Source organism: Candidatus Enterococcus moelleringii (genome assembly GCF_017377575.1).
Taxonomy (GTDB): Bacteria; Bacillota; Bacilli; order Lactobacillales; family Enterococcaceae; genus Enterococcus_A; species Enterococcus_A moelleringii.
On record NZ_JAFREM010000033.1, the window covers coordinates 1 to 114431 of the forward strand.

The following is a 114431-nucleotide window of genomic DNA, read 5'->3' on the forward strand; positions in this document are numbered from 1 at the left end:
GAGTAGGACGTCGCCACGCGAGTTAGATCATCCAGATTTGGATGGTCTTTTTTTCGTTTCGGAATTGGAACAGGCTTTATCAGAAATTTTTTGAGTTAGACAAAAAGATCAGCAAAACTAAATGAATAGATTTTGCTGATCTTTCTTATAGATGACTTATTAAAGTGCGGTGCTGTGCATAAACTTGATTGTCTCGATGGTTTTTTCCCATTTTTCATATTCAAGTTCAGACATTTTAAAGTGGTAATCTTTGATGATGCCATCAGCGGCTACTTGAGCTGGGTGGCCCACATAGCATTGATCTTTTTCGCTATAGCTGGATACAGGCAGAACCTTGTGATTATTGTTTAGTACGGCTTCAATTACTAAAGCTGCTTGATTGGCAATACCGTATGATGTATAGCCTTTGCCGCGCATAGTGATCCAGCCGCCTGCCCTGGCTGTGGTCTCTAATTTTTCTAATTCCTCTGGAGAGAGCATCTCGCTAATTGGAACACCGCCAATTCGGACGCTGGACCAGGCAACGAATTGTGATTCGCCATGTTCGCCCATTACGTAACCTTCAACTGAAGAAGGATGGACATTAAATTGCTCGCTCACTGCGTGTTTCATTCTAGCACTGTCTAAGGTTGTTCCGGTACCAAAGATTCTTTCTCTTGGAATACCTGTTAGTTCCTGCAGTCGTTGTGTGACAACATCGCATGGATTAGTAATATTAATCAAGATTCCTTTAAAACCGGAAGCTTTGATTTTTGGTGCCCATTCTTCAACAATCTCTTTTGTTAAATACAACTCAGCAAAGCGATCGGAATTGCCTTCAAAAATGGTAATATCACCTGCTGAAAAGATGAGTACATCAGTGTCTGCCAGTTCCTCTAAATTAGGCTCGATCAGTTTTACGTAATTGTAACGATCAACTTGACCATCAAAAAGGTCATTGTATTCAGAAAGAAGCTGACCTTCTTTCTTGTCAAAAAGGACCAGCTCATCTATGATGTTTCTGGAAATCAAGGTGTAAGCCAAAGTACTTCCTACGTGACCGACGCCAATAATTGCTGCTTTTTTCAATAATATCCACTCCTCTTCTGATAAAAAGAATGCCTTTATTATGAGAAAAAGTCAAGAGGATTGTGGCAATTTGGTTAATTGGCTGGAAGATCTTTCAGCACATCGTAAATGCGTTTAAGATCCGCATCGTTTCCCCGCAATTCGAAATCAGCCAACAAAGGAAAATCAAATGCTTCGCTGTATTGTTTAGCGGTTAAGCAATACTGGTAATTGAAGTTTTTATTACCGCTGCCGATTACCCCTAAACAATTTTTGTAGTTGTCTTCATACTCTAAATATTCTCGCATCACTTCGGTTAAGATTTCGGTATCGCCATTGTCGACACCGTTTCCTCCTTCGAGATAGGTTGGAACAAAGGTGACAAAGGCTTCTTCTTCTAATTCAAAAGGGCTGTTTTCGGAAATTTCTTTTACTTCAAAGATTGGCAGTGAAGGGTCCTGTTCGTGTTGTTCCTCAGATAAAGCAGCTAGTCGTTCTACGAATGATCGGGTATTGCCTGAAATAGAAATATATAAAAGTTTCATACTTGATTCCTCCTAAAAATAGTATAGCACGAGTGTCTAAAAAGTCGCTTTAGCTGGGATCAAAAAAACTTGAATAATTTTTATGTAAACGATTGCACTAAACGGCGAAATATGGTATAAATATAGTTGTAAGGGGAAGTAATCCCTCAGTTGTGTTTTATTGCAGCGGGGAATGAACGAAACTTGTTCATTTCTAATGGAATGCCGTATGGCAGAGAGGAAGTAGGGATTTTTGTTAACTCCTTACCAAATGCACCGAGTCTAGCAAGTAAGAGGAACGTAAAACATTACCTCAATTTAATGGTTGTATTTAGCGAAAACCAAGCTAAGTCAAAAAGAGTGCGAATATTCCGATGTAACAGAAGGAATGAAGATAAAAGGCACAGCCATTAAACTTGCTAGACTTATTTTTTTTGCCTAAAAATAGAACTGGTGAAGGGAGTGCTCTTCGCCAGTTTTTTCGCCCAAAAAAGCAGGCCTTTAGGAAATTGTTCCTGGAGGCCTACTTTGTTGATTAATGGTTGTAGTAACGGATGCCATCTTTAAGTTTATTGATTGCATAAGTTGTATCATCGTTGAAGTCATAATCGCCATCAACCAGCGGTAATTTATCTTCGAACATTTCTTCATATTCTTCGATCGTCAGTTGTTTGCGGGCAGTTAATAATGCTTGGTTAGCCGCAACAGTTAATTGTTCCTTGTAACCGGGCATTAATTCTAAGGAGAAGAATTCGCTGACTGCACCTGAACCGTAACTGAACATGCCGATCCGATCACCTGGTTTTAGGGCATCGCTGTTATCCAGCAGTGAGATCAATCCTAGGTATAGCGAACCAGTATAAAGGTTGCCGACTTCTCGGCTGTAAACAACTGCTTCGTCATAACGGGTTTCCAGACGAGTTTGCTCTTCTTCAGACATACTTGGGAAAATCGCTCGCAATGCTTTACGTCCCATTTTTGTGTAAGGTAAATGGAAGGTTAGTGCTGCATAATCCTGTGAAGTTGTCTGATTTACTTTTAGATTTTGTTCCCAAACACGGGTAAATGAATTAATGTAGATTTCATTTGACAAGTGTCCATCCACTAATGGATATTCGTGGTTCGATGGGCGCCAAAAATCATAAACATCTTCCGAATAAAAGACACTATCATCATTGATAGCTAAAATACTAGGTTCTGCTGAAACCAGCATAGCGACGGCGCCGCAGCCTTGTGTAGGCTCTCCACCTGTATTTAAACCGTATTTTGCAATATCAGCAGCAATCACCAGCGCTTTGCGAGTGGGATGTGCTGCCACGTAATCACGGGCTTGCTGCAAGGCAGCAGTTCCAGCGTAACATGCATGTTTTACTTCATAAGAACGGGCGAACGGTTGAATGCCCAATAGACCGTGAATAATGACGGCAGCCGATTTAGAGAAATCATTGCTTGATTCGGTTCCGACAATTACCAGATCAATGGATTCCTTATCTTCATCACTCACTATTTTTTCTGCAGCCGCAGCTCCAAGTGTGACGATGTCCTGTGTTTTAGGAATAACGGCCATTTTGTCTTGCCCTAACCCAATATGAAACTTATTTGGATCCGTGTTTCTGGCATTGGCCAAGTCCGTCATATCAAGATAATCGTTTGGTACGTGAAAACTGATTTTATCAATCCCTATTTTCATGTTGCCCCTCCTTTTCTTCCCTAAGTAATATATCATAGAAATGCCGGAATTTGGGCAGATCCATGCTTAAGAAAATTTAAAATATATAGGAATCTAACAGATATATAATCGTGAATAATTCTTTCAGCTATTTTTAAGAAACGTAATGATTCCTTGAAAACCTCACATGGATACGGTAAAGTCAGAGAAGCTAAACAATTTGGCATTAAAAAATTAATATAGATACGACAAATTTTTTGGAGGTGCACCTTGGAAGAAATAGTGATTTTGAGTGCTGTGCGAACACCGATCGGCAAGTACAAAGGAAGTTTGGCAGCCACATCTGCTGTGGAGCTGGGAGCTTTAACGATCAAAGAGGCGGTAAAACGAGCGCGGATTTCTGAAGCGGCAGTCGGGCAAGTTTTTATGGGGAATGTATTGCAGGCTGGTAATGGTCAAAATGTGGCGCGGCAATCGTCGGTAAAAGCGGGGATTCCTTATGAAGTACCAGCAACTACAATTAATGAGGTTTGCGGTTCAGGAATCAAATCTATCATTTTAGCGATGCAGCAAATCCAATTAGGGGAAGCGGAAGTAGTTGTTGCTGGTGGTACGGAGAATATGTCGCAAGCACCGAAGCTGACAAAGTTTGATTTTGCGGAAAACGAATGGCAAGAACCTTTTTCCAGCATGATCTATGATGGCCTAACCGATGCTTTTAGTGGTCGTCACATGGGCTTAACGGCTGAGAAGGTTTCTGAAGAATATAACGTATCACGGCAAGCACAGGATGAATTCGCCTATGCTTCTCAACAAAAAGCGAATAAAGCACGGGGAAATGGCGATTTCGAAATGGAAATTGTACCGGTTCAATTAGCAGACGGCAGCACGCTGACAGCTGATGAAGGGATTCGTGGAGAAACAACTTTAGAGAAAATTGCCAGCTTGAAACCAGCCTTTAAAGAAGATGGTGTCGTAACTGCCGGAAATGCCTCGACTTTAAATGACGGAGCTTCAGCACTGGTGTTGGCTTCTAAAACTTACGCAGAAATGAACAATCTTCCTTATCTAGCGACAATTGAAGGCTATAGTGAGGTTGGGATTGATCCGAGTGTCATGGGTGTAGCTCCAATTTCGGCGATTGAGAAATTGTTGGAAAAGAAAGGGATGAACCAAGACGCTGTTGATCTGTTTGAGATTAACGAAGCCTTTGCAGCAGCATCGGTTGCTGTTCAGCGAGAATTGCAGCTGCCGGATGAAAAATTAAACATTCGCGGCGGCGGAATTGCGTTGGGACATCCAATTGGTGCCAGTGGTGCCCGAATCGTAACTAGTCTATTGCATGAACTGATTCAAGAGGATAAAAACCGGGGAATTGCCAGCTTATGTGTGGGTGGCGGAATTGGTTTAGCCTTAATGATTCGCAAAAATGAAACGGCGGAAACGCAAAAAAAAAAGTTCTATCAGCTGACTAGAGCAGAACGCTTGGCTCAGTTAGCTGCTGAAGAGAAGCTTACAGCAGAAGAAGCGGCCCAGTTAGCTAACGATACCGTGCTTCCTGAGAAAATCGCCAATAATCTGATTGAAAACCAAATCAGCGAAGTAGCTACTCCCCTTGGGATTGCCCGCAACTTTGTCATTAATGGCGAGGAAAAAGACGTGCCAATGGCGACAGAAGAGCCGTCTGTGATCGCAGCTGCCAGCAATGCAGCGAAAATTATGGCAATTCATGGCGGCATTCAAGCGAAGGTCTTGGAACGGGCAATGGTGGGGCAGATCGTGCTGCAAGAGGTAGCTGACACTGGATTCATTCAGCAGTGGGTGAAAGATCATGAAGCCCAACTATTCACCACAGCTCAGCAATCCTATCCTTCTATCTATCAAAGAGGCGGCGGGCTGAAAGAGATTCAAACCCGGGTGTTTTCTGAACAGGGCTATGTCTCGATTGATTTAATCGCTGACGTGAAAGATGCGATGGGGGCGAATATTTTAAATACGATGCTGGAAGGTGTCGCACAAGAAATTCGCAGCGGGCTTCCAGAGGTGAATGTTCTTTTCAGTATTTTAAGCAATTACGCGACACATTCTTTGGTGGAAGCTTCTTGCCAGCTGCCTGTAGCGGCGATTGGCAAAGAAACGGCTGAGAAAATTGCCTCAGCCTCAGCGTACGCTAAATTGGATCCGTATCGTGCGGCAACTCATAACAAAGGGATTATGAATGGGATAGAAGCAGTCGTTTTGGCAACTGGTAATGATACTCGTGCCGTATCGGCGGCTGTTCATGCCTATGCCGCAAAAAATGGCAGCTATCAAGGCTTAACAGATTGGTCGATTGAGGACGATCAGCTGGTAGGACGACTGGTTCTGCCGATGGCTGTTGGGACAGTCGGTGGGGCGACTAAGGTCTTGCCGAAAGCGCAGCTTAGCCTTAAGTTGTTAGGTGTTGCCTCCGCAGGCGAGCTAGCCGAAATCATCACTGCGGTTGGGTTAGCGCAAAACTTCGCTGCTGTGCGAGCATTAGTCACCGATGGGATTCAAAAGGGACACATGGCCTTACAGAGCCGTTCATTGGCTATCACTGCCGGTGCACAGGAAAACGAAATCCCTCAAGTTGTTCAGCTTTTGAAACAGGCGCCGCAAATGAACTTGGCGGAAGCGGAAAAGATTCTAATACAACTACGAGCAAACTAAAAAAAGTTCTGAAGCCGTTCTTCATCAGAAGACAGCTTCAGAACTTTTTATTTTTCTAATGTAAAGTCTAAATAAACCGGATTGTGATCGGAATATTCAAATTCATTTTCTTCCACTTGCACTTTTTTAACCGCTACATTGTCGGATACAATAAATCCATCAATCAGTGTCACTTCGGCTGTTTTCTTATCGTAAGGTTCATTTAGTTTGCGAGAAGAAGGTACTTTAGCTTCAGCTAAACCATCAACAGGGATCTCAAAGCCGGCTGGTAAATCTTCTTTCGGGAAAGGCTGATTCCAGCTTTCCCGTTTTTTGCTAGTCCCAAAGACCTCGGGACTATTGCCTAAAACATCGTGGTTAAAGTCGCCGCCGACGATCACATAATTGCCTTTTTTGTATTCGTCTTCCATATAATTGAATAGTTTATCCAATTGGGCTTCCATGACAGAACGATCTTTCGTATAAGCTGAAAGATGCACGTTAATTGCGATTAAATCGTTACTGCCGTCTACCGGGATTTTTGTCGCAGTAAAGGCGCGATCCAAATCTAAAAACTTATTGTAGTTTGTTTCGATAGGCAAGGAGTAGCGCTTGCCATCCGTCATGGTCGCTTTGCTCATAGTGACTAAACCTGAAGTGGCTTTCCCAATCGGTTGATTGAAGGGATAGAACAAGTAAGGTGAGTCGTAATTTTGACCATAGAGACTATTGTAGCCAAACAAATTGTTTCGTAACCAGTTCACCTCGTTCACATGCTGCGAACGATCACCGTCTTCGTCGACTTCTTGATAGAAAGCTAAAGCGGGATCGATCTTTTCGGTGGTTTCTACCACGCCTCGTAAATTCTTCTCGACACTTTTCTTGCTGTCGGCCCGTGACTTTGTTCCTCCGTCCATAAAGAAGCTGTAGCTTGGCGGATAAGAACCATAGCCGATATTATAGGTCATTGCTCGATAAGAGACGTCTGCCTTTAATTGCTCGCTGGTTTCTTGTTCAATTGCTAGGTCTTGATTGTCTGGTAAGCGATCATACGCTATATATAAATAAGCCACATAAGCACCTAAAACCAATAGGATAAGTAACAGAAGTGTCAGCAGCACTTTACCAATTTTTTTTGCCATTGCATTTCCCCCTTGCCCCTATCATACCAGAAAATGCTTTATTAGAAAAAGAGTGGAATTCTTTTTTCTCCCATCAAGTCATGATACAATGGAAGGGTAGTATATGTTATAAAAAAGGAGTTTTACTATGATAAGATTTGCGGAAAAACAAGACGGACCTGCTGTTGCTGAATTGATCCTGGTTATTTTAAAGGATATGGAGCTGCCATTTCTAGAAGAATTTGGTGAAGCTGCTGCTAAAGAAGCAATTACGGCTGCCTACGATGATCCCACCTATCGCTTTGGTTTTCAGCGGGGATTAGTGGCAGAGGTAGATGGAAAAATCGCAGGGGCGGCCTTTGGTTATCCGGCAAAGGATGAACCGATCATTGATCGGCCATTGAAAAATTATTTAGCTTCGAAAGGTTTATCAGCAGATATCGACATGTTTATCGATCCGGAAGCTTTTCCCAATGAATGGTACTTAGATTCGATTGCTGTTGATGCAGCATTTCGTGGACAAGGAATCGGTTCTCAGCTATTGGAAGCCGTGGATTTATTGGCAATACGGGATGGGGAAGAGGTTGTCGGCTTGAGTGTCGATCAGTTAAACCCTGGTGCGAAAAAATTATACTTAAGAGAAGGCTTCGCGGTCGTCGGACAACATACGATCAGTGGGCATTTGTACGACCATATGCAGCGGAAAATAAAAACAGCTGTCCGGGAAAAGGTCAGCTGTTAATCGAGCAAAGGGCAGTTTTTGTGGCTGCTCTTTTTTCTTTTGGTTTGCTTCGGTTGTATAACCAGTAGTCCATGATTGCGGCCACACAAATGGCAACCGGTGCGTTTTTCGGATGGTTGACATCGACTACATAATAATCACCAGTTAAAAAGCTGGCTTTGTCCATCGTCATAATGCGGCGATTAAAGTGATTGATCGCATAATGATGGCTGTAGATATTTCCGTAGACAGCCCAATTCAGCTGTTTAATATAGTAGAAATCTCCCGGCCAATTGAAGATTTTATGTAAGGTGCCAACTTTAGTAAAGTTTTGGTAGATTTCAAATTTACGACCAAAAACTACGCTGGCTTGTTTAATGTACGCGACCATTTGTCCATTCATTGCATAGAGGGAAAGAACGTTGCCTTTTCTGCCCCATTGACCAACCATCAAGTAGACTGCTTTGCCATCTGTATCTTTGACGATGGTCCGTGTCGCCGAGCTTAGATGTTTTTCTTGAATTAGGTATTCCGTCATTTTTTTCACCACTTTTGGTAGTTGTTTATTCCAGGACTTGTTCGATTGCTTTGGCAACTCCGTTTTCTACGTTTGTGTCAGTTACAAATTTGGCATAGGTTTTTACCTCAGGCTCCGCATTGCCCATGGCAAAACTAGTTCCCGCATATTTCAGCATGCTGACGTCGTTAAAATTATCACCAATTGCCATAATCTCATCGGCAGTAATCCCTTTAGATTCCGCATATTGCGCTAAAGCGATGCCTTTTTGGGCGTTTTCGTGATTGATTTCAATGTTGCTGGCTTCAGAAGCAGCAATGGCTAGTTCGCCTAAGTCATTCAGCTTTTCGGTGACAGCTTGGAGCTTGGCAGGACCGTCTTTATCAAAAGCAATAACTTTTAGTATTTCTTCGTCGTTATCGCTGACCGTTTGCCGCATATTATCGACGTAGGTAATTGGCAGAATAGTCAAGCGCTCGGCAGTCGCTGCAATTGCCATCTTAGGAGACAATTCAGGCGCCATTTCTGCTAAATGACTAGAAAAGAAATCAATGCGATAGACTTTATTTTCTGAATAAACGTGCTTGGCTGTAAATATTTCAAAATAAATGCCCGCTTCTTCAAGCAAGTCCATTACTTGGAATGCTTTGTCGCGCGGAATCGGAACAGAAAATAGTATGTCGCGATTGGCATCTATAACTAAAGCGCCGTTTAATAAAATCATTGGAACTTGGATGTTCGCTTCATCTAGCAAAACGAGTGCGTGACCAATCCCACGTCCAGTGGCAGTAATAAATTCTACTCCAGATTCTTGGGCTTTGGCGATGGCTTTGATGTTTTCTTCAGGTACTTGCATGTGGTTATTCAGTAAAGTACCATCCATATCAGAAGCAATCAATTTGATCAAAATTATTCACCTGGCTTTCTTATCATACGTAGTTAGTGTACCATATTCTAAGAGAAGATAACCATGAGAATTTGTATCTTAAACAGATTTTAGCAGGAGGAAAAGCAGAATGAAAAAAATAATTGATAATTCGTGGCAGGAAGTATTGCAAGATGAATTCCAAAAACCCTATTACTTGGAATTACGAGAATTTCTAAAACAGGAATACACCACCCAGAAGATTCATCCCGACATGTATCATATTTTCGAAGCATTGGAACTAACACCCTATGAAAAGGTGAAAGTGGTAATCTTAGGACAAGATCCTTATCACGGTGTCAATCAGGCCCATGGGTTGTCTTTTTCCGTTCAGCCGGGGGTGGCGATCCCGCCGTCATTGCGTAATATCTATAAAGAAATGCAAAGTGATTTGGGCATTCCGCCAGTGGCTCACGGGAATCTTGTCAGCTGGGCTAAACAGGGCGTATTGTTGCTAAACACAGTTTTGACTGTTAGAGAAGGGCAGGCCTATTCTCATCGCGGCAAAGGCTGGGAACAGCTGACAGATGCGGTGATTGAAAAATTGAATCAACGTGAAGAACCGATCGTCTTTATTTTATGGGGCAAACCAGCCCAGGCAAAAAGTACCATGATTGACACTAGCCGTCATGCGATTATCAAATCGGTGCATCCATCACCATTATCAGCTAGTCGTGGATTTTTTGGTTCGAAACCATTCTCGCAAACCAATGAACTGTTAACCAACTGGGGGGAAACACCGATTAACTGGCAGCTCCCTGAAACAGTGTAATGTGACAACGCTTGCTGTTATAGGTATAATAGAGGAAATGGAGCTTTTTTGTACTGTTATCGAAGATTTTTTTATAATACAGCAAAATTTTTCTGTTTTTTTCCTGCGAAATAGTGTATCATGTGGAAGTAAATAATAACTGGAGGGTTTTATAAGTGGAACTATTTGATAGCTTAAAATTTAAGATTGTTCGTCGTCAGATTAAGATTGTTTTTCCTGAGGCTACAGATGCACGTATTTTGGGAGCCGCAGCTCGTTTGAAAGCAGAAGAGTTGTTGGAACCTGTATTGGTTGGTAATCGTGATGAAATCGCAAAAGCTGCGAAAGCTCGCGGATTACAAGCAGATAACTTTGAGGTTATTGATCCAGCGCAATTTGATCGTTGGGATGAAATGGTAGAAGCCTTCGTCGAACGTCGTAAAGGAAAAGTATCAAAAGAAGATGCTGAAAAAATCCTTAAAGATGAAAACTACTTTGGTACTATGTTAACTTACATGGGCATAACTGAAGGAATGGTTTCTGGTGCAATTCATTCAACTGGCGATACTGTTCGTCCAGCGTTGCAAATCATCAAAACTCGTCCTGGCGTTAGCCGTACAAGTGGCGCAATGATTATGCTGCGTGGTCGTGATCAAGAAAAATACTTGTTCTCTGACTGTGCCATCAACGTAAATCCAAACGCACAAGAATTAGCTGAAATTGCGGTAGAATCTGCAAGAACAGCGGAATTATTCGACATCGAACCTAAAGTTGCCATGATGAGCTTCTCGACTAAAGGATCTGCTAAAGCACCTGAAGTTGATAAAGTGGTTGAAGCAACTAAGATTGCTCAAGAATTAGCACCTGATTATGTAATTGATGGTGAATTACAATTTGATGCAGCTTACGTATCTAGTGTTGCTCAATTAAAAGCACCAGATTCACGGGTAGCTGGTCAAGCAACAGTCTTTGTATTCCCAGAATTACAAGCAGGGAACATTGGCTACAAAATTGCACAACGCTTAGGTAACTTTGAAGCGATTGGACCAATCTTGCAAGGCTTAAACAAACCTGTTTCTGACCTTTCTCGTGGCGCAAATGAAGAAGACGTGTACAAATTGTCTATCATCACTGCAGCTCAAACGTTGATGAAATAAGAACTATTGATACGGCTGTCATTGCCTGGCAGCCGTTTTTTCTTTGCTTTCCAAACGGGAGCTAAATGGGTATACTGTCTGTTAGAGATTATTGAAAAAGGAGCTAAGCAAATTGATTACGTTAACGGAGTTGCAACAAACGGAACGCTTGGGGGTAATCATTGGTGAAGTGGCTGAACCTAGCGACAACTTAGTACTGACAGGGGATCTAGGTGCTGGGAAAACTACTTTAACTAAAGGGATTGCCAAGGGCTTAGGGATTGATCAAATGATTAAGAGTCCGACGTATACGATTATTCGCGAATACCAGCAAGGACGAATTCCTTTATATCATATGGATGTCTACCGGATCGAAAGCGGCGCAGACGATTTAGGCTTGGATGAATACTTTGAAGGCGATGGTTTATCGGTGATCGAGTGGGGACAACAGTTGGGAGACTATGTACCAGAAGATTATTTAGAACTTATTTTACATAAAGTTCCGCAAAATCCTGACCAACGCCTAGCAGAGCTCGTAGCGCATGGCGCTCAAGGAACTGCTATGAAACAACGTATCTTGGAAATGTGGGGAACAGCAGATGAGTGAAGAAGTCGATGTAGTAATTCGCGAAGCAATACCTGAGGATGCAGAGGCTTTGTTGAAACTAAGTCAACAGGTAGCTTTAGAGACTGAATATTTAGTGATGGACGAGGCGGGTATGGCCTTAACGCCAGAAATGCTGGCTGTGCACTTGGAGAATCTATATGAAAGTCCGAATAATGTATTGCTGGTGGTCTTTGTGAATGATCGATTAGTGGGCAATGCTTCGGTGAAGGCCTCTCCAGAATATCGGGTGGCTCACATTGGAGAAATTGGGATCAGTATCCTAAAGGAATTTTGGGGCATCGGCTTAGGCAGTCTGCTGATGGAGGAAATACTTTACTGGGCGCAGGAAAGCCAAGTGATTCGCCGACTGGAGCTGACGGTGCAGGCACAAAATGAACGGGCGATCCACTTGTATCAAAAATTCGGCTTTGAATTAGAGGCGACGATGGTTCGCGGCGCACGAGATAATCAGGGTGCATTTTTGGATGTCCATTTAATGAGTTTAATGATCGACTAAAAAAGGGGAGCAGACTGTCTGCTTCCCTTATAATGGTTTCACTAGTTTTTTTAACGGATCAATGCCGAAATGGTCTTCTTGATAGAGCAGAATTTTCGCACAGGCTCGGCTGTCTTCTAACGCATCGTGGTGATTTTCCAAAGGAATATCCAGCTCGCTGCAGACAGTATTTAAGCGATGGTTATGCATCTCAGGAAACAGCTTGCGGCTGGTCTGAACCGTACATAAGGATAAATAATTCGGCTGAGGTAGTTGATAATAATCTAAGCAGCCGGCTAATACCTTCGTATCAAAGCCAGCGTTATGGGCAACGATTAGGCGGTCCCTTTGATAATACTTTTGGATTTCTTCCCATACCCGCGGGAATTTTGGTGCATCGGCGACATCTTCGGGGTGAATTCCGTGAATCTGAATGTTCTTCCAAAAAAAGTCCGTTTCAGGTTTGATTAAGGAATAATATTCACCGACGATTTGACTGTTTTTCACCATAACTAAAGCCAACGAACAGGCACTATGAGTCTCGTAATTGGCTGTTTCAAAATCCATTGCAATAAAATTCATCAAAAAAACCTCCTACTCTGTTGTACCATAAATGGTCACAATTGAGTAGCAGGCCAAGCCTTTTTCAAAAAAATCTTAAAGGCTGATATCTAGCTCTACCGGACAATGGTCACTGCCGGTAATTCCGGTCCAAATTTTCGCATCCTCTAACTTCTCTTTTAAATCATCGGAAACTACAAAATAGTCAATCCGCCAACCCGAATTGTTCTTGCGGGCATTAAAGCGATAACTCCACCAAGAATACATCCCCGTTACTTCTGGATAGAAATAGCGGAAGGTATCGATATAGCCGTTGTCCAAAAGAACCGTAAATTTTTCTCGTTCTTGAGGCGTGAAGCCGGCATTCTTTTGATTGGTTTTCCAATTCTTCAAATCGATATTTTGATGAGCCACATTTAAATCGCCGCAGAAAATGACCGATTTGTTGGCCTTTAAGCTATTTAAGTAAGCTAAAAAGGTATCTTCCCATTCCATCCGATAGTCTAGACGCTTCAATTCATTTTGAGAATTGGGTGTGTAACAGGTAATTACATAGTAGTCTTCATACTCTAACGTAATCAGGCGGCCTTCGTTGTCATGGGCTTCGTGGTTCATTCCGTAGGTAACCGCCAGCGGTTCGTGCTTAGTGAAAATGGCGGTTCCAGAATAGCCTTTTTTCTCGGCATAGTTCCAATATTGATGATAGCCGGGTAAGTCCATTTCAATTTGCCCTTCCTGCAGCTTAGTTTCCTGCAGACAGAAAAAAATCAGCATCCAATTCATTGAATACATCCATAAAATTCTTCTTCATTACGGCACGCAGTCCGTTAACATTCCATGAGATTAGTTTCAAGATAATTCCTCCCTTTTCTTCATTCTAACTAAAAAGTCTCCGACAAACAAACATTAGTGATAGTGTGAATCCCGCAGTCAATGGTAAAATAGAAATGTACGAAAAAAAGCTCAGGAGGCTACTTTATGAAAATCGGTGTCATTGGATTAGGCGGAATTGCCCAAAAAGCCTATCTGCCAACTTATGCCAAGCTAAGCGATCAAGCAACCTTTATCTTTTCCACAAGGCAAGAAGAGGTGCGAAAAAAAGTTTCACAAAAATATCGCTTTCAAGAAACTACAGCGACAATTGATGAATTATTAGCAAAAAAGATCGATGCGTGCTTTATTCACGCGGCTACCAGCGCTCACTATGCATTAGCTAAGCAATGTTTAGAACGGAATGTAGCCGTTTTTATTGATAAACCGGTAAGTGAAAACTATGATGAAGTGAAACAATTGACCAAATTAGCCCAAGAAAAAGGCCTGATTTTCATGGTAGGCTTCAATCGCCGCTTCGCTCCGATGGTGGATGAATTGTACAATCTACCAGAAAAACGCACGATTCACCTGGAAAAAAATGAAGTGGATCATCCGTTGGACCTGGCCTATGGGATCTACGATTTATTTATTCATTTAGTGGATACCGGTGTTTATTTGTTAAACGGCGAGGTGGATCACGTAGAATCCAACATTCGACAAGAGGAGGGCAAGATGACCTACGCCCGGATCATGCTGAGAAATTCTTCGACGGAAGCTTATTTAACTATGGACTTAAAGAGCGGTGCCAAAGCAGAACGTTATCAAGTCACCAATGCAAGTAAAACGCTGATATTGGATCAATTAACCGACTTAACGATAAAAGAGGGTACTACAACAACCCTCAAACACTTCGGAGACTGGACGACTACCTTAGAAAAACGCGGCTTTGAACAACTGGTGCTGGCCTTTTTAGCCGCGCTTCAGGGAGCAGAGCCTGCCGTGATGAAGCAGGACCATATTCTGTTAAGCCATCGTCTGTGCCAAGAGATGATTAATCAGCAAATTCGCCACCAGCTATAAGGGGTGGCAAGATTGATGTTCACATGCTAAAATAGCAAGGATGTCACAAGAAAGGAACAACCGAAGTGGATAGAAGGAAAATAATTGATGCGTTACCTGAGATTACGGTCTTGCTGGATAAACCCTTAATGGAGTACACCTACACAAAAACCGGTGGTCCGGCGGATGTGCTGGCTTTTCCTAAGAATAAAAAGGAAGTCAAGCAGCTGATTGATTACTGTCGCGAAAATGAAATACCTTGGATTGTTTTAGGCAATGCCAGCAACTTAATTGTGAAGGATGGCGGCATTCGCGGCGTAGTGATTATGCTTTCGGATATGACGGCGATCACCGTAGAAGGCGAAACGATTACTGCCGAAGCCGGGGCCAAATTAATCGACACAACCTATGCGGCTTTGGATCATTCTCTAGCAGGCTTTGAATTTGCTTGCGGCATTCCTGGAAGTATCGGCGGGGCAGTATTCATGAACGCCGGTGCCTATGAAGGGCAGCTGCAGGATGTCTTTGAGTCAGCGGATGTCTTACTAGCAGATGGCCGCTTCGAAACTTGGGGCCCGGAACAAATGAACTTCAGCTATCGTCATTCTGCGATCCAAGATCAGTCGGCGATCGTATTAAGTGCACGTTTTAAATTAGCTGCAGGCGAACATGGTATGATTCAAAAGCGGATGACGGAACTAACCGAGCTGCGTCAATTAAAACAGCCATTGGAATACCCTTCCTGCGGCAGTGTTTTCAAACGCCCGCCAGGTCATTTTACCGGCAAATTGATTCAAGATGCTGGGTTGCAAGGCCTAAAATGGGGCGGCGCACAAATTTCGATGAAGCACGCCGGTTTTATTGTGAATATTGACAATGCCACGGCTACTGACTATATCGAGCTGATTGCCCATATTCAACAAGTAATCAAAGAAAAATTTGATGTAGCGTTAGAAACAGAAGTACGAATTATTGGGGAGAATCCTGAATAATTGAGTATTACAGAAAATTAAAATATAACAAGAATAGTGAACAAGCAGCGTGCAGAATTTTCTCGCTGCTTGTTTTTTTCTGCTCTTTTCAAAAAAATAACGTATAAACAGAAGAGTTATGAGTTATAAAATGTAACTCGAAAGCTGGAGTGTGTTTTTTCGAAGCGTTACCATTTGGACTTAAAAGCTTTTTATCATTGTTTTTACAACTGTTAAATATTTTGAACAGATTCGAAGCAAAATTAGCGAATGAACCTATTTTTGTATGTAAGGTAACTTGACATATGTTATTTCGCTGTGATACATTATAAAATGATTAAGGAGGTTACAAAATGGAAAGAATAGTAAGTGAAGCAAAAGAGCTACAAGCAGAATTGGTGGAGATGCGTCGAACGTTGCATCGTCAACCAGAGATCGGTATGGAGCTGCCAAAAACAATGGCTCATACCAAACAAAAGCTAGAAGAACTGGGGTTAAAACCTCAAATAATGGGGAAATCCGGCCTAGTCGTTACAATAGGTCAGGGAGAACCTTGCTTTTTAATCCGTGGAGACATGGATGCGCTACCTATTAAAGAAGAATCAGGTGAACCTTTCTCATCTGAAAATGAGAACATGCACGCCTGCGGTCATGATTTTCACACAACGATGTTGTATGGCGCGGCTAAATTACTTAAGGAACATGAAGCTGAACTTAAAGGTACAGTTAAATTGATGTTCCAACCAGGTGAAGAATTGCTTCAAGGAGCAAAAGCGATGGTTACAGACGGCGTCTTGGAAAACCCTAAAGTTGATGCAGCGGCGATGATTCATGTCTTTCCTGGATTGCCAGTTAAGAGCGGTATGGTCTTAGTACCTGAAGGCGGACCGTTTGCTTCTACATCTGACTGGTTCGAAATTAATATTCAAGGCAAAGGCGGTCATGCTGCCACACCAGAATTGACTGTAAATCCATTGACAGTTATGAGTCATATTCATTTAGCCTTACACGCTTTAGAAGCCCGCGAAATTTCTATGTACGACAGCGCGGTAATTTCAACTACCATCATGAAGGGCGGCGTAGTGGATAATGCTATCCCTGATACAGCCTACATGCGTGGTTCGATCCGTACTTTTGACCAAGAAGTTCGCAAATTTATCTTTAAACGTATTCCTGAGATCGCAGAAGGCGTAGCCCAAACCTTTGGAGCAACGGTAGATGTGCAAATGATCGAAGGTTGCCCGACGGTTGAAGTTGACCATGACGTAACTGAGGCAATTCGTGAAAGTTTGACACAGGTCTTCCCAGGAGACATAGCGACACCGAAAGATGCAGGAATGCATAAACTAGGAGGATCAGAAGATTTTTCTTATGTGACACAAGAGGTACCATCCAGCATGTTGCTGTTAACTTCTGGTCATTCTGATCAATATCCATATTTCGTTCATCATCCAAAAGTAGTTTTTGATGAAGACGTTTTGAGTAAAGGAGCGGCAGTCTATACGATTATAGCGATGGATTGGCTAGCTAAAAATAAATAGTACACTAGGAGGGAAATTATGGAATTTTTAAAAGTAGCAAATGGACTGCCTATGCTGATTATTTGTGCCTTGATTGTTGTTATTGTTATTTCTCAACCGATTATTATGAGTATGATGGCTCGTAAACGTGCGTTGCAGATTGGAATGACTAATGGAGACGTAAAGAAAGTAGTTAAAAGTACTGCTTTGTTTTCAATTATTCCCTCTATGCCGATTTTGGCTAGTTACCTAATTTTGGTGCCTGCACTAGGAAAATATTTTCCGTGGATGCGCCTAAGTGTGGTAGGCTCGGTGACCTATGAAACAATGGTTGCAAATATGGCCGCGGAGTCTTTTGACTACGCGAATATTTACAATACTGATTTTCCAGTAGGAGTTTTCCTGTCTATTCTGTTAATTCTTACATTGGGAATTTTGGGTGGTAATATCTTTAACCTGATCTTCTTGAAAAGCTATGAGAAGGGCGTTCGGAAACTGATGGAACGTAATGCTGTGTTGATCCCAGTGATTACCAGTGCAGTTTTCGTAGCATTGTATGGCACACTGTCAGCTCCGACTTTAACGAACGTCGGAAATCCAGTGGCCATTTTAACCTTTTTAGTTGCTGGAGGAGTGGCAGTATTGGTTAACCATATTGCGAAAACACATCCGAAAATGAAGGAGCATGCCTTTACCATTAGTTTGCTGGTAGGGATGGTCTTCGCTTGTTTAATCAATCCATTGTTTTAAGAAAGGACTGAACCAACTATGAATAAAGCCATGTTTAATAATCGTATTCACTTAGTGGGTCGACTGACAGTATTGATCTGTTTAATCTCTTTTATTTCTCTACCGATCATTTTGTCTGGTGTTTATAATGCTCACATTGATTATGCACTAGTCTTTCAAAATGCCTTACCTTTATTAGCTACTTTTACCGTTGCAGGTGTGAGTGAAAACTTGTCTTACGCGCCGATTATCGGTGCCGGAGCATTATACACTTCTTGTGTAACTGGAGATTTGTCCAATATGAAGGTTCCAGCTTCGAAAAACGCCATGGATTTGTTAGGGGTTGAAGCGGGAACGGAGAAAGGCGACTTGGTTTCCATTTTCGCTGCTTCGACTTGTACAATTGTAACAACGACTATCGCTTTAGCTGGTATGTTGTTCTTAGCGCCAATTATTGAGCCGATTTATAACAATCCGATCATTAATCCAGCCTTTGCTAACTTGTTGCCAGCGTTGTTTGGTGCATTAATCGTTCCTACGATTATCAGCAATTTGAAAGTCAATATTCCGGTTTTTGTCATTCCGAGTATTGTATTGTTAGTATTTGGTGCTGACTTTTTCCAAAGCAATCAAGGCTTTATCTTGCTATTCACTGCCTTGTTAGCAGTAGCTTACAGCTACTTCATGTCTAAAGATATTATACAATCAGCAAAAGAAGATGCTTTACCAGAAAAAGAAGAGATTTTGCCAGAAGAATAAGAGAGAATGCCAAAAGCGGAAAGGAGATCTGAGTCTCTTTTCCGCTTTTTTGTATGCTCTAAAGAGGTTCCGCGAGGTGCAAAAAGGCTGCTGAAACGGTGTTGCGGTGACCTTTGAGTTAACTGAATTTGAAGTGAAGCTTATCTTCCATGGTAGTGGTTAAGATAAGCTTTTTTTGGCCTGCAAATAAAATACCCTTCAAGGGTAACATACGCAAAAAAATCGAAAATGACCAATCATTTTTTAGGAATTTGAAGGGGGAAATTGAAAGAAGCTGGAGGAAGCTTTTTGTGACGCGACTTCCGGCGGTTTTGGAAATTTTAGCTAGAAAATACCGGTTGAATTTACCAAAGTAATTATTTATTCTATGGGTGTCGACACTTATAAAACGATTTCAAAAAAAGGAGGCATGCAAATTGCAAGAATTACCTTACAAAAAACTGTTTGAATTACGAAGGGCTACTCTCGAGGATAAAATCGGTAAATTTTACAATGAATCGCGAGACGAAAAGACCACCATCAAGTATTTAGTCGCCCTGCAGATCCGCGATGAATTATGCGTCGATGATTTCAGCTTCGTATTAAGCGAATTAGTTCGCCATATTTTCTTAAAAACTAAAACAACTCGTGCACTGCGCCGCTATTATTATTTATTCTTAGATTATTTTACTGCGAAGGAATGGAAGCATTTAACTTCCCGATTATTCGCAGTCAAGATGTTCGTTGCTGAAAAAATCGAAAAATTGATGGATCTGATCGAAGAAGCTCGTCCTGAAGCTTTTGCGGTACCTTGAATACATTGGGATGAAATCGGAAACAAATTGACTAACTGACTAAATTGACATAGATACCCTAAAACGAAAGGAATGATTGGATAAATGTTAAGCTTAAACGCAACCTTTGAAAACAGCCTTGGCCGCCGCCATAGCTTTAATTTAAAAGATCCAGATAGAAATAAGCCAGCCGAAGAAATTCGCGCCAGCCTGCAAAAATTAGTGGAGTTGAATTTATTTGAAAAAGGCGAGGTAGGCCTGTTCAAGAAATTACTCAGCGCCAAATTTGTGGAAACCATTGAAACACCAATTTTTGATTTACGAAATGAAGATGAACCTGCTGTGGCAGTAGTAGAAGTGCAGCCTGAACCGGTTCAAGCCATCGAAGTTCAAGAACAAGTAGCTCCAACAATCGAAATCCAGCCGGAGTCTGTCCAAATTCAGGAAGCTCCAGCTAGCACAACACAAGCAAAAGCTACTCAATTACAAGAAGTTACACCTGTTGAAGCACAACCCGTGCCAATCCAATCGGTGGAGAAATTGATTCAAACCAACGAAGCTGCAGCAGCACAAGGGGAAATGCAGCAACTGGAAATCATCATCCCGGATGGCGTGGATGTTTCTAATTTAACTGAAGAAGATTATCGGGCAATCATTCTATCTCAATTGCCGGAAGGGGCGATTTTGGATAGCTTCAGTGTCGAAGAGGTGCCTAGCGACAATCAGAAATCATCTGAAAACGTGGCAACCTCGGTAAACCGACAGACGCCATCGGTACAGGCGGGATCAAACATAGCCAACCAGCTGTCGTCGGAAGCCCTTGAAATGATCGGCGAGATCGAAAAAGAACCGGCAGAAGAGAGAAGCTCCGGCTGGTTCCCGAAACGTAAAAAAGGCACCAATCCGTTAGCTGGATTTTCCGCCGATAAACGGAAACGCAAAAAAGCCATTAACCGTTGGAAGCGGGAGAAGAATAAAAAGAAATAGCTGTCCGGTACTTCACGCAATGGAAAACGATCGATTCCTTTGCGTGAAGCCGACAGCTATGGACTTAATTAAAGTGTTCAAAGGGACGCTTATTTAGACATGGGCTAAATGAAGCAGGATATATGCAGAGCAGGGACCATTTTTACCGCTTCATCAGCTTCAACAAAACGGCACAGACTGCTGCAGTTGCAATTCCGGCCACGATTGCTTCAACTAGACCGCTGCCAAAAATAATTCCTAAAATAACTCCATAAACGGCATCGGCGGCTACTTGCGCAACATTGGCATAACTTTCTTTGAAAAATAGGAAAATCAAATTCATGACTAAAATGGTGTTGGTCATAGAACCAGCTAAACCGGCGATAAATAAACTAACTGGCCGAGCCTTAGACTTAAGCAGACGTTGAACACCAACGAAAACAAAATAAGGAATTACCCCAATCAAAATCCGTGGGATAATCGCCACAATGACAGCTCGCCAATCACCATGCCCGGTTAACGGATTGGCAATAAAAGGTGAGAAGACAAAGGACATAGGTGTAATAACCACGGTTGATCTGGCTAGGCTGATAATACCAAAAATTCCGCCTAAGCCAGCACCGATTTTCGGACCTAAAATAATCGAAGCGATAATTACCGGAATGTGCATCGTTGTGGCATTAATCGGTCCAATTGGAATAAATCCTAGCGGAGTGACCGCCAGGATAATCATAATCGCTAAAAACATAGCGGTTAAGGTAAAGCTTCTAACATTCGTGTTTTTCACAGTGTTACTCCTTTAGTAAATTCATCGTTCGTTCAACGATTTCTGGAATATTGGCTAATGCGCCCCGGCCATAATCGCCGCAAGCCAATAAAGCTTCTCGCGGTTGGATTTCTTCATAGCCAACTTCCTTTAAGGTAGTTAGATTTCTTTGAACGATTGGATTTTGATACATATAGGTATTCATGGCTGGAGCAATTAATTTCTTGGTCTCCGGTAAAAGCGCCAATGCTACTGTGGATAATAAATCATCCGCAATTCCGTTAGCTAATTTACCAATCGTATTGGCAGAAGCAGGGGCCACTAAAAAGAGATCTGCCCGTTTCGCTAGTTCAATGTGGTTTATTTTAGCTGGATCCGGCTCGTCCATCACATCCGTGTGCACTAAACGATGGGACAAAGATTGAATCGTTAATGGTGTAATAAATTCGGTACTGCTTTTTGTCATAACCACATCAACTTGGTAACCAAGCTTAGTCAGCTGATTGGTCAAATCAGCAGCTTTGTAAGCTGAGATACTTCCGCTGACACCTAATAGGATGGTTTTCATTTGGCTTCCTCCAGTTTCAAGACTTCTTGTTTAATCAGCTGGGCAATTTCTGATTTTGTCTGAGCTTCTTTGACTTTGTGGTGACGATTGATTAAATAGCCGTGGTGTTTTTCGCCACTAATTTCCGCCAGGTCATTGGCTAAAATGAAGTCGGCATCGTTTTTCTCCATGCTGGCTTTTGCTACATCTAAAAGCTGGATCATCGGGACATCCACTAAAAGCTTAAAGCCGACAAGAATAGTTTCTGGCTGCAGCTGTTTGATTTGTTGAATGACTTTCGGATTTTTCTTTAAAACGATCACTAAATGATCGGTATCAGAAGAAATCTTCTTCTCCGTTCGTTCCCGCACCTTTTCCTTCAAGGCCAAGGCTAAATCATCTGGTTTTGCAGCGATTGTATCCTGCAAATCTTCAATTGTAACCGAGCTTTCGGGAGTGAAATCACTGACGGCCATACTGTGAATCACAGCAGTATAGCGGTGGGCAGTCATTAATTCATTCAGTTTAGCCGCTAGGTCAGCCGTCGATTCGATTAAGTGAATGGTTGCTTCGTCATTGTCAGGGTGCAGGGCCTGTTTGGTAGTAATGTAATCAATTGTTGCACCTTCTGCCGAAAAGGCTTCCGCAATTGCTTTGCCTAATTTACCACTGGAATGATTGGTAATCGCTCGCACATCATCGATCTTTTCCGATGTTCCCCCAGCTGTAATCAGGATTCTCATCAGTCTAACCCTCCAGGTCGAACTAAGGTCCGGCCGACATGCTTGCCAGCTAAAATAGCATCAGCAGTTGCTTGAACTTGCTCTAAAGCAATTTCTTGCACCTGAATTCCTTCAGCAACTAACCATTCATCCGCCATTTTCTCCCAGATCGCAGCCCGTTTCTCCATTGGCGTCTCCACAGAATCAATTCCTAAAAGATTAACCCCTCGCAGAATAAATGGCAGAACAGTCATATTCAGTTTGATCCCGCCAGCATTGCCGCACAGAGCCATACTTCCGCTGTAGCTGATAAATGGAATCAGCTTACCTAATTGTTCTCCGCCGACAGTATCAACCACATAATCAATCGTCTGCTTATTCAACGGACGATTTTTTTCTGGGAAAAATTCATCTGGGGTTACGACTTGAGTTGCACCAAGTTTTGTTAAATAGTCTTGCTGATCGGTTTTTCTAGTTAAGGCAATGATTTCTTTGCAGCCGATCTTTTGTAAAAATTGCAAAGCAAAGCCGCCGACACCGCCAGTAGCACCAGTGACTAATACACGACTCTCGGCATTTAATCCGTGTTGCACCAAGGCATCAACTGATAGAGCCGCGGTAAATCCAGCAGTTCCATACGTCATTGCTTGTTTTTCCGTTAGGCCTTTTGGCAGCTTAACCACCCAAGAAGCGGGAACAACTTGCATTTCGCTGAAGCCGCCATTTTGACTAACACCAATTCCGTAGCTGGTGGTCAGCACTTCATCGCCAACAGCAAAGCGTTCATCATTGGTGGCTGCAATAGTACCGGCCATATCGATACCAGGGGTTAACGGGTAGCTTCTCAAAACACCAGTGTTGGCCTTAGTAGCCAAAGCATCTTTATAGTTCATACCAGAGTAGCTGACCGCAATTAGTACTTCACCAGACTGTAATTCCGGCACCTCAAAATGTTCAATTTCAGTAGTGACTGTTTCTTCATTTTTTAACACACGCAAGCATTGATAATTAGTCATGGAATCGCTCCTTTATTATGAAAAGTTTGTTACTTCCATCTTAGCGGAAACTGTGGAAAATGCAACTTTCTATGTTCTTTTTCCTGTAAATAAATCAGGTTAGAGAATGCTAAGAAATCCAATTATCTGACTTGCATTTTGAACCAAAGTTCGTATACTATAGTGGTGCTATTAAACAAGAAGTTTACTTTTACCAAACAAGGGGGCGAGGCTTAATGGAAATAGGCGAGAAGCTGAAAAATTTACGGATTCAAAAAAATCTGACCCAAGAAGAGCTGGGAGAACGGACGGATTTGTCCAAGGGTTACATTTCTCAACTGGAACGGGATTTAAGTTCCCCCTCGATGGAAACCTTTTTTGACATTTTAGAAGTTTTAGGTGTGACTCCTGAACAGTTCTTTAGTCAAAAAACTGGTGAGCAGAAGATTCTTTATAAAGAGGAAGATACCACTTCCTATAGTGATGAAACGAATGGTTACCATATCAAGTGGCTGATTCCTGAATCCAATGAAAAAGAAATGGAACCTATTTTATTAACCTTGGAGAAAAAAGGACAGTACAAACAATTTTCTCCCTCTTTGTCTGAAACCTTCATCTATGTTTTAGAAGGAACCGTTGGTCTGCAATTTGGTGAAGACTATTTTGTTGCCCAGGCCGGCGAGAGTATTTATTACGAAGCTAGTAAACCTCACCGACTGCTAAATCACGGCAAAAAACCTACAAAGGTTTTAGTGGTTGCGACGGAATCCTACTTGTAGGAGAGAATATAAAAAACGAAGGAGCTTTTAAAGAAGCTTGTTCATGAGAAAAAGGAGCGAATTATGGCAAATACAATTATTTCGTTTGATAACGTTGTAAAAGAATACGACGATGAACCAGTCTTAAAAAATGTTAGTTTTGATATCGAGGAAGGCCGTTTTTATACGCTGTTAGGACCTTCAGGTTGTGGGAAAACTACGATCTTGCGGATTATTGCCGGATTTACCGATGTCACTAAAGGAGATATTTTCCTAGAAGGCAAACGGATGAACGATGTGCCTGCTAATAAACGTCAGGTGAATACCGTCTTTCAGGATTATGCGTTGTTCCCTCATATGAACGTTTTTGATAATGTGGCTTTTGGTTTAAAGATCAAAAAGCTGCCAAAAAATGAGATCGAACGCAAGGTTAAGGATGCTTTGAAAGTCGTTCAGCTTCCGGGGTATGAGAATCGGGAAATCACGGAAATGTCTGGTGGACAACGTCAGCGGGTGGCCATTGCCCGAGCGATTGTCAACGAACCGAAAATTCTGCTGTTAGACGAACCGCTGTCGGCGTTGGATCTGAAGCTGCGGACGGATATGCAGTATGAATTACGGGAGTTGCAAAAACGATTAGGCATTACCTTCATTTTCGTTACCCACGATCAAGAAGAAGCGTTGGCTATGAGTGATGAAATTTTTGTCATGAACAAAGGCCGGATTGTCCAAAGCGGCACACCGGTAGATATTTATGATGAGCCGATTAATCACTTCGTCGCTGATTTTGTTGGCGAAAGTAATATTGTCGCTGGCGAAATGATTGAAGATAATTTAGTGAAATTTGTCGGCAAGGAATTTGAATGTGTTGATGGTGGGATGCGGCCTAATGAACCAGTGGAAGTCGTGTTGCGTCCGGAAGATTTGTCGATTACTTCACCGGAAAAAGGCAAGCTGGTGATTACCGTAAATACGCAGCTTTTCCGGGGTGTACATTATGAGATTATGGGGATCGACCAAGATGGCAACGAATGGATGGTTCACTCTACCCGCAAGGCTAAAGAAGGCACGAAAATTGGTTTGGCTTTTGAACCGGAAGATATCCACGTGATGCGGTTTAATGAAACGGAAGAAGAGTTTGATGCCCGTTTGGAAAGCTATGAAGAATAGGAGGCGAAAACATTGAGAAGTATGCGACGGATTTATTCAATCCCTTATTATTTTTGGCTGCTGTTCTTTGTCATAGCTCCCGTGATTTTGATTATCTATCAGTCTTTTTTTGATATGAACGGCAATTTTACCCTGAGCAACTACCATACTTATTTAACCTCGAAAACCTATTTAGGTATGACACTGAATTCAGTGCTCTTTGCTTTTTTGATTACCTTGATGACGTTGTTGATCAGTTATCCCACGGCTTATTTTTTGTCGAAATTAAAGCATCGCCAATTGCTGCTGCTGTTGGTGGTGTTGCCGACTTGGATTAATTTGCTGCTGAAAGCCTATGCCTTTATTGGGATTTTTAGTACAAATGGTTCTATTAACGAATTTTTGTCCTTTATCGGAATTGGGCCGAAGCAGCTGTTGTTTACCGATTTTAGTTTTATGTTTGTGGCGGCCTATATCGAACTGCCCTTTATGATTATGCCGATTTTTAATGCCTTGGAAGAAATCAATCCTTCATTGATCAGCGCCAGCCGCGATCTAGGGGCCAATAATTTTGATACCTTCCGGCGAGTAATTTTACCGCTGTCCATGAATGGTGTAAAAAGCGGTGTGCAGGCTGTCTTCATCCCGTCACTTTCCTTATTCATGCTGACGAGACTGATTGGTGGGAACCGGGTGATTACTCTAGGTACTGCGATTGAAGAACATTTCTTAGTGACCCAAAACTGGGGGATGGGTTCAACGATTGGGGTTATCTTGATTTTTGCCATGTTCATCGTCATGATGCTGACTGGCGAACGGAAAAAAGGAGGTCGAGCATAAATGAAAAAAAGACGCTTTTCCTGGTCAAATCTGTATTTGGTTTTAGTCTTTGTTCTATTGTATGTACCGATCTTTTATTTGATTTTTTACTCCTTCAATGAAGGCGGAACGATGACCAATTTCACTGGCTTCACTTGGGAGCATTACGAAACGCTGTTTTCCGATACGCGGTTAATCAGTATCGTCTTGCAGACCTTTGTGCTGGCTTTTCTTTCGGCCTTGATTGCGACGGCGATTGGAACCTTTGGAGCTATGTCGATTTACTATACTCGTAAACGGGGTTCCCGCAATGCCTTGATGGGATTGAACAATATATTGATGGTGTCGCCGGATGTTATTATCGGTGCCAGCTTCTTGATTTTGTTTACTATGCTAGGTGGTTACTTGCGCAGCTTCCAACTAGGGTTTATGAGCGTACTTTTGTCTCACGTAGCTTTCAGTATTCCCATTGTGGTGCTGATGGTATTGCCGAAATTACAGGAAATGAACGACTCGATGATTGATGCCGCTCGTGACCTGGGAGCCAACAACCTGCAAGTGTTAAGTAATATCGTGCTGCCGTTTTTGACACCGGGTGTGATTGCCGGCTACTTTATGGCCTTTACGTATTCATTGGATGATTTCGCGGTGACCTTTTTCGTAACCGGCAACGGCTTTTCCACCTTGTCTGTTGAAATTTATTCCCGGGCACGCCAAGGAATCAGCTTGGAGATCAATGCACTGTCCACTTTAGTCTTTATCTTCTCGCTGCTGCTGGTGATCGGCTACTATTTCATTAGCCGCGACAACACGAAAAAAGCCAAGAAACGCAAGCGGGAATTCGAGGAGGTGTCCGTACTGAAATGAGAAAATTACAATCTCTTTTTATCGGCGTCATCGCCATCATTTTGCTGCTGAGCTTCTTTGATTTTCGGTTGAATCGGGCCAGCAATGCCAGCTCCAATGTGTTGAATATTTACAACTGGGGCGACTACATTGATCCTGATTTACTGAAGCAGTTTGAAGAAGAGTATGGCTACAAAGTGAATTACGAAACCTTTGATTCCAACGAAGCGATGGAGGCGAAGATCAAACAGGGCGGAACTTCTTATGACATCACGATTCCTAGTGAATACATGATTCAGAAGATGAAGAAGGAAAAATTACTGCTGCCGTTAGATCATAGCAAAATCAAAGGGTTGGAAAATATCGACCCCCGTTTCTTGGATCAAGCCTTTGATAAGGACAACGAGTATTCGATTCCTTATTTTTGGGGAACATTGGGGATCGTTTATAACGACAAGTTTGTTGATGGTGACAAGATCAAGCATTGGGAAGATTTGTGGCGGCCTGAGCTGCAAAATAATATTATGCTGATTGACGGAGCCCGCGAGGTAATGGGCTTGTCGCTGACAACTTTCGGTAATTCTATTAATAGTAAGAACATGCAGGAGCTGCAGCAGGCTACTGATAAATTGAATAAATTAACCCCTAATGTTAAAGCGATTGTTGCCGATGAAATCAAGATGTACATGGCAAACGAAGAAAGCGCCGTAGCGGTTACTTTTTCCGGTGAAGCAGCTGACATGATGGGGCAAAATGAACATTTGCATTATGTCATTCCACCTGAAGGTTCCAATCTTTGGTTCGACAACATCGTCATTCCTAAGACTTCCGAAAATCAGGAAGGGGCTTATGACTTTATCAATTTCATGCTGCGACCAGAAAATGCCAAGACCAATGCGGAGTATATCGGCTATTCTACGCCAAATAAAGTCGCAATGGACATGCTGCCAAAAGAAATTTCTGAGGACAAGCAGTTTTATCCTGATGATGAAACCATTAGTCATTTGGAGGTCTATAAAGATTTAGGCCCAGAGTATTTGCAGATTTACAATGATCTGTATTTGGAGTTTAAGATGTTTAGGAATTAATTATCGAAAAGAGCAAAAAGCCAGAGGTGAATTTTTCACCTCTGGTTTTCTATTTGTCATGAGAATTCTTACTCAGTCAAAGAGCCGTCGACAACGACCATTGATTTAATGGTTTTTCTGTCTTGCATATCTTCATAGGCTTGGTTGATATCATCCAAGCTATAGGTTTGGGTGAACACACGCCCAGGATTAATATCTCCATCAAGAACCGCTTTAAGCAGAATTTGTTTGTCGTAAGTAGTCACCGAAGCGGAACCACCGGCGATGGAAATATTCTGAGCAAAGGTAGAACCGATAGGACGATTTGAATAATGAGGCACACCAACATAACCAATTCGACCGCCATTATGAAGAACACCAATCGCTTGCTCGATCGCAGCTTCTGTTCCGACACATTCAAGAGCCGCATCCGCACCGCCGCCAAGAATTTCGCGAACTTTAGCAATTCCTTCTTCACCACGTTCCGCTACAACAGCAGTCGCGCCTGATTGTAGGGCCATTTCCTGACGATCTTTATGGCGACTCATCAGAACAATTTGTGACGCGCCCCGCATTTTCGCAGCAATCACCGCACATTGACCGACAGCACCATCGCCGATGACAACCACTTTATCACCTTTTTCAACATGAGCACACCGGGCAGCATGGTACCCAGTTGGCATAACATCTGCCAATGTTAACAGAGATTTTATCATGCCCTCTGTATAATCGGAGGGTTGGCCGGGAACTTTGACTAACGCCCAATTCCCATAATGGAAGCGAACATATTCTGACTGGAAGCCATTGGACCAATTCGTTGCCCCTTTGTGACGATCACAGGTTCCATCAAAGCCTGACCGGCAAGCATCACATTCGCCGCAGCCATGGGTGAAGGGCACAATCACAAAGTCCCCGGGTTTTACCGTTGTGATATCTGAACCAATTTCTTCAACGATACCTAAAGCTTCGTGGCCATCATTCACTGAGTGGGCTTCCTTGTTGTCGCCATGAGCATAAGACCATAAGTCCGATCCGCAAACACAAGCACGAACGATTCTAATAATGACATCATCTGATGCTTGTAAACTTGGTTTTTCAACTTCCTGAACTGTTACTAGTCCAGCTTTTTCAAAAATAGCAGCTTTCATATTATTCCTTCTTTCATGATTTAGAATAATACAAGTATAAGTGCTGAAGTGGACTTTAAGTCAAGTGAAATATTTGTGAAAAAAATCGAAAATAAAAAGCAACTGCGCTATCGCCATACGCGACGACAATGCAGCTGCTTTCTTTTATTGAATTAAACTTTCCACCAGTTCCTTGCGGGGATTTGGCAAGACAATCTTGTTAATCATCATGGCTTTTTCTTTGGCGCCTTTTGCACCAGCTTCGACAGCGGCTTCAACGGCACCGACATCGCCCGTTAAAACCACAAAGGATTTTCCGGCGATTCCGGTTCCCAGTTGAATGGCAATCAGGGAAACATCTGCTGCCTTAACCGCATAATCCGCGGCAATAATCGAACCGACAGCCGAATAATATTCCAATACGCCAATCGCTTTGGTTGTTTCTGGAATTTCCGACATGTTAATTGCTTTGATTACAGATGGATGTACCCGCGGGATTAACAATTCACCCACCACATATCGTCCGCCAATTTGCACCCCGACATCAATCGAGCGCTCCACCGATCCAACCTGTCCGCAGATCATAATGTAGTATTTTCCTGGACAGCTGGCCTTGGCCATTAAAAGAGTGGAATCGGCTGCCTTCAACATAAAGTCCACTGCCTCAATGCCTTTTGCGATACTCGTTAACTCTAAAAAACCAATAGTATCCATTTCTTTCATCAGCCTATCCTTCTTTCAATCGTAATCATTTCTGGTGTAACTTCGCGAACTACCCCGGCAATGCTGGCATGGATATTTGCTCCTAAAGCATTTTCCGGTAACTTACCAATTAAGGTGCCAACTTCTACATTATCGCCTTCACTTACAGCTGCTTGTGATGGTGCGCCAATGTGCATTCTCAATGGAATAGTAACTTTGTTTGGCTCAAACTGCACACATTCTTCCACTTTTAGATTGACGTATTGATTCAATCCGTCTTTCAGCAGAATATTTTTAGGCGGTACTTTTTGATAATCCCGCATCAAGGAAGGCGTCAAAGGCTGATCCTTTTTCTCATAGCGAATGCCTTTTTCTGCTAAGCGAGCCTTCACGTAATTGTTGACCTGTCGCGGCATTAAGCCCATCGGACAGGCAATAACTTCACAAATCCCACAGGAACAGCAAAGCAGCGCTTCCTGCCAAATCGGATCGTCGCTTATATCCTCTGGTACATCGGTGATAGCCAAGTGACGCATCACGCGATGGGGATGAATCGGATGTCCGATTTGATAGCGAGGACAAAGCTCAGTACATAAGCGGCATTGAATACAAGAAGAGCGAGCCTTAGTAATCACCTGCTGCATATCCTTTTCGAAAAGCTCATAAAGGAAATCCCGTTTTTCGGTAATGATAATTCCTGAAGTGGTCTTAGTTACCACCTGTTTAAAGAAATCATCCTTTGTGCCAACTCGGCCCATCATCGGTCCGCCATTGATAAACATGAAATCATCAATCGTCGAACCACCAGCTAAGTTTAGGCATTCTTCAAAGGAGGTACCGATTGGAACTTCCAGAATTTTAGGCTCCTTCACGGCTCCGGTAATCGTCAGCAGTTTATGAGTTACCTTGGTCCCTTGCTGCGCCTTGTATATGTTCAACATCGTCGATATGTTGGAAATTACGCAACCAACTTCGATTGGCAGACCGCTAGGCGGAACCGTTCGACCGGTTACCTCATATACCATTATTTGCTCATCACCAGCGGGATAAAAATTTTCCATTTTGAAAATGGATACCGGTACTTGCAAAGTTTCGATGGCCTGCTCTAAGGCCGCGATCTCCTTCAAATAGTACTCTTTAGTAGCGATGATAATGTGTTCTGCCTCCAGCATTTTCCCCACAGCGGCAATAGCTTCTACACACTCCTCGGCAAAATGATTCATCACATAATGATCGGTTTTTAACAGTGGTTCACATTCAGCCGCATTAATAATAAAATATTCAGCTTTTGTGCGATATTTTGCGGCAGCGGGAAAGCCTGCTCCACCACAGCCGACGATTCCCGCGTCGATAATTTGATCTAGTAACATTTGAACTCTCCCCATTTTCTATGAATTTACGATGATATGCGAAGGATTTTTATTCGTTAAGTCGGAAAGAAAATTATTTCGGACATCCACAATTAACGCTAAAAATTCCTCCACTGTCTGAATTTGCGATCTTTGGATAAAAATATTTTCGGATAATTTCAGCGACAAAGCTTTAGCAACAAAACGTGTTTCTTTTGAAGTAATGTTGTCAAAATCAGGGAAGGGACCGCTATTGGCCGCCCGCGTGATATTTGCCATCGCCATATACCCAAAAGATTCCTGCAAGATAGATAAAAACAAGTCAGGCTGTAGTATTTCTCTAGTTGGTTGATGCGTATACAGCTCTGTGAAGGTATCGAAATAAGTGGAGTATACATCGGCAATCATTTTCAACAAATACTCGCTCATGTCTGATCGCTGGGCTTCAGAAAAGTCAGAGTTCACACTAAAGCAGGCGAATTGAGACAATAAATTGGCTAAGAAATAACCCAAATCATAGGAAAAAGGACCAATCATAGTGTATTCCATATCAATGACTTTCATCTGCTGCGGGGAGATGAAGATATTGGAACTATGAAAATCACCATGGATCAAGCATTGCCGTTTTTTGGCAAAGTTATCAATTAATTGCAGCCAATCATCCCAGATCAAATCCTTTTCAGTAAGCTCTTTTAATATCGTATATAAAGCGATTTCATAATGATCCAAATCATTTCCAGCTTCTTCATGAGGCTGGAGAATAAAATCGACAATGACTTTACGCATCTCTTCATTCTCAAAATATAAGGCCAAAGAAGCCATTTTTTGTTCATTTAAGTGAAATGAAGAGGTAAAAAAGTGCGACCGTGCTAAAAAGTGCCCGATCTTCTCGCCTAAAATCCACGATTTTTCGCCATGACATAAAAAGAAACGAAGAACCTCCATGTTTGAAATATCTTCCATAATAAATAGGTGATTCTCTTGGTCAACAAAATAGATGTTTGGCACGCTATCTTTAGAAAAACCAGCTCGCAGCTTGTAGGTCATAAACTCTAAATAATTTCTGCCTGGATCTAAACGGCCAAGGTCAATCCCGCTGGGAATAAATTCTTTTGCGTGCTTAATAATGTAGGATTTCGTTCCTTGGCGAACGCGGTAGATGTAATTTACATAGCCCTCGACATAATGATCTTCTTCATTCGTCAGGTGTGTAATTTCTAGTGGCTTATTCGAGTCAAATAATTCGGTTTTTTCCAATAGATAGCTTTTTAGCGTTTCGGTTGAAATTCCCATAGTATTTTCTCCTTTGAATTCCCTTACTAATAGTTTAACTAGCAGAAAGTGGAAAAGCTATAACACGATTATGTCGTTGCCGCAGAAAAGTGGCAAGATTTTGTCATATATTGGTAGCGTTTACCCACTATTTCGGAAATGAGCAATATTCTTACATTGCGATATGATAAACTATTTTTGAAAGTAGTGTAGTAGGGAGTGAAAGAAGTGTCTAAACGAAAAAATATTGAACGGACTATTCAAGAATATGTACCGGGCAAACAGGTAACACTGGCTCACTTAATTCCTAATGCGGATAAAGAAGTTTTCGAAAAATTAGGACTGTTAGAGGAACGAAATGCGATTGGCATTCTAACGATAACGCCAAGTGAAGCATCGATTATTGGTGCCGATATTGCGAAGAAATCAGGAAGTGTTTCCATTGGTTTCATGGATCGCTTCAGTGGTGCAGTTGTAATCACTGGCGAAGTATCTTCTGTTGAGTTTGCGCTGAAACAAGTCACTCAAACATTGGCGAATGTCTTGGATTTCGACATTCCTGAAATCACCAGGTCATAATATGAAGAAGATCATTTTTGTTGGTGAAACCGGTTCGGGAAAAACAACGTTGTCGCAATGGCTTCAGCAGAAGGAAAGAATTTATCATAAAACGCAGCAGGTGTATTATTTTGACGACTCCATTGATACTCCAGGTGAGTTCATGGAAAATCGCTTCTATTATAATGCATTAGTCAGTGCATCAGTGGATGCTCAAATCGTTGCTTTTGTGCAAAATATTCAAGGAACACAGAACTATTTTCCGCCATTTTTTTCGGCGCGCTTTACAAAGCCGACGATTGGCATTATCACTAAAATTGACTTGATCAAGGATGATCAGGCACTGGTGATTGCCCGTAAAAGATTGGAGCTGGCTGGTGCCAAGAAAATCTTTGAGGTCTCATTGATTAGTGGTGAGGGAATGGATGAGTTAGAAAAATTCCTTTTTGACTATAAATTAGAATAATTAGTGATAAGGCTTACATTTGTTTTGCCAAGGAACAAAGCTTGTGTTATTATGAGCTTAATTAAATAGATTATACGGTCAATGGATTCGTTCGATTAAGGAAGCTGGTGTGATCCCAGCGCTGTACCCGCAACTGTAAAGCAGCTTTTGCTGCTGAGTCAGATACTTAATTACCGTCGTTTCAAGCTTTTTCGGGATTAGGAAAGCTGTTTTAGCCTTAAGTTTAATAGACTTTAACGCCAAAAGCAGACCTTTCTCTCGGAAAAAGGTCTGCTTTTTTTTGCCAGTCCAACTTTTCGCAGTTTATCAAGATAGAAGGCAATGCAATAATTAGCCATCTATAAATAAGCTCAAGAAGTATAGTTGGATGGTATGCGTACGACAATGAAACTGATTTTTCCCGGTTTTGGAAAAATGATTCCGTAAAAGGAGCTAGCTGCCAGTCATGCTTTTCGCAGTTTAGTAATGTGAAAGCTGTTAATTAATAAGCTTGTATCTATAATAACAAGCAAACCTGTTTAGCATGATGGTATGCGTACGACAATGAAACTGATTTTTCCCGGTATCGGAAAAATCAATTCCCTAAAAGGAGCTAGCTGTCACTCCAACTTTTCGCAGTTTATCAAAAGCGAAAAAGCTAACCTAGATTATATTCCTTGCGATACGTTGCCGGCGTAGTATTAGTAAATTGCTTAAATGTTTTGCAGAAATAGCTGGCTTGAGAAAAGCCGACATTGTGTGAAATGGTTTCAATACTTAAATCTGACTGCTGCAGCAAGATCTTAGCCCGTTCAATTCGTTGCTGATTTAAATAGGTAATAAAATTAATACCGGTTTCTTTTTTGAAAAGTTTACTAAAGTAATATTGGCTAAGATAAACATGATTCGCAACTTCTTCTAAGGTAATTGTTTTACTAATATTCTTTTGAATGTATTGAGTCGCTTTCTGTATCTCGTCTTTTCCTGTAGGTTGTGGTTCCTTCGTTTTTTCTTGTTTAAAGTTAAAGGTAATTCGATCTCTTGGATGCGACTCTTCTGAATGATGTGAACATATTTTTTCCAGTAGTCGGGCAGCACTTTTAATTTTTTCGGGCGATAAAGTCAAGACAGAGTTGCGAGCCGTTCTTAAGTCTTTATAAGCCTTCCAATTGGAATCAATTTCTTGAATCTTAGGCATCTCATCGGCATATTTGGGATCAATCTCTAATTGACCCATCAATAGAAAGCCGTGAAGCTGATCATTGAATACGATAGGAAGCGAAACATCGGTAAGACCAGCATGACAGCGATAAATACAAGGTTTTCCGGTCTTGGATGCTTCCAAGCCGCCATACATGTCGCATTTTTGGCAGAGCTTATGAAATTCGGGATAATTTCTCATGGCTTCGCAGAACGGTGAAAAATTATAAAGTGAGGAAGATTCCTTCCCTCTAATATCAACAATAACTGCGCCAAGGTCGGTTGCACAAGCGAAATCTTCCATAATATTTTGCAGGACAATAATTTCTTTTTTAGGAAGAGGGGTTGATAATGTTTCCATAATTTTTCTCTCCTTTATAGTGCATTTTGTGGTGTCTCATAGCCTTACTTAACAATTTTATCAGAGTTACCTCTGTTTTAATACAGCAAAACAAGCGCTTACATTCTTTTGTCATAGTTTGACAATAATTTCATATTTCTCGTTTTACGAGATGCTGCTTTTTACGTTGGTGTAAAGGGCTTTTTGACGTGACTAGCACTTTTTAACAGCAATTATTTACAATTATCGCACATTTTAATGAAAAAGGATAGAACAATAATGTTCTATCCTTTTTTTGTATGATTAGACTGTAAGCATTTTATAAATAATTTTTAGGAGGAAAAGAGATGCAACAAGAAGCTTTAGGAATGATCGAGACGCGTGGTCTCATCGGTGCGATCGAAGCTGCCGACGCCATGGTCAAAGCAGCAAATGTTGTCTTGATAGGTACCGAAAAAATTGGCTCAGGTTTAGTAACAGTCATGGTAAGAGGAGACGTTGGTGCCGTGAAGGCGGCAGTGGATGCTGGAGTTTCTGCTGCAAATAGCGTAGGAGAGGTTGTTTCCAATTACGTTATTCCAAGACCTCATAATGAAGTTGAATCACTTTTGCCAAAAGCACCTGAATAGTAAAGGAGGAGTCTAGACATGGATGAAAACAATTTTGAAATGGAAGATTTAATCCAACGGGTATTAGCAAAATTTGATGCCGCTGAGACTTCAAAAACTGTTCAATCTAAGGAAAAAGCTAACGGAGGGGAAGAAAAAATGATCCAAAAAACATGCAACTTGACAGAATTTGTAGGAGCGACAGAGTTTGGAGATACAATTGGTTTAGTAATCGCTAATGTGGACAACTCACTATTAGAAAAAATGGAGCTGGATAAAAAATATCGTTCCATTGGTATTGTCGGTGCTCGTACAGGTGCCGGTCCACAAATTTTAGCAGCTGATGAAGCGGTTAAAGCGACAAACACAGAAATTATTTCTATTGAATTACCTCGAGATACTAAAGGCGGCGCCGGACACGGGTCAATCGTCATCTTCGGTGGTGAAGATGTATCAGACGTGAAACGGGCAGTGGAAGTAACATTGAAGGAAGTAGACACACGTACTTTTGGTGACGTTTATGGCAATGAAGCCGGCCATATTGAATTACAATACACTGCACGTGCAAGCTATGCATGTAATAAAGTTTGGGGAACGCCAGTAGGCAGAGCATTCGGTGTCATTGTTGGTGCTCCAGCAGCAATCGGTGTTGTTATGGCCGATACTGCATTGAAAGCAGCGAATGTTGAAATCGTAGGCTACGCTACACCACAGCACGGCCAAAGCTTCTCAAATGAAGTGACTTTGACGATTACTGGAGATTCTGGTGCGGTACGTCAAGCAGTCGTTTCAGCACGCGAAATTGGTCATAAATTACTAGGAACGCTTGGCAGTGAGCCAAAAAATGATCAACCATCATATATCTAACAACTAAAGAGGAGTGAAAATAGCATATGAAATCAAAACGTTTTGAATCATTGGCAAAAAGACCTGTCAACCAAGACGGCTTTGTCGATGAATGGATTGAAGAAGGCTTAATCGCTATGCAAAGTCCTAATGACCCAACACCAAGCATTAAAATTGCTAATGGCGAAGTGGTTGAGTTAGATGGAAAAGTAAAAGCCGACTTTGACTTAATCGACTCATTTATTGCCAAATACGGTATTAAATTGGATAAAGCTGAAGAAGTAATGGCTATGGATTCTAAATTGTTAGCCAATAAAATTGTTGATCCTAATATTAGCCGGGCGGAAATCATTGATTTAACGACTTCTTCTACCCCAGCTAAATTGAATGAAGTTGTTGGACACATGAACGTAGTAGAAATGATGATGGCCGTACAAAAAATGCGGGCACGTCGTCGTCCATCTACCCAATCTCACGTTACCAACGTACGGGATAATCCGGTTCAAATCGCAGCAGATGCGGCTGAAGGAGCACTTCGTGGATTTGATGAACAAGAAACAACTGTTGCGGTAGCTCGTTATGCACCATTTAATGCGATCGCGATTATGGTTGGTTCGCAAGTTGGCCGTCCAGGCGTGTTGACTCAATGTTCATTGGAAGAAGCAACTGAACTAGATTTAGGTATGCGCGGATTTACTGCATATGCTGAAACAATCTCTGTTTATGGTACAGAACAAGTATTTACCGATGGTGATGATACACCTTGGTCAAAAGGCTTCCTAGCTTCTTGTTATGCCTCTCGGGGATTGAAAATGCGCTTTACTTCTGGTACCGGTTCAGAAGTACAAATGGGTTATGCTGAAGGTAAATCAATGCTTTACCTAGAAGCTCGTTGTATTTTCTTATCGAAAGCAGCTGGGGTTCAAGGCTTGCAAAATGGGTCAATCAGCTGTATCGGAGTTCCTGGGGCAGTTCCTTCAGGGATCCGTGCGGTCTTGGCAGAAAATCTAATTGCCATGATGCTTGATTTGGAAGTAGCTTCTGGTAATGACCAAACCTTCTCTCATTCGCCAATTCGTCGTACAGCTCGCTTGTTGATGCAATTCCTACCAGGAACTGACTTCATTGCTTCTGGCTATTCTGCGATGCCGAACTATGACGATATGTTTGCCGGATCAAACTTTGATTCAGATGATTATGATGATTACAACATTATGCAGCGTGACTTGAAAGTAAACGGTGGTTTGCATCCAGTCAACGAAGAAGAAGTAATCGAAGTAAGAAATAAAGCGGCGCGGGCAATTCAAGCCTTGTTTGCTCAATTAGGTCTGCCAGAAATTACTGATGAAGAAGTTGAGGCGGCAACCTACGCTGACGGCTCTAAAGATATGCCGCCACGGGACATGGTAGAAGATATCAAGAAGGCTGGAGAGCTGTTGGATCGAGGCGCAACTGGTTTAGATCTAGTGAAAGGGCTTTCTGACGGCGGATATAGAGATGTTGCTGAAAGTGTCTTAGCATTGCTGAAACAACGGGTAGCAGGCGACTTCCTGCAAACGTCGGCAATCTTTGATGAAGACTGGAATGTAATCTCTGCAGTCAACGATAAAAATGATTATGCAGGACCAGGCAGCGGCTATCGTTTGGAAGGCGACGATTGGGAAAAAGTCAAAGCAATTCCAAATGCAATCAATCCAAAAGATGTTTAAGGAGGAATAGAGAAGATGGCTGAACTAAATGAACAATTACTACGTTCGGTAATTGCTGAAGTATTAAAAGAAATGCAACAAGAAGGCTCTGATAAGCAAGTCAGCTTTAAATCAGCAGACACTTCTGCTCCATCACAACCTGAGCAAGCGGCTTCTGCGGATTGGTTCCAATCAGTTGGAGTAGCTAAACCTGGCACATCAAGTGATGAAGTTGTAATTGCGGTAGCTCCAGCGTTTGCTGAACATCAAACAACCAATATTGTCGGGGTTCCTCACAAGGATATTATCCGTCAAATCATCGCTGGAATCGAAGAAGAAGGCTTGAAGGCTCGAGTGATTAAAGTTTATCGGACAGCTGACGTAGCCTTTGCGGCAGTTGAAGGAGACGGCTTGTCTGGATCTGGTGTCTGTGTATCTCTTCAATCTAAAGGAACATCAATCATTCACCAAAAAGATTTACAGCCTTTGTCTAACTTAGAGCTGTTCCCGCAAGCACCGCTGATTGACTTGGATACTTACCGAGCAATGGGTAAAAATGCTGCGAAATATGCAAAAGGCGAGTCACCAAGCCCAGTACCAATGATGAACGATCAAATGGCGCGGCCGAAATATCAAGCGTTATCCGCTTTGCTGCACATTAAAGAAACAAAACACGTTGTTATTGGGAAACCGGCTGAAGAAATTGCTATTAGATTATAAGGAGGGGTGCATAAAATGAGCCAAGAATCCATTGAAAACTTAGTAAGAGGCATTCTAAAGGAAATGAATGGCGGAGATGCTGGTACAGCAACTGCAGCAAGCGCGCCAGTCAGTACTTCAGGAAATAAAGCAACCGAAGCAGATTATCCAATCGCTCAAAAACATCCAGAGTGGATCAAAACAAAAACAGGTAAAACGATGGAAGATATTACCTTAGAAAACGCATTAAACGGAAATCTGACACCAGAGGATTTGAAAATCACACCAGAAATTCTAAAAGCTCAGGGTGAAATTGCTACTAGTGCCGGCAGAGAATCAATCTCTCGCAACTTTGATCGGGCTGCGGAATTAACGGCATTACCAGATGCTCGTGTATTGGAAATGTACAATGCGCTTCGTCCATATCGTTCCAGCAAAGAAGAATTAATGGCAATTGCTGATGAATTAGAAAATCAGTACAATGCCAAAATTACCGCTGATTTTGTTCGTGAAGCTGCAGAACATTACGAAGTGCGTAAGAAACTAAAAGGAGATAACTAATTCTGAGATAGATCGTTGGATTTTTTTGCTCCAGCGATCTATCTAGACTTGTTTATCCTTGAAGGAGCATGAACATGAAGAGAATCATAGGTGTAGACATAGGGAACTCTTCCACTGAAGTAGCTCTAGCTGAATACGAAAACCAAGCAAATTGTCGTTTCTTAGATTCTGCTATCACTGAAACAACGGGTGTAAAAGGAACCAAACAAAATTTGTTTGGCATTTACAAAGCGCTTCGGGAAGTAGTAGAAAAGAATCATTTGGAATTAACGGATATTGATTTGATCCGAATTAACGAAGCAACACCGGTTATTGGTGATGTGGCGATGGAAACGATCACGGAGACGATTATTACTGAATCCACTATGATCGGTCACAATCCTAAGACACCGGGTGGTCTTGGTTTGGGCGTCGGAATCACTGTTCCGCTAACACAATTGTCACAGATTAAGATTTTGGAAGCTCCTTATATTGTGGTAGTGGAAAAAGCGATCGACTTTGAGGACGCCGCAAACATGATCAATCAATGTGCAGCCAATGGCTATAAGATTGAGGCCGCTATTTTGCAGTCGGATGATGGCGTGTTAATTAACAATCGTCTAGAGAAAAAAATCCCGATTGTTGATGAAGTTTCTTATATCGATAAGGTTCCTTTGGGAATGCTGGCAGCTGTTGAAGTAGCAAGTCCCGGTATGGGAATTACCCAGCTGTCTAATCCATATGGAATCGCGACGGTTTTCAATCTTACTTCTGATGAAACGAAAAATATCGTTCCGGTTTCCAGAGCATTAATCGGTAATCGCTCGGCGGTGGTCATTAAGACCCCTAAAGGCGATGTAAAAGCTAGAACAATTCCAGCAGGACACATTGAAGTCGTGGGAGACAACCGGAAGAAGTTTATCAGTGTTTCTGAAGGTGCCGAACGCATCATGGATGTTATTTCAGAATTTAGACAGATTGACAATGTCACCGGTGAAGCTGGGACGAATGTCGGTGGAATGCTTGAAAAGGTTCGCCATACCATGGCGCAATTGACGGAAAGACCACCAACCGAGATCTTTATCCAGGACTTATTAGCGGTTGATACCTTTGTACCAACCTCAGTTCAGGGCGGCTTGGCGGGTGAATTCTCGATGGAGCAGGCAGTAGGAATTGCCTCAATGGTAAAATCCGACCACTTGCAAATGTCTAAAATTGCCGAAGAAATAGAAAAAGATTTAAAGATATCTGTTGAAATTGGCGGAGCCGAAGCTGAAGCAGCGATCCTGGGAGCTTTAACAACTCCGGGAACGAATACGCCGCTAGCTATTCTTGACCTTGGAGCTGGTTCTACCGATGCCTCCATTATTAAGAGTAACGGCGAAACGATCGCGACTCACTTAGCGGGTGCTGGCGATATGGTTACCATGCTGATTGGTTCAGAATTAGGTTTAGACGATCGCTATTTAGCTGAGGATATCAAAAAATATCCATTGGCAAAGGTTGAAAGTATTTTCCATATTCGTCATGAAGATGGAACAGTTCAATTCTTTGATAAGCCTCTGGAAGCTCATTTGTTTGCTAAGATCGTCATCGTAAAAGAAGACGGATTTGTGCCGATTCCGGGAGATGTTTCCATCGAACGAATCAAATTTATTCGTCAAACAGCTAAATCTCGGGTGTTCGTGAAAAATGCGATTCGCTCGTTAGAATATGTAAGTCCTACCGGAAACATTCGGGATATCCCATTTGTCGTAATCGTTGGCGGCTCGGCGCTTGATTTCGAGATTCCGCAAATTGTTACGGATGCTTTGTCCCACTATGGCTTAGTGGCGGGCAGAGGGAATATCCGTGGAGTGGAAGGGCCTCGTAATGCAGTAGCAACGGGCTTGATTCTTTCTTACGAGGGGGATTAGCGATGGGCAATGATTTTACTGTAAAACCTAGAATTTTTGTTTTTTTAACTAATCCTGGCCTAGAAGAAAGTATTCGGTTTTTGTTGTATGGAATTGAAGAAGAAGGCATTCCCTATGAAGTACAAGTAGTGGAAGCTTCAGATGCTGTTTCGGCAGCTTACCAATCAGCAACAACTTCTTCATTAATTACCGGAGTGGGCTGTGATGGTCAAAAAGTAGTGTTGCATTATAAAAATTTAGATCCTAACGAACCCTATTTAGTGATTGATCGCTATCAAACCAAACCCAAGGAGCAGTTAAAGGCGTTTGGTTCAAATTGCGCACGATTAGTTAAAGGGGTGCCCTTTAAGGAACTTTCTATTATGGAGGTGAAGGAATGAATCAAGCAATTGGATTAATCGAGATTAACGGGTATGGAACAGCTGTTATGATTGCTGATACTATGCTGAAGGTTGCAGCGGTAGAATTGATTGGTGTTCAACGTGCGCGGGGCTTTGGCTGGATGACAGTGGAAGTTGCCGGCGATGTTGGCGCAGTGAAAGCCGCAGTTGATGCTGGGAAAGCCAAAGCAGCTGAATCGAATAGTTTAATCTCAGCCTTGGTAATCCCGAGACCTGCCAATTCTTTAGATACTGTCATCCTAGAAAAGGTCGATTATCCTAAGGGTCCAACCGATCCCGAAGATCCTAAAGATCCTGAAGAAACCGATACTAAAGAAGATGATCAACCACCTGTCGCAAATGAACCTGAGGAAGCCAAAAAGCCTGAGGAAGTAGAAGAAAAACCAGAGCAAACAGAGAAAGCGGAAGCTGTAGAAGAAGCGAAGCCGGAAGAGCCTGTGGTTGAAGAAGAAACAAAAGAAGCAGTCGAAGAGACTGAATCACCAAAAGATTCAGTTGAAGAGGAGGCTCCTGAGAAACCTAAGAAAGACGGAGCCAAGAAAGGTACTGCCAAGAAAAAGAAGAATCCCAAGAAAAAATCATAGGAGGTCTTAATTATGAATGACGCATTAGGAATGATCGAAACAAAAGGGCTGGTAGGTTCAGTTGAAGCAGCCGATGCAATGGTGAAAGCGGCCAATGTTTCATTAATTGGAACAGAAAAAATTGGTTCAGGTTTAGTAACTGTCATGGTACGAGGCGACGTTGGAGCAGTAAAAGCTGCTGTTGACGCAGGCAGTGTAGCCGCTGAGAAAGTTGGAGAAGTAGTATCTGTTCACGTGATTCCACGTCCACACAGCGATGTTGACAAAATGATCGAAGCTGGTCTGAACAATGGCTGAGGTCACACCGGAATTAGTTGCTAAGATCGTCAGTGATGTGATTAGCGAAATCCAATTAACGAGTATTCCAATTGGGATTTCTAATCGCCATATTCATTTATCTGAAGCTGACTTTCAACGCCTTTTTCCAGGTGAAGAGTTACGACCAATGAAAGCATTAAAACAGCCTGGTGAATTTGCTGCCGAGCAAACAGTAACGATTGTCGGTTCAAAGGGCGAACAAAGTCGCGTCCGTATTTTAGGACCATTTCGTAAAAATTCACAGGTAGAAATCTCCATGACGGATACGAGAACTTTGGGTATCCCTGCACCTGTACGCTTGTCGGGTAATTTAGCTGATGCCGCTGAGGTAACAGTGAAAAATGGTGAAAACCAGATTACCTTTAAAGGGTGTATTGTTGCGAAACGTCATATTCACATGAGCTTTAAGGATATGGAACGCTTTCGCATCCAAGCAGGTGACGTGGTTAAGGTGAGAATTCAATCGGACGGACGGAGCACTATTTTTGAAGATGTAGAAATTCGTCCAGGTGAGACATTCATTTTGGAAATGCACGTAGATACCGATGAGGCCAATGCAGCAAATATCAAGCCGGACACTGTAGCCAGCTTAGTTCGTGAGTAGGAAGGATGATGAAGAGTGGAATCCCTAGAAAAAGCCAACCAGATTCTAGCAGAATTTGAAAAAATAGCCAATACGAATACGGCGAAGTCTTTCGATCCTAAAGATGGCTTCAAAGTAGGCGTGGATTTAGGGACCTCTTCCATCGTCCTAGTGGTGTTGGATGGAAAAGATCAACCATTGTTTGGCGCATTTGAATTTGCGGATGTTGTCCGCGATGGTTTAGTCGTCAATTATCAGCAATCAGTCCAAATTGTTTCCCGCTTGAAGCAGCAGGCAGAGGAAGTTTTAGGCTTTCCGCTAACCGCCGCTTCCGGGGCGATTCCTCCCGGGACCGTGGGCAATAATAAACGCGTAGTTGCCAACATTATCGAGAGTGCGGATATGGCTGCTGATCAATTGGTGGACGAACCGACCGCCGCGGCGTTGCTTTTAGGGGTGTCAGAAGGTGCGGTAATTGATGTAGGCGGCGGAACTACTGGAATTAGTGTCTTTGAAAAAGGGCAACCGATCCTGGTGGTGGATGAGCCGACAGGTGGTACGCATATGACGCTGGTAATTGCCGGCTATTTCCAAGAAACGATCGAAGAAGCCGAGCAGCGCAAACGCGACATCAGTAAAGAAAGAGAAAACTTTACAATTGTGCGTCCGGTGGTCCAGCGAATGGCTGAAATTACTCGTCAAGCACTGCTGCGTCAACCTACCGAACCTTTATACGTTGTAGGTGGAGCGGCTTATTTTAAAGAATTCGAAGGTGAGTTTGCCAACTACTTGCAGCAAGAGGTTTACAAACCGGTTTATCCGCAGTTTGTCACACCGATTGGTATTGCGATGAGCTCCCACATTATTTTCCCACAGGAGGGTGAGTGATGATGGACAACTTAATTGAGGCCATCGTGAAGATTTTGGTGGAACGTCAAGAGAATTCTTTAGTGGTTTCTTGCGAAGACTTCGACGAGAAGCTTCGAACCACCAAGGATTTTCTTTATCATCAAACGATTCACTTGAAGCAGGTGGGTGCTATTCAGTTAGCGAAGCTTAGCAAGCTGGACGCTGAAGATGCAGTCACGGTTTGGATGACGAAAGGGCTGGAATATGACTGTAAATTCATTTTGCATTTAGGATTTTCAGCGGTTTGTTTGATACCGACTGCTTTGTACGAATGGCCAATTACGATAGAAACAAATGAAGGAAAACGGATACGAGTATGTTCAAATAAAATTATCACCTATTCTGATGTCGCACTTTTAACCGAACAGGATATTTTAATTCGTTTTCGCCATCAGAAAATCACTGATTTAGCGAAAGAATTCGTGGAAAAAAATAAAATTCAACAGATCGTGAGGACTTGAGAATGTTAATGGCAGAAGTAGTAGGCAGTGTAGTTTCTACCCAGAAAGATCCATCATTGGTTGGAAAAAAATTGATGATCATTCAGCCAATTAATAGTCACCAGGAAAAAATTCGTTTCCAACAGGTTGCAGCGGATACAGTTGGTGCGGGGATTGGAGATTATGTCTTGTTAGCCAGCGGTTCGTCGGCCAGACGACTATTTTCTGAACCTTCCGACGCTGTTGATTATGCGATTGTTGGAATAATTGATACATTTGATATGTAGATGAGAGGGTTAGCCAATGAGTATTTATACGAAAACCGGCGATGAAGGAACAACCAGCTTATTTGATAGTGTTCGCGTGAAAAAGTACTCGTTACGAGTAGATACGTACGGAACATTTGATGAATGTATTGCCCAGGTTAGTGTTGCTCAAAAGCAGCTCTTTACCTCAGAGTTAACGGAGATGCTGACGTGGGTACAGGAAAAGTTGTTTCTCTTAAACGCTGAAATAGCAACCTCCGAAGACACTCAAAAATTGTCTTCTAAAAGTACATTAATTGATAGAGAAGATACAGCCCAGCTGGAAAAGTGGATCGACAACTATTTATCCATTTTACCTGAGATTCATACCTTTATTTTACCTGGACAATACTTGTCTAGTGCACAGCTGCATGTTGCCCGCACGATTTGTCGCAGAGGGGAGCGGCGCTTAACAGAGCTGGCAGAGGAAATTGAGGTTCGCCCAGAGTTATTGCAATTTGTTAACCGACTTTCTGATTGTCTATATATCTTTGCTCGGGTGGAGGATTTTAATCAGCAGCAAAATGAGCTGGTTGAAAAAATTTTTACCCGCTATAAAGAGGCAGCAGGTGGCGGAAAGATTGCTGAGGACATCGATGCCTTGGGTAAAATCGGCGACGCGTGTGTAAAAAAAGCCGAGGAATTAGGCATTGCAGTGACGATGTGTATGGTTGATGGGGCAGGACACCTGATTTTCAGCTATCGAATGCCAGATTCGTTGTTAGCCAGCATCGACCTTGCTAAGCGGAAAGCTTATACAGCAGTTGCTATGAAGACGGCAACCAATGAATTAAGTGCTGTTGCTAATCCTGGCGGCGACCTTTATCAGTTGGAGACGGTGACCGATGGCGATATAGTGACCTTCGGCGGCGGATTTCCGATTTTTGATAAAGAAGGTAAAATCGTCGGCGGTATTGGTGTTAGCGGTGGTTCGGTAGAAGAAGATCAACAGATCGCAAAAGCTGGATTAGCCTGTATCGAGGAGATGGATTATGCAAGATGATAAATTGAAAGAACTCATAAAAAATTTAGTCCAGGAATACGTAGCGGAACCTAATCGCGCGTGCGCACCGATCATTCAGGCTGGTGTTTTCGGTACGGTGAATGAGGCAATCGCTGCAGCGAAAAAGGCGCAGGAAAAGTATGAAGAACTTTCATTAGAAATGCGGCGCAAGGTGATCGAAAGTATTCGCTGCGGGATGCGACCGTTAATCAACGAGTATGCGCAAGCAGCTTTAGATGAAACCGGCATGGGCCGCTTTGAAGACAAAGTTGCAAAACTTACATTAGCGATTAATAAGACACCTGGAGTAGAAGATTTGCGTACGGAAGCGGAAACTGGCGACAACGGGATGACGCTTTACGAGCTTTCGGCTTATGGTGTCATCGGTGCCATTACACCAAGTACCAACCCAGTTGATACGCTGGTGTGTAATGCAATTGGGATGCTGGCTGCTGGGAATTCAGTATTCTTTAGTGTTCATCCAGGTGCAAAAAATGTTTGTAAACAGGCAGTAGAAAAGCTGAATCAACTGGTGTTTGATGCGTGCGGCATTCAAAATATGATCGTCACCATTAACGAGCCTTCGATTGAAGCAGCCCAAGAATTGATGAAGCATCCTGATGTGGCGTTATTAGTCGTTACAGGTGGGCCAGGTGTGGTGCGTCAAGCAATGACTTCTGGTAAGAAAACCATTGGAGCCGGAGCGGGCAACCCGCCAGCTATTGTTGACGAAACGGCGAATATTGAAAAAGCGGCGGCTGATATTGTTGCTGGGGCATCATTTGACAACAATATTTTGTGTATTGCCGAAAAAAGTGTCATTGCAGTAAAGGACATTGTTTCTTATCTTATTTTACAGATGGAGAAGAATGGTGCCTATTACGTGAATGAACCTGATGTTATTCAAAAACTAGTTGATTTGACGATTGCTGAAAATGGCAGTCCTAGCCGGAAGTTTATCGGCAAAAATGCCAGCTATATTTTACAAGAAGCAGGAATTGCGGTGGATTATGATGTGCGGGTCATCATTATGAACGTACCGAAGGATCATCCATTTGTAGTGAAAGAAATGCTGATGCCGATTCTGCCAATTGTAACGACTGAGAATTTTGACGAAGCATTGTGTGTCGGATTAGAAGTGGAACAACGCTTGCTGCATACGGCCGTGATGCATTCACAAAATATTGGTCGTTTAAACAAAGCTGCCAAGAAATTCCAGACGTCTATTTTTGTTAAAAATGGACCATCATATGCTGGTTTAGGCTTTGGCGGTGAAGGCGCAGCGACCTTTACAATCGCGACACCGACAGGCGAATGTACCACAACTGCAAAAGATTTTGCTCGTCGTCGTCGTTGTGTATTAACTGATGGTTTTTCAATTCGTTAGGGGGGACAATTTTTGAAAAAATGGGAAATGGTACCACAAATTTTTACTGGCGAAGATTGTCTTTCCCGCCTAGAACAATTTGAAAATGAACGAGTATGCTTAGTGTGCGATCCCTTTTTAATTGGCAGTGAGAATCTGCAAAAGGTGCTGGTACACTTGGAAAAGAAAAATGAAGTGACAACTTATTCGGAAATCGTACCTGATCCGCCAATCGAGATCGTGGCAGAGGGTGTTGCCAGAATGCGGGATCATCAACCGACTGTGCTAGTAACAGTCGGTGGCGGATCCGCAATTGATACGGCGAAGGCGATGCTGTTTACAATGCTGGTATCAGGATACGATAAGGTGAAGCGTTTTGTGGCGATACCTACCACTAGTGGAACGGGTTCTGAAGTAACCAGTGCTTCAGTTGTTACTGATAATAAGGAAAAAATCAAATATCCGGTATTTGATCGTCGACTGATTCCGGATGAAGCGTTGTTGGATGCGCAACTAGTAGTGTCCAGCCCGCCAACTGTAACTGCTTACAGCGGTTTGGATGTATTGACTCACGCACTAGAAGCATTAGTGGCTAAAAATCGCACCACCTATACCGATGCTTTATCAGAAAAAGCTGTCCGCTATGTTTTAACCTATTTGGAAGCGTGTTATAATAATGGTAATAATTTGAATGCCAGAAAGAAAATGCACGAAGCTTCCTGCTTAGCGGGGCTTGCTTTTGATGCTGCCGGTTTAGGTATCAATCATGCAATTGCTCATCAAGTAGGTGGACAATTCAAAGTCCCTCATGGTTTGGCCAATGCGATGCTCTTGCCACACGTTGTGAATTTCAATGCAAAAGACCCTGAAGCTAGAAGAACTTACGCTAAAATTGCCGTCCAAATGGGCTTAGGCAATTCTTCGCTAAGTGAACAATTGTTAGTCACTAAGTTAATTAAAGCGATTACTAAATTATGCAAAAAAGTCGATTGTCCGATGTCGCTGCAGGAGTTTGGGGTTGAACGAAAGGTTGCAATGGAGCGAGCGCAAATCATCGCCCAAAATGCCTTAAAGGATAGTACCTATCCCTTTAATCCGATTGCAGCAAATGAATCCGAGTTGATAAGTGTCTATACCAAAATAGTATAATCGAAGGAGGATTACAAAATGAATAATCCAGTATTTGGCGAGTTTTTTGGAACAGTGGTTTTAATCTTGTTTGGTTCAGGAGTTGGTTGCTCTACTAGTTTGAAGGGTGCTCTTGGGAAAAATGCGGGCTCCAATTGGCTTTATGTAGCATTTGGTTGGGGTGTCGCGGTTATGCTGGGGGTACTTTCCAGTGGTTACTTTGGTTCACCAGGACATTTGAATCCGGCTGTTACGATCGGGTTTGCTGTGGCAGGCTCTCTTGAATTCTCGTCGGTTATTCCTTTCATCATTGCCCAAGTTGCTGGCGCCTTTGTGGGAGCGCTTATTGCTGCGATCCATTTCTGGCCGCATTTTCAGGCAACAACAGTTGAAGAGGGAAATTCTGTAGGTATTTTCGCTACAGGTCCTGCGATCGAAAACACACCATTTAATTTGATTAGTGAAATTATTGCTACTTGCTTCTTCGTGTTAGCGATTCAATTAATGCCAGCGGATATTCCTCCAGGATTACAACCGTTGATTTTAGTTTTTGTATTAGTTGGTATTGGACTGTCTTTAGGTTCAACCACTGGTTACGCCATCAACCCTTGTCGAGATTTTGGACCGCGTTTGATGTATGCCTTGATTCCAATTCCTAATAAAGGATCTGCTAACTGGGGTTATGCTTGGATTCCAATCGTAGGCCCAATCGTTGGTGCGTGTATTGCAACATTATTAGTAAAAGCCTTAAGTTAGGAGTGAAAGAATGCCAAACAAAATTATGTCCATAAATGCGGGCAGTTCTTCCTTGAAATTTCAACTGTTTGAGATGCCAGAAGAGAAATTATTAGTGAAGGGTCTGTTTGAAAGACTTGGCGGCAACGATGAAGCAATTTTTGGCTACTCTACCGATTCAGCCAAAGAGTCAACCCAATTGTCTATTTCTTCCCATAAAGAAGCGGTCGATTTTTTATTGAAATTTTTAATCGACAAAAATATTCTGGAAACGTTAGAAGAGCTGAAGGGAGTTGGACATCGTGTGGCACATGGGGGCGAAGAATTTCCCAAATCCTGTGTCATTGGCATTCAAGAAGAACAAGGAATTGATAAGCTGTGTCAATTAGCGCCTTTGCACAATCCGGTGAATTTAGTCGGGATTCGGGCTTTTAAAAAAGCTCTTCCTGATACACCGCAGGTTGCGGTATTTGATACGTCCTTTCATCAAACGATGCCAGCGAAAAACTATGTTTATCCGATTCCATATACCTACTATGAGGAAGAAGGAATCAGAAAATATGGGTTCCATGGAACGAGTCACCAGTTTGTGGCCCAAGAAGCTACTAAAGAGCTTGGGGAAAAATTGACTGATTTGAAAATTGTTTCCTGTCATTTAGGAAATGGTGCCAGTATTTGTGCCATAAAAAATGGTCAGTCATTTGATACCAGTATGGGATTCACACCTTTAGCTGGTCTAATGATGGGTACTCGCTGCGGCGATATTGATCCGTCTATTCTGACTTATTTGATGAAGAATAAAAAGATGGATGCTGATGCGTTGGAAGCAATGATGAACCAGCAATCCGGCTTCTTAGGAGTGTCTGGGGCATCCAATGATTCCCGTGATATTCTTAAACGGGCGAGTGAAGGAGATACACAATCACAGCTGGCATTGGACATTTTTACTAATCGGGTGAAAACGACGATTGGTGCTTATGCAGCTGAAATGGGTGGAATCGATGTGTTGATCTTTACCGCTGGTATTGGTGAAAATGCCGAGAAGGTTCGGGAAATGTGCTGTTCGGAGCTTGATTTCTTAGGAATTAAGTTAGATGCTGAACGCAATAAATCCGGAGACTTGTTTATTCAGCAGGATGGCAAGCCAGTCTATGTCATGGTGATTCCAACCAACGAAGAGTTAAAAATTGCTCAAGATACATTTGAATTAGCGAAATAAAAAAGACAGTGAAATCTTTAGTGGTTCTAAGAAGTTAACATTCTTAGGCCACTAGAAGATTTCCCTGTTTTTTATTGGACTGTTTCAAAAAGTCGGGGATTGATCATTGATTCTTTGACGTATTGTTCCGTCCCATCGTTTACCGCCTGGGTATAGTAGCCAACTTTAAAATCAATGTAGGCTAAGGTGTCTTCTAGTTCTTTGATTTGTGCTTCAACTGCCTTGCGCTGCTGCAAAAACATCTCTAAGCGTTTTTCTAAAGAAAGGTCACCATCTTTACACCAATCGATAAAGGTTTTTATTTCTTTTAAGGACATACCTGATTCCTTCAAGCATTCGATCGTTATTAGGCAGGTTATGGCATTCTCGTCGAATATCCGATTGCCGCTTTGATTTTTTTGCAGGTTAGGGATTAAACCTTGTTTGTCATAATATCTAAGAGTCGATATGTTCAGGTTGAACCGTTTAGCTGCTTCTCCAATTGTGTATTCCATTATCCACACTCCTTTCATTGATCTATAAACATAGTTTACCACCTAAAGGCAGCTTTAGGTGGAGATTTTGTATAATACTGTTTTAAAAAGATCTTTTGTCCATTGCTGATTGGCAACGGATAAAAGATCTTAGAAAATTCAGCACAATAACTTAGGCTAAATAGTTTTTGTAGAATTCTGTGATTTTATCAAAAGGGATAATCTCCATTTGGTCATATAGATCAGTATGTGAAGCACCTGGGATGATCATCAATTCTTTGTTATCACCCTGCAAGTTTTTATAGGCATCTTCACTGAAGTAGCAAGAATGAGCCTTGTCGCCATGAATCATTAAAACAGCATTACGGATTTCGTTGCTGAATTGCAAAATCGGCATGTTCATGAATGACAGGGAAGAAGTTACATTCCAGCCGTCGTTGGAGTTCAGCGAACGGGTGTGGTAGCCGCGATCGGTTTTGTAATAATCAAAGTAATCCTTCACGAAAAATGGCGCGTCTTCAGGTAATGGGTCCACTACGCCGCCGGCTCTAGCGTACTCGCCGTTTTTGAAGTCTTCGATTCTTTGGGCATTCAATGCTTTACGGGTTTCGTAGCGGGCATCTTCATCCATGGCATCAAAGTAACCTTGTGAATTGACCCGGGTCATATCGTACATAGTAGCAGTGACGGTGGCTTTAATTCTAGTGTCAATCGCTGCTGCATTTAGTGCCATGCCGCCCCAGCCGCAAATGCCTAAGATGCCAATTTTTTCAGGATCAACGTTGTCTTGAACCGATAAAAAGTCGACAGCCGCCTGGAAGTCTTCCGTGTTGATATCAGGGGAAGCCACATAACGCGGGGTTCCGCCGCTTTCACCGGTAAATGATGGGTCAAAGGCAATCGTTAGAAAACCTCTTTCGGCTAATGTTTGAGCATAAAGGCCAGATGACTGTTCTTTCACTGCGCCAAAGGGTCCGCTGATAGCAAGCGCTGCTAGTTTTCCTTCCGCCTTTTTTGGTTCGTACAAATCGGCAACTAAGGTAATGCCGTAACGGTTAGTAAAAGATACTTTGCGATGGTTTACTTCGTCACTTTTTGGGAATACTTTATCCCATTCCTGCGTAATTGTTTGTGTGTTTTCCATAATCTCGTCTCCTCTAGGTTAATTGGTTTCTGTTTACATTTTTATACTAGCACCTGAACCTAACTTTAGGTCAAGGGTAATTTGAAAAAAACTTCGACAATCTGTAAATATTAGTCAATCGTGTGAGGATAATAGCAGGATATTGCCAAATTTAAAGAATACTTTCGTGCTATAATAGCGATGAAATAAGACGGCAGAGCGGGATTTCTCTGTCTGGTTTATAGTAAAGAAAAAAGGGAGCGAGTTATTTGGATAAAAAATATTTCTTTTTCGACATTGATGGGACCTTGACTGATCGGAAAACGGGGCAGGTGGTGCCAAGTGCTATAGAAGCACTGAAGCTGCTGCAGGAGAACGGACACTTTGTAGCGATTGCGACGGGTCGTGCCCATTATAAGGCAGTTACTTTTATGGAAGAAATTGGTTTGGAAAACATGGTTTGTGCCGGTGGCGGCGCTTTGGTTTATCAGCATAAGCTTTTGCACAATAATCCATTGGACACTGAAAAAGCGCGGGCAATTGTTCATCAGGCGGAAGATTTAGGCTATGGTTTTTTGTTGATGCTGGATGATTCCATCAAGGTGTGGGCTAAGAATGATCGTTTCCGGGAACAAGTGGGTGAACGGCAGGAAGAAACTGAGTATGTGTTTGATCCAGAGTTGGATGTCGATCAGCTGGATGCGATTTATAAAATCTATCTTTCGATTCCTAAAGAGGAAGAAGACAAGTTAACCTTGAAGGATACATTGGGGAATTTGCGTTTTGTTCCGGAATATTTGATGTTTCAATACGATGATAAATATAGCGGAATTATAGAAATGGTCAAGATGCTGGATGGGGAGTTGGCAGATGTGGTTGTTTTTGGTGATGACACCAATGATCTAGTGATGTTCCATCCCCAATGGACCAGTATTGCAATGGGCAACGGGGCGGAAGTTCTGAAAGAGAAAGCTGATTACGTGACGCAAGCCAATGTGGATGACGGAATTTTTAACGCTTGTCGGAAATTTGGCTGGATATAAAAAGCTTTGGCTGTAAATTATAGGAAGTCAAAAACAGTGTGCCTGATTTTTTGGGCACACTGTTTTTGCTTAGTTTCGGATGCGTTCCACAATGGACTTTCTGGAAATGAAGGTATAGGCGGCTATTGGGCAAGCAACACAGAGCACCAAAGCCAATAGGCAAATCACGAGGCTGGCTTTCCATGGCATAAGAAAATTCATGTGATAGTCGTTGGTGTTATGAAAGACCGCAAAGGCAATCGGAAAGCCTAGGCTTAAGACCAATAGGCTGGAAATTAACCAATAATAGACACCTTCCATAACCACCATTTTCTTTTGTTGGCCTGTTGTCATCCCGATGCTTTCCAGCAGGGCAAACTCTTTTGAACGGGTAAAAATGCTGGTGGTAATCGTGTTGATGAAATTAATCACCGCTAAAGCGATCAAAATCGCAACTAAAACGAGGCCCATCCCTTTGATTTGGGATTCGGAGCGAGCCATGTCTTGATAGACAGCTAGTTTGCTTTCTATATCAATCAGGTCATGGTCCGCCAGTAGTTTTCTTAACTGCTGTTCGGTTTGTTGATGGTAAGAAGTTTGATAATCAATCGTCACGGCATCAATATAGGGGGATTCACCCACTAGTTCGTTAAAATATTGTTGCGAAACATAAATTGTCGGATAAAATCCGCTTAATGGGGAAGAAGGCAACACTGTTGTTGATGTAACTTCACCAATCGTTACTTGCTGTTCATTTTGTGCCAGCTCATAGGTCAGCTGGTGGATTCTTTCGAATTTTTCTTCCAGCATATACAAGGAATTCGCGATCGCCGCTTCTCCACTGAGAAAATCTTCGACAGCTATTTTCAGCTTGCCAGCAGCTTTGGCTTTTTTGAAGGAAGCCTCGTCTATTCCTTTCAGCACCCCTAGAAAGTTTTCCGGACTTTCCGTCATTAATTCTTGGCCTGCTTCCGGAGTGGCCGCCCAAAAAACATCCAGCGCTTCATCAACGTAACTTTGCAAAGCCAAATTTTTCTGGGGATCGACGGATATTGTGGTTGCTGATACCGGATGAATGGCTTTGACTCCTTGGATTGCTGTGAGATCATTCAGTAGCTCGTCCGTAAAAACCTGCTCACCCGGTAGTTCTGTCGTCGTTTTATTGGTCAGGGTCATGTCGTTGACATTCAGTGCAGTCAGTATGCGTTTGCCGTCATTGTTTTGATTATAGCTGCTAACAGTAATAAAGGCGGTCATCCCTAAAAACAAAGAGAGTAAAACTAACAATGCCTGCTTGCGGCTGCGGAAAACGTTGCGCCAAGCCATCAAGTAGGGTTTGCTGCCGTCTTTTTTGTTCAGGAATTTTTTCCGAAACGTCACGCCAGTATAGCGAGTGGCTTCCACGGGAGAAATCTTCGCCGCCTCGTTGGCAGCCGTGATGCTGCTGAAATAAACGGTGGCAAAGGTGAAGCCGGCTGCTAATACGAAAACCAGCGGAAGATTCGTGCTGGTCATTTCGTAGGTTTGATAAGACATAAATTCAATAACTTTGGGCACTAATGCGACTGAAACCAAAGCCCCCAGCAACAGTCCGATGAGAATGCCGACCGTGGATAAACGGATCACTTGTCGATTAATCAGGCTTTTGATTTGTTTTTCCGTGGTGCCGATGGTTTTCAGCAGGCCGTAATAGTGAATGTCATTGCGTATCGAAATGTACAGCACATTGTGAATGACGAGAAAAGAGCAGATGACAATAACCAGACCAATCAGCAGCAAAGCCAGAAGTGATCGAAGGAGAATCGCCGCTCGTTCGGTATCAACGGAGACCCACTGGCGATTCCGCAACTGCAGCTTGTTTTCCAGGTTTTCCAAATCCTTCTCAAAATAAAAAGGGGTGGTTAAGGTAATCAAGGCTCGGGTGCTGCCTAAATCCTCTTGGGGCATACCAAATTCCTGATAATACGGCGCAGAGACAAAGGCTTCCGCTTTATTCGTATAGTCTTGATAAATTCCGGTGATTTTGAAGAGTAAAACTTCCTCCTCGCCACTGTATTGAGCAATTGTCAACGGGATTTCCTTACCGATCAGGTCATCGGGCAGTCCTAGCTTAGTGATCGCTTTTTTCGAAAGCAGCAGTTCGTTTTTTTCCTTTGGATAAGCGCCCTCCATTGCAATGATTGCTGGTGATTTTTGCTGCTGCCAGTAAGTAGTGTCGCCCCACAACAGCTTCACGTCACTGGTTTCATATTCCGAAGAGAGCACAGTCCCTGATGTTGACAACAGGCCGACAGCTTGAATCTTTTCGTCGTTTTTTAAAGTAGTAATTTGCGTTTTTGTTGGCCCGTTAACGGAACCATGGTACTGGGCACCAGACCGAGCAATTTCCCGCTTTTGAACAGACTGGTAATAATTCACCCCGATACTGGTGACCGCAGTTAGAATAAAAGCAACCAAAATCGTCGCTGTCAGCAGCAAGCGATTCCGACCTTTATTAGCTTTGGTCTGTCCTTTGACCAGATCACGTATAACGGCGCGGTTGTCATTTTTAATCATGACGCGCCACCGCCTTTAATCCGGCCATCTTCAATCCGCACAATCCGGTCGGCTAATTGTGCCACGCTCACCTCATGGGTAATCATCACGATCGTTTGCCCAAATTTTTCGCTGCTGGCTTTCAATAAGGCCAAAACGTCCATCGTCGTTTTACTGTCCAGGTTGCCGGTGGGTTCATCGGCAAAAATGATCGCTGGTTTAGTAGCCAGGGCACGGGCAATAGCTACCCGCTGCTGTTGACCGCCGGAAAGATTTTGCGGCATTTCAAACTTTTTATCCGTCAAGTTCAAGGAGAATAAGATGTCATCAATAAAACCTTCGTTCACTTGATTGCCGTCTAAACGAATAGGCAAAGTCACATTTTCATAGACATTTTGCATCGGCAGCAGATTGTAGCTTTGGAAGATAAAGCCGATTTTTCGGCGGCGAAAAATCGTTCGTTCATCCGTTGATAAACGGTAAATATTTTGCTTTTCGATCCAAACTTCGCCAGCAGTTGGAGTGTCTAATCCACCTAATAAATGCAAAAGTGTCGATTTCCCGCTGCCAGAGGTTCCCACAATCGAGACAAATTCACCTTGTTCCACAGTCAACGAGACATCGTCTAGCGCTTTGACTTGGTTTGCTCCGCGGCCATAGTGTTTTTTGAGATTTTTTGCTTGTAAAATAATCATGTTCATCCCTCCCTATGGTTCTACGATAGCAAATCAATCTGTCCACAATCTGTCTCAAATCTTTCACCAGTGACAGATTTTACTTTTTGAAAAACAAAGAGAAGGTATTCCGGTCGCCTTGGGTTTCAACCTTCACCAAACCGCCTTGCAGCTGCATAATTTCTCTCACTAAATAAAGGCCGATTCCTAAACCTTCCGTACCCTGGGTAGCTTCATCACGATAAAAGCGCTGAAAAATCTTGCCATGAACTGCTTCGGAAATCGCTGTCCCTTGATTGGAAACATCAATTCGAATAAAAGATTCAAGTTCTTTGAGACGAACATCAATGACAGAACCTTCATCGCCGTATTTAATGGCATTGTCCAGCAAATTTCCCAAGGCTTCCTTTGACCATTGCTCATCAAAATGACCATAAACTTCTGAAGCCATTTCCGTTTGAATCGTCATCTGTTTTTGGCTGGCCAAATGCTGAAAGGCTTCGACCGATTCCATAATTAAGTCCGAATAGCTGTTTCGTTTAGGCGCAGTCTTAATCAAGTGGTTTTCCAAATAGGAGGTTTTCATTAACTCCTCAATCAAGTGCTTTAATTTTTGCGATTGCTGATTAATGTCATCAATGTATTCGTGAATCTGTTCGGGATCTTCTATTTCTTTCAACAGCTCGCTGAACATAGAAATGTTTGTTATCGGCGTCTTCGTCTGGTGAGCGATATTGGCAATCAGCTCATGAATATTCTGACTTTCGGAAGAGGTGCTTTCAGTAATCAGTTCGCGACTGTCAACAAAGGTCTTCAGTTTTTTGACAATTCGCTCGTCGTAGGAATCAACAAAATTTTCTTGAATCTTTTGACCATCGATGGCCGCATCCAGCAGGCGATCCATCTTGTTTAAGGTTTGCTTAGCCAACCAGTAGCGGTGCAGACCAAAACCAGCGATGGAAACAGCTAAAACCAGCAGCAAAAGATTAATCATAATGCCGCTCCATTCTGTAGCCGATGCCGTAAACAGTCACGATCTTCAAATCGCGGCAGTCGGTTAGCTTGGAACGCAGGCGTTTAATGGCGACGGAAAGGGCATTTTCTTCTACAAACTCTGCCTCCAGCTGCCAAGCTTCATTGGATAAGCTTGCCCGCGTTAAGGTGATTCCCAGATTTTCGAAAAACTTTTGCAGCAGCTTTTGCTCGATTTTACTAAAAGCAATCTCTGTCCCGTTGATCAAAAATTCTTGTTTAGCAAAATCGAAGGTAGAGTTTAGGTAACTAACCCTTTTTTGTCCAACCGTCAACTCTTCATACCGTCTTAATAAGGCTTCCACCCGCGCACGCAAAATAGCTAAACTAAAAGGTTTAGTGACATAATCATCGGCACCGACGGAAAAACCGGAAACGATATCCACTTCTAAATCACGAGCAGTTAGCAGAATAATCGGAAGGCTCAACTGCTGCTTGATTTTTTGACAAAATTCCAGCCCATTGCCATCGGGAAGGTTGATATCTAAAAGCAGCAAATGAAACGCTTCGTCAGCTAAACATTTTTCAGCCCTTTTCAAGGAGTCCACGTTCTTTACTTCGATAGTTGGACTTTGCAGGGAGAGAGCGACTCCTTTAGCCAAAGTCAGATCGTCTTCGACTAACAAAATTTTCTTCATAGGGTACCTCCAATCAGACTTTTCTTCTTATAAGTAATTGTATCATTTTTAGTAAGCGGGAGAAGGGAGATTTTAGGTGAGGGGGAGGCTAAATACGAAGTGATCGAATTTGTCCTTCAAACTTTCTTTAAAACTTTTTCAAAAATTCTCTGAAAATCATCAATGAATGTTCAAGTTTGTTAGTTATGTTATATGTATCCCTAGATCAAATCTTTTTCCCCCTTGAAAAAGCCGTCACGCAAAATTTCGCGTGGCGGCTTTTATAATGGCGCAAAAGCCCAAGCATTAGCGCTTTGGCTCAAAATATAATCGAGACTGTAAGTATTTTGATAGTGATGCTTTTCCGGGGTGTCGTTGGGATCGTAAACAACAATTTGATCACTGGCGATATCCTTTTTAATCACCATAATATGACCCACGCCGGTAAATTCTCCGGGATTCACCGATAGCACCACCGGTTGATTTTGCTGCAGGCGTTCTTGAATGCGCCCCGCATCAAGACCTAGATCTTCATAAGAAAGCTGATAGGTGGCAGCGAAGTCAGGAAAAATCGACCAGGCTGTACCTTGACCGCTGACATAATAACGATCCTGCGACCAGTCGAGAATCTCAGTTGGTAAAACGACTCGTTTTTGATAATAAGACAAAACCATCGCCAAGGAAGTAATTGCACAGCCGTTGGTGGCTATGTCATTGTAATCGGACCCGCTGCCATAAGGCGTCGCCGCCCATTGGGGATCGGTTTGCAGCATTAAAGTCATGTCTTGTCCCCGTTCACTCAAATGACGATTGGCATCATCGGCAAAAGCCGGCGAAACGGTAGGCGAACGTTCACTCAGCGCCCTCAAGGCAAAAATGCAGGCACTGGCAATAATTAAAATGCTCCCCAATAAAATAGGGAGCACGCTCTTTTTTCTCTTCATGAGGTACACCTCCACAATCCTATTAAACCCTAACAGGCAGAAAGTGTCATCCGACTTAAGATGTAGCTTCGTCCATTTCTTCTAACTCCAAGCTCAATTCTTCCCACTCGGCCATCTGAGTTTCCTGATCGGCCTTGTGCTGTTCCAATTCTTGGGTCAATTCCATTAAACGCACGTGATCATTTAAAACATCAGGTTCAACCATCGCTGATTCCAGTTCAGCAATCAACGTATCTAATTTCGCCAAATTTTCTTCGATTGCTTCGACTTTCCGGCGCAAGCTGCGCAACAGCTTCTGGGTTTCCTTGTCTTGATAAAACTTGTTTTTTGGGGGAGGAGCCGCTTCGGCTGATTCTTCAGCTAAGAGCTCGGCCAGTTCTTCTTCTTCTCGTTTCTTCTCTAAATAGTAATCATAGTCGCCTAAGTACAGCTTGCTGCCTTCAGGTGACAGCTCGATCACCTTAGTGGCAATCCGATTGATGAAGTAGCGGTCATGGGACACGAACAGCAGGGTGCCCTCATAATCAATCAGGGCATTCTCCAGCACTTCCTTGTTGTCGATGTCCAGGTGGTTGGTGGGCTCATCGAGAATTAAAAAGTTCTCCCGATCCATCGACAGCTTCGCCAAGGCAACCCGCGCTTTCTCGCCGCCGCTTAATAAAGGAATGGTTTTTTCCACGTCTTCGCCGCTGAATAGGAAACCGCCTAACACTGTGCGGATATCTTTTTCCGGAGTGGTCGGGTGCTCGTCCCACAGCTCGGCTAAAATGGTCTTGTTGCCGCTCAGCTCAGCCTGCGTTTGATCGTAATAGCCGATGGAAACGTTGGTTCCAAGATGCGGTTCACCTTTGATGAACGGAATTTGTCCGATCAAGGACTTCAACAAGGTGGATTTGCCGATCCCGTTTGGTCCGACTAAGGCAATGGAATCCTGACGACGAACATCTAAATTCACTGGTTCCGAAAGGATTTCGTTGTCGTAGCCAATAGCGGCGTCTTCCAATTGCAGCACCACATTGCCAGAAGCTTTTTCCAGGGCAAACATAAAATGGGCTGACTTTTCTTTGCCGTCTGGTCGATCCAAACGATCCATTTTTTCTAGAGCTTTGCGCCGGCTTTGGGCCCGTTTCGTCGTTGATGCCCGGACTAAATTGCGGGCGACAAAGTCTTCTAGTTTGTCAATTTCCGCCTGTTGTTTTTCGTAGGCTTTCCAGTCGCTGGATAATTGCGCCGCTTTTAAATCCAGATAACGGGAATAATTTCCTTTGTAATGAGTCATCTTGCGGCGAGAAATTTCATAAATCTCGTTTACCACTCGGTCTAAAAAGTAGCGGTCATGAGAAACGATCAGCAACGCGCCGGTATAGCCCTGCAAATAATCCTCCAGCCAGGCCAGCGTTTCGATATCCAAGTGGTTGGTGGGCTCATCCAGAATCAAAATATCTGGTCGCACCAACAGCATACGGGCCAAGGCTAAACGAGTCTTTTGACCCCCAGACAAGGTATCAATCGGTTTGTCGTAAAAGCTCTCGTCAAACTTAAAGCCATGCAATACGCTGCGGATTTCATTTTCGTAGCCGTAGCCGTTTGCTTCATTAAAATCATGCTGCAGCTGATCGTATTCCTTCATTAAGGAATCGTAGTTGGGATCTGACTCATCTGCCTGACTGATCTGTTTTTCTACTTCCCGCATCCGTTCTTCCATGGCAATAACGGAAGCAAAGGCTTTTAACATTTCATTCCAGACGGTCTCACAGGAAGCCAGACCGGTATCTTGAGCCAAATAGCCTAAAGTCGCCTGTTTGTTTTTGGTAATTTGACCAGCATCGGGGGGATCAATGCCGGCAATAATTTTCAGTAAGGTTGATTTACCAGCCCCGTTGCGTCCGACTAAACCAATGCGGCCGCGGCTGTTAACCTCTAGATGAATATTTTCGAACAAAGTCTCGGCACCGAAGTAGCGAGCAATTTGATTAGCTTGTAATAATAGCATAGAAATCTTCCTCATATTTTAATCTTCGAACGGTACTAGTCTACCATATTTTTCGCGTTCTGGTGAGGCCTGGACCATCTTTCTTAAAGATTCGTGATTATTTCACAATTATTTGAGCAGAGACGTTGCAATTACTAGCTGATTATTGATATTATAAGGTCTGTAACGACCAACAAGTTTTGTGTAAAGGGGAGATATTGTGAAAGATCAAGCAATACCAAAAGCGACTGTTAAACGATTGCCCTTATACTATCGCTATCTGCGTATTCTAAATACTGCTGGAAAAACAAAAGTTTCTTCAACAGAATTAAGTGATGCAATTCAAGTCGACAGTGCGACAATTCGCCGCGACTTTTCATATTTTGGAGAACTAGGAAAACGTGGGTACGGTTATGACGTAGAAGACTTAATGAACTTCTTCGGAAAAATCCTAAACGACGATCAATTAACCAACGTTGCTTTGGTTGGGGTAGGTAATCTAGGTAGTGCCTTGTTGAAATTCAAATTTCATCAAAGCAACAGTATCCGGGTCAGCTGTGCCTTTGATATCAAAGAAGATATCGTAGGACGCATCGTTGACGGCATTCCAGTTTATCCAATGGACAGCATGGTAGAACAAATCAAACTGCAGCACATCGAGATCGCGATTTTAACGATTCCAGCGCAAGAAGCCCAACAAGTGGTGGACCAATTAGTCAATGCTGGCATCAAAGGAATCTTGAACTTTACCGCTGCTCGTTTATCAGCACCAGACAACGTAATTATCCAAAGTGTTGATTTAACCAATGAATTGCAAACATTGATTTATTTCTTACATCATAATTATGAAGCGCAATAAGCAGGTCGTATGACTTGCTTTTTTTGTTTAGATGTGAAGAAATTATCAAGCGTTTTACGACAATTTTTACAGTGTCCGGCTTCTTCAATTTACAGCCTTTTTTAGACAAAAAAGCACGCCGCAGCGTACTAGTTAAAAAGTTGATCGTAATCAGCCGGTTCATTATCCTGAGGCAGTTTTTCCAGTAATTCCTTAATTTGCTTATGGCCAATAAAGCGCGCTTGGCGCAGAGCTTCCTGTCCACGGTGATAGACCATGACTGCCGGAACCGTCAAGACTTCAAAGTAACTGGCTAATTCAGGCTCCTTGGTAACATCTAAATGGTAATAGGCAATCTGTTGTTTTTCTGCTATTCCTCGCACGCGAGGTTCGTCCACATGACAGATACTTCAATTTTCAGAGGAGATGAATACGACGACATTTGTTTCAGTTTCAATGGCTTTGAGAACTGTTTCCAGTCTATCCATACAAAACACTCCTTTATTTAAAAAGGTAAGGGCTGAACTCGAATAAGTCAATGATTCTGTTTTAGCAGTAATCAGACTTGCTGAAATAAATAATAAGCGTTATACTTTGTAGTGTCCTTTGCGGGTGTAGTTTAGTGGTAAAACCACAGCCTTCCAAGCTGTTGTCGCGAGTTCGATTCTCGTCACCCGCTTAATAAATGTTCGGCCAGCAATTTCAAGTTGCTGGTCTTTTTTTATTGCAAGAACTAGCTGATTTGAGAAAAAGAGCGTAAAATTATAAGAAAACGAAGGGAAGTGGCTGTTGAATGTTCAGAGAAAAAGAAGTATTGAAGCAGGAGAGTTTTTGGTTGGGACTATTAAATTTTGCTTTAGGTTTTATCTTTATTTTTCAAGATGGGCCAATCAGCCGAATTGTCAGCATTCTTTTGTGGTTGAACTTTCTAGCGAATATGATTATTGCTAGTCGTAAAGGCTATAAAGTTTCTTGAGCTTCATCTATCTATATAAAACAGAACAAAGAAACCTGCTGCCCAAATTCGGACAGCAGGTTTCTTCATATATGTAAACTAAAACCAAAGAGGCATCATGAGAGTAGTAACGGCGACGCCATCGTATTTCACAGCTTCGCCTTTTAATTGGTTGTATAAGATGCCGATGGCTTTAGGAAAATCTTGCTGGTGAGTGAGATAATACCAAGAAATACTTTTGCAAAGCTTCGAGGCAACTAGCTGATACTGGCCGTGCTTTTCTAAAAGCGCAGCGTTCTCCAGCAGGATTTCCTGCAATTGGGGCCGGGTTTTGACCGTCGTATCAGAATAAGCGGTGCTGATTTGATCCATCATTTGCTTTGCTTTTTCCGCTTGCTTCATTTTTGCACTCTCCTAAGATTTTTCCTGTACCAAAACGATTCACTTATCATATCAGCAGCCATCAAAAAAATAAACCAATTCGTTTCCATGTGACAAAATTGTTCGTTTGCTGGTTATATCCCAAAGAAACTGAGGATAAATAAGAATAAAGCCGGCAAAATTGAGTTAATGGAATTAAACATCCAGTGAACAATGATCGATCCCCAAATATTTTTGAACAATAGATAGATCACCCCGAAATAAATACCTATCACCATATAAGGAATCGTAGCATACACATTACCGCCAAAATTATTGATATGAATTAAACCAAACAAAATTCCTTGGACGAACAGCATGATCGCGCGAACCAATCGATTGGTAAATTTTCCTAGCAATAGATAACGGAAAGTCAGTTCTTCAGCAAATGGTGCAATAAAGGGTGTGATGGCTGCCAAAAGCATCCAACCAGCCGAAAGCTGAGCGCCGCCGCTGTCAGTTCCGTTACTTTCAACCGTTAACAGGTGTGCCGGAATGATGCCGCGAACCAGCTGCAAGAGCATGAACGCCCCAACCACCAGCACCATACTGATCAATAAGCGCCAAAACAGCTTATGCCGATATAGCTGCCATTGGGCCTTCAACAAGTCTTTGAATAAGTAAATCATCACCGCAAAGCCGGTTACAAAGATAAAGGTTGATAAAATCAGTCCTAATTTTGGATTATTTTCAATCGGCAGCAGTGGCAGCAGATATTGCCCGATAATAAATTCGATGGGTATAACCAATAGGCCCCACCATTGTCGTTTATTTGATTGTTCCATTTTTTCCACCTCGTTTCTTTCATGGTAGATATTTTTAAAAGATAAGTAAAGTCATATGCAATTGGTAATTTTTGAAAAAAAGATAATTTGATGAAACTTCTTTGGTATACTTAAACCAAAGGGGTCGATTAACAGTGGCGGATTATCAAATGCAAAAGACAATCGGAACGTTTTTTCGCAGTAAAACGGACAAACTAAGGGGAACTGTCCGCATATTAGGCAGCTGGTACGATTATAAAGTCGTAGATGGTCAGCCTGAAGCGGGCAGTATGTTAGAGGTGACTGATTTTACGAGTCGTGAGTTATTGGTTGTGGTTAACAATGAGAAAACAGAAAGTGAAGTGAATTATATTGATAATTTTTAATATCATCTTATTCGTATTTTTAGCGATTATTGTCTTGTTTGTCCTTTCAAGAATGGTCGTTATTGTTCAACAAGGGGAAGTTAAAGTAGTAGAAAGCTTCGGGAAGTACGATCGGACCCTGGACCCGGGCTTGCATTTCTTGATCCCGATATTGTATCATGTACGTCGCCGTGTTTCTTTGAAGCAGACCCCGATTCAAATCGATCCGCAAAGTGTGATTACGCGGGACAACGTAATTGTTGAAATTGATGAAGCGATCAAATATCATGTAACTGAGGCGCGAGCTTTCGTTTATGACAATGAAGACTCGGTGACTTCGATGATTCAAGATTGCCAATCAAACTTACGTGGGATTATCGGTAAAATGGAACTAAATGAAGTATTGAATGGTACGGAAGAAATCAACTTAAGTCTCTACGAAAGTGTGAAAGATATCACAGCCGGTTATGGCTTATGCATTGACCGCATCAACATTGGTGAAATTTCCGTTTCCGATGAGATTATTAATTCCATGAACAAATTGATTACCGCCAGTCGTGACAAGGAATCCTTGATCACGATCTCTGAAGGTAAAAAGCAATCGGTTATTTTGGAATCAGAAGCCAAGGCCTCTGAAATGCAAATTGATGCCGAAGCCCGGGCAAAACAAACCAAAATCGATGCGCAAGCGCGAGCAGAGCGGACTAAAATGGACGCGATTGCTGAGGCAGAAAGAATCAAGCTGATCACTGATGCAGAAAAAATGCGCATCAAGGAAATCAACCAGGCGATCTCTGAAAGTGGTTTGACCCAAGAAATGATTGCCTACCTGGGAATCGAAGCCTTTAAACATGTTGTCGAAAACAACAGCAATACGGTCATTATGCCTAGTAATTTAACCGAGTTGGGGAACGTGCCGGCCATCAAAGAAATTTGGCAAAAAACCAAGTAGGAGTTGAAGCACCATCGCAAAGAAACGCAAGAAACAGACTCCTGTAACGATCCTATCTAGTATCGTCATTCTGATCGCCGCTTTGTACGGCTTGTATACACAGGAATTTTTTGAAGATAATTCGGTAAAAAATGTCGAAGTCAGCCAGCTGGCAGAAATTCCGGCTTATGACGGGGAACATCAAGTCGTTCAGCTGAACCACAATCAACCAGATTTTACGCAAGAAGATTTGGCGATGGCAGTGGGGACCCATTTTTCTGATTTAGACAGTTTGAACCGCGTCGGACCAGCCGACGGTATGCTGCACAAGAGTTTGTTTCCCACGGAGGAACGGGAGCGCTTGTATATCAAGCCGACTGGCTGGCAGCAAAAATTCTATCAAGATCAGCCTTTGTATAATCGGGCGCATTTGATTGCTTTTCGTTTAACTGGTGAAAACAATAATTTGAAGAATTTAATGACGTCAACTAGGAGTCTGAATACGCCTGGGATGACCACCTATGAAAATCAGGTAGCCGAGTATCTAAAGGAAACCGGCAACCACGTGCGTTATCGGGTCGCTCCTTATTTTGAAGGGGAGGAACTGGTGGCACGGGGTGTTCAAATGGAGGCTCAGAGCATTGAAGATGATGAAGTTTCTTTTAACGTATTCATCTATAATATTCAAGAAGGCGTAACGATTGATTATCAAACGGGACGTTCACAAAAAAGCGAGTAGGCGAACTGCTCGCTTTTTTGCTGCATCGATATCCAGCCTTACGAAGCCTTTCTTGCAACAAAAAAAGCCAAGGCACAGGGCCTCAGCTTTAATCAGTTTATCCTTTTAGTGAACCTTTGTTTTCCATTACTTCATCAATCAAGCCGTAAGCTTTTGCTTCTTCGGCGGTCATGAAGTTGTCGCGGTCTGTATCTTTTTCGATCACTTCGATCGGTTGACCAGTACGTTCAGCTAAGATGTTGTTCAAGCGTTCGCGAGTTTTCAAGATGTGACGCGCCGCAATTTCGATTTCAGTAGCTTGTCCTTGTGCGCCGCCAAGTGGTTGGTGAATCATGATCTCAGCATTTGGCAAGGCAAAACGTTTGCCTTTTGCACCAGCAGTCAATAGGAAGCTTCCCATTGATGCAGCCATACCTAAAACGATGGTTTGAACATCAGCTTTAACGAAATTCATGGTATCGAAAATTGCTAAACCTGCAGATACGCTGCCTCCTGGAGAGTTGATGTAAAGGTAAATGTCTTTTTCAGAATCTTGGGCATCCAAGAAAAGTAGTTGGGCAATAATTGAGTTTGCCATATCATCGTTTACTTGTCCGCTTAACATGATGATGCGGTCTTTTAATAGACGTGAGTAAATGTCATAGGCCCGTTCTCCGCGGGATGATTGTTCGATAACTGTAGGGACTAAATTCATAATGAATCCTCCTTGTATTAAGTAGTCATATAGTAGTTTAGCACACTCAGGAGCTAAATCCTAAAAAAAAGTATACACTAAAGGTCAGTTTTGGTCAAATACTTTAGATTTGTTTTTTTGACGTTGGAATGCTATCCCAGATCGTAGGAAATGTGTTACTATTATTTACGCACAAACAATGAGGGGGAACGAAATGAAAACAGCACTAATCGGCTTATTAGGCGTCTTAGTCGGAGCAATTATCGTTGGTGTTGCTGTCGTTATTATTTTCAAATATTTTGAAAGAAAAGACAATCGCACACGAGATCTGGAGCACCGGGCAAAAGAGATTGAAACCTTAAATCTGTTAAATAAAAAAATAAATGAAGTATTAGGCAAACGCAATGTATTAATGGAGGATTATGTCCGCTTTAATGCCTTTGATGATTGTTATATTACCATTGATGACTACATTTATCTGCATTCCTTTGCGGCACAAAATAATTCTTACCTGCCTAATTATTTAATTGAGGAATTCTTCAAAAACATTTCTCAACGTAAAGTTATTCTATCGCCAGAAGAAACGGTAAGAATGGGCGGCTATACCTACAAGGGCGGCCGTGTAGTCATGGAATCTTTTTCAGAGAATTTATTAGTGATTATTAACGAGAAAAAGTCACAGTTGAGTAAATTGACGAATAAACCGCTCCATTATTTTGATGTAAAGTAAGAGGTGAAAACGCGTGACCTTAATTATCGCCCACCGCGGAAGCAGCGGAACCCATCCGGAAAATACTCTGCCGGCTTTTGCCGAAGCAGTACGAGCAGGTGCAGATTGTATTGAACTGGATGTTCATTTTACCAAAGACAAGCATTTAGTAGTTATTCACGATGAAAGTGTCGAACGAACAACCAACGGCAAAGGACTAGTTCGCGATCTAACCTTAGAGGAGATCAAAGAGTTAGATGCCGGCAGCTGGTTTGCCCCTAAATATAAAGCCACCAAAATTTCCACCTTGCAGGAGGTTTTGAACCTGCTGCTGCAAATGCAATATCGCGGCATATTGAATATTGAATTGAAAACTGATAAATACCATTATCCCGAGATTGAAGCCGCAGTGTCTGAAGTCGTGCTGAGCCGCGACTGGCCGTTTAGCCACTGGTATTCCAGCTTCAATTTGGAGTCATTACGAATCATGCATGAACTTGAACCGGAAGCACAGCTGGACTTGGTTCTAAAAAAATCGCGGGCAACAGTTGAGGCGGCCTTAGAGCTGGAGTTCATTGAAGGCATTCATCCTAGCCATAACTGGTTGCAGGAAAACCTAGAACTGGTGAAAACCTATCCAAAGCCGATCCGGCCCTGGTCGGTGAATTTGTATCTATCGATGATCGAATGCATGAATCTAAAAGTAGACGGGATGTTTACCGATTTTCCGGAAAAGGCAAATCGAGTGAAAAGCAGGCTGAGACGATGAAAAAAGTAGTCGCAATTGTAGGTCCCACAGCCGTAGGTAAAACCAGCTTGAGTGTTCAGCTGGCCAAGCGTTTCAATGGTGAAATCATCAGCGGCGATTCGATGCAGGTCTATCGTACATTGGATATTGGCACCGCTAAAGTCACGACTGAAGAGATGGAAGGGATTCCTCATCATTTGATTGATGTCCGGGATATTACCGAAAGCTATTCGGCCGCCGATTTCCAAGCGACGGCTCGCCAAGTAATCGACGAAATTTATGCCCGCGGCAAATTGCCGATTATCGCTGGCGGAACCGGGTTGTACATCCAATCCTTGCTGTGGGACTACAAGCTGGGCAGTGAGAATCAACAAGAAGATCCTGGTTTGCGGTCAAAGTATGCTGCCTTTGCTGAAGAGAATGGGAAGCAGGCCCTTTGGGAAAAACTTTTAGCTGTCGATCCTTTAGCAGCTGAAAAAATTCATTTTAATAATGTAAAAAAGATTATTCGTGCGTTGGAGGTCTATCAACTGACGGGGCGTTCGATTTTAACACCGAAGGAAACGCCGGAGCTGTTGTACGATGCTTATTTGGTGGGTTTGGATACTGACCGTGAGCTGTTGTATCAGCGGATTAATCAACGGGTAGATATAATGATGAAGCAAGGGGTGCTGGAGGAAGCGAAACGGTTGTTTGACTTCAGAGACCAGCAAGCGGCTCAAGGGATCGGCTACAAAGAGTTTTTCCCCTATTTTGAAGGAAAGATTTCTTTAGAGCAGGCGATTGAAGACGTGAAGCAGCAGTCTCGCCGTTATGCCAAGCGCCAATTAACCTGGTTCCGCAATCGGATGCCGGTTCATTGGTTTAATCTAGTGCAGCACCCAGAAGAAGTGTCGCAAATCGAGTCAGCCATCACCGCATGGCTTAAGGAGGGATAAGTTTTGTCAGAAAAAGTCATTCTTGTCGGAGTTGAAACAGAAGAAAACAAACAGAACTACTTGGAATCCATGCAGGAATTAGCTGGGTTGACTAAAACGGCCCACGGAGAGATTGTATTTTCTTTGACCCAAAAACGTCCCAGAGTCGACCGTCAGACGATTATCGGAAAAGGTAAAGTAGAAGAACTGGCGCAGCTGGTGGAAGCCCACGAAGCCGATCTGGTGATCTTTAACCATGCCATGACGCCTAGACAAAGCCAAACGGTGGAAGAAATTGTCGGTGTGCCGGTGATTGACCGAATTCAGCTGATTTTAGATATCTTCGCTCAGCGGGCCCGTTCGAAAGAAGGCAAGCTGCAGGTGGAATTAGCGCAACTAGATTATTTATTACCCCGGTTGATGGGACAAGGACACAGTTTGTCACGGCTTGGTGGTGGGATCGGTACGCGTGGTCCAGGGGAAACGAAACTGGAAACCGACCGTCGTCACATCCGCAATCGGATTACCGCGATTAAAAAAGAGCTGAAAAACGTCGAGGCTCATCGCGAGCGCAGCCGGCAAAAGCGCCAGCAGTCGAATATTTTCCAAATGGGCTTGATCGGTTATACCAATGCCGGTAAATCGACTATTTTGAATTTGTTGACCAATGCTGAAACCTATTCCCAGGATCAGTTGTTTGCCACGCTAGATCCGTTAACTAAAAAATGGCAGCTGCCGCAGGGCATGCTGACCACTATTACAGATACAGTTGGATTCATTCAAGATTTGCCGACGCAATTAATTGATGCCTTTCATTCTACGTTGGAAGAAAGCAAAGGGATGGATTTGCTGCTGCATGTAGTCGATGCCAGTGCGGAGGATCGTCTGCAGCAAGAACAAACCGTCATGAGTTTGATGAAGGAATTAGAGATGGATGATATTCCGATCCTGACGATTTACAACAAAGCCGATCGGATCGATCCCTTTTCCTTCACCCCAACCTTGTTTCCCAATGTGTTGATTTCGGCTAAGTCCAGCAAAGGTAAAGATGTGCTGTCTGAAGCGATTAAAAAAGAGATCATGGAGCTGCTGGAGCCTTATTTGTTAAGTATCCATGCCAGTGACGGCCAGTCGCTAAGCGCGATTCGGCGGGAAACATTAGTATTAAGCGAAGCTTTTGATGAAGACACTGAAGTCTATCATATTCGCGGTTTTGCGAAGAAGAATTCAGTTTGGATAAGGAGAATGGATGATGATGAGTTGGACAGCTAGTCTAGCCCCTGAATTAGTAGCGACGATTGATAAAGTCGATCAAAAAATTGAGCCGGCGCTGAAGAAGGTGCGGGAAACCGCCTTGTCGAATCAAGCTAAGGTACTGGCGGCTTTTCGGCAGCAGCATGTTTCGGAGAGTCATTTCTTGGCTTCCACCGGATACGGCAACGATGATTTAGGCCGAGATGCGTTAGAAGCGGTCTATGCTCAAACGTTTGGTGCTGAAGCGGCCTTAGTGCGCCCTCAGCTGGTTTCTGGGACTCATGCTATTTCCACTGCATTGTTCGGCGTGTTGCGTCCAGGTGATGATCTGCTTTATATTACCGGCACCCCTTATGATACGCTGCTGGAAGTCATTGGCACACAAGGTAACGGAATTGGTTCCATGAAGGAATACAATATCGGTTATGATGAAGTAGAGCTTTTAGCCGATGGCTCAGTGGATTTTGACGGCGTTAAAGAAAAGTTGACGGAAAAAACCAAGGTCGTGGCGATTCAACGTTCTCGCGGCTACGCTTCCCGTCCATCCTTTACGATTGAGAAAATCAAAGAGATGTGTGACTTTGTCAAAACAGTGGCACCAGAAGCGGTAATTTTTGTCGATAATTGTTACGGTGAATTTGCCGAATTGCTGGAGCCGACGCAAGTAGGTGCTGATTTAATAGCGGGTTCGTTAATCAAAAATCCTGGCGGCGGCATTGCTAAAACCGGCGGGTACATTGCAGGTAAAGAAGCGTTGGTGGAAAAATGCGCCTATCGCTTGACGACTCCAGGTGTGGGAGCAGAAGGTGGCGCAATGTTAGGAAATGTCTATGACATGCTGCAGGGCTTTTTCTTGGCACCTCACGTGGTGGGGCAAGCCATTCAGGGCGCGATTTTTTCTTCAGCTCTTTTAGAAGAATACAATATTGAATCAACCCCTAAATGGGATGACCCGAGAACCGATTTGATTCAGCTGGTGGAGTTGAAGGAACGTGAGGCGATGATTCGTTTTTGCCAATCGATTCAAAAGTTTTCACCGATTGATGCTTATGTTGCGCCAGTGCCCTCTTACATGGCCGGGTACGAGGATGATATCATTATGGCGGCTGGAACCTTTGTTCAAGGTGCCAGCATTGAATTGAGTGCTGACGGACCACTGCGGGAGCCATACTCTCTTTATTTACAGGGCGGCTTGACCTTTGAGCATGTGAAGGTGGCTGTTGCCAATGCGGTGAACGATGTTTACCACCAAAAAGCATAATTTTTCAATCAGAAATCAAGGCGTTTCCTTTGCGGGAAGCGTCTTTTTTGTGGATTCCAAAAACGATGTCAGGAGTTTTTTTGCGGCTATGTAAGAAAATGTCACATTTGCTGTTGACAAGTGGTCTAATACTTGGTATCCTAATTTCAACATTAAGAAACAAGGAGGATATTTGATGCGGGAGAAAGAATTACGTCGTTCGCTAGCTGTTTTTCCAATTGGTACAGTCATGAAATTAACTGATTTAACTGCTCGGCAGATTCGTTATTATGAAGAACAAGAATTAATCCATCCAGAACGGAGCGAAGGTAACCGTAGAATGTATTCTCTAAATGACATTGATGTGCTGTTGGAGATTAAGGATTATTTATCAGATGGATTGAACATGGCAGGGATCAAACGCGTGTATCAAATGCGTAAAGACGAAGAAAAAGCGGCCAAAGAAAAGCCGCCATTAACAGACAAAGATGTTCGTCGCATTTTCTATGATGAGATGCTGACACAAAGTGGGTTAAATCAACAACATCCATATCAATCGCAAGGGCCAAAGCTTTAGTGATTGTGGAATAATAAAAAAAATGAAGCGTGAGGAAGGGATATTATGCCAAAGAAAGATTTATCAGTTGCAGACATTAAAAAAATCGTTGAGGAAGAAAACGTACGCTTTTTACGTTTAATGTTCACCGATATTTTAGGAACAGTTAAAAACGTAGAAGTGCCTGTAAGTCAACTTGACAAAGTGTTAAGCAACAAAATGATGTTTGATGGTTCTTCTATTGAAGGATTTGTTCGTATCGAAGAAAGTGATATGTATTTATATCCTGACTTGTCTACTTGGATGATTTTCCCTTGGGAAAGCGAACATGGAAAAGTAGGACGTTTGATCTGTGATATCTACAATCCAGATGGTACACCATTTGCTGGTGACCCTCGTGGAAACTTAAAACGTATATTGGATGGCATGAAGGAATTTGGCTTTACTTCTTTCAACTTAGGACCTGAACCAGAATTCTTCCTATTTAAACTGGATGAAAACGGCGCTCCTACTATGGACTTGAATGACAAAGGCGGATACTTCGATTTTGCACCAACCGACCTTGGGGAAAATTGCCGTCGCGATATCGTGTTAGAACTTGAAGGACTTGGCTTTGAAGTAGAAGCTTCTCACCACGAAGTTGCTCCAGGCCAACACGAAATCGACTTTAAATATGCCGATGCAATTGAAGCTTGCGATAATATCCAAACATTCAAATTAGTTGTAAAAACAATTGCCCGTAAACACGGCTTGCATGCAACGTTTATGCCAAAACCATTATACGGAATCAACGGTTCTGGTATGCACTGCAATATGTCTTTATTCAACGACAAAGGCAATGTCTTCTACGACGAAGATGGTCCAATGCAATTAAGCGAAACAGCTTACCAATTCTTGGCAGGACTTTTGAAACACGCACGTGCTTATACAGCAGTATGTAACCCAATCGTTAACTCTTACAAACGTTTGGTTCCAGGATTCGAAGCACCGGTATACGTAGCATGGAGCGGACGCAACCGTTCACCGCTAATCCGTGTTCCAGAATCTCGTGGTCTTTCTACTCGTTTGGAATTGCGTTCAGTTGACCCAGCAGCGAATCCTTACATGACAATGGCTGTGTTGCTTGAAGCTGGTTTAGATGGTATCCGCAACAAAATGACACCTCCATCAGCTGTTGACCGCAACATTTACGTGATGACTGAAGAAGAACGCAAAGAAGCGCAAATCCTTGATTTACCTTCTACTATCCACAATGCAATTAAAGCATTACGGGAAGATGATGTAATGATCGACGCGTTAGGTTCACACATCTACAATAACTTTGCTGAAGCGAAGAAAATTGAATGGGCAGCGTTCCGTCAAACGGTGTCTGAGTGGGAACGTGAACAATATTTAGAGCTTTACTAAAAAGCGCAAGTTTATCCGCTAGAATTTTTTCTAGCGGATTTCTTTTTGTTTTCCGTCGTAAAAAATGTAGGACGTCCATTTGCTGCGGATATAAAAGCAATTTGAATAGTTTGATTAGAACATTGGGAAAATTTAATCCTTGTTCGGTTTTTTCGTAAAATTTGGTGGGATAACAGGTGTATTAGCCGTCTTATTTTAACAAAATCATGAGGAAAACGCGGAAATAGGCGGATAAATGAATTCAATATTTGTAAGTTGGCCGTTCTTTTAGTAGAATGGTAAGTGTGAAAACTTTGAGAAAGAGGTGTCGCTTTATGGGATATACAGATGAAACGGTTCGTTTTGACTTTGATGATAACCGGAAGAAGGAAATCAGTGAAACATTAACGATCGTTTACAATGCGTTAGCAGAAAAAGGATACAACCCAATCAACCAGATTGTTGGGTATCTATTGTCAGGAGATCCAGCGTATATTCCACGTTACCAAGATGCGCGGAACTTGATTCGCCGCCACGAACGTGATGAAGTGATGGAAGTATTAGTAAAATACTACCTGTCTGACCACGGTATTGATCTTCCATGAGAGTAATGGGTTTAGACGTAGGTTCCAAAACGGTGGGAGTTGCGGTGAGCGATCCCTTCGGCTGGACTGCGCAAGGAATTGAAATCATCCGAATTAACGAGGACAAGGGTCAATTCGGTTTTGAACGATTAAAAGAATTGGTTAAGCAATACAATGTGGATCGATTCGTAGTGGGACTACCTAAAAATATGAATAACTCGATTGGCCCAAGAGCTGAAGCTTCGATGGCATACGGCGGAAAAATCAAGGAACTTTTTGATTTGCCGGTGGAATATCAAGACGAACGATTAAGCACGGTTCAAGCTGAACGGATGCTGATCGAACAGGCAGATACATCCCGGGCCAAGCGTAAAAAAGTTATCGACAAAGTTGCTGCGGTGATGATTTTGCAAAATTATCTTGACCGAACCAGCAATAAATTTTAGAAAAGAGGAAAGCAAATGGCAGATGAACACACTCATGATCATGACCATGATCACGAACATGAAATGATTACTTTAGTAGATGACGAAGGAAATGAAACCTTATACGAAATTCTACTAACTATCGATGGACAAGAAGAATTTAACCGTAATTATGTCTTGCTTTATCCAGCAGGGGCTCCTGAAGATGAAGACGTTGAATTACAAGCTTACGCTTATGTAGAAAACGAAGACGGCAGCGAAGGTGAATTACTACAAATCGAAACCGACGCTGAATGGGACATGATTGAAGAAGTTTTCAACACGTTCATGACCGAAGAAGAAGAATAAGATATCGTAAGCTGAACTCTCTAGTGTGAGGGTTCAGCTTTTTTTGTGTTTTGAAAACCAGCTGTTAGGTGAAGGGTGTAAAGAGACAGGTTCTAGATTTTTGATGCTTTTTCGCTAATGTTCAACCAGGAAACCAAGTCTTGGAATATTTGGCGTGATGGGCAAAATGCGAACACTGGTAAAGCAAGATGCAATACAAATAAGTCGCTTCCAGGTCGGATTTAATATATTCTGATGCTGAATCGAGATGAATATAATAATATCGTTTATATTACGACGGATTTTGCTTATATTTCTATTTTTTTACCCGTTTGTGGTGCATAATTTGAGAATTTGAAATCAGGAATGCTTTAAGGACGCGGAAAAAGCAGTAAATTTCTGCGAGAATTATTTTTCTTGAAATAATATTTCGATTGACTTTAGTGATAATTTTGATAATCTAAAACTGTCGATATCGCACAGAACTATTAAAAAAAAGGAGGTAAACAAAATTGCAAGAAAACACACTGGATTTTCCGAGAATTTTCACACTTAAAAGATCAACACTCGAAACCCGCATCGGTAAATTTTACGATGAGACGCAAGACGAAAAAAGCACCATCAAATATTTAGTCGCTCTGCAAATTCGCGACGAATTAAGCACGGAGGATTTCAGCTTTGTACTAAGTGAGCTGGTCCGTCATATTTTCTTAAAAACCAAGGCAACTCGCGCGCTGCGCCGCTATTATTATTTATTTTTAAATTATTTTACTGAAAAGGAATGGAAGCACTTAACTTCCCGGTTATTTACCGTCAAACGCTTTGTCACAGAGAAACTGACCAAACTAATGGACCTGATCGAAGAAGTCCGTCCAGAAGCCTTTGCGGTACCTTGACGAGGCAGAAATGAAACCGGAAACAAAGTGACTACGTTGATAAAATTCACATAGATACCCTAAAAACGAAAGGAATGATTAGATAAATGTTAAGCTTAAATGCAACCTTTGAAAACAGCCTTGGCGGTCGCCATAGCTTTAAAATAAAAGACCCAGATCGCAACAAACCCGCCGAAGAAATTCGCGCATCGTTGCAAAAACTTGTCGACTTGAATTTATTTGAAAAAGGCGAAGTGGGCCTGTTCAAGAAATTACTCAGCGCTAAATTTGTCGAAACGATTGAAACACCAATTTTTGATTTACGTAATGAAGAAGAGGTTGAGCCAGCTGCGCCAGCAGTGGAGGTACAACCAGAAACTGTTCAAGCAATTGAAGCACAAGCAGCACCTACAATCGAAGTACAGCCGGAGTCTGTCCAAATTCAGGAAGCTCCTGCAGCAGTAAACATCCCACAACCGGGATTGATTGCCTCACAATCAGCAGCAGCACTAATGCAAGCAGCACCAGCTCAGCCTGCTTCAACAATGGACAAACCAAGATCTTTAGGGGGAACACAGTGCATCAGAGTCACTGTTCCACAGGACTATCAACCGAACAAGATGTCAGACGATGAACTGATAGCACTGCTGAGCACCGGTTTGCCGGAAGGGGCAAAGCTGGAGGACTTTAGTCTGGAGGACATTGTCATAACGATGGAGGAGCCAGGGGAGGAAGGGACCGCACCGATAACACCCGTCATGGAACAAATGACCAGCCCGCCTCTCAGCCAATCCATCGAAGTGCTGGATGAATCCGCAGAAGAACCGGCCGATGAAAAATACACTGGCTGGTTCCCGAAACGGAAAAAAGGCACCAATCCGTTAGCTGGATTTTCCGCCGACAAGCGGAGAAACAAAAAGGCCATCAACCGTTGGAAGCGGGAGAAAAATAAAGATAAAAAGAAATAGCTTGTTCAGTGCTTCAATCAAAGGAAAACGATCGATTCCTTTAGTTGAAGTCGACAGCTATCAGCATCCAAATAAGCGTTCAAAGCGAACGCTTATTTGGTCGTGGGATCAATTAAACTGAGTGCGGCTCTTCCGTACATTAAACATGTACCTGCATACATTTGAATCATTTTTCATGTTAGTTCTCCTTGACAGCAATTTGTACTAGTGGTAAAGTCATTTTATCAAATTGTAACCATTACGTTTTGCGTCGCGTAAAAAAGAAAGGATGACGACATGGCAAAAAAAGCGAAAATTGTAAAAGCTCAGAAACAAAAAGAGCTGATTGAACAATATGCCAAAGTGCGGAAAGAATTGAAAGCAGCGGGAGATTACCAAGCTCTGGCTAAATTGCCTAAGAACTCTAACCCCAACCGCTACAAAAATCGTGATCTTGTGGATGGCCGGCCGCGGGCTTATATGCGGAAATTCGGTATGTCTCGCATTAATTTCAGAAGACTAGCCCACCAAGGCCAGATTCCTGGTGTCAAGAAAGCTAGTTGGTAAAGGAAAGGGAGTAAGAAAAATGGCAGTACCAGCAAGAAAAACCTCAAAGATGAAAAAACGTTTGAGACGCACCCATCAAAAAGTCGAACGTCCTGAAATTTCTTTTGATGAATCATTAGGCGATTATCGTCGCAGCCACCATGTTTCATTGAAGGGTTATTATAAAGGAAAAAAAGTGATGAAATAGGAGTTGACCAAGTTGGAAATTATCTATCCACCGTTAGTTGAAGAAAGCATTAGTTTTCACTTATCGGGACAAAAACAGGAAGTCTTAGATAAAGCCGAGATGTATCGCAGCATGGTGGAAAAAGGAATTATTTCAGAAAATGGTCAGCCTACAGCTTACGCCCTTCAACAAGGCTGGGTGAAGAAGTTTGATGAAAAAGCAAATCTCTCATCGGAAGAATTTTTGGCGGTTTATCCGATTTTTCACAACTATGAGCTCCAGCAGCTTCAAAAAATTGACGGCTTCTGGGAAATTCCAGTCAAGCTTAAAGAACTTCTCTTGCAGGATTTAGCAGCAGGGAACTTCAATTACGATGAACAAATGCAGCTGAAGGAATATTTAGCTGATCGTTAAGAAGGGTTGAGTCTAAATGAGACAGAATATTGTAGTAGAGTGCGTTGAGACCGGGGAGCGGTTGTATCTAACCAGTAAAAACAAACGCAATACCCCTGATCGTTTAGAATTGAAAAAATATTCGCCAAAGCTGCGGCGTAAAGCAATCTTTCGCGAAACGAAGTAATTAGCACCAGCGAGAAAATTTTAAGCAAAGAAGGTTAGTATCATGGAAAAAGCCGATGTATCAAGCGCCTACCGCCGTTTACGCAGTCCGAACATTAAAACACGCAAACGGGCATTAAAAATTATCAAAGAAGCAAAACGCAATCAAACGAAAAAATAACCGATCGTTTATTTCCGGTACAAAAAACGAACCATAACTAGTCGAGAATCCCGAAAAAATTCTGGGATGAAGTCGACCATTATCGTTCGTTTTTGTGAATTTACCGATAGTTAAAACAATTCCAGCGACTTATTCGCGAAACGTTCGCCAAAGAGAGTAAACATTTCTTTTGATTCTTCGTAATGAGTTCCTACGGCATCTAAAGCTACCGGTCCGTGGTGAATAAAGGGTTTGCCTAAGGCTGCTCCACCGGAATAAACCAGCATGCCCTTAGTCAGTAGCATTCCTACAAGGGACATGATGGCACTGTCGCCGCCACCTTGGGCATAGTGAGCAGTGGCAAAACACCCACCAAGCTTGCCGCCCAATTTCACTGTCCGGTTTTGGGTTAACCATTCCACAACGCGCCAATGAGCGGTTGCGACATAAGTTGGCGTGCCGAATATAATCCCAGCACATTCGTTTAGATAATCCGTATCTAACTCATCGTCCAAGGAAAACAGGCGGACTTCAACGCCTTTTGATTCAATTCCAGCAGCAATCTCTTCAGCCTTCTCCTTGGTGTGCCCACCGTGTGTAAAGTAAATAATCCCAATCTTCATTTTTTCATCCTTCCTTTTCAGATATCCCAATCATTTTGATGACTAAAGGTGACGTATTCCATATGGATGAGGACAACAAGAATTCATTGCTAACGCTCCAGTCCTTTTTGCACTTTATCCAGCAGTTGGAATAAGGTAGTCCGCTCCTCGAATGTTAAGCTTCGTTGCACCTTTTGCTCCATCTGATCGTAATAGTTATGGACTTTTTCGAGTTCATTTTCACCTTGCTTAGTTAAAAATATGCGTTTATGACGGATGTCAGTAAGCGCTGATTTTCGGTAAATCAGTCCTTTTTTCTCTAGGATTACTAACGGATTTTGAAGGGTTCTCCCAAAATAATCCTTTAAGCTTTTTTGGATCGTTCCTGGATGAAGAGCCAGATAGTCCAAGATCTCAATCTGAATCAGTTCCAAATCGAGGTCTTTTAACAGTTCTTGAAGGCCCGCTTCTTGCTGTCTGCTGGTATAAATAATTTTACGGGCAAGCTGATGATTAGACTGCAATTTTTTTACCTCTATTTTGTTTAGTTTAAACGACAAATCAGGATTTCACAACGTTCTTTTCCAACTAAATGGGAAAAGACTTTTCATTCTGATTCAAGTATTGGCTGTTCACTAGGCAATATTTTTGTTCAGAATGAATGAGAAGAGTAGGATAAAGATGTAAACGTTTTTAATGGAAGGATGAATGCAAATGACAACTGACTATAAAACCAGCAATGCCGAAGGACCGATTGATTTTATCAATATGTACGATTTAGAAGAAATGGCCAAAGAGGTCATTCCGAAAGGTGGCTACGGCTATATTAACAGTGGGGCCGGGGACATTTTTACGTATCGGGAGAATGAACGGGCCTTTGACCATCAGCTGATTATTCCACATGTGTTAAAGGATGTAGAGTTGCCGACGACTGAGGTGACTTTCATGGATGAAAAGCTGCGGGCTCCGATTATTATGGCTCCGATTGCTGCTCATGGATTAGCCAATATGAAAGGTGAGGAGGCTACGGCTAAGGGAGTGGCTGATTTTGGTTCAATTTTTTCTATCAGCTCCTATGCTTCCAGAACGATTGCGGAGATTCGGGAAGCCGCGGGCCCTGAAGCTTGCCAGTGGTTCCAACTATATATGAGTAAGGATGATGGGATCAATATCGATATTCTTGCGCAAGCCAAAGCTAGCGGGGCCAAGGCAATCATCTTAACTGCTGACGCGACAGTTGGCGGTAATCGGGAAACCGACAAACGCAACGGCTTTACTTTTCCTTTGCCAATGCCGATCGTGCAAGCTTATCAATCCGGTGTGGGTCAAACGATGGACGCGGTCTATGGATCGTCCAAGCAAAAACTCAGCCCTAGAGATGTGGAATTTATTGCTAAAAATTCCTCATTGCCAGTCTTCGTAAAAGGCATTCAATCAGAAGAAGATGTGGAGCGGGCACTATCGGCTGGCGCCAATGGTATTTGGGTGTCTAACCACGGTGGTCGTCAATTGGATGGTGGACCGGCTACTTTTGATTCACTGCAATATGTGGCTCGAGCAGTGGACAAACGAGTACCGATTATCTTCGACAGCGGAGTTCGCCGCGGACAGCATGTCTTCAAAGCCATTGCTTCAGGGGCTGACCTAGTAGCGATCGGTCGCCCAGCAATTTACGGCTTGGCTCTGGGCGGGGCAACAGGAGTTAAACAGGTCTTTGAATTTTTCCAAAATGAATTGGAAATGGTCATGCAGTTAGCGGGTACTCAGACAGTGGCCGACATTACACAGGCGAAATTAAGAGAAAACCATTATATTTAAGGTGAGAACGGAGGTCCTATAAGGGGCCTCCGTTTTCTACAGCAATTTTTGGGCTTTTTCGGTATTGGCAAAATGCAGCTTAGCGTAATTGCTTAACAGCTGGATTCCGCCGCGTTTTAGTAAGGCGGCTGCGGCTTTATCAGAAGGGGCGCCGGCACCAGAAGGCACCTTGATTCCCAACGCTTGGGAAGCCTGATCCAATTCTTCCAAAAAGCTGGCGCGGCTAATAATGGAAGCGGCTGCTACAGCCAAATGATATTGTTCCCCTTTGGTTGTGAAATAAATCGGCTCCTTCACTTGACGAACTTCGCTTTTGACATACTTTTGGTAGTTAGCCGGCGGTGTAAATTGGTCAATTAAGATGGCCTCCGGTTTTTGCGGTGAAATCTGTGCCAAAAGCAAAGAAATCGCCTGATTATGCAGCGCGACTTTCATGTGAACCGCGTTGTATTTCGGTTGGATCTCGTTGTATTTTTTAGGCGTTACAACCAGCAGTTTATAAGGGATTAATTCTTTAAGGATTTCGGCTATTTGACGAATCTGGGGATCGGTTAACATTTTTGAATCCTTAACTCCAATGCGATTCAATTCCGCCAAATGCTCTTTTTCAGCATAAGCGGCGCAGACACATAAGGGGCCGAAATAGCTGCCGTTGCCCACTTCGTCGCTGCCGATTACTGATAGTTGAGCGAAGCCAGCAGGAAGCGTAGTGCCGCTTTTCTTTTTAGGTGTCTCAGCAATGGAGCCCCATTTGCTGGCTTCTGCTTCAGCGTCTTTTCCTTGGAATACAACTTTGCCGGAAGTGTAGGCGGTAATACTGACGCCGTTTTTTTTAGCCGAAAATTCACTATAAGGAATGTTCTTTTTTAGCAGGTCATTTTGGTAGTGTTCTTGGAGCTTTTTCAGCTGTATTTTTGATAGTTTTAAAACACATGAACTCATAAGATTTTCTCTTTTCTTTAATTTACTGGACTTTTCTTTGATGAAAGTTGTAAAATCGCCCTATTTTAGCATATAATAAACTAGAGTTTTTTCAACGATAATGTAAGGAGGGAAATTCCGCATGGCTCAAAATAGATACAAAGCAACCGTAGCTGGACAGACATATACTATCATCGGTCAAGAAACCAAGCAACATATGGATATGGTGCTGGCCTTGGTCAACGAACAATTGAATGAAATCAAAGATTTGTCACCGGAGATTACAGCGGAAAAAGCGGCGATCCTATTAGCAATTAATGCGGTTTCCGATCAGGTGAAAAAGCAGGAGGAGCTTTTGCAGCTGAAGAAACACCAAGCTGATTTAAAACGGCGTGCAGCTCGTTCGGTCGAGCTTGAAAATAAGATCAAAAAAATCGAAGCCATTGAAGCAGAAGCAAAATCGATTATGCAACAAAATGGGCAGAACAACGCGCAAATTCGCAATCATGTGGAAGCGCAACAGGTAGTAAACGAAAATCGCAAGCGTGAAATTCAAAAACGTGCTGCAAATAAGTGAGGAAAACCATGCTAACGCTATTTATCTTAATTGTCTTTATTCTTTCTTTTTATGCCGGTTACCGCAGGGGAACCGCCTATCAATTGTTTTTTACCGTGGGCTACGTGATTTCGTTTATTGTGGCTTTAGTCTTTTATCAAGGATTAGGTGAAAGCCTGCAATTGTTCGTTCCCTATCCTTCAGTAACTAGTGAATCGAATATGGTGTATTACTCAATTGAACAGGGATTCAATTTGGATCAAGCCTTTTATGCCGGCTTTGCCTTCATCGTGATTCTATTTTTCGGTTGGCTGATCACCCATTTCCTAGCCATATTTTTTAGAAACTTGCTCTATCTCGTATTAGTGCCGCGATTCGACGGGATAGTTGCCGGAGTGGTCGCATTTGTGATAGCCTATAGCGCAGTCTTCTTATTATTAAAGCTGGCTAGCTTTGTTCCGATGGCATTGGTCCAAAATGCGATTTCAGGAAGTGCGGTTGCTCGCTTTATCATCGATTATTCGCTATTCTTAAGTGGCGCTTTTGATAATTTGTGGGTAACAAGAATTATTGGACAAATTTAAAAACCGAGACTTTAGGGTTTCGGTTTATTTCTTATGTAGAAGGTGAAAACAATGAATGAACGAATTCTAGAGACTTTGGGATTTGATGATGTAAAAACGATGGTTGCGCAATATTTGGCAACTGCACAAGGAAATGATGAGTTAACTCAGCTGGCACCTTCTAGTGACAAGGATACTATTCAGGCCTGGTTGGAGGAATCCGAAGACGGAATGAAAGTTTTACGTCTGCGGGGAGGACTGCCGGTACCGAAGCTGATGAACATCAATCCTCATATGAAGCGAATTGAAATTGGCGCGAATTTGAACGGATTGGAATTGGCGGAAGTCGCTCGGGTGTTATCGACGACTAGTGAAATGACCCGCTTTATTGATGATTTAAAAGATAGTGACTTAGAATTTTCCCGCCTATACTTCTGGGAAGATCAATTAGTCACATTGCCGGAATTAAGCGGCCGCTTGCGTCGCTCGGTGGAAGAAGACGGCCGCATTCGAGATGAAGCTTCACCAGAGCTGCGTACCATTCGCAGTCAAATTCGCCGCAGTGAACAAAACATTCGCGAGCAATTGGATGGTTTGGTTCGGGGGAAAAACGCAAAATACTTAAGCGATGCAATCATTACCATGCGTAATGATCGTTATGTAATTCCGGTAAAACAAGAGTACCGCGGGGTATTTGGCGGCGTTGTCCACGATCAAAGTGCTTCGGGACAAACCTTATTTATTGAACCCAAACAAGTGGTGGAATTAAACAATCGTCTGCGCCAGCAGCAAATTTCGGAACGGACGGAAATTGAGCGGATTTTATCCGAGCTGTCTGCTGAGCTGGTACCGTATCGCCGGGAAATTTTACACAACGCTTACGTACTGGGGCGTTTTGATTTAATGAATGCTAAGGCTCGTTTTGCCAAAGAGTTGAAGGCTGTCGTGCCTGACTTAAGTGAAGAGAACCAGGTGTTCTTCAAGCAAGCTCGCCATCCGTTATTGAATCAAGACAATGCGGTGCCCAATGACATCATGATTGGCGAAGATTACCAAGCCATTGTGATTACCGGTCCGAATACCGGGGGTAAAACCATTACCTTGAAAACGCTGGGGATTTTACAGCTGATGGGTCAAGCTGGTTTTCCATTGCCGGTGGGTGAAGAAAGCCGCATGGGGATTTTTGAGGAAGTTTTTGCCGATATTGGTGATGAACAGTCAATCGAACAAAGCTTATCGACTTTCTCTTCTCATATGACTAATATCGTTTCGATCTTAGATAAAATTAATGACCGCAGCCTCGTGCTGTTTGATGAGTTGGGGGCCGGAACCGATCCGCAAGAAGGGGCAGCTTTGGCCATTGCGATTCTGGATGCCGTTGGAGAGAAATCTTCTTATGTGATGGCAACCACCCATTATCCGGAGTTGAAAATTTACGGCTACAATCGTCCGAACACGATTAATGCCAGCATGGAGTTTGACGTAGATACCTTAAGTCCAACCTATCGCTTGTTGATCGGCGTACCGGGCCGCAGTAATGCCTTTGAGATTTCCCGCCGTTTAGGTTTAGATGCGACGGTGATTGATAGTGCCAAACAAATTATTGATGACGAAAGTCAAGATTTGAACGACATGATTGCCGATCTGGAAAACCAACGGAAAATGACGGAAACCGAGTATCACGAAGTTCGTCATTACGTGGATGAATCCGAGACTTTGTATCGCGATTTGAAGAATGCCTACAGCTATTTCTTTGACGAACGGGAAAAGGAAATGGAAAAGGCTCGTAAGCAAGCTAACCAATTAGTGCAGGAAGCCCAAGAAGAAGCCGAGAAGATCATCAAGGATATTCGCCAGCTGCAGCTATCTGGTCAAGGCAATGTCAAAGAGCATCAATTGATCGATGCGAGAACGCAGCTGGAAGACTTGAAGCAAGACGAACAGCTGAAGAAAAATAAAGTATTGCAAAAAGCCAAAGCCAAAAAGCAATTTAAAGAAGGCGACGAAGTCATTGTTGAAACTTATGGTCAGCGGGGCACCTTGCTGAAGAAAATGGGCAACAGCGACTGGCAAGTACAGATCGGGATCTTGAAGATGACGATTTCCGAAGAGGATATGACCTTAACGGCGCCAATTGAAGAGCCGCAGCAGCGGGTGATCACGGGTGTGCAGCGGGGAGCCGGTTCACAAGTGAAGGCTGAATTAGATCTTCGCGGCAAACGTTATGAAGAAGCGTTGGCGGAAGTGGATCAGTATATTGACGCCGCACTGCTGGCAAATTATGCGCAAGTCCGAATTGTCCATGGTAAGGGCACCGGAGTATTGCGAAAAGGAATCACCGATTATTTGAAGGGCCACCGCAACGTGAAAAGCTACGAATTTGCTGCGCCGAATGAAGGCGGCAATGGCGTAACCGTCGTAACCTTTAAGTAATGTTTACAAGTGTAAGCAGAACAATAGCATTGCGCCCGATAGCATGCTATAATTTGAGTACAAAATTGAGGAGGGATACCATGTCACAAGTAGTAACAGATACAACATTTAATGAAGAAACTGACGAAGGCTTAGTCCTTGTTGATTTTTGGGCAACTTGGTGTGGACCATGTCGCATGCAAGCGCCAATCTTAGACCAATTAAGCGAAGAATACGATGAAACTGAATTGAAGATCGTGAAGATGGATGTAGACGAAAATCCAGAAACACCGGCATCATTCGGTATCATGAGCATCCCAACACTTCTATTGAAAAAAGACGGACAAGTCGTGGATAAAGTGATCGGTGTTCATACAAAAGATCAATTGCAAGAGTTAATCAGCGCTCATATGTAAGCAATCGAGCTGGGCATTTTGTCCAGCTTTTTGTCTGTTTAAAAATTGCGTGAAGGGAGTCTTGGAATGAACGAACGAATAAAAAATAAGTTGGCCTTGCTTCCTGATCAGCCGGGCTGTTACTTGATGAAGGATAAAAACGGCACGATTATTTATGTAGGGAAAGCCAAAATTTTGAAAAATCGGGTGCGTTCTTATTTTACCGGCAGCCATGATACCAAAACTGAACGTTTGGTGAGCGAGATTGAAGACTTCGAATACATTGTGACTGAATCCGATATCGAAGCGCTGCTTTTGGAAATCAATCTGATCAAAAAGAATGATCCGAAATACAACATCATGTTGAAGGATGACAAAACTTATCCTTTTATCAAAATTACCAATGAGGAATTTCCTCGTCTGTTAATTACCCGGAAGGTTTTGAAGGATAAAGCCTTGTACTTTGGCCCTTATCCCGATGTCCGGGCAGCGAATGAAACGAAACGGTTGCTGGATCGCTTATTCCCATTGCGTAAGTGCAAGGTTCTGCCGAAAGAGGTTTGTCTCTATTATCATATGGGGCAATGCTTGGCACCTTGTGTCTTTGTTATCCCCAGTGTTCGCTACAAGATGATGGTTAACGAAATCAAACGCTTTTTAAACGGCGGTCATGCCGAAGTCCAAGAAGTTTTGGAAAAGAAAATGGCGACGGCTGCCGAAAACATGGAGTTTGAAAAAGCCGGTGAATACCGCGACCAAATCAAAGCGATTGAAACCGTGATGACCAAGCAGAAAATGACCAATGCCGATCTAGTGGATCGTGATGTGTTTGGTTATGCTACCGACAAAGGCTGGATGTGTGTACAGGTCTTCTTTGTTCGCCAAGGAAAATTGATCGAACGGGATGTCTCGATGTTTCCGTTTTACAACGAAGCGCCGGAGGATTTCTTAACCTATATCGGTCAGTTCTATCAAGAGAATGAACACTTTGTGCCAAAAGAAGTACTGATCCCTGATGACATCGACAAGTCCAGTGTTGAGGCAATGCTTTCTACGAAGGTGTTACAACCGCAACGTGGGGAAAAGAAAAAACTAGTCAAATTGGCCGGTAAAAATGCTCATGTCGCTTTAAATGAAAAATTCGATTTGATTGAACGCAACGAAGCCCGAACAATTGGTGCAGTGGAACGCCTCGGCAATGCCATGAATATCCCGGAACCAATTCGGATTGAAGCCTTCGATAACTCGAATATCATGGGAACCGATCCCGTTTCAGCGATGGTGGTCTTTATCGATGGCCGCCCTGCCAAAAAGGAATACCGCAAATACAAAATCAAAACCGTTAAAGGTCCCGATGATTACGCATCGATGCGGGAAGTAATTTACCGCCGCTACTCACGGGTGTTGAAGGAAAATTTGCCGTTTCCAGATTTGATCGTGATTGATGGTGGGAAAGGTCAAGTGGATGCCGCCAAGGATGTGCTGGATAACCAACTAGGCTTAGACATTCCAATTGCCGGCTTAGCCAAGGACGATAAGCATAAAACCAGCGAATTATTATTTGGTCCCGATTTAGCAAGAATTCCTCTAGAACGAAACTCCCAGGAATTTTTCCTGCTGCAGCGGATTCAAGATGAAGTCCATCGCTTTGCGATTACCTTCCATCGCCAATTACGCAGCAAAAATAGTTTTGCTTCCAAGCTGGACAGCATCGAAGGCTTAGGGCCAAAACGCAAGAAAACACTGTTGAAGGAATTTAAATCACTGAAAAACATCCAAGCTGCTTCGGTAGAGGAATTGCAAAGCATCGGATTACCGAAAAATGTCGCGGAAAACGTTTATAAACAATTGCATGAAGAAAAGAATGTATAGCACGCTTTACACGTTAAGTAAAGCGTGCTATACTTTTATCAATAAATGTAAAGGAGACTATACATTGGAGGGGATCATTTGCACACTCGAATACAGGAACTCCGCAAAGCACGAAAAATGACCCAAAGTGAACTGGCGGATCATTTAGAAGTCACCAGGCAAACCATTATTTCCTTAGAAAATGGCCGCTACAATGCTTCCTTGATTTTGGCCCACAAAATCGCCAAATTTTTTGATTCAACTATTGAAGAAATTTTTATTTTTGATGAGGAGGATGAAGGATGAGTACGTTGTCAAAAGCAGATCAACACTATTTCAATCGTTTAAAACGAAAAAATCTTTGGTATATCGCCGCTATTATTTTTGTTGTTCTGTGTCTCTTGTTCCTTTATGCCGGCACCAACTGGCTGGAAATAAAAGTCAGCAGTCATACCGTAGATTTCTTAACCGGCATGTTCACCACGTTGACGCTGATACTGATCGTTTATATCGTGAGAAATCGTCGAGTCATGAACCAGCCGCAGCTTTTACGGAAACAGCGTATTGCCGTGATGGACGAGCGCAATCAAGAGATTATTAACCGGTCCAGTCGGTTAGCCGCTTATATGTTGAATATTTGTTTAATCATTTTAAGTGTCGTAGGCAGCTTTGTGCATCCATTAATGACGCAGCTGTCGGCGGGGTTGTTATTTGTTTTTATCCTCACCTATGCAATCGGCTATCTATATTATAAGAAGAAAAGCTAAAGAAAAGAGATGTGAAAAATGTTAACCGTAGAGAATTTGACTAAAACCTTTGGAAGCTTTAAAGCACTGGATGATTTGTCCTTCACGATTGAAGACGGCAAGATTTTAGGGCTGATCGGACAAAATGGCGCGGGGAAAACCACCACCTTCCGGCTAATCCTGGACTTTCTAACCAACGATTCGGGAACAGTTACGTGGAACGGTCATCCCATTAAAGAAAAAGATTACGATGTGATCGGCTACTTGCCGGAAGAACGAGGCTTGTATCCTAAGGTCACAATTGAAGAGCAGCTGCTGTTCTTCGCCTCTTTAAGAGGGAAATCTCGCAAAGAAATTGCGCCAAAAATTGACGAATGGATGGAAAAATTCCAAGTTAAAGGCAAGAAAACCGACAAGGTGAAGTCCTTATCCAAAGGGAATCAGCAAAAAGTTCAGCTGATCGCTACCTTGATCCATGAGCCAAAGCTGGTCATTTTGGATGAACCCTTTAGCGGACTGGATCCGGTAAATGCGGAGCTGTTGAAAAACGGCATTATTGAGCTGAAGGAAAAAGGCTCCTGTGTCATTTTCTCCAGTCACAATATGGATAATGTAGAAAAAATCTGTGATCATTTGATTATGCTGCGGGACGGCAAGGCAGTTTTAAACGGCAAAGTCAGCGACATTCGCGAATCCTTTGGCCGTACCAAACTGTATTTATCGTCACCTTTAACCAAAGAACAGCTGGAGAGCTTTGATGGAATTGTCGATATGAAACAGCGGGAAGATGGCAGCTTTGATTTGACCTTGGCTGATCCAGCCGTAGGGGAGCAAATCTTCGCGGCAGCAACAGCCGGCGGTTACATTCCAATGTTCAGCCAACAGCCGCCAACCCTCGAAGAAATTTTCAAATGGAAAGCCGGTGAGCCAAATGAGTAAATTAGGAATTATTATCAAAGATGTCTACAAGAAAAACGTAAAATCAGCAGCCTTTGTGATTATGATCCTGGCGCCCTTTTTAGTGATGGGAATCTTCTACTTGGCCCAATATTTCTTTGGCGACATGTCAGACATTAGTAAAATCGGAGTTGTGGCCAATCAACCAACCGTCAGCCAGCAATTTGAACAGGTGGAAACCGACGCTTATACCTTCACGCCGATTGCCAACGCAAAAGAAGCGCAGAAACAAATGGAAGACGAAACCATCGATGCTTATTTGGAATTAGAGGCCGACGAAGGAAATGTGGTGGGTAAACTATACAGTACTTCTTCGCTGGGAACCAGCACTGAGCTGGAAATACAGCAGGTTTTGAATCAAATGCAGTCAGGGGTGCGGGCCGCCAGCCTGTCTTTGACGACGGAACAGGTCCAGGAGGTCATGGAGCCAGCTGCCTTTGAATCAATTAAGGTGAATTTTGAGAACGGGAAAATGGAAAGTGATCAAGGGGATTCAGGTGTACAGATGATTCTTAGTTTTCTGACCACCATCATTATGTTTGTCTTCATTATTACTTACTCCTCAATCATCGCGCAGGAGATCGCTTCTGAGAAGGGCACGCGGATTATGGAAGTGCTGCTTTCCAGTATGAAGGCGAAGACTCACTACTATGGCAAGCTGTTTGGAATTTTATTAGTGGCTTTGACCCAACTAGCCATTTATGGAGTTGCTTTGATTATCGCTTACCAGCAATTTAAGGACATGGCAATCGTGAAGTCCTTCTTAAACAATGTTTCCATTAAAAGCTTGCTGGGCAAAAATATTTTAGTGATTGTTGGTTTTATGCTGATCGGTATTTTCATTTATGCAGTCCTGTCGGCGCTGTGTGGCTCTTTAGTAAACAAAGCAGAGGATACAGCCAAAGCAATTCAACCAGTCACATACTTAGCGATGATTGGGTATATGCTAGGCTTGCTTTTAGGAGCGGCTGACCCGACCAATGTGATTATTAAAGTCGCTTCCTATATCCCATTCATTTCTTCCTATTGTATGCCGTTGCGCTTAGCCTCGAACACCGTTCATTTTTCAGGTGCATTGGTATCCTTAGCAGTGTTGCTGGTGACAACGATTGTGTTGACCCTGTTTTCAGCCCAATTATACAAATCCAACGTGCTGGTTTACAGCGAAGGCGGTACCTTCAGCGCCTTGAAACAGTCGTTATCGATTATGCGTAACGAAAAACGCAAAAAATAAACAAAACAGTTGACCTATTCGCTAAAGAGTTCCAAAATGAAGCAATAAGGGAGGAATGAACATGGACAAAATGAAGAAATTGGCGAATGGTATCGAGATGCCCCGTTTAGGTTTAGGTGTATGGCGGGTTGAAGACAATGTAGCTACGGATGCTGTGAAATGGGCAATTGAAGCGGGCTATCATTTAATTGATACAGCGGCCATTTACAAAAACGAAGCCGGTGTTGGTCGCGGCATTAAAGAATCCGGTATTGACCGCAAGGATTTGTTTGTCACTACTAAGCTTTGGAACAGCGATCAAGGCTATGAATCAGCCCATAAAGCCTTTAACGATAGTCTGGAACGCTTAGGCTTAGACTATGTGGATTTATATTTGATTCATTGGCCAGTTGAAGGCAAGTTCAACGACTCTTGGCGGGCAATGGAAGAAATTTACGAAAGCGGCCGCGCCAAAGCAATCGGCGTATCCAACTTCCACCAGCACCATCTTGAAGAACTGATGAAAACGGCCAAAATCAAACCAATGGTGAACCAAATTGAATTGCATCCAACTTTAACCCAAGTTCCTCTTCGGGAATATTTAGCCAAAGAAGAAATTGCAGTGGAAGCTTGGTCGCCGCTAGGACAAGGGAAGATTTTAGAAAATGAAACCTTAGTCGCAATTGGTAAAAACCATGGCAAGACCGCCGCCCAAGTGATTATTCGCTGGCATTTGCAAAGCGACATCATTGTCATTCCAAAATCCGTACACGAGGATCGAATTCAGCAAAACTTCGATGTCTTCGATTTTGAGTTAACTGAAGAAGAAATGAAGCAAATCGACGAAATGAATATCAACGAACGCTTAGGCGGAGATCCAGATAATTTTGATTTCTAGCAAACAAGGGCTGTCAGCAAATTTTCGCTGGCAGCCCTTGTTTTGTACTTATTCAAATGACTGAACAAAGAAATCAAACAAGCCTTGTTCTTTCGGATCCGTGCCATGAGTTAATTCTGGATGCCACTGAACCCCTAAAATTTTCGTATTGGCTTCACGGCTTTCCACCGCTTCAATGATTTGATCCTCCGACCAGGCAATCGGTACTAAACTTTCGGCTAGTTGGTTGATCGCTTGATGATGGTACGAATTGACCTGCGTTTTTTCTCCCAACAATGGTGCCAAGGTTGAATCACCCTTCACCGTGATTGAGTGCAAAGCAAAGGCTGGCGGCGTAGGATACATGTCGTGCTTCACTTGCCAACCGTCATATTCAGACAGATCTTGATATAATGTACCACCTAAAGTCACATTCAGCAGCTGGAAGCCCCGACAAACAGCCAGGATCGGTTTGCCTTGTTTGATTGCTTCCTTAATTAAGGCTGTTTCAAAGCTGTCCCGTTCAATACTAGTGACACCCAGCTTAGGACGTGGTTCTTGGTCATACAGACACGGGCTAACATCCTGTCCACCAGGGAGCAGCAGTTTATCGATTCCTTCAACATACTCAGCAGCCAGTTCAGGACTTCCGATCGGTAATAACAGTGGCAAACCTCCTGCTTGATGGATCCCGTCAACAAATCCCTGTGGAGTATATGTAAAGGGCTGGTTAAAAAAATCTTGATTACTTAAATAGTGTTGATTGGCAGCAATACCAATAATTGGTCTGGTCATAAATGATCTCCTTTTTTCATAATAATTTATTCTTACATAAGCGGAAAACGAAAGCAAGAAATCTACATTAAAAACGTCGGATAACATATCAATTAGCTGCGGCAAAAATAATCCATTGATATCAAATAATCAGCTATAAGAGGCAATCTGCTTCGGTAATCTCTGAAGAGTTCTTGAATTTCTGCCGGCGTTAACGATAAAATCAAGTTTAAAAAAACAATAAACGAAAGCCGATTTGAAATGCAAACGATTTCCTGTTTTGATCCCTTTGATGAAACGTATGTTAAAATACCTAACATAGAGAAAAATTAGCTTTTTTTTAGAAAAAATTTCTGTTATACTCAAAGTTGTATACTTTTAAATGGTTGGGCGCAAGCTTCAAGGATCTGTTCTTCAAGGGGTGAGAAGAACTCCCTGGATGCTTGCGCCCATTTTTATTTTCAATTGAAGGAGGGGCTTGAATGTTAGAGGCTTTGCAGCAAATTAAAGAAGCTGAAACGACGAACGAACAGTTGAAGCAGCAACTGCAAGAAACATTGCAGCAAAAAGAAAGTGAACAGCGGCAAATTGTTCAAGAAAAGAAAAAGCAGCTTCAAGAGGAGTCGGCTAAAATCATTGCCGAACGTGAAGATTCTTTACGCTTAAACCTAGAGCAAGAAGATCAAGCGCTGAAAAAAGATGCGGCTGCAGCGAAAAAGCAGATGCAGGCAAATTACGAGCGCTTAAAGGAAACTGCTGTGCAAAAAATTATCGAGAGGGTGATTGCACAATATGGCAGTCAGTAAAATGAAAAAACTGACCTTGATTGCTGAGGGCAGTAAAAGCGAAGAAATTTTAAAGGCTGTTCAGGGATTTCAAGAGGTAGAGGTTCGTGATGTGTTTCAAGCCACCGAAAGCAATCAGTGGGTGGAAACCTTTTTCGGCGACTACCAGCCTGAGAACAACCAAGAAAATGTTCAAGCGATTAATTATAGAATTGAAGAACTTGAACAAGCGATTCGCTTTATCGATCACCACGGCAGCAGCAAAGACAAGGGCTTCCATTTACAACGGAAAAACTTGACGTTACAGCAGCTGGAAGCAAAATTCGATGAAGCAGAATTTGCCAAAGAACTACATGAAGTCCAATCTTTAGAGGATCGCTTCAATCGTAATTTAGAAAAAATCCGCGAATTATCAGATGAAGAAAGCAAGCTTTCCCGTTGGCAGTATTTAGATGTGATTCCGGCAAACTTTGCTTCTGCCAAAACCAATGTGTTTTTAGGGGCAGTTGATGAAGTTGTTTGGGAAGAATTTAAGTCAGATATTCAACAACGAGAAACTATTTATTTAGAAGAGCTTTATCGAGGGCAAACCGAAATTTGCTTTAGTTTAGTCTATCTAAAAGCTGATCAAGCCTTAATTAATGAACAGATCAATCGGTTTGGCGTTGTTCGCTATCAATATCCTTACAAAGAATTGCCGAAACAACGGTTGCAGGCAATCTCAAAAGAGCTGAACAATCTATATGAGGATCAAAAGAAAATGGCTGTTCGTATTGGTCAAAAACGGGTCAATGTTGAACAACTGGAATGGGCAGAAGAAACGTTATTAGCCAGAAAAAATCGTCTAATGGTGCAGAATTCCTACATCCGAACCCATCAGCTCTTTGTTCTTCAAGGCTGGATCGAAGCCGATGCCGGCGAACAGTTCCAGCAATTTATTTCTGAATTAGTAGGGAAAGAAAATGTCTATCTTGAGCTGGAAGAACCGACGGAAAATGAAATTGCCACCGAGATTCCAACCAAGCTGAAAAACAACAAACTAGTTCAACCTTTTGAAATGTTGACGGAAATGTATAGTTTACCTAATTATCATGAGTTGGATCCAACACCTTGGTTTGTGCCCTTTTACTTTGTCTTCTTCGGCATGATGGTGGCGGATGTTGGGTATGGCGCAATGATGCTGATCGCTACTACCTTCGTCTTAAAAACGAAAATCTTGCCGCGGGGCATGACGCGTTTTATGTATTTTTTCCAAATATTGTCGATTCCGACGATTTTGTGGGGATTGATTTATAATTCCTTTGTTGGCTTTTCCTTACCGTATCAACCGATTTTATCAACCAGTGATGATGTCATTACGATTTTGATTCTATCGATTGTCTTCGGGGTGATTCAGATCTTTGTCGGACTTGGTCTGGCAGCTTCTGAAAATATCAAAGCCAAAGATTATTTAAGTGCTGTATCTGACGGCTTTGCTTGGCAAGGAGTCTTTGTCGGGATCATCTTAGCTGCTGGCGGACAAATGCTGCTAAACAATCAAGGCTTAATGATTGCCGGGGTTGCGATTGCGGTGTTAAGCGCGTTAGCAATTGTGTTTATCCCGATGCTGCAATCAGCGTCCAAAGTCAAAGGTTTGGCTAGAGGTGCTTACAATTTATATGGGATTACCGGATATATCGGTGACTTAGTTAGTTACACACGGTTGATGGCCTTAGGGATTTCCGGCGGAAGTATCGCCGCAGCCTTTAACATGCTGGTAGGCTTCATGCCGCCAATCGCCCGTTTCTCAGTGGGGATTCTGTTAATGCTGGCCCTGCATGGCTTGAACATTTTCTTATCATTATTGTCTGCCTACGTGCATGGTGCACGTTTGCAATATGTCGAATTTTTCGGCAAGTTTTATCAAGGCGGCGGAAGACCCTTCGCACCTTTGAAAACAGAAGAAAAATATGTAAACATTGAACAAAAAGAAAAATAATTGGAGGATTTTTAACAATGGTAGATTACTTAATTAACAATGGCGGCGGAATTCTTTTCGCAATTTTAGGGATGGCAACAGCAACAATCTTTTCAGGTATCGGATCTTCAAAAGGGGTAGGGATGACCGGGGAAGCGGCTGCGGCTTTAACTACTAGTCAACCAGAAAAATTTGGTCAAGCGTTGATTCTTCAATTGCTACCAGGTACGCAAGGATTGTACGGCTTCGTTATCGCCTTCTTGATCTTCACTAACATGTCTTCAGGTGACTTGACAATGATCGACGGCTTAGGTTACTTCGGCGCTTCACTACCGATTGCTTTCACTGGTTTATTCTCAGGGATTGCCCAAGGTAAAGTAGCGGCTGCCGGTATCCAAATCTTAGCGAAAAAACCAGAACACGCTACTAAAGGGATCATCTTTGCTGCGATGGTAGAAACTTATGCCATTTTAGGCTTCGTTATCTCATTCTTACTTGTAGGACAAGTATAAGGAGTCGTTGACTATGGAAGCAATTGAAAAGATCATTCAGCAACTGAATGAGCAAGCTGCAGCTGAACGACAAGCGCTGGAAACAAAAGAGAAGCAGCGAATTGAGCAGGAACATCAAGCCGGTTTGACTGAAATCGAAGCAGAGCATGAACAACGCCTGCAAAAAAGCTTACAAGCAGTCGATCAAAAGTACAAACAGCTGTCCAATCGTCAGCAAGTCGAAACCAAGCAAATGACCTTAAATCAAAAGCAAACCTTTTTAGAGCTTTTATTTGAGGATGCGGTGGAAGCGATGGAAAGCTGGACGCCAGAAGTACAGCAGGAATTTGCGGAACAAGCACTTGCTGACTTAAAGGACCTAAAAGGTGAATTAACCTTTGTCTGCGGTGAAAAATCGCAAGAGGCTTTTACTAGTGAATGGATCGCTGCCCAAAATAAAGTGCTGCCCTTCCAATTGAAGGCCAGTACTGAAGTAGTAAACAATCAGGCAGGATTTTTAATTAATGATCATGGGGTACAGTACAATTTCTTATTCCGGACATTAGTTCAAGATATTCAATCTGAGATGAGTTATGAATTGGCACAGGAATTTTTCGCATAGGGGGATTTAAATGAAACCATATAGTTATCATGAACTAAATCCGCTGATTCGCTTGAAAGAATTAGAGTTGATTCCTGCCGAATTGATGGAGCGTTTGATTCAAGCCAAAGATATAGAAGAAGTTGGCGAGCTGTTAAAAACAACAGTTTACAGTGAATACATCAATGACAATTTTGAAGATAACTTTGAAGAAGGATTTGCAGCTGAGCAGCGCAAGTTAATTGAAGAATTAGCTGTCTTAGCTCCTGAACCAAAAATAGTTTGGGCTTATACGATGCGTTCCACCTTTCATAATTTAAAGGCGATGACCAAAGCGGAATTGTTAGACGAAGATTTTGATGACTTGTACATTTATGATGGTTTTTACTCGCTGGATCAAATCAAAAGTGCGGTGAAAACCGGGGCGGCTAGCGAGCTGCCGGAAAACATCTTGGCAAGTATTCAAGAGGTAAAGGATCATTTTGCTGAATCCAACAGTCTGCAGGGAATTGACATTATTTATGATCGGGACTACTTGCGCAGCATGCGGGCCTTGGGCGAAAGCTTACAATCACCGGACTTATTGGAGGAAATCATCAGCTTTATTGATTTCACCAATATTGTCATGGCCGGCCGCGGCATTAACCAAAAGCGCAGTAAAAACTTTATGACCACTGTACTTTCCAGTCAAGGCAGTATTCCCAAAGAAGATCTGCTGAATGTAGTGGAAGAATCGATGGGTAAATTCACTGAATTCCTTTTAACGACGGATTATGCCGATGTGGTCGCGCCACTGATCAACGACGGTGAACTCGATTTAGCCCAATTGGAAAGAATTCGGGATAATTATTTAACTCGCCGCTTCGATCGCGCAAAGGTACAAGCGTTTGGCCCATTACCATTGTTGTCTTTATTAAATGCTAAACAAGTAGAAATCAAGAATTTGCGACTGATTATCGTTGGCAAACGAGTTGGGATTTCTGCAGAACAGTTAAGAGAAAGGATGCGAGAAACCTATGACGCATAAAATCGGTGCGATTGGGGACAAAGATTCTGTCCTTCCTTTTAAACTCTTTAACTTTGATGTTCGGGTAACCAAGCAGGCCAATGAAATTCGGCGGATCATCGAAGAAATGGCTCGGGAAAAATATGGAGTCATCTACATCACTGAACAATACGCGAAGCTGGTTCCAGATACGATTAAGCGTTACGAAGAGGAACTGATTCCGGCAATTGTCTTAATACCTAGTCATCAAGGATCACTAGGCATCGGCAAGCAAATGATTCAGGACCAAGTGGAACGAGCGGTTGGACAGAATATTTTATAAAGGAGCAATTAATTTGCAAGAAGGAAAAATTATCAAAGTTTCCGGACCCTTAGTTATGGCCGAAAACATGGCCGAAGCTGCCATTCAAGATATTTGTTATGTCGGCGATTTAGGGGTTATCGGTGAAATTATTGAAATGCGCGGCGATGTTGCTTCGATTCAGGTGTATGAAGAAACAGCCGGAATAGGACCAGGGGAACCAGTTAAAACAACTGGGGAAGCTTTGTCAGTTGAACTGGGGCCAGGAATTGTTTCGCAAATGTTCGATGGGATTCAACGTCCATTAGATACCTTCAAGGAAGTTACTCAAAGTAATTTCTTAACTCGCGGCGTGCAGCTGCCAGCATTGGATCACGAAAAGAAATGGTGGTTTGAGGCAGTTGTCGAAGTGGGTACTGAAGTATCGGCTGGAGACATTATCGGTACAGTGCAAGAAACTAAAGTAATCAATCATAAAATTATGGTACCTTTTGGTGTCAGCGGCAAAGTGAAGACAGTTGTCTCTGGTGAATTTACCATTGATGATACGGTCTACGTCTTGGAAACAGCAGACGGCGACAAAGAATTCACCATGCTGCAAAAATGGCCGGTTCGTCGCGGACGTCCGGTTAAAGAAAAATTAAATCCTGAAGCACCAATGATTACTGGTCAACGGGTTATTGATACCTTCTTCCCAGTGGTTAAGGGTGGAGCTGCGGCTGTTCCGGGACCTTTTGGAGCTGGTAAAACAGTAGTACAGCACCAAATCGCTAAATGGGCCGACGTTGACTTGGTTGTTTACGTAGGTTGCGGCGAACGGGGAAATGAAATGACCGATGTACTGAATGAGTTCCCTGAATTGATTGACCCTAAAACTGGGGAATCATTAATGAAGCGGACCATTCTAATTGCCAACACTTCCAACATGCCGGTTGCGGCGCGGGAAGCGTCTATTTACACCGGAATCACCATTGCGGAATACTTCCGTGACATGGGCTACAACATTGCCATCATGGCGGACTCTACTTCACGTTGGGCGGAAGCTTTGCGGGAAATGAGTGGACGTTTGGAAGAAATGCCAGGGGACGAAGGTTATCCAGCTTACCTTGGAAGCCGTCTAGCCGAGTACTATGAACGTGCTGGCCGCGTGTTAACGTTAGGTGCCGGCAATCGTGAAGGTTCAATTACGGCCATCAGTGCGGTATCGCCATCTGGTGGGGATACTTCTGAGCCGGTTACTCAAAATACCTTGCGAGTAGTAAAAGTCTATTGGGGTCTAAGCGCGACATTGGCCCAGCAACGTCACTTCCCATCGGTTGACTGGTTAATCAGTTACTCACTTTATTCAGGCGAAGTCGGGAAATTCCTAGACAATGCGTTGCAAAGTGATTGGTCAGCTATGGTAACTGAAGGCATGCGTATCCTGCAGGAAGAATCACAGCTAAGCGAAATCGTTCGTTTAGTCGGAATTGATTCTTTATCTGAAAAAGACCGTTTGACGTTGGAAGTCGCAAAGCAAATTCGTGAAGACTATTTGCAGCAAAATGCCTTTGACGATGTGGATACCTTCACTTCAAGAGAGAAACAATTTAAAATGTTAAACAACATTTTGACCTTTAATAAAGAAGGCCAACGTGCGCTGGAATTAGGGGCTTACTTGAAAGAAATAATAGATGGCACCGTCACGCTGCGGGACCGAATTGCCCGGAGTAAATACATTCCAGAAACAGAATTAGAATTACTGGATCAAATCAATCAAGATATCACCTTGGAAATCCAGGCGATTATTGCTGAAGGAGGAATGACCAATGATTAAAGAATATCGTACAATCAGCGAAGTGGTTGGTCCTTTGATGGCAGTGGACAAAGTCCAGGGCATTAAATACGAAGAACTGTTAGAAGTTCGCATGAGCAACGGCGAAATTCGTCGGGGACAAGTACTGGAAGTTAACGAAGATAAAGCCTTGGTTCAGATCTTTGAAGGAACTAGCGGTATCAACTTACGAGATTCAACCGCCCGTTTCTTGGGACATCCACTAGAATTGGGTGTTTCTGAAGACATGATCGGTCGAGTATTCGATGGCTTAGGTCGTCCCAAAGACAACGGCCCAGAAATTTTGGCAGAGAAAAAAGTCGATATCAACGGGGAAGTAATCAATCCTGTGTCACGGGATTACCCCGATGAATTTATTCAAACTGGGATTTCCGCTATCGATCACTTGAACACCTTAGTTCGGGGACAAAAACTGCCGGTATTCTCTGGCTCAGGTTTGCCTCATAAAGAACTTGCTGCTCAAATTGCTCGTCAAGCCAACGTATTGAACTCCGATGATGATTTTGCGGTCGTATTTGCTGGGATCGGAATCACCTTTGAAGAAGCCGAATTCTTCATGGAAGACTTCCGTCAAACCGGCGCGATTGACCGCTCAGTCGTTTTCATGAACTTAGCCAATGATCCCGCGATTGAACGGATTGCAACGCCAAGAATGGCACTGACAGCCGCTGAGTACCTAGCCTACGAAAAAGGCATGCACGTTTTAGTTATCATGACAGACATGACCAACTATTGTGAAGCCTTGCGGGAAATTTCAGCTGCACGTCGGGAAGTTCCCGGACGTCGTGGTTATCCAGGTTATTTGTACACTAACTTGGCTACTTTGTACGAACGTGCCGGAAGAATTCGCGGCTTAAAAGGTTCTGTAACCCAAATTCCGATTCTGACCATGCCAGAAGGCGACATCACTCATCCAATCCCCGATTTAACCGGGTATATCACTGAAGGACAGATTATTTTGTCCCGCAGCTTGGATAAAAGCGGGATTCAACCGCCGATCGATGTATTGCCGTCACTTTCTCGTTTGAAGGATAAAGGAACCGGTGAAGGTAAAACTCGGAATGACCACGCGCCAACAATGAACCAATTGTTCTCGGCTTATGCGCAAGGAAAACAGGCAAAGGAATTAGCTGTCGTTTTAGGGGATTCTGCCTTATCTGACGTGGATAAAATCTACGCGAAATTTGCGGATCGTTTTGAAAATGAATACGTCAACCAAGGTTTCTATACCAATCGGACGATTTTTGAAACCTTAGAACTAGGTTGGGAATTATTGTCGATGCTGCCACGGACAGAGCTGAAACGGATCAAAGATGATATGCTGGATGAACACTTGTCAAAAGGAGTTTGATCTGACTTATGGCAAAATTAAATGTAAATCCAACCCGGATGGAGTTGACTCGTTTAAAAAAGCAGTTGACAACTGCGACGAGAGGTCATAAACTCTTAAAAGATAAGCAAGATGAATTGATGCGTCGTTTTATCTTGTTGATCCGAAAGAATAATGTATTGCGTGCCGAGGTAGAAGAAGAATTGCAATCAGCCATGAGCGCCTTCGTTCTAGCTGATGCGATGCTGAATAATAAGTACATTGACGAACTTTTGGCAGTGCCAAAAGAAAAAGTTGATTTAGACGTGATTGAAAAAGACGTGATGAGCGTAAAAGTACCCGTCATGAATTTTCAACATGATACCAACTTATCCGAAGATCCTTTGGAATACGGTTTTTTGAATTCCAATGAAGAACTGGATCAGTCAATTGACCGCTTTACCAGCATTTTACCGAAGCTTTTGGAGTTGACGGAAATCGAAAAAACCTGCCAACTAATGGCCAAGGAAATCGAAAAGACACGACGCCGGGTGAATGCCCTGGAATACATGACCATTCCTCAAATGGAGGAAACAATTTACTTCATCAAGATGAAGTTGGAAGAAAACGAACGTGCGGAAGTTACCCGCATGATTAAAGTAAAAAATATGGGTGCCACTTAAGTGGTGCCCTTTTTTAGGAAGAGACCATGGAGATAAAAAATACCTTACGTAAATTCAGATTACATCCCTTACAGTTTTTAGCCTTGGGCTTTGCACTGGTAATTCTAATGGGGGCTATTTTGCTGTCGCTGCCTATCAGCAGCAATTCTGGCGAAGCCACTAGTTTTATTGATGCACTGTTTACTGCTACATCAGCAACCTGTGTCACTGGATTAACCACTTTGACCACCATTGAACATTGGAATTTCTTTGGGCAAGCAGTCATTATCATATTAATTGAATTAGGCGGACTAGGCTTTATGATGATGCCCATTTTGTTTTTCACCGTGTTCCGTAAAAAGGTGGGCTTAAAAACGCGGATTGTTTTGCAGGAAGCCTTGAGTCTGGAAAGCATGTCAGGGGTAATGAATCTGATGGTATACATCCTGCGCTTTGCAGCCGTTATCCAGGTTATCGGGGCAGGGTTGTTGGCCGTTGATTTCATTCCAAGGTTCGGCTGGCAGCGGGGCTTATGGTATGCGGTGTTCCATTCAATCTCCGCTTTCTGTAATGCGGGCTTTGATTTGTTTGGCGACAGCTTAGTCAGCTTCCAATCGAATCCCTTTGTCCTTTTGGTCATTTCGGGTTTGATTGTTGCAGGCGGTTTAGGATTTTATGTGTGGCGAGATGTGATCGCATTTCCAAAGCGCAGAAAGTTATCTCTACACAGTAAGATTGCTTTAGGAATGTCAGTGATCCTGTTGGTTGGGGGTACAGTTCTGTTTTATCTTACCGAACACAATGCAGCATACTTAGCCGCTGACAGTACATCTTTTGAACGCTTTGCTAATACGATTTTCATGTCGGTTACGCCTAGAACAGCGGGATACTTCTCAATTAATTATTTGAAGATGAGCCAAGCTGGTTTGCTGCTGACGATTATCTTAATGTTTATCGGCGGGACTTCGGGATCGACTGCTGGCGGACTGAAAACCACTACGTTAGCGGTGCTGATTATTCAGACGATCTCCATGCTGAAAGGTCGTCAACACGCTGAGCTGATGGGTCGTACGATTCGTTCCGCGACAGTTTTCCGGGCATTGTCACTATTTTTTATTGCTTTATCTCTTTGTGTAAGTGCCACGATGATTCTGTCGATTACTGAAGGTATTCCCGAAACATCGGGGATTGAGTACATTGCTTTTGAAGTTGTTTCGGCCTTCGCCACCGTTGGCCTAACGATGGGATTGACACCAGATTTGACAGTTTTTGGCAAGCTCTTAATCATTTTTCTGATGTATGTAGGGCGAGTAGGAATCCTGACAGTTGGGTTCTCGATCTCCATGCGTTTAGCTCAGGATAAAACCCAAGGAACGTACAAGTATCCGGAAGAACCAGTTATTGTTGGGTAAACGAATAGGAAGCAATCCAGTGAAGGATTGCTTCCTATTTTTTATGCGCGGATTACTTCAATTTTGTAGCCGTCTGGATCAGTAATAAAGTAGTAAGAAGGATCTGTACCAGGCAGACCTTTCAAGTCAGTCACAGTGAAGCCTGCTGACTGGTGTTTTTCATGGAGCGCTTCAAGATCATCTGAGCTGATAGCGATATGACCATAGCCATTGCCTAGGTCATAAGCTTCATGATTGTAGTTGTAAGTTAATTCCAATTCGTAATCATCACCCGGTAAAGTTAAATAAACTAAAGTAAATTCAGCTTCCGGGAAATCACGACGACGGCTTTCTTCAAAATTGAAAGCCTCTTGATAAAATTTTAACGACGCCTCTAAATCCTTGACGCGAACACAAGTGTGAGCCATTTTCATAAACGAATACTTCCTTTCCAAATAAGTTAAATTTATCATAACATAAAATACCCAAGTTGCCTTGATTTTGCTTAACTAGTTGTTTATGAGAATTTTTTAATGTAAACTAATTCTATAACAATCAAAGGAGCGAAAACCATGACCCCAATTTTCGGTGTAAAGGAAGCTGAAAAGGAGTATCAGGCACGCTATGCAGCATATGCAATTATTGCCAATGATCAAAATGAAATTATTATCGTGCAGGCCCCCAACGGCGCATACTTTTTACCAGGTGGTGAAATAGAGGGCGAAGAAACGAAAGAAGAAGCCATCGATCGAGAGATGCTGGAAGAATTAGGATATAAAATTACATTAGCTGAGTATTTAGGGGAAGCCTCTGAATATTTTTATTCTCGGCACCGAGATACCTATTTTTATAATCCAGGTTATTTTTTCGTGGCCGATCGCTTTGAAAAAGTGTGTGAGCCGACAGAAGAAGGCAGCCAAAGTACTTGGGTAAGTCCTGAAAAAGGGATTGAGTTGCTTAAGCGTGGCAGTCATCAGTGGGCAGTTAAGCAGTGGTTAGCTAAATAAAACACCTTTATAGAGCTGTTAAGTGAGGAAAATATCACTTAACGGCTCTTTTTTTGCGTGGATGTGTTCAGTAAAGCAAAGTTCCTATTCTAATAGTAGAAAGTCAGAAAATCTCAATTTTTTTCCGGATCGTGAAAAACTGTAAAAAAGGTGAGACTTAAATAAAATAATACTTGTTATCATAAGAATATATCAAAGAGTTATATGCGAAGGAGGAGAGTAAGTGAAAAGAATCTTAGCAAGCACATTGTTTAGTGTCTTGCTAGTAGGAAACTTTGGTGTAAGTCTTGGATATGCTGAAATACAATCTGTTAGCAAGACAACTGGACATGTAGAACTGGTAGAAAATTTTGAGTTTATTGACCCAAGAGATCCTGACGATCCCACGCAACCGATGACCCCTGATGAGGATACGAACCTGCCAACTGGAAATATCGGACCGCTTTCTCTCGATGTTGCTCCTAAGTCATTCGATTTTGGGAAACAGGAAATGTATCAGACAACCCATACGTATAAAGGGGTGCATTCAGAAGATGCTCCTGACCAATACATTCAGGTAACTGATAATCGAGATGCCGATGTTTACGGATGGGTGGTAACTGTCAGACAAGAAAATTATTTGACAAGTGATGACAATGTTTTAGAAGGGGCCTCGATTCACATTCCAGCAGGGGAAGCCAGATGCAATCTGAATCCTATAGCTACCGACATCGATCCGACACTCACAGGAGAATCGGTTGAAATAGCGCTGGAGGAAGAAAAAATTTTTTACCCGAACATTGAAGGTGCAGGAAAAGGAACGTCGATATTGAAATGGCGCCCCAATGAGGTAGCTTTGACGATTCCAGCCAAACAGGCGAAACAAGGAAATTATACGAACACGATACTTTGGACATTAACTGCAGACGCAGTTTACTAATTGGAGGAGAACAAACATGAAAAAAACAAGATTATTGATTAGCGCAGTAGTATTAGGCGGAATGGTAACAGCAGGCAGCTTGCCGGCGATGGCAGAGGAAGTAGTAAATACACATGACGGGAAAGCCACAGTTCAATTTACGGAAAATACTGACACACCTGGAATCGTTGATCCAACAAATCCGGAAGAACCATTAGTTCCACAGGTTCCGGTAGATGACCCAGACAATGAAGGTACAAATAACCCAGGGCCATTATCTCTAGATGTTTTTCCAGCTAAATTTGATTTTGGTGATGATAATATGGTAAACATGATGGGGCATGAACTTGAATCAACACTTACAGGTATTCACTATCTGCAAATTACCGATAACCGTAGTGACATTCATGGATGGGACGTAAGAGTAAGTCGTACAGAGTTTGAAGACAAATCAACAGAAGTTGCACCAGCTACAGGTGAAAAACGTACACTAGCAGCAACCTTGACATTGCCAGTTGGTGAAGCGCGTAATAGTATGACAGGGGCTGCTCTTTCGACAGAACTTACACATAGTTCTGAAGCGTTAGAGATTCCAGTTGTGGATGCTGGAGGTGCGGGCACATCAATTTTTGGTACAACAGGGTTAGATGAATCTGGTGGAAAAATTGGTAAAGCAACTTCGACATATGTATGGGATGCCAGCCAAGAAAGATTATCTGTCGGTAAAGGCGAGTCTAAGACCGGTAACTTTGAATCTACGATAAATTGGACACTAACAGCAGAAGTAACACAATAAAATAAAGGGATGTGATGACGATGGGTAGGAAAAAAATAATAGGTTTTGTTGGTTTGCTGATCGCTTTTATAGGTGCTGTAATCATACCAACAGCCGGGCATGCAGAAGATAGTCCAAATGCCGGTGTTGGCTACAGTGTTCAAAAGGTGAGTCCAGGAAATGAAGTCGACAGCTCCAGTTCATTTTATGATCTGGCGGTCACTCCAGGTGAACAACGGACAATTGAGGCAAAATTGATTAATCCAACAGACGAGCCCATCGTCGTTGTATCCAAGATATTTACTGCCTCAACCAATAACAACGGTGAAATTAATTATACGATGCAGCCCGTTGAACTGGATCGAAGCTTGAAACATCCAGTTTCCGAGCTGGCTGAAGTAGCAGCTTCCGATGTAAAAACCGAAATCGCTCCTCGGTCAGAGGAAATTGTGCATACAACCATCAATGTACCGCAAGATGTTGAACCAGGTGTGCTTTTAGGTTCTTGGTACTTTGAAAAAGAAGGCCAAAACGGTGACAGCGATGAGGAAGGGATTGTCATCAATAACAAATACAGTTATGCGATGGCGATCAAAATGACGGTTCAACATGAAATCGAACAGCCCAATATGAATTTAATTACCATTACTAGTGGTCTAAACAATTATCGTAAAGTGATTAACGCCAACCTGCAAAATGATCGGCCGGCGATTATCGGTAATCTGGCAGTTACGGCAAAAATCACGGAAAAAGGTAAATACGATGTTCTTTACGAGAACGAATCAGATGGCATGATTATGGCTCCCAACTCAAACTTTGCATATCCAGTCTTTTTGGAGGAACAGCCGTTAAAAGCTGGGGACTATACCATGCGCTTAACTGCAACTAGTGATGACCCGAAATGGGACAGTCAAAAGTGGGAATGGACAGAAGATTTCACGATTACAGCTGATGAAGCCCGCCGCTTGAATGAAGAGGCACTAAATGACCCAGAACAGCCAACTAATTGGTTACTGTATGTAGTAATTGCTTTAGTAATCTTAGTGATTATTTTAGCCATTCTACTATATCGCAAACGTAAAAGAGTCGTTTAATAAATGAATTTTGTAAACAGATAAAGGAGAGTGCAAGCAATGAAAAAAGTCGTAGTTTTACTACTTTCTTCTTTTGCTTGCTTCTTTTGTATTGGAGGTTATCAGGCCTTGGCAGCAGAAACACAAGGATCGATCCGACTGGAGGGGTGGGCAGATATTGAGCCGCCTAAACCTAACCAGCCGGCGGGTCCGCAAGGTCAATCTAGTTTGAAAATTGAACAAGCTGATATCCCGACAGACACCCCAGCAAGTCAAAGAATAACGCCGCGAAAAGCGAGTACCGCAGCTTATTATCCCCAGACGAATTTTATTCGAAACAACTGGCATTGGATAGGCGTATTATTCCTGCTGTTTTTATTGTTATTACTGAAAAGAAAAAGAAAGGAAGATAAAGTTGAAACATAAAATGTCAATATTGCTTGTGTTGATGCTGCTCTTGCCTTCTTTTCTGGTAGTACCGATAAAAGCAGTTGGAGAAACTGTAAGTACATTAACAATGACGTTGTTGGAGTCTGAGGATCAGCAAGTTGCTGACGAATTTTCCTTAGTTGTCAGTGATCAGGCTTTAGAAGCGATTCCTGATGAAAGCAGCTATCGACTTAGCCTGCCTGATGGGATTGACTTTCAAGATTCCTCACCAGAACTGGAAGTAATCGCTGAAGAAGACTTTATTGTCTTCAGCGGATTAAATGAGGAGACTATTTCGGGAGAATTGTATTTAAGTATCCAACCGGAAGTAGTCGAAGGGACAGCATTTACTTTGCAGCTGGAAAAAGCTGGGGAGCTGCCTTTGTTTTCACATCCCGTTACAATCACAAAAGCGGCTGGAGAACCTGAACCTGAGTTAGTTGAGTCTGTAATTGATGAACCGACTGTGATTGAAGAAGTAGTTGAAACTTTCGAGCCCGAAATCATCCAACCAGAAGAAGCAGAACAAGTAGAAGAAATAAAGCAACCAGAAGAAACTGAACAGATAGAAGAACCAGAACAATTAGAAGAACCCGCTGCTACAGCAGATGAAGTGACAGAAGAACCTCAACCGGAAGATGACATTAGTGCTTATTTTGAAACGTATCAATATCCCACACCTTCCAGTAAGTCCGATGTAGCAAGTTTTCAAACCGGCGAGAAGGATTTAAGGAACTATTCACCAGAGCAGATTAAGATGATTTATAACAAAGAAGATTGGCAAGCGGCATGGGATGATCGAAATATCGTCGTTTTCAATGTGATGAATGATTTCTTGATTGATCTTAGTCCGTCACGTATCCACCACCATTACCAAGATCAAAATGATGCTAATGGAACAAGGGAAATTATCGTTGAAGGTAATGGTCATACTGTTGATTTTCGTGGTACTTCTTATGTACCTAATAGTGGAACTTGGCACATGACAGTTCAGAATTTGACTGCTTACTCTCGAAATCATTACGGCCCATTCACTGCGCGTTCAGCGAAAAATGATTCTACACAAACGTTTCATAATTACATTAATATTGGTAGCCAGATGCTTTATGCAGTAAGTACACATGTAACTTTTTCGGGTGATGTTGTGAATGATATGTATTACAATTACGATTCACCATTTGATGGTAATAATCAGACAACGTACGGTGATATTGATGCTAATTTACAAATCAGTGACCTTGAGATGCTCAATGGTTCTACTTTTATTGGAAAAACACAAAGTGCTGGAAATATAGATATTTCAGGTAGTGGTAACGTGATTATCGGTGAGGATGCTGATATTGATTTAGAGGCAAAGTCTGAGCGGAACAGATCAATAGGTGAAGCCCTTGGATATGGAATTAATATGAATGGGACATTCCATATGAAGAAGCGTTCAACTATTACGTATTCGTATCGTTATCATCCAGACAGAAAAGCTCGTGACCAATTTGGTATTTTAAATATGTCCACTGACAATACCTTCATAATGGAAGAAGATAGCAAAATGATTGTTCAGAAAGACAGTCATTCAAGTACTCGAGATATTATTAGTATTGGAGCTAGAAGTAATTTCCAATTAGGTGAACGGGCAGAGATAAATTTTGACATCGGAGGAGTAACCTACAACAATGCGGCTATAGAATTAGGTAACAACAGTACTTTTCAGCTGAAAAAACAGGCGAAGGTAAATATGGATACTAAAAATATAAGTAGTATACACTCTGCTATTTCTTTGGGAACGGATAGCGTATTCAATTTGAGTCCAGAAGCTGAAGTTAATCTAAACTTGCAGGGATCTGGGGCAGCAAAAGCAATCAATGCAGGGGGACGCAGCCAATTTTTAATTGATTCAGCAGCAAGTCTTATTGTAAATGCAGATGGAATTACGGGAAGTATTGTGGATATGGGTGCTGGTCTTAGCGGTAACCCAACAACTTTTGAGGTTAAATCAGATAATCCAGACTTAGGCTTAGAAGGCGGTATCGTTGATATCACTTCAATTAATCGTGGCAACTCCAATAACAATATTTTTAGTGCGGGAAATTATGCTAAATTTAAGGTCGGACGATTAGGTACTTTCAATTTAAGAGCAGACGGAGACGGAACTGGAGCTAGATACCTATTAAGTTTAGGCTCCAATTCAGAATTCGTTTTTAGCGACGCGAAGAGTGTAGACTTAGAATTTCTTACTCCTCCTGCAAATTATAGTGCGCTAATTTACATGTATAGAGGCGTTTTTAATGTAGATGTTCAACGTGTCAAAGCATGGACCCGTGGCCAAACAAGTGAAGAGCCAACGTATGATTGGTCGCCAATGTTTGAAATGGAGATTCCATATAGTGGATATAATGTAACACGTAATAACATGAAAGCCCGTTCGGTAAATTCTGAGATTCGCCAAGAGTTTTTAGCCAATTTTGATACCGGACGAACAAATGGTTTCCAGCGTCTATTGTTTGAATTTATTCCGGATGTAGAAGTAGAACTTTCTAGTCAACCGGTAGATAATCCGTCTGATGAAAATGCAACTTTGATAAAAGGAAAAACTAATCCTGATGCCTATGTACGTCTGAGTGAAACGGTTGTGCCAAATGGCCGAATCAGTTTTCCGACTGAAGGAAATTTAGTCAAAAGTCCTGTAGAAATTTTGGACGGTGAACCAGTAGATGAAAAAAATAGTCCGTTTACGATTCAAGCAGATGAAACAGGTGATTTTGAATTCAAGATTTCAGAAGATATGCCGGTATTTACGGCTGGAAATATCATTGAAGCGTATGCTTTCAAAAATGGTAAGTATGCAACGGATCAAGTCACAGTGCTGGATACAACTCCCCCAGAAGCGGAGAAAGCAACTGTCCATGCGGTGATGGGAGAGGAATTGCCTGATGTGGCGTACTTTACTTTAAATCGGACAGACACAAATCCTGGAACAGTAATTCATAGTCAATTTAAGGATACATTGGATCAGCTGCAGCAATACATGCAGCAGGTTGGTGAATACGACGTAGCCGTCCAATTAAGTGACGACGCAGGGAACCAAACGGTGATTGATAGTCAATTGATCATCCATGCGACGAGTCACGTACTGACAGGTGAGGATGTAACGTTGTATCATTCTGAAGTGAAAGATTTAAGCCGAAATGATTTCCATCAATTAGTGGAAGAAAACATTCAGGCTGACAGCTACTGTTTACGGGATTTTGAACACATTTCTTTAGCTGAATTTATCGAGCATGACTTCTCACAGTTGGTCAATGAGCCAGGTACTTATGCTGTGGCATTAAGTGTGGCACCCGAACACGCTCAAAATGAAGTTGGATTGAGCCATGAGGTAGAAGTGAGAATTGATACGAATCGACCACCGGAAATTGTCAACCCTGATGACCCGCAACCAGGGACCCGACCAGAAAACGGTCAGGAAAATGACGGTACCAAGGAAACTGGCGACTTACGCTTGGATTACATCCCTAATGGCTTCCGCTTTGGTGAGGTGCCGTTGGATTATAATGCCAGAACCTACAACGCATTGCCGGCGCTTACGACTACCGGCAGCTTGTTAGAGAAACAGTGGGTTCAAGTTTCAGACGCTCGCACTAACGAAAGCGGCTGGCAACTAAAAATTCAGCAAACACAGCCTTTCCGTTCAGCTAGCGGCCAAGAAATTAAAGGAGCAGCAATAAAAATTCCGCAGGGGAAAGCTAGAAATAGTCAAATGGACCCTGAGACAGCTGAAAGTTCAATGTTTGCCAATGAGATTGTTCTCTCTGCGGAAGCGCAAGAGCAGACTATTTTCGGAGCGTATAATACAACGAATTCTGGCAAGGAGACTTCTACCTTGCAATGGGCTGCCGAAGAAGTGAAGCTGAGAATACCTAAGGGACACAACAAAAATAAAGAAACGTATCAAACGGAGATTCAATGGGCTTTAGTGAGTGAGCCTACTCAATAAAGATAAGCCCGATGCAATCCAAGACATTGTATTGGGCTGTTTTTATGAAGTCGAAAAGGTTTTTACAGAAGACAATTAGTTTAAGATGATGATTCTTCTGTGTAACTTATAATCAATTATTAGGGTGTATCAATCGATCGTTAAAATATTTTTTGTAAATAGGTCCCATAAGTTGTAATATTTCATTTTCTCATTTATCCTTAATCTAGGAGGTGAAGAAAATGAATATCCATCATTTACTTGATCGCTCGGCCGATCTGCAAATACGAATTATCCGCCATCTTTACCGCAGCGGTGGAGTGGGAACAAAAGAGGATTTGATGCGAGAGTTTCAAGTTTCTTTGCCGACGCTGCATAAATATTTAGACGAAATCAATGCTTCCCTAGAAGCACAAGATGGGAAGCTGCGAATTATTTTTGATGGACCGGAATTATTTTTGAGACTGGCACCAGAGTTTACCATCCACGAAATGATGATTGACCGTTTAAAGGACTCCATCAAATATCAGCTGCTAGTTGAGCACATGGATGGTCTAAAAAAAGAAATTACTTATTTTACTCAAAAATTTCAAATCAGCCGCGCTTCTTTTTTCCGAAAGATTAAGGAGTTAAATGATGCATTAGCTGAATTCAAGCTGACTTTAGAAAATGGCGAGGTTCAGGGAGACGAGCTGCAGGTTCGTTACTTCTATTTCCAATTACTGTGGTATACAGAATCGCGAGTTACTTCTGATATCGAGCTATCGATGCGTCAAATGGTTATTGATCACTTAGAGGCGACCTTCCAAAAGCAATTTCCTGAGGAGATTCGCCAGAAAATTGCTTTATATTTAGAAATTTTTGGCCGGCGTCGGAAGAAACAGGATCAATTTCAAATTCAGATTACTAAAGAAGAAGAAAAAACGATCTCACCCAAAGTATTGAAGCTGGTGAAAGAAGCACTATCGATTTATTCTGAACGCTATGCGATTACAATTGAGACCTTTGAGCTGAAAAGCTTCTACTTTTTCTTATGCAATATCAATATATTCTCAGCAACAGATGATGTCAGCTACTATATATATGAAAGGAATTTCCAAGAGCAGACGCCAGTTATTCAAATGAACGACATTATATTTGACTATCTGAACGAGAATGAATTTTTTAATCAGAAAAGGAATCCGGGATTGTGGCTAGAGATTACGATGTTCCTGTTCCGAATTCACTTTAATGTTTTTAAGTATTCAGGTTGGTTTGAAGAGTACTATGAGCATGCAGCAACAGCCGGTGAGGGGATTCCGGAAATGGATTTTTATCAACCTCATGCTGAAGAGATGGTACACCGTGTTCAGAAGTTTGCTAAAAAATATCGCAAAGCACTCATTCCTGAATGCGTTTTATTTGGGGTGTACATGGATATTTTGTTATTAATCTCCCGCAGAAATGTTCGGGAAATTGTTATTGGTTTATCCTTCTCCTTTAACCGGGTGAGTAATCGGGCCAACAAGCTTTTGCTGATTGAAGCCTTGACCAGCAACTATCCGGTGGAGTTTGAGGATTATGTCCCAGGAAAATATTATGACCTTGTTATTAGTGATCACAAGATTGAGAAAGATGAGCTGGTGGAAAACTACTATGTTATTTCTGAGATCGGTAATGAGTATGATATTTTCGCGTTAAAAGAGATGCTGAATGAATTAGCAAATGAGACAGGGGATTATAAATTATGATTGTAATTATAGGGGGTTCTTTTGCTGGAGTACAGGCAGCTTTAGAACTCCGAAGACTAAATAAGCAGCAAAAAATAGTGATTTACGAGAAAGAAACCTATTTAGGGTATGTACCCAATGGGTTAAATGAGTTTCTAAAAGGAAAAATTAATTCGTTGGAAGAAGCCATTCTTTATGATGTGGCAGAATTAAAAAGCAAGCAGATTGATGTTCATCTAGGAAGTGAATGTACCTTCGTAGATCCAGCAGCAAAAGAACTAACGATTGTAAAAGCGGGGCAGGCGGAGTTGGTATCTTATGACCAGCTAATTGTAGCGGCCGGGTCAATTCAGCGACCGCTAGCTTTAGAACAGGGAACGAATCTTGTATACCAAACTAAAACACTAGCTGATGCCCAACAGACATTAGACAAATTACAGGGAGATGTCTCCTCAGTGGCCGTTTTAGGCGGCGGGATTATCGGGATAGAACTAGCTTCGGCTTTGAGGCAGTTTAAACCAGAGCTGCAAATTACTATTTTAGAAAAATTTGATCGTTTATTGGAGCTGGCAGTAGATGAAGTCATCTCATCTGCCATCACAGAGAAGCTTCAAGAAAGTAATATTCAGCTTCATACGGGGATTGATTTTGAGTCAATTCATGAAGATGCCCAGAGCGCCTGTATTCGCACGAATGAAGGAAGCTTCAAAACCGATATGATCATCAAAGCCCCCAACCTAGAGCCGAATCACCAAATACTGGAGGACGCGATCACTTTAGATATCGATGGCAGCAGCATTGTGAATCGCAACTTTCAGGCAGAAGATTCCATCTATGTATTAGGTGATTTGTTGAGATTGACTTTAATGCCGATCAAAGAAAAATTCTACATGCCGCTAATTAACAATTCTGTTCGGACCGCCCTGGTTGCCGCTGATCATATCAGCGGGAAAAAAGAACTCACCTTTGAAAGTACCAAAACTAACGTCTTTGCGGCCTTTGGTATGACAGTAGTTCGCAGTGGAGCCCAAAAGCGCAACGAACGCTTTACTTCTTATCATATTAATAAATGCAATGGTGTTTATTCGCTTCCTGGAAAAGATTCTCCTCAAGTATATGTCGTGATATTTGTACGTGAAGACAACCATCAGATTTTGGGAATTCAAGCGGCTTCGGAGGCCGATATTAGTCCCTTTGCCAATCTGTTTTCGTTAGTTATTCGCGGTAAATTGACAGTAGAAGAGTTAGCAACTCACGACTTTTTCTTCCACGCAGCCTATCCTTCCAAAGAGACCCATTGCTTAAACGAAATTGCGTTGGATTATCTATATAATGAAGAAAAACGCTAGCACGTCTTTTGTGCTAGCGTTCCATATTGATCAGTTTACCGTTGCGAATATAGCTGGCAAATTCGTTGTAGTCATCGTCAAATAAATTGGCATTATTCGGACTAGCTTGGGTCATTTCTTTCGGGAAATAAAAGCGGGCATCTCCTTGACTTTGTCCCGCCAAGGCCGCAACCAATTGACTAGCCTGTGACAATTCCACTAACGTCCCATCTGACTGCATAATCTCAATTTGGGTCCGATGGCGACCTAGCTCCGGCCGGTAAAAATCATAAGGAAGATCATAGCTGGAATTGATTGCTGTATAATACTTCCCGTTGAATCCGACTTCCTCCACCAGTTCCCGCATTTTTGCAATTAATGGATTGTCTGCTGTATCAATCGCAACAGATTTTAATGGTTTGCGATTGAGGAACCGTTGTGCCAAATCACTTAAAATCACGTCTTTTTCATCAACCCATTGCGCGAAATACGTGTTCAACACACCATCATCCAACTTCAAATAATCCTCTAAAGTAAAAGATTGATTCAAAAATGGCATCAATAGCTGTGAATGATACGCAAAGATTTCAGGATCTTCTTGGCTTAATTCATGGGCTCGATCCAATAAATGCTCCAAGATTACTTCCATTCCTCGTGAAACATTGTGGAAATAGACCTGTACATACATTTGATAGCGGCTGACAATATAGTCTTCCACGGCATGCATACCATTCATAGAAAAGGCAATGCCGCCACGGTAAGGGCGGATGACTCGTAAGATTCGAGTTAAATCGAAGGTCCCATATTCGGTCCCGGTATAATAGGCATCCCGCAGCAAGTAATCCATCCGATCGGCGTCAATTTGACTGGAGATCATTTGAACGACTTGAGGGTTGCTGTAGGTTTTGGTGATGACGCTGGCCACTTTTTCGGGAAATCCTTCTTCGACATTATTCAAAATTTGGAAGACTTCCGTTTCCGGTGATGTAATGATCGCAACCGTCAACGCTTCGTGATCGGTATGGAAAATATGCTCAAAGGTATGAGAATAAGGTCCGTGTCCAATATCGTGGAGCAGTGCGGCACAAAGGGCAACTAGACGATGGGAATCATCCCAACCATCTTCTCCTAATTTTTCCACCGGATAATTGCGTTTGAAAATATCACAGATTCGGCGGGTGATTTCATAGACTCCCAATGAATGAGAGAAACGACTGTGTTCCGCTCCGTGAAAAGTATAGGAAGAAGTTCCCAATTGCTTAATCCGGCGCAAACGCTGGACTTCTCGTGAATTAATTAAATCTAAAATCACCCGATGCTGTACGTGAATATAATTATGAACCGGGTCACGGAATACTTTTTCCATCGGTAATAGTTGGTGCTTATAGCTTGTCATGCAATTCCTCCTGAATGCCAGTATTGCGCTGGTACATATTTTT

The 114431-nt window shown here is 42.5% G+C and carries 125 protein-coding genes, 1 tRNA gene, 1 pseudogene, 1 riboswitch and 1 other annotated feature (1 of these 129 running past the window's edge); of the genes and pseudogenes, 91 read left to right on the forward strand and 36 right to left on the reverse strand.

Going from position 1 to position 114431, the window contains the following annotated elements; translation table 11 throughout:
• Positions 1-159 precede the first annotated feature (159 nt).
• The 3 genes from JZO70_RS19465 to JZO70_RS19475 all read right to left on the reverse strand — a co-directional run bounded on the left by JZO70_RS19465 (position 160) and on the right by JZO70_RS19475 (position 3261).
• Positions 160-1068 (reverse strand): lactate/malate family dehydrogenase, encoded by a 909-nt coding sequence (locus tag JZO70_RS19465; protein ID WP_207675359.1) that lies wholly within the window; start codon positions 1066-1068, stop codon positions 160-162.
• Between the two features lie 74 nt (positions 1069-1142).
• Complete coding sequence (nrdI, locus tag JZO70_RS19470; protein WP_207675360.1) at positions 1143-1592, reverse strand: class Ib ribonucleoside-diphosphate reductase assembly flavoprotein NrdI; 450 nt, start codon at positions 1590-1592, stop codon at positions 1143-1145.
• A gap of 514 nt (positions 1593-2106) precedes the next feature.
• Positions 2107-3261, reverse strand: coding sequence for a hydroxymethylglutaryl-CoA synthase (locus tag JZO70_RS19475; protein ID WP_207675361.1), 1155 nt, complete (start codon positions 3259-3261; stop codon positions 2107-2109).
• Positions 3262-3510: 249 nt separating this feature from the next.
• On the opposite strand from JZO70_RS19475, the gene JZO70_RS19480 reads away from it, so the two are divergent.
• Entirely contained in the window at positions 3511-5931 is a 2421-nt protein-coding gene (locus tag JZO70_RS19480) for a hydroxymethylglutaryl-CoA reductase, degradative (protein WP_207675362.1), read from the forward strand.
• A gap of 47 nt (positions 5932-5978) precedes the next feature.
• Here the strand turns inward: JZO70_RS19480 and JZO70_RS19485 are convergent, their stop codons facing one another.
• The gene (locus tag JZO70_RS19485) at positions 5979-7052 is read right to left on the reverse strand and encodes an exonuclease/endonuclease/phosphatase family protein (RefSeq protein WP_207675363.1); all 1074 of its coding nucleotides are present in this window, start codon (positions 7050-7052) and stop codon (positions 5979-5981) included.
• Positions 7053-7179: 127 nt separating this feature from the next.
• On the opposite strand from JZO70_RS19485, the gene JZO70_RS19490 reads away from it, so the two are divergent.
• Positions 7180-7773, forward strand: coding sequence for a GNAT family N-acetyltransferase (locus JZO70_RS19490; RefSeq protein WP_207675364.1), 594 nt, complete (start codon positions 7180-7182; stop codon positions 7771-7773).
• Here the strand turns inward: JZO70_RS19490 and JZO70_RS19495 are convergent.
• Positions 7763-8290 carry an LURP-one-related/scramblase family protein gene (locus tag JZO70_RS19495; protein ID WP_207675365.1) on the reverse strand — a complete coding sequence of 176 codons (528 nt, stop codon included), beginning with the start codon at positions 8288-8290 and terminating at the stop codon, positions 7763-7765. The two genes, JZO70_RS19490 and JZO70_RS19495, sit on opposite strands and share 11 nt — an antisense overlap.
• A 25-nt stretch (positions 8291-8315) precedes the next feature.
• Positions 8316-9176, reverse strand: coding sequence for a Cof-type HAD-IIB family hydrolase (locus JZO70_RS19500; RefSeq protein ID WP_207675366.1), 861 nt, complete (start codon positions 9174-9176; stop codon positions 8316-8318).
• A 109-nt stretch (positions 9177-9285) separates the two neighbouring features.
• On the opposite strand from JZO70_RS19500, the gene JZO70_RS19505 reads away from it, so the two are divergent.
• The 4 genes from JZO70_RS19505 to JZO70_RS19520 all read left to right on the forward strand — a co-directional run bounded on the left by JZO70_RS19505 (position 9286) and on the right by JZO70_RS19520 (position 12205).
• Complete coding sequence (locus JZO70_RS19505; protein ID WP_207675367.1) at positions 9286-9966, forward strand: uracil-DNA glycosylase; 681 nt, start codon at positions 9286-9288, stop codon at positions 9964-9966.
• Between the two features lie 155 nt (positions 9967-10121).
• A complete protein-coding gene (pta, locus tag JZO70_RS19510; RefSeq protein ID WP_207675368.1) occupies positions 10122-11102 on the forward strand; it encodes a phosphate acetyltransferase in 981 nt (326 codons plus the stop codon).
• Positions 11103-11214: 112 nt separating this feature from the next.
• A complete protein-coding gene (tsaE, locus tag JZO70_RS19515; RefSeq protein WP_207675369.1) occupies positions 11215-11688 on the forward strand; it encodes a tRNA (adenosine(37)-N6)-threonylcarbamoyltransferase complex ATPase subunit type 1 TsaE in 474 nt (157 codons plus the stop codon).
• Complete coding sequence (locus JZO70_RS19520) at positions 11681-12205, forward strand: GNAT family N-acetyltransferase (RefSeq protein ID WP_207675370.1); 525 nt, start codon at positions 11681-11683, stop codon at positions 12203-12205. Before tsaE ends, JZO70_RS19520 begins: the two co-directional genes overlap by 8 nt.
• A 27-nt stretch (positions 12206-12232) precedes the next feature.
• On the opposite strand, the gene JZO70_RS19525 is transcribed toward JZO70_RS19520, so the two are convergent.
• Together JZO70_RS19525 and JZO70_RS19530 are read right to left on the reverse strand one after the other, a co-directional pair.
• Positions 12233-12766 (reverse strand): 3'-5' exonuclease, encoded by a 534-nt coding sequence (locus JZO70_RS19525; protein ID WP_207675371.1) that lies wholly within the window; start codon positions 12764-12766, stop codon positions 12233-12235.
• A 75-nt stretch (positions 12767-12841) separates the two neighbouring features.
• A pseudogene (locus JZO70_RS19530) lies at positions 12842-13598 on the reverse strand (exodeoxyribonuclease III).
• A gap of 125 nt (positions 13599-13723) precedes the next feature.
• Between JZO70_RS19530 and JZO70_RS19535 the strand changes: the two are divergent.
• The 7 genes from JZO70_RS19535 to JZO70_RS19565 all read left to right on the forward strand — a co-directional run bounded on the left by JZO70_RS19535 (position 13724) and on the right by JZO70_RS19565 (position 20356).
• A complete protein-coding gene (locus JZO70_RS19535; RefSeq protein ID WP_207675372.1) occupies positions 13724-14638 on the forward strand; it encodes a Gfo/Idh/MocA family protein in 915 nt (304 codons plus the stop codon).
• 65 nt (positions 14639-14703) lie between these two features.
• Positions 14704-15609, forward strand: a complete 906-nt coding sequence (gene murB / locus JZO70_RS19540; RefSeq protein ID WP_207675373.1) for a UDP-N-acetylmuramate dehydrogenase — start codon at positions 14704-14706, stop codon at positions 15607-15609.
• Between the two features lie 332 nt (positions 15610-15941).
• Positions 15942-17129 (forward strand): M20 metallopeptidase family protein, encoded by a 1188-nt coding sequence (locus JZO70_RS19545; protein WP_207675374.1) that lies wholly within the window; start codon positions 15942-15944, stop codon positions 17127-17129.
• Positions 17130-17147: 18 nt separating this feature from the next.
• Complete coding sequence (locus JZO70_RS19550) at positions 17148-17858, forward strand: DUF5058 family protein (RefSeq protein WP_207675375.1); 711 nt, start codon at positions 17148-17150, stop codon at positions 17856-17858.
• An 18-nt stretch (positions 17859-17876) separates the two neighbouring features.
• Positions 17877-18596: a hypothetical protein gene (locus JZO70_RS19555; protein WP_207675376.1), complete on the forward strand. Its 720-nt coding sequence runs from the start codon at positions 17877-17879 to the stop codon at positions 18594-18596.
• Positions 18597-19012: 416 nt separating this feature from the next.
• Positions 19013-19390, forward strand: a complete 378-nt coding sequence (locus tag JZO70_RS19560; RefSeq protein WP_207675377.1) for a hypothetical protein — start codon at positions 19013-19015, stop codon at positions 19388-19390.
• An 84-nt stretch (positions 19391-19474) separates the two neighbouring features.
• Entirely contained in the window at positions 19475-20356 is an 882-nt protein-coding gene (locus JZO70_RS19565; protein WP_207675378.1) for a DUF2922 domain-containing protein, read from the forward strand.
• A gap of 142 nt (positions 20357-20498) precedes the next feature.
• Here JZO70_RS19565 and JZO70_RS19570 read toward each other — a convergent pair whose 3' ends face one another.
• Genes JZO70_RS19570 through JZO70_RS19585 form a run of 4 tightly spaced genes read right to left on the reverse strand, consistent with a single transcriptional unit; the run spans position 20499 to position 23386 of the window.
• Positions 20499-21083 (reverse strand): ECF transporter S component, encoded by a 585-nt coding sequence (locus JZO70_RS19570; protein ID WP_242704041.1) that lies wholly within the window; start codon positions 21081-21083, stop codon positions 20499-20501.
• Positions 21084-21126: 43 nt separating this feature from the next.
• A complete protein-coding gene (gene coaC, locus JZO70_RS19575; protein ID WP_207675380.1) occupies positions 21127-21669 on the reverse strand; it encodes a phosphopantothenoylcysteine decarboxylase in 543 nt (180 codons plus the stop codon).
• Positions 21666-22391, reverse strand: a complete 726-nt coding sequence (locus JZO70_RS19580; protein ID WP_207675381.1) for a phosphopantothenate--cysteine ligase — start codon at positions 22389-22391, stop codon at positions 21666-21668. The genes coaC and JZO70_RS19580 overlap by 4 nt, the downstream gene beginning before the upstream one ends.
• Entirely contained in the window at positions 22391-23386 is a 996-nt protein-coding gene (locus JZO70_RS19585) for a YhdH/YhfP family quinone oxidoreductase (RefSeq protein ID WP_207675382.1), read from the reverse strand. The genes JZO70_RS19580 and JZO70_RS19585 overlap by 1 nt, the downstream gene beginning before the upstream one ends.
• 215 nt (positions 23387-23601) lie before the next feature.
• On the opposite strand from JZO70_RS19585, the gene JZO70_RS19590 reads away from it, so the two are divergent.
• The 5 genes from JZO70_RS19590 to JZO70_RS19610 all read left to right on the forward strand — a co-directional run bounded on the left by JZO70_RS19590 (position 23602) and on the right by JZO70_RS19610 (position 28025).
• Complete coding sequence (locus tag JZO70_RS19590) at positions 23602-24144, forward strand: helix-turn-helix domain-containing protein (protein ID WP_207675383.1); 543 nt, start codon at positions 23602-23604, stop codon at positions 24142-24144.
• A 63-nt stretch (positions 24145-24207) separates the two neighbouring features.
• Positions 24208-25293, forward strand: coding sequence for an ABC transporter ATP-binding protein (locus tag JZO70_RS19595; RefSeq protein WP_207675384.1), 1086 nt, complete (start codon positions 24208-24210; stop codon positions 25291-25293).
• Between the two features lie 12 nt (positions 25294-25305).
• Complete coding sequence (locus tag JZO70_RS19600; protein WP_207675385.1) at positions 25306-26112, forward strand: ABC transporter permease; 807 nt, start codon at positions 25306-25308, stop codon at positions 26110-26112.
• Positions 26113-26958, forward strand: a complete 846-nt coding sequence (locus tag JZO70_RS19605; RefSeq protein WP_207675386.1) for an ABC transporter permease — start codon at positions 26113-26115, stop codon at positions 26956-26958. It begins immediately after the preceding gene.
• Complete coding sequence (locus tag JZO70_RS19610) at positions 26955-28025, forward strand: ABC transporter substrate-binding protein (protein ID WP_207675387.1); 1071 nt, start codon at positions 26955-26957, stop codon at positions 28023-28025. Before JZO70_RS19605 ends, JZO70_RS19610 begins: the two co-directional genes overlap by 4 nt.
• A 68-nt stretch (positions 28026-28093) precedes the next feature.
• Here JZO70_RS19610 and JZO70_RS19615 read toward each other — a convergent pair whose 3' ends face one another.
• From JZO70_RS19615 to JZO70_RS19630, 4 genes are all read right to left on the reverse strand, one after another.
• Entirely contained in the window at positions 28094-29152 is a 1059-nt protein-coding gene (locus tag JZO70_RS19615) for a zinc-binding dehydrogenase (RefSeq protein ID WP_207675388.1), read from the reverse strand.
• Between the two features lie 144 nt (positions 29153-29296).
• Positions 29297-29854, reverse strand: a complete 558-nt coding sequence (locus JZO70_RS19620) for a BMC domain-containing protein (protein ID WP_207675389.1) — start codon at positions 29852-29854, stop codon at positions 29297-29299.
• A complete protein-coding gene (locus JZO70_RS19625; RefSeq protein ID WP_207675390.1) occupies positions 29854-31203 on the reverse strand; it encodes a 4Fe-4S dicluster domain-containing protein in 1350 nt (449 codons plus the stop codon). The genes JZO70_RS19620 and JZO70_RS19625 overlap by 1 nt, the downstream gene beginning before the upstream one ends.
• 18 nt (positions 31204-31221) lie before the next feature.
• Positions 31222-32475, reverse strand: a complete 1254-nt coding sequence (locus JZO70_RS19630) for a phosphotransferase (RefSeq protein WP_207675391.1) — start codon at positions 32473-32475, stop codon at positions 31222-31224.
• Positions 32476-32682: 207 nt separating this feature from the next.
• Here JZO70_RS19630 and JZO70_RS19635 point away from each other — a divergent pair, with 207 nt between their 5' ends.
• Both JZO70_RS19635 and JZO70_RS19640 read left to right on the forward strand, forming a co-directional pair.
• Complete coding sequence (locus JZO70_RS19635) at positions 32683-33033, forward strand: BMC domain-containing protein (protein WP_207675392.1); 351 nt, start codon at positions 32683-32685, stop codon at positions 33031-33033.
• Between the two features lies 1 nt (position 33034).
• Positions 33035-33478 carry a EutP/PduV family microcompartment system protein gene (locus JZO70_RS19640; RefSeq protein WP_207675393.1) on the forward strand — a complete coding sequence of 148 codons (444 nt, stop codon included), beginning with the start codon at positions 33035-33037 and terminating at the stop codon, positions 33476-33478.
• A gap of 58 nt (positions 33479-33536) precedes the next feature.
• Positions 33537-33670: riboswitch (cobalamin riboswitch) on the forward strand.
• Positions 33671-34115: 445 nt separating this feature from the next.
• On the opposite strand, the gene JZO70_RS19645 is transcribed toward JZO70_RS19640, so the two are convergent.
• Positions 34116-35018: a PocR ligand-binding domain-containing protein gene (locus tag JZO70_RS19645; RefSeq protein ID WP_207675394.1), complete on the reverse strand. Its 903-nt coding sequence runs from the start codon at positions 35016-35018 to the stop codon at positions 34116-34118.
• 326 nt (positions 35019-35344) lie between these two features.
• Here JZO70_RS19645 and JZO70_RS19650 point away from each other — a divergent pair, with 326 nt between their 5' ends.
• The 18 genes from JZO70_RS19650 (at position 35345) to JZO70_RS19735 (ending at position 50285) form a co-directional block, all read left to right on the forward strand.
• Positions 35345-35626, forward strand: coding sequence for a BMC domain-containing protein (locus JZO70_RS19650; protein ID WP_207675395.1), 282 nt, complete (start codon positions 35345-35347; stop codon positions 35624-35626).
• 18 nt (positions 35627-35644) lie between these two features.
• The gene (gene pduB, locus JZO70_RS19655; protein ID WP_207675396.1) at positions 35645-36472 is read left to right on the forward strand and encodes a propanediol utilization microcompartment protein PduB; all 828 of its coding nucleotides are present in this window, start codon (positions 35645-35647) and stop codon (positions 36470-36472) included.
• Between the two features lie 26 nt (positions 36473-36498).
• Positions 36499-38160 (forward strand): propanediol/glycerol family dehydratase large subunit, encoded by a 1662-nt coding sequence (locus JZO70_RS19660; RefSeq protein WP_207675397.1) that lies wholly within the window; start codon positions 36499-36501, stop codon positions 38158-38160.
• A gap of 15 nt (positions 38161-38175) precedes the next feature.
• Complete coding sequence (locus JZO70_RS19665) at positions 38176-38859, forward strand: propanediol/glycerol family dehydratase medium subunit (protein WP_207675398.1); 684 nt, start codon at positions 38176-38178, stop codon at positions 38857-38859.
• Positions 38860-38874: 15 nt separating this feature from the next.
• Complete coding sequence (locus tag JZO70_RS19670) at positions 38875-39399, forward strand: diol dehydratase small subunit (RefSeq protein WP_207675399.1); 525 nt, start codon at positions 38875-38877, stop codon at positions 39397-39399.
• A 74-nt stretch (positions 39400-39473) separates the two neighbouring features.
• Positions 39474-41294 carry a diol dehydratase reactivase subunit alpha gene (locus tag JZO70_RS19675; RefSeq protein ID WP_207675400.1) on the forward strand — a complete coding sequence of 607 codons (1821 nt, stop codon included), beginning with the start codon at positions 39474-39476 and terminating at the stop codon, positions 41292-41294.
• A gap of 2 nt (positions 41295-41296) precedes the next feature.
• Positions 41297-41674: a glycerol dehydratase reactivase beta/small subunit family protein gene (locus JZO70_RS19680; RefSeq protein WP_207675401.1), complete on the forward strand. Its 378-nt coding sequence runs from the start codon at positions 41297-41299 to the stop codon at positions 41672-41674.
• The gene (locus JZO70_RS19685; protein ID WP_207675402.1) at positions 41671-42279 is read left to right on the forward strand and encodes a BMC domain-containing protein; all 609 of its coding nucleotides are present in this window, start codon (positions 41671-41673) and stop codon (positions 42277-42279) included. The genes JZO70_RS19680 and JZO70_RS19685 overlap by 4 nt, the downstream gene beginning before the upstream one ends.
• 12 nt (positions 42280-42291) lie before the next feature.
• On the forward strand, positions 42292-42576 hold the full coding sequence (locus JZO70_RS19690) for a BMC domain-containing protein (RefSeq protein ID WP_207675403.1): 285 nt from the start codon (positions 42292-42294) through the stop codon (positions 42574-42576).
• A complete protein-coding gene (gene pduL / locus JZO70_RS19695; protein ID WP_207675404.1) occupies positions 42569-43201 on the forward strand; it encodes a phosphate propanoyltransferase in 633 nt (210 codons plus the stop codon). The genes JZO70_RS19690 and pduL overlap by 8 nt, the downstream gene beginning before the upstream one ends.
• 15 nt (positions 43202-43216) lie before the next feature.
• Positions 43217-44068, forward strand: a complete 852-nt coding sequence (gene eutJ, locus JZO70_RS19700; RefSeq protein WP_207675405.1) for an ethanolamine utilization protein EutJ — start codon at positions 43217-43219, stop codon at positions 44066-44068.
• The gene (pduM, locus tag JZO70_RS19705; RefSeq protein WP_207675406.1) at positions 44068-44550 is read left to right on the forward strand and encodes a PduM family microcompartment protein; all 483 of its coding nucleotides are present in this window, start codon (positions 44068-44070) and stop codon (positions 44548-44550) included. The genes eutJ and pduM overlap by 1 nt, the downstream gene beginning before the upstream one ends.
• A gap of 2 nt (positions 44551-44552) precedes the next feature.
• Positions 44553-44816: a EutN/CcmL family microcompartment protein gene (locus JZO70_RS19710; protein ID WP_207675407.1), complete on the forward strand. Its 264-nt coding sequence runs from the start codon at positions 44553-44555 to the stop codon at positions 44814-44816.
• 16 nt (positions 44817-44832) lie between these two features.
• Positions 44833-45837 (forward strand): cob(I)yrinic acid a,c-diamide adenosyltransferase, encoded by a 1005-nt coding sequence (locus JZO70_RS19715; RefSeq protein ID WP_207675408.1) that lies wholly within the window; start codon positions 44833-44835, stop codon positions 45835-45837.
• Positions 45827-47224, forward strand: a complete 1398-nt coding sequence (locus JZO70_RS19720; RefSeq protein WP_207675409.1) for an aldehyde dehydrogenase family protein — start codon at positions 45827-45829, stop codon at positions 47222-47224. Before JZO70_RS19715 ends, JZO70_RS19720 begins: the two co-directional genes overlap by 11 nt.
• Before the next feature lie 12 nt (positions 47225-47236).
• Positions 47237-48352 (forward strand): 1-propanol dehydrogenase PduQ, encoded by a 1116-nt coding sequence (locus JZO70_RS19725; protein WP_207675410.1) that lies wholly within the window; start codon positions 47237-47239, stop codon positions 48350-48352.
• 18 nt (positions 48353-48370) lie between these two features.
• Positions 48371-49087 (forward strand): MIP/aquaporin family protein, encoded by a 717-nt coding sequence (locus tag JZO70_RS19730; RefSeq protein WP_207675411.1) that lies wholly within the window; start codon positions 48371-48373, stop codon positions 49085-49087.
• Positions 49088-49097: 10 nt separating this feature from the next.
• On the forward strand, positions 49098-50285 hold the full coding sequence (locus tag JZO70_RS19735; protein WP_207675412.1) for an acetate/propionate family kinase: 1188 nt from the start codon (positions 49098-49100) through the stop codon (positions 50283-50285).
• Positions 50286-50356: 71 nt separating this feature from the next.
• Here JZO70_RS19735 and JZO70_RS19740 read toward each other — a convergent pair whose 3' ends face one another.
• The gene (locus JZO70_RS19740) at positions 50357-50779 is read right to left on the reverse strand and encodes a MerR family transcriptional regulator (RefSeq protein ID WP_242704038.1); all 423 of its coding nucleotides are present in this window, start codon (positions 50777-50779) and stop codon (positions 50357-50359) included.
• A 151-nt stretch (positions 50780-50930) separates the two neighbouring features.
• A complete protein-coding gene (locus JZO70_RS19745; protein ID WP_207675414.1) occupies positions 50931-51902 on the reverse strand; it encodes an alpha/beta hydrolase in 972 nt (323 codons plus the stop codon).
• A 248-nt stretch (positions 51903-52150) separates the two neighbouring features.
• Here JZO70_RS19745 and JZO70_RS19750 point away from each other — a divergent pair, with 248 nt between their 5' ends.
• Positions 52151-52924 (forward strand): HAD family hydrolase, encoded by a 774-nt coding sequence (locus JZO70_RS19750; RefSeq protein WP_207675415.1) that lies wholly within the window; start codon positions 52151-52153, stop codon positions 52922-52924.
• Positions 52925-52993: 69 nt separating this feature from the next.
• Here JZO70_RS19750 and JZO70_RS19755 read toward each other — a convergent pair whose 3' ends face one another.
• The 6 genes from JZO70_RS19755 to JZO70_RS19780 form a co-directional block, all read right to left on the reverse strand.
• Positions 52994-55459, reverse strand: a complete 2466-nt coding sequence (locus JZO70_RS19755; protein ID WP_207675416.1) for an ABC transporter permease — start codon at positions 55457-55459, stop codon at positions 52994-52996.
• Entirely contained in the window at positions 55456-56133 is a 678-nt protein-coding gene (locus tag JZO70_RS19760) for an ABC transporter ATP-binding protein (RefSeq protein WP_207675417.1), read from the reverse strand. The genes JZO70_RS19755 and JZO70_RS19760 overlap by 4 nt, the downstream gene beginning before the upstream one ends.
• A 79-nt stretch (positions 56134-56212) precedes the next feature.
• Positions 56213-57106 (reverse strand): sensor histidine kinase, encoded by an 894-nt coding sequence (locus JZO70_RS19765; RefSeq protein ID WP_207675418.1) that lies wholly within the window; start codon positions 57104-57106, stop codon positions 56213-56215.
• Entirely contained in the window at positions 57099-57782 is a 684-nt protein-coding gene (locus JZO70_RS19770; RefSeq protein ID WP_207675419.1) for a response regulator transcription factor, read from the reverse strand. Before JZO70_RS19770 ends, JZO70_RS19765 begins: the two co-directional genes overlap by 8 nt.
• Positions 57783-58042: 260 nt before the next feature.
• Entirely contained in the window at positions 58043-58705 is a 663-nt protein-coding gene (locus JZO70_RS19775; RefSeq protein WP_207675420.1) for a C39 family peptidase, read from the reverse strand.
• A gap of 55 nt (positions 58706-58760) precedes the next feature.
• Positions 58761-60698: an ABC-F family ATP-binding cassette domain-containing protein gene (locus JZO70_RS19780; RefSeq protein ID WP_207675421.1), complete on the reverse strand. Its 1938-nt coding sequence runs from the start codon at positions 60696-60698 to the stop codon at positions 58761-58763.
• A 199-nt stretch (positions 60699-60897) separates the two neighbouring features.
• Here JZO70_RS19780 and JZO70_RS19785 point away from each other — a divergent pair, with 199 nt between their 5' ends.
• On the forward strand, positions 60898-61536 hold the full coding sequence (locus JZO70_RS19785; RefSeq protein WP_207675422.1) for a redox-sensing transcriptional repressor Rex: 639 nt from the start codon (positions 60898-60900) through the stop codon (positions 61534-61536).
• Positions 61537-61664: 128 nt separating this feature from the next.
• Here the strand turns inward: JZO70_RS19785 and JZO70_RS22490 are convergent, their stop codons facing one another.
• Positions 61665-61913, reverse strand: coding sequence for a thioredoxin family protein (locus JZO70_RS22490; protein WP_347565210.1), 249 nt, complete (start codon positions 61911-61913; stop codon positions 61665-61667).
• A 210-nt stretch (positions 61914-62123) separates the two neighbouring features.
• On the opposite strand from JZO70_RS22490, the gene JZO70_RS19795 reads away from it, so the two are divergent.
• Together JZO70_RS19795 and JZO70_RS19800 are read left to right on the forward strand one after the other, a co-directional pair.
• Positions 62124-62194, forward strand: a tRNA-Gly gene (locus JZO70_RS19795).
• A gap of 114 nt (positions 62195-62308) precedes the next feature.
• The gene (locus tag JZO70_RS19800; protein WP_207675423.1) at positions 62309-62491 is read left to right on the forward strand and encodes a hypothetical protein; all 183 of its coding nucleotides are present in this window, start codon (positions 62309-62311) and stop codon (positions 62489-62491) included.
• 78 nt (positions 62492-62569) lie between these two features.
• Here JZO70_RS19800 and JZO70_RS19805 read toward each other — a convergent pair whose 3' ends face one another.
• Both JZO70_RS19805 and JZO70_RS19810 read right to left on the reverse strand, forming a co-directional pair.
• Complete coding sequence (locus JZO70_RS19805) at positions 62570-62872, reverse strand: bacteriocin immunity protein (protein WP_207675424.1); 303 nt, start codon at positions 62870-62872, stop codon at positions 62570-62572.
• Positions 62873-62985: 113 nt separating this feature from the next.
• Entirely contained in the window at positions 62986-63675 is a 690-nt protein-coding gene (locus tag JZO70_RS19810; protein ID WP_207675425.1) for a CPBP family intramembrane glutamic endopeptidase, read from the reverse strand.
• 134 nt (positions 63676-63809) lie between these two features.
• On the opposite strand from JZO70_RS19810, the gene JZO70_RS19815 reads away from it, so the two are divergent.
• From JZO70_RS19815 to JZO70_RS19825, 3 genes are all read left to right on the forward strand, one after another.
• Positions 63810-64040, forward strand: coding sequence for a hypothetical protein (locus tag JZO70_RS19815; RefSeq protein ID WP_347565211.1), 231 nt, complete (start codon positions 63810-63812; stop codon positions 64038-64040).
• Positions 64027-64971 carry an SPFH domain-containing protein gene (locus tag JZO70_RS19820; protein WP_207675426.1) on the forward strand — a complete coding sequence of 315 codons (945 nt, stop codon included), beginning with the start codon at positions 64027-64029 and terminating at the stop codon, positions 64969-64971. Before JZO70_RS19815 ends, JZO70_RS19820 begins: the two co-directional genes overlap by 14 nt.
• A 73-nt stretch (positions 64972-65044) precedes the next feature.
• Positions 65045-65689, forward strand: coding sequence for a DNA/RNA non-specific endonuclease (locus tag JZO70_RS19825; protein WP_430748906.1), 645 nt, complete (start codon positions 65045-65047; stop codon positions 65687-65689).
• A gap of 97 nt (positions 65690-65786) precedes the next feature.
• On the opposite strand, the gene clpP is transcribed toward JZO70_RS19825, so the two are convergent.
• Positions 65787-66383 carry an ATP-dependent Clp endopeptidase proteolytic subunit ClpP gene (gene clpP / locus JZO70_RS19830; RefSeq protein ID WP_207675427.1) on the reverse strand — a complete coding sequence of 199 codons (597 nt, stop codon included), beginning with the start codon at positions 66381-66383 and terminating at the stop codon, positions 65787-65789.
• Positions 66384-66576: 193 nt separating this feature from the next.
• On the opposite strand from clpP, the gene JZO70_RS19835 reads away from it, so the two are divergent.
• The 17 genes from JZO70_RS19835 (at position 66577) to JZO70_RS19915 (ending at position 77802) form a co-directional block, all read left to right on the forward strand.
• On the forward strand, positions 66577-67092 hold the full coding sequence (locus JZO70_RS19835) for a hypothetical protein (RefSeq protein WP_207675428.1): 516 nt from the start codon (positions 66577-66579) through the stop codon (positions 67090-67092).
• 13 nt (positions 67093-67105) lie between these two features.
• Positions 67106-67840 (forward strand): glycerophosphodiester phosphodiesterase family protein, encoded by a 735-nt coding sequence (locus tag JZO70_RS19840; RefSeq protein WP_207675429.1) that lies wholly within the window; start codon positions 67106-67108, stop codon positions 67838-67840.
• Positions 67837-68757, forward strand: coding sequence for a tRNA (adenosine(37)-N6)-dimethylallyltransferase MiaA (miaA, locus tag JZO70_RS19845; protein WP_207675430.1), 921 nt, complete (start codon positions 67837-67839; stop codon positions 68755-68757). The genes JZO70_RS19840 and miaA overlap by 4 nt, the downstream gene beginning before the upstream one ends.
• Before the next feature lie 3 nt (positions 68758-68760).
• Positions 68761-70008: a GTPase HflX gene (gene hflX / locus JZO70_RS19850; RefSeq protein ID WP_207675431.1), complete on the forward strand. Its 1248-nt coding sequence runs from the start codon at positions 68761-68763 to the stop codon at positions 70006-70008.
• Positions 69992-71251 carry a methionine gamma-lyase family protein gene (locus JZO70_RS19855; RefSeq protein ID WP_207675532.1) on the forward strand — a complete coding sequence of 420 codons (1260 nt, stop codon included), beginning with the start codon at positions 69992-69994 and terminating at the stop codon, positions 71249-71251. Before hflX ends, JZO70_RS19855 begins: the two co-directional genes overlap by 17 nt.
• Positions 71252-71426: 175 nt before the next feature.
• The gene (locus tag JZO70_RS19860) at positions 71427-71807 is read left to right on the forward strand and encodes a MerR family transcriptional regulator (RefSeq protein WP_207675432.1); all 381 of its coding nucleotides are present in this window, start codon (positions 71427-71429) and stop codon (positions 71805-71807) included.
• Between the two features lie 45 nt (positions 71808-71852).
• Positions 71853-73193 (forward strand): type I glutamate--ammonia ligase, encoded by a 1341-nt coding sequence (gene glnA, locus JZO70_RS19865; protein ID WP_207675433.1) that lies wholly within the window; start codon positions 71853-71855, stop codon positions 73191-73193.
• 314 nt (positions 73194-73507) lie between these two features.
• A complete protein-coding gene (locus JZO70_RS19870) occupies positions 73508-73777 on the forward strand; it encodes an IreB family regulatory phosphoprotein (protein WP_207675434.1) in 270 nt (89 codons plus the stop codon).
• Positions 73774-74202: a Holliday junction resolvase RuvX gene (ruvX, locus tag JZO70_RS19875; RefSeq protein WP_207675435.1), complete on the forward strand. Its 429-nt coding sequence runs from the start codon at positions 73774-73776 to the stop codon at positions 74200-74202. Before JZO70_RS19870 ends, ruvX begins: the two co-directional genes overlap by 4 nt.
• A 15-nt stretch (positions 74203-74217) precedes the next feature.
• On the forward strand, positions 74218-74529 hold the full coding sequence (locus tag JZO70_RS19880; RefSeq protein ID WP_207675436.1) for a DUF1292 domain-containing protein: 312 nt from the start codon (positions 74218-74220) through the stop codon (positions 74527-74529).
• 491 nt (positions 74530-75020) lie between these two features.
• Positions 75021-75404 carry a hypothetical protein gene (locus JZO70_RS19885; RefSeq protein WP_207675437.1) on the forward strand — a complete coding sequence of 128 codons (384 nt, stop codon included), beginning with the start codon at positions 75021-75023 and terminating at the stop codon, positions 75402-75404.
• Positions 75405-75490: 86 nt separating this feature from the next.
• Positions 75491-76351 (forward strand): DUF2922 domain-containing protein, encoded by an 861-nt coding sequence (locus JZO70_RS19890; RefSeq protein ID WP_207675438.1) that lies wholly within the window; start codon positions 75491-75493, stop codon positions 76349-76351.
• Between the two features lie 276 nt (positions 76352-76627).
• Positions 76628-76897, forward strand: coding sequence for a 30S ribosomal protein S14 (rpsN, locus tag JZO70_RS19895; protein ID WP_207675439.1), 270 nt, complete (start codon positions 76628-76630; stop codon positions 76895-76897).
• A 19-nt stretch (positions 76898-76916) separates the two neighbouring features.
• The gene (gene rpmF / locus JZO70_RS19900) at positions 76917-77084 is read left to right on the forward strand and encodes a 50S ribosomal protein L32 (RefSeq protein ID WP_207675440.1); all 168 of its coding nucleotides are present in this window, start codon (positions 76917-76919) and stop codon (positions 77082-77084) included.
• A 12-nt stretch (positions 77085-77096) separates the two neighbouring features.
• Positions 77097-77477, forward strand: coding sequence for a hypothetical protein (locus tag JZO70_RS19905; RefSeq protein ID WP_207675441.1), 381 nt, complete (start codon positions 77097-77099; stop codon positions 77475-77477).
• A 16-nt stretch (positions 77478-77493) separates the two neighbouring features.
• A complete protein-coding gene (rpmG, locus tag JZO70_RS19910) occupies positions 77494-77643 on the forward strand; it encodes a 50S ribosomal protein L33 (RefSeq protein ID WP_207675442.1) in 150 nt (49 codons plus the stop codon).
• A gap of 42 nt (positions 77644-77685) precedes the next feature.
• Positions 77686-77802: a putative metal homeostasis protein gene (locus JZO70_RS19915; protein WP_207675443.1), complete on the forward strand. Its 117-nt coding sequence runs from the start codon at positions 77686-77688 to the stop codon at positions 77800-77802.
• 110 nt (positions 77803-77912) lie between these two features.
• Here JZO70_RS19915 and JZO70_RS19920 read toward each other — a convergent pair whose 3' ends face one another.
• Positions 77913-78404 carry a flavodoxin family protein gene (locus JZO70_RS19920; RefSeq protein WP_207675444.1) on the reverse strand — a complete coding sequence of 164 codons (492 nt, stop codon included), beginning with the start codon at positions 78402-78404 and terminating at the stop codon, positions 77913-77915.
• An 89-nt stretch (positions 78405-78493) separates the two neighbouring features.
• Entirely contained in the window at positions 78494-78907 is a 414-nt protein-coding gene (locus JZO70_RS19925; RefSeq protein WP_207675445.1) for a MarR family winged helix-turn-helix transcriptional regulator, read from the reverse strand.
• A 190-nt stretch (positions 78908-79097) separates the two neighbouring features.
• On the opposite strand from JZO70_RS19925, the gene JZO70_RS19930 reads away from it, so the two are divergent.
• A complete protein-coding gene (locus JZO70_RS19930) occupies positions 79098-80201 on the forward strand; it encodes an alpha-hydroxy-acid oxidizing protein (RefSeq protein WP_207675446.1) in 1104 nt (367 codons plus the stop codon).
• Positions 80202-80237: 36 nt separating this feature from the next.
• Here the strand turns inward: JZO70_RS19930 and rnhC are convergent, their stop codons facing one another.
• Positions 80238-81143: a ribonuclease HIII gene (gene rnhC / locus JZO70_RS19935; RefSeq protein ID WP_207675447.1), complete on the reverse strand. Its 906-nt coding sequence runs from the start codon at positions 81141-81143 to the stop codon at positions 80238-80240.
• 121 nt (positions 81144-81264) lie between these two features.
• Between rnhC and zapA the strand changes: the two genes are divergently transcribed.
• The 10 genes from zapA (at position 81265) to JZO70_RS19985 (ending at position 90713) form a co-directional block, all read left to right on the forward strand.
• Entirely contained in the window at positions 81265-81699 is a 435-nt protein-coding gene (gene zapA, locus JZO70_RS19940; protein WP_207675448.1) for a cell division protein ZapA, read from the forward strand.
• Positions 81700-81707: 8 nt separating this feature from the next.
• A complete protein-coding gene (locus tag JZO70_RS19945) occupies positions 81708-82262 on the forward strand; it encodes a CvpA family protein (RefSeq protein WP_207675449.1) in 555 nt (184 codons plus the stop codon).
• 51 nt (positions 82263-82313) lie between these two features.
• Entirely contained in the window at positions 82314-84674 is a 2361-nt protein-coding gene (locus tag JZO70_RS19950) for an endonuclease MutS2 (RefSeq protein ID WP_207675450.1), read from the forward strand.
• Between the two features lie 80 nt (positions 84675-84754).
• Positions 84755-85069 (forward strand): thioredoxin, encoded by a 315-nt coding sequence (gene trxA, locus JZO70_RS19955; RefSeq protein ID WP_207675451.1) that lies wholly within the window; start codon positions 84755-84757, stop codon positions 85067-85069.
• A gap of 66 nt (positions 85070-85135) precedes the next feature.
• Positions 85136-86920, forward strand: a complete 1785-nt coding sequence (gene uvrC, locus JZO70_RS19960; protein ID WP_207675452.1) for an excinuclease ABC subunit UvrC — start codon at positions 85136-85138, stop codon at positions 86918-86920.
• A gap of 78 nt (positions 86921-86998) precedes the next feature.
• Positions 86999-87205, forward strand: a complete 207-nt coding sequence (locus tag JZO70_RS19965; RefSeq protein WP_207675453.1) for a helix-turn-helix transcriptional regulator — start codon at positions 86999-87001, stop codon at positions 87203-87205.
• The gene (locus JZO70_RS19970) at positions 87202-87666 is read left to right on the forward strand and encodes a DUF6442 family protein (protein WP_207675454.1); all 465 of its coding nucleotides are present in this window, start codon (positions 87202-87204) and stop codon (positions 87664-87666) included. Before JZO70_RS19965 ends, JZO70_RS19970 begins: the two co-directional genes overlap by 4 nt.
• Before the next feature lie 18 nt (positions 87667-87684).
• Positions 87685-88584: an ABC transporter ATP-binding protein gene (locus JZO70_RS19975; protein ID WP_207675455.1), complete on the forward strand. Its 900-nt coding sequence runs from the start codon at positions 87685-87687 to the stop codon at positions 88582-88584.
• The gene (locus JZO70_RS19980) at positions 88577-89836 is read left to right on the forward strand and encodes an ABC transporter permease (protein WP_207675456.1); all 1260 of its coding nucleotides are present in this window, start codon (positions 88577-88579) and stop codon (positions 89834-89836) included. The genes JZO70_RS19975 and JZO70_RS19980 overlap by 8 nt, the downstream gene beginning before the upstream one ends.
• A gap of 55 nt (positions 89837-89891) precedes the next feature.
• Positions 89892-90713, forward strand: a complete 822-nt coding sequence (locus JZO70_RS19985; RefSeq protein WP_207675457.1) for an aldo/keto reductase — start codon at positions 89892-89894, stop codon at positions 90711-90713.
• A 48-nt stretch (positions 90714-90761) separates the two neighbouring features.
• Here the strand turns inward: JZO70_RS19985 and JZO70_RS19990 are convergent, their stop codons facing one another.
• Positions 90762-91487 (reverse strand): gamma-glutamyl-gamma-aminobutyrate hydrolase family protein, encoded by a 726-nt coding sequence (locus tag JZO70_RS19990; protein WP_207675458.1) that lies wholly within the window; start codon positions 91485-91487, stop codon positions 90762-90764.
• Between the two features lie 363 nt (positions 91488-91850).
• Positions 91851-91897 (forward strand) — a sequence feature (sodium ion sensor (DUF1646 type); this cis-regulatory element may regulate processes involved in with the transportation of sodium ions).
• 51 nt (positions 91898-91948) lie between these two features.
• Between JZO70_RS19990 and JZO70_RS19995 the strand changes: the two genes are divergently transcribed.
• The 10 genes from JZO70_RS19995 to JZO70_RS20040 are packed head-to-tail and all read left to right on the forward strand — an operon-like array spanning position 91949 to position 101824.
• Positions 91949-92272: a hypothetical protein gene (locus tag JZO70_RS19995; protein ID WP_207675459.1), complete on the forward strand. Its 324-nt coding sequence runs from the start codon at positions 91949-91951 to the stop codon at positions 92270-92272.
• Positions 92259-94229, forward strand: coding sequence for a V-type ATP synthase subunit I (locus tag JZO70_RS20000; RefSeq protein WP_207675460.1), 1971 nt, complete (start codon positions 92259-92261; stop codon positions 94227-94229). Before JZO70_RS19995 ends, JZO70_RS20000 begins: the two co-directional genes overlap by 14 nt.
• 17 nt (positions 94230-94246) lie before the next feature.
• Positions 94247-94720: a V-type ATP synthase subunit K gene (locus tag JZO70_RS20005; protein WP_207675461.1), complete on the forward strand. Its 474-nt coding sequence runs from the start codon at positions 94247-94249 to the stop codon at positions 94718-94720.
• A gap of 13 nt (positions 94721-94733) precedes the next feature.
• Positions 94734-95321 carry a hypothetical protein gene (locus JZO70_RS20010; protein ID WP_207675462.1) on the forward strand — a complete coding sequence of 196 codons (588 nt, stop codon included), beginning with the start codon at positions 94734-94736 and terminating at the stop codon, positions 95319-95321.
• A 10-nt stretch (positions 95322-95331) separates the two neighbouring features.
• A complete protein-coding gene (locus JZO70_RS20015) occupies positions 95332-96327 on the forward strand; it encodes a V-type ATPase subunit (RefSeq protein WP_207675463.1) in 996 nt (331 codons plus the stop codon).
• Positions 96317-96628: a V-type ATP synthase subunit F gene (locus JZO70_RS20020; RefSeq protein ID WP_207675464.1), complete on the forward strand. Its 312-nt coding sequence runs from the start codon at positions 96317-96319 to the stop codon at positions 96626-96628. The genes JZO70_RS20015 and JZO70_RS20020 overlap by 11 nt, the downstream gene beginning before the upstream one ends.
• Positions 96629-96641: 13 nt before the next feature.
• Complete coding sequence (locus JZO70_RS20025) at positions 96642-98423, forward strand: V-type ATP synthase subunit A (RefSeq protein ID WP_207675465.1); 1782 nt, start codon at positions 96642-96644, stop codon at positions 98421-98423.
• On the forward strand, positions 98416-99792 hold the full coding sequence (locus JZO70_RS20030; RefSeq protein WP_207675466.1) for a V-type ATP synthase subunit B: 1377 nt from the start codon (positions 98416-98418) through the stop codon (positions 99790-99792). The genes JZO70_RS20025 and JZO70_RS20030 overlap by 8 nt, the downstream gene beginning before the upstream one ends.
• A gap of 8 nt (positions 99793-99800) precedes the next feature.
• On the forward strand, positions 99801-100433 hold the full coding sequence (locus JZO70_RS20035) for a V-type ATP synthase subunit D (protein WP_207675467.1): 633 nt from the start codon (positions 99801-99803) through the stop codon (positions 100431-100433).
• Positions 100434-100459: 26 nt separating this feature from the next.
• The gene (locus tag JZO70_RS20040) at positions 100460-101824 is read left to right on the forward strand and encodes a TrkH family potassium uptake protein (RefSeq protein ID WP_207675468.1); all 1365 of its coding nucleotides are present in this window, start codon (positions 100460-100462) and stop codon (positions 101822-101824) included.
• A 41-nt stretch (positions 101825-101865) separates the two neighbouring features.
• Here JZO70_RS20040 and gloA read toward each other — a convergent pair whose 3' ends face one another.
• The gene (gloA, locus tag JZO70_RS20045; protein ID WP_207675469.1) at positions 101866-102237 is read right to left on the reverse strand and encodes a lactoylglutathione lyase; all 372 of its coding nucleotides are present in this window, start codon (positions 102235-102237) and stop codon (positions 101866-101868) included.
• 138 nt (positions 102238-102375) lie between these two features.
• Here gloA and JZO70_RS20050 point away from each other — a divergent pair, with 138 nt between their 5' ends.
• The 8 genes from JZO70_RS20050 to JZO70_RS20085 all read left to right on the forward strand — a co-directional run bounded on the left by JZO70_RS20050 (position 102376) and on the right by JZO70_RS20085 (position 113013).
• Positions 102376-102810 (forward strand): NUDIX domain-containing protein, encoded by a 435-nt coding sequence (locus JZO70_RS20050; protein ID WP_207675470.1) that lies wholly within the window; start codon positions 102376-102378, stop codon positions 102808-102810.
• A gap of 223 nt (positions 102811-103033) precedes the next feature.
• Positions 103034-103729, forward strand: coding sequence for a WxL domain-containing protein (locus JZO70_RS20055; protein ID WP_207675471.1), 696 nt, complete (start codon positions 103034-103036; stop codon positions 103727-103729).
• Positions 103730-103745: 16 nt separating this feature from the next.
• Positions 103746-104504 carry a WxL domain-containing protein gene (locus tag JZO70_RS20060; protein ID WP_207675472.1) on the forward strand — a complete coding sequence of 253 codons (759 nt, stop codon included), beginning with the start codon at positions 103746-103748 and terminating at the stop codon, positions 104502-104504.
• 20 nt (positions 104505-104524) lie between these two features.
• A complete protein-coding gene (locus JZO70_RS20065; protein WP_207675473.1) occupies positions 104525-105577 on the forward strand; it encodes a WxLIP family cell surface protein in 1053 nt (350 codons plus the stop codon).
• Positions 105578-105616: 39 nt separating this feature from the next.
• Positions 105617-105982, forward strand: coding sequence for a hypothetical protein (locus JZO70_RS20070; RefSeq protein ID WP_207675474.1), 366 nt, complete (start codon positions 105617-105619; stop codon positions 105980-105982).
• Positions 105972-109976, forward strand: a complete 4005-nt coding sequence (locus JZO70_RS20075) for a WxL domain-containing protein (protein ID WP_207675475.1) — start codon at positions 105972-105974, stop codon at positions 109974-109976. Before JZO70_RS20070 ends, JZO70_RS20075 begins: the two co-directional genes overlap by 11 nt.
• A gap of 221 nt (positions 109977-110197) precedes the next feature.
• The gene (locus tag JZO70_RS20080) at positions 110198-111685 is read left to right on the forward strand and encodes an AcpB/EbpR/MafR family transcriptional regulator (RefSeq protein WP_207675476.1); all 1488 of its coding nucleotides are present in this window, start codon (positions 110198-110200) and stop codon (positions 111683-111685) included.
• Positions 111682-113013: an NAD(P)/FAD-dependent oxidoreductase gene (locus tag JZO70_RS20085; protein ID WP_207675477.1), complete on the forward strand. Its 1332-nt coding sequence runs from the start codon at positions 111682-111684 to the stop codon at positions 113011-113013. Before JZO70_RS20080 ends, JZO70_RS20085 begins: the two co-directional genes overlap by 4 nt.
• A 13-nt stretch (positions 113014-113026) precedes the next feature.
• Here the strand turns inward: JZO70_RS20085 and JZO70_RS20090 are convergent, their stop codons facing one another.
• Entirely contained in the window at positions 113027-114388 is a 1362-nt protein-coding gene (locus tag JZO70_RS20090; RefSeq protein WP_207675478.1) for an HD domain-containing protein, read from the reverse strand.
• Positions 114375-114431: the end of a lipoate--protein ligase family protein gene (locus JZO70_RS20095; RefSeq protein WP_207675479.1), read on the reverse strand. It continues 759 nt past the right edge of the window; the window shows 57 of its 816 coding nt (coding positions 760-816); its start codon lies beyond the right edge, outside the window — the gene reads right to left on this strand; its stop codon occupies positions 114375-114377. Before JZO70_RS20095 ends, JZO70_RS20090 begins: the two co-directional genes overlap by 14 nt.

Excerpts from the sequence above, each read along its gene's own strand:
- JZO70_RS19715 (WP_207675408.1), top strand. The coding sequence starts at position 44,833 with ATGAGTATTTATACGAAAACCGGCGATGAAGGAACAACCAGCTTATTT.
- uvrC (WP_207675452.1), top strand. The coding sequence starts at position 85,136 with ATGAACGAACGAATAAAAAATAAGTTGGCCTTGCTTCCTGATCAGCCG.
- JZO70_RS19860 (WP_207675432.1), top strand. The coding sequence starts at position 71,427 with ATGCGGGAGAAAGAATTACGTCGTTCGCTAGCTGTTTTTCCAATTGGT.
- JZO70_RS19570 (WP_242704041.1), bottom strand. The coding sequence starts at position 21,083 with ATGTTTTTAGCGATTATGATTATCCTGGCGGTCACTCCGCTAGGATTT.
- glnA (WP_207675433.1), top strand. The coding sequence starts at position 71,853 with ATGCCAAAGAAAGATTTATCAGTTGCAGACATTAAAAAAATCGTTGAG.
- JZO70_RS19605 (WP_207675386.1), top strand. The coding sequence starts at position 26,113 with ATGAAAAAAAGACGCTTTTCCTGGTCAAATCTGTATTTGGTTTTAGTC.
- JZO70_RS19650 (WP_207675395.1), top strand. The coding sequence starts at position 35,345 with ATGCAACAAGAAGCTTTAGGAATGATCGAGACGCGTGGTCTCATCGGT.
- pduL (WP_207675404.1), top strand. The coding sequence starts at position 42,569 with ATGGCTGAGGTCACACCGGAATTAGTTGCTAAGATCGTCAGTGATGTG.
- JZO70_RS20000 (WP_207675460.1), top strand. The coding sequence starts at position 92,259 with ATGGCAGTCAGTAAAATGAAAAAACTGACCTTGATTGCTGAGGGCAGT.
- nrdI (WP_207675360.1), bottom strand. The coding sequence starts at position 1,592 with ATGAAACTTTTATATATTTCTATTTCAGGCAATACCCGATCATTCGTA.
- JZO70_RS19620 (WP_207675389.1), bottom strand. The coding sequence starts at position 29,854 with ATGAAAGAAATGGATACTATTGGTTTTTTAGAGTTAACGAGTATCGCA.
- JZO70_RS19735 (WP_207675412.1), top strand. The coding sequence starts at position 49,098 with ATGCCAAACAAAATTATGTCCATAAATGCGGGCAGTTCTTCCTTGAAA.
- JZO70_RS19685 (WP_207675402.1), top strand. The coding sequence starts at position 41,671 with ATGAATCAAGCAATTGGATTAATCGAGATTAACGGGTATGGAACAGCT.
- ruvX (WP_207675435.1), top strand. The coding sequence starts at position 73,774 with ATGAGAGTAATGGGTTTAGACGTAGGTTCCAAAACGGTGGGAGTTGCG.
- JZO70_RS19920 (WP_207675444.1), bottom strand. The coding sequence starts at position 78,404 with ATGAAGATTGGGATTATTTACTTTACACACGGTGGGCACACCAAGGAG.
- coaC (WP_207675380.1), bottom strand. The coding sequence starts at position 21,669 with ATGAAAACCATCCTATTAGGTGTCAGCGGAAGTATCTCAGCTTACAAA.
- JZO70_RS19870 (WP_207675434.1), top strand. The coding sequence starts at position 73,508 with ATGGGATATACAGATGAAACGGTTCGTTTTGACTTTGATGATAACCGG.
- JZO70_RS19535 (WP_207675372.1), top strand. The coding sequence starts at position 13,724 with ATGAAAATCGGTGTCATTGGATTAGGCGGAATTGCCCAAAAAGCCTAT.
- JZO70_RS19805 (WP_207675424.1), bottom strand. The coding sequence starts at position 62,872 with ATGAAGCAAGCGGAAAAAGCAAAGCAAATGATGGATCAAATCAGCACC.
- pduM (WP_207675406.1), top strand. The coding sequence starts at position 44,068 with ATGATGGACAACTTAATTGAGGCCATCGTGAAGATTTTGGTGGAACGT.
- JZO70_RS20085 (WP_207675477.1), top strand. The coding sequence starts at position 111,682 with ATGATTGTAATTATAGGGGGTTCTTTTGCTGGAGTACAGGCAGCTTTA.
- JZO70_RS19810 (WP_207675425.1), bottom strand. The coding sequence starts at position 63,675 with ATGGAACAATCAAATAAACGACAATGGTGGGGCCTATTGGTTATACCC.
- JZO70_RS19610 (WP_207675387.1), top strand. The coding sequence starts at position 26,955 with ATGAGAAAATTACAATCTCTTTTTATCGGCGTCATCGCCATCATTTTG.
- JZO70_RS19525 (WP_207675371.1), bottom strand. The coding sequence starts at position 12,766 with ATGAATTTTATTGCAATGGATTTTGAAACAGCCAATTACGAGACTCAT.
- JZO70_RS19745 (WP_207675414.1), bottom strand. The coding sequence starts at position 51,902 with ATGGAAAACACACAAACAATTACGCAGGAATGGGATAAAGTATTCCCA.
- JZO70_RS19855 (WP_207675532.1), top strand. The coding sequence starts at position 69,992 with ATGAGTTGGACAGCTAGTCTAGCCCCTGAATTAGTAGCGACGATTGAT.
- JZO70_RS19630 (WP_207675391.1), bottom strand. The coding sequence starts at position 32,475 with ATGGGAATTTCAACCGAAACGCTAAAAAGCTATCTATTGGAAAAAACC.
- JZO70_RS19665 (WP_207675398.1), top strand. The coding sequence starts at position 38,176 with ATGGCTGAACTAAATGAACAATTACTACGTTCGGTAATTGCTGAAGTA.
- JZO70_RS19985 (WP_207675457.1), top strand. The coding sequence starts at position 89,892 with ATGAACATGGACAAAATGAAGAAATTGGCGAATGGTATCGAGATGCCC.
- JZO70_RS19475 (WP_207675361.1), bottom strand. The coding sequence starts at position 3,261 with ATGAAAATAGGGATTGATAAAATCAGTTTTCACGTACCAAACGATTAT.
- JZO70_RS19950 (WP_207675450.1), top strand. The coding sequence starts at position 82,314 with ATGAATGAACGAATTCTAGAGACTTTGGGATTTGATGATGTAAAAACG.
- JZO70_RS20035 (WP_207675467.1), top strand. The coding sequence starts at position 99,801 with ATGGCAAAATTAAATGTAAATCCAACCCGGATGGAGTTGACTCGTTTA.
- JZO70_RS20030 (WP_207675466.1), top strand. The coding sequence starts at position 98,416 with ATGATTAAAGAATATCGTACAATCAGCGAAGTGGTTGGTCCTTTGATG.
- JZO70_RS19670 (WP_207675399.1), top strand. The coding sequence starts at position 38,875 with ATGAGCCAAGAATCCATTGAAAACTTAGTAAGAGGCATTCTAAAGGAA.
- JZO70_RS19555 (WP_207675376.1), top strand. The coding sequence starts at position 17,877 with ATGAATAAAGCCATGTTTAATAATCGTATTCACTTAGTGGGTCGACTG.
- JZO70_RS19580 (WP_207675381.1), bottom strand. The coding sequence starts at position 22,391 with ATGAGAATCCTGATTACAGCTGGGGGAACATCGGAAAAGATCGATGAT.
- JZO70_RS20015 (WP_207675463.1), top strand. The coding sequence starts at position 95,332 with ATGAAACCATATAGTTATCATGAACTAAATCCGCTGATTCGCTTGAAA.
- zapA (WP_207675448.1), top strand. The coding sequence starts at position 81,265 with ATGGCTCAAAATAGATACAAAGCAACCGTAGCTGGACAGACATATACT.
- JZO70_RS19645 (WP_207675394.1), bottom strand. The coding sequence starts at position 35,018 with ATGGAAACATTATCAACCCCTCTTCCTAAAAAAGAAATTATTGTCCTG.
- JZO70_RS19995 (WP_207675459.1), top strand. The coding sequence starts at position 91,949 with ATGTTAGAGGCTTTGCAGCAAATTAAAGAAGCTGAAACGACGAACGAA.
- JZO70_RS19800 (WP_207675423.1), top strand. The coding sequence starts at position 62,309 with ATGTTCAGAGAAAAAGAAGTATTGAAGCAGGAGAGTTTTTGGTTGGGA.
- JZO70_RS19615 (WP_207675388.1), bottom strand. The coding sequence starts at position 29,152 with ATGAAAGCTGCTATTTTTGAAAAAGCTGGACTAGTAACAGTTCAGGAA.
- JZO70_RS19760 (WP_207675417.1), bottom strand. The coding sequence starts at position 56,133 with ATGATTATTTTACAAGCAAAAAATCTCAAAAAACACTATGGCCGCGGA.
- JZO70_RS19595 (WP_207675384.1), top strand. The coding sequence starts at position 24,208 with ATGGCAAATACAATTATTTCGTTTGATAACGTTGTAAAAGAATACGAC.
- JZO70_RS19550 (WP_207675375.1), top strand. The coding sequence starts at position 17,148 with ATGGAATTTTTAAAAGTAGCAAATGGACTGCCTATGCTGATTATTTGT.
- JZO70_RS19505 (WP_207675367.1), top strand. The coding sequence starts at position 9,286 with ATGAAAAAAATAATTGATAATTCGTGGCAGGAAGTATTGCAAGATGAA.
- JZO70_RS20065 (WP_207675473.1), top strand. The coding sequence starts at position 104,525 with ATGGGTAGGAAAAAAATAATAGGTTTTGTTGGTTTGCTGATCGCTTTT.
- trxA (WP_207675451.1), top strand. The coding sequence starts at position 84,755 with ATGTCACAAGTAGTAACAGATACAACATTTAATGAAGAAACTGACGAA.
- JZO70_RS19710 (WP_207675407.1), top strand. The coding sequence starts at position 44,553 with ATGTTAATGGCAGAAGTAGTAGGCAGTGTAGTTTCTACCCAGAAAGAT.
- JZO70_RS19495 (WP_207675365.1), bottom strand. The coding sequence starts at position 8,290 with ATGACGGAATACCTAATTCAAGAAAAACATCTAAGCTCGGCGACACGG.
- JZO70_RS19775 (WP_207675420.1), bottom strand. The coding sequence starts at position 58,705 with ATGAAGAGAAAAAAGAGCGTGCTCCCTATTTTATTGGGGAGCATTTTA.
- JZO70_RS19890 (WP_207675438.1), top strand. The coding sequence starts at position 75,491 with ATGTTAAGCTTAAATGCAACCTTTGAAAACAGCCTTGGCGGTCGCCAT.
- JZO70_RS20070 (WP_207675474.1), top strand. The coding sequence starts at position 105,617 with ATGAAAAAAGTCGTAGTTTTACTACTTTCTTCTTTTGCTTGCTTCTTT.
- rpmF (WP_207675440.1), top strand. The coding sequence starts at position 76,917 with ATGGCAGTACCAGCAAGAAAAACCTCAAAGATGAAAAAACGTTTGAGA.
- JZO70_RS19590 (WP_207675383.1), top strand. The coding sequence starts at position 23,602 with ATGGAAATAGGCGAGAAGCTGAAAAATTTACGGATTCAAAAAAATCTG.
- miaA (WP_207675430.1), top strand. The coding sequence starts at position 67,837 with ATGAAAAAAGTAGTCGCAATTGTAGGTCCCACAGCCGTAGGTAAAACC.
- JZO70_RS19730 (WP_207675411.1), top strand. The coding sequence starts at position 48,371 with ATGAATAATCCAGTATTTGGCGAGTTTTTTGGAACAGTGGTTTTAATC.
- JZO70_RS19930 (WP_207675446.1), top strand. The coding sequence starts at position 79,098 with ATGACAACTGACTATAAAACCAGCAATGCCGAAGGACCGATTGATTTT.
- JZO70_RS19690 (WP_207675403.1), top strand. The coding sequence starts at position 42,292 with ATGAATGACGCATTAGGAATGATCGAAACAAAAGGGCTGGTAGGTTCA.
- gloA (WP_207675469.1), bottom strand. The coding sequence starts at position 102,237 with ATGAAAATGGCTCACACTTGTGTTCGCGTCAAGGATTTAGAGGCGTCG.
- JZO70_RS20040 (WP_207675468.1), top strand. The coding sequence starts at position 100,460 with ATGGAGATAAAAAATACCTTACGTAAATTCAGATTACATCCCTTACAG.
- JZO70_RS19990 (WP_207675458.1), bottom strand. The coding sequence starts at position 91,487 with ATGACCAGACCAATTATTGGTATTGCTGCCAATCAACACTATTTAAGT.
- JZO70_RS19740 (WP_242704038.1), bottom strand. The coding sequence starts at position 50,779 with ATGGAATACACAATTGGAGAAGCAGCTAAACGGTTCAACCTGAACATA.
- JZO70_RS19970 (WP_207675454.1), top strand. The coding sequence starts at position 87,202 with ATGAGTACGTTGTCAAAAGCAGATCAACACTATTTCAATCGTTTAAAA.
- JZO70_RS19720 (WP_207675409.1), top strand. The coding sequence starts at position 45,827 with ATGCAAGATGATAAATTGAAAGAACTCATAAAAAATTTAGTCCAGGAA.
- JZO70_RS19835 (WP_207675428.1), top strand. The coding sequence starts at position 66,577 with ATGAAAACAGCACTAATCGGCTTATTAGGCGTCTTAGTCGGAGCAATT.
- JZO70_RS19520 (WP_207675370.1), top strand. The coding sequence starts at position 11,681 with ATGAGTGAAGAAGTCGATGTAGTAATTCGCGAAGCAATACCTGAGGAT.
- clpP (WP_207675427.1), bottom strand. The coding sequence starts at position 66,383 with ATGAATTTAGTCCCTACAGTTATCGAACAATCATCCCGCGGAGAACGG.
- JZO70_RS20060 (WP_207675472.1), top strand. The coding sequence starts at position 103,746 with ATGAAAAAAACAAGATTATTGATTAGCGCAGTAGTATTAGGCGGAATG.
- JZO70_RS20010 (WP_207675462.1), top strand. The coding sequence starts at position 94,734 with ATGGAAGCAATTGAAAAGATCATTCAGCAACTGAATGAGCAAGCTGCA.
- JZO70_RS19765 (WP_207675418.1), bottom strand. The coding sequence starts at position 57,106 with ATGATTAATCTTTTGCTGCTGGTTTTAGCTGTTTCCATCGCTGGTTTT.
- JZO70_RS20005 (WP_207675461.1), top strand. The coding sequence starts at position 94,247 with ATGGTAGATTACTTAATTAACAATGGCGGCGGAATTCTTTTCGCAATT.
- JZO70_RS20080 (WP_207675476.1), top strand. The coding sequence starts at position 110,198 with ATGAATATCCATCATTTACTTGATCGCTCGGCCGATCTGCAAATACGA.
- rpmG (WP_207675442.1), top strand. The coding sequence starts at position 77,494 with ATGAGACAGAATATTGTAGTAGAGTGCGTTGAGACCGGGGAGCGGTTG.
- JZO70_RS19545 (WP_207675374.1), top strand. The coding sequence starts at position 15,942 with ATGGAAAGAATAGTAAGTGAAGCAAAAGAGCTACAAGCAGAATTGGTG.
- JZO70_RS19755 (WP_207675416.1), bottom strand. The coding sequence starts at position 55,459 with ATGATTAAAAATGACAACCGCGCCGTTATACGTGATCTGGTCAAAGGA.
- JZO70_RS19915 (WP_207675443.1), top strand. The coding sequence starts at position 77,686 with ATGGAAAAAGCCGATGTATCAAGCGCCTACCGCCGTTTACGCAGTCCG.
- JZO70_RS19565 (WP_207675378.1), top strand. The coding sequence starts at position 19,475 with ATGTTAAGCTTAAACGCAACCTTTGAAAACAGCCTTGGCCGCCGCCAT.
- JZO70_RS19975 (WP_207675455.1), top strand. The coding sequence starts at position 87,685 with ATGTTAACCGTAGAGAATTTGACTAAAACCTTTGGAAGCTTTAAAGCA.
- JZO70_RS20020 (WP_207675464.1), top strand. The coding sequence starts at position 96,317 with ATGACGCATAAAATCGGTGCGATTGGGGACAAAGATTCTGTCCTTCCT.
- JZO70_RS19485 (WP_207675363.1), bottom strand. The coding sequence starts at position 7,052 with ATGGCAAAAAAAATTGGTAAAGTGCTGCTGACACTTCTGTTACTTATC.
- JZO70_RS19585 (WP_207675382.1), bottom strand. The coding sequence starts at position 23,386 with ATGACTAATTATCAATGCTTGCGTGTGTTAAAAAATGAAGAAACAGTC.
- JZO70_RS19625 (WP_207675390.1), bottom strand. The coding sequence starts at position 31,203 with ATGTTACTAGATCAAATTATCGACGCGGGAATCGTCGGCTGTGGTGGA.
- JZO70_RS19640 (WP_207675393.1), top strand. The coding sequence starts at position 33,035 with ATGAAGAAGATCATTTTTGTTGGTGAAACCGGTTCGGGAAAAACAACG.
- JZO70_RS19680 (WP_207675401.1), top strand. The coding sequence starts at position 41,297 with ATGGGCAATGATTTTACTGTAAAACCTAGAATTTTTGTTTTTTTAACT.
- JZO70_RS19980 (WP_207675456.1), top strand. The coding sequence starts at position 88,577 with ATGAGTAAATTAGGAATTATTATCAAAGATGTCTACAAGAAAAACGTA.
- JZO70_RS19880 (WP_207675436.1), top strand. The coding sequence starts at position 74,218 with ATGGCAGATGAACACACTCATGATCATGACCATGATCACGAACATGAA.
- rnhC (WP_207675447.1), bottom strand. The coding sequence starts at position 81,143 with ATGAGTTCATGTGTTTTAAAACTATCAAAAATACAGCTGAAAAAGCTC.
- JZO70_RS20050 (WP_207675470.1), top strand. The coding sequence starts at position 102,376 with ATGACCCCAATTTTCGGTGTAAAGGAAGCTGAAAAGGAGTATCAGGCA.
- JZO70_RS19945 (WP_207675449.1), top strand. The coding sequence starts at position 81,708 with ATGCTAACGCTATTTATCTTAATTGTCTTTATTCTTTCTTTTTATGCC.
- JZO70_RS19660 (WP_207675397.1), top strand. The coding sequence starts at position 36,499 with ATGAAATCAAAACGTTTTGAATCATTGGCAAAAAGACCTGTCAACCAA.
- JZO70_RS19780 (WP_207675421.1), bottom strand. The coding sequence starts at position 60,698 with ATGCTATTATTACAAGCTAATCAAATTGCTCGCTACTTCGGTGCCGAG.
- rpsN (WP_207675439.1), top strand. The coding sequence starts at position 76,628 with ATGGCAAAAAAAGCGAAAATTGTAAAAGCTCAGAAACAAAAAGAGCTG.
- JZO70_RS19490 (WP_207675364.1), top strand. The coding sequence starts at position 7,180 with ATGATAAGATTTGCGGAAAAACAAGACGGACCTGCTGTTGCTGAATTG.
- JZO70_RS19675 (WP_207675400.1), top strand. The coding sequence starts at position 39,474 with ATGAAGAGAATCATAGGTGTAGACATAGGGAACTCTTCCACTGAAGTA.
- pduB (WP_207675396.1), top strand. The coding sequence starts at position 35,645 with ATGGATGAAAACAATTTTGAAATGGAAGATTTAATCCAACGGGTATTA.
- JZO70_RS20090 (WP_207675478.1), bottom strand. The coding sequence starts at position 114,388 with ATGACAAGCTATAAGCACCAACTATTACCGATGGAAAAAGTATTCCGT.
- JZO70_RS19770 (WP_207675419.1), bottom strand. The coding sequence starts at position 57,782 with ATGAAGAAAATTTTGTTAGTCGAAGACGATCTGACTTTGGCTAAAGGA.